Source organism: Clostridioides sp. ES-W-0018-02 (assembly GCF_020658175.1).
GTDB lineage: Bacteria > Bacillota > Clostridia > Peptostreptococcales > Peptostreptococcaceae > Clostridioides.
Genome location: NZ_JACVVY010000001.1, coordinates 980416 through 1095758 on the forward strand (window position 1 = coordinate 980416; position 115343 = coordinate 1095758).

Annotated in this window: 97 protein-coding genes, 1 pseudogene and 3 riboswitches (2 of these 101 only partly in view); of the genes and pseudogenes, 19 read left to right on the forward strand and 79 right to left on the reverse strand. The window is 28.7% G+C overall.

What is annotated here, in order from left to right; genetic code table 11:
• The 4 genes from IC219_RS04395 to IC219_RS04410 form a co-directional block, all read right to left on the reverse strand.
• Positions 1 to 1150, reverse strand: the 5' portion of a protein-coding gene (locus tag IC219_RS04395) for a PTS galactitol transporter subunit IIC (protein ID WP_227432743.1). Its footprint begins 257 nt before the window's first position; 1150 of the gene's 1407 nt are visible here — the first part of the coding sequence; the start codon lies at positions 1148 to 1150; its stop codon lies off the left edge, out of view.
• A 188-nt stretch (positions 1151 to 1338) separates the two neighbouring features.
• Positions 1339 to 1641, reverse strand: a complete 303-nt coding sequence (locus IC219_RS04400) for a PTS sugar transporter subunit IIB (RefSeq protein WP_227432742.1) — start codon at positions 1639 to 1641, stop codon at positions 1339 to 1341.
• 118 nt (positions 1642 to 1759) lie between these two features.
• Positions 1760 to 2206 carry a PTS sugar transporter subunit IIA gene (locus IC219_RS04405; RefSeq protein ID WP_227432741.1) on the reverse strand — a complete coding sequence of 149 codons (447 nt, stop codon included), beginning with the start codon at positions 2204 to 2206 and terminating at the stop codon, positions 1760 to 1762.
• A gap of 31 nt (positions 2207 to 2237) precedes the next feature.
• On the reverse strand, positions 2238 to 5135 hold the full coding sequence (locus tag IC219_RS04410; RefSeq protein ID WP_227482773.1) for a sigma 54-interacting transcriptional regulator: 2898 nt from the start codon (positions 5133 to 5135) through the stop codon (positions 2238 to 2240).
• Positions 5136 to 5618: 483 nt separating this feature from the next.
• Here IC219_RS04410 and IC219_RS04415 point away from each other — a divergent pair, with 483 nt between their 5' ends.
• On the forward strand, positions 5619 to 6041 hold the full coding sequence (locus IC219_RS04415; protein WP_227432739.1) for a DUF3284 domain-containing protein: 423 nt from the start codon (positions 5619 to 5621) through the stop codon (positions 6039 to 6041).
• 227 nt (positions 6042 to 6268) lie between these two features.
• On the opposite strand, the gene IC219_RS04420 is transcribed toward IC219_RS04415, so the two are convergent.
• From IC219_RS04420 to IC219_RS04435, 4 genes are all read right to left on the reverse strand, one after another.
• Positions 6269 to 7009: an SIS domain-containing protein gene (locus IC219_RS04420; RefSeq protein ID WP_227482775.1), complete on the reverse strand. Its 741-nt coding sequence runs from the start codon at positions 7007 to 7009 to the stop codon at positions 6269 to 6271.
• A 2-nt stretch (positions 7010 to 7011) separates the two neighbouring features.
• The gene (locus IC219_RS04425; RefSeq protein WP_227830694.1) at positions 7012 to 8271 is read right to left on the reverse strand and encodes a PTS ascorbate transporter subunit IIC; all 1260 of its coding nucleotides are present in this window, start codon (positions 8269 to 8271) and stop codon (positions 7012 to 7014) included.
• A gap of 145 nt (positions 8272 to 8416) precedes the next feature.
• A complete protein-coding gene (locus tag IC219_RS04430; protein ID WP_227432736.1) occupies positions 8417 to 8695 on the reverse strand; it encodes a PTS sugar transporter subunit IIB in 279 nt (92 codons plus the stop codon).
• Positions 8696 to 8707: 12 nt separating this feature from the next.
• Entirely contained in the window at positions 8708 to 10627 is a 1920-nt protein-coding gene (locus IC219_RS04435) for a BglG family transcription antiterminator (RefSeq protein ID WP_227830695.1), read from the reverse strand.
• A 441-nt stretch (positions 10628 to 11068) separates the two neighbouring features.
• Here IC219_RS04435 and IC219_RS04440 point away from each other — a divergent pair, with 441 nt between their 5' ends.
• A complete protein-coding gene (locus IC219_RS04440; protein ID WP_227830696.1) occupies positions 11069 to 12157 on the forward strand; it encodes a DUF2185 domain-containing protein in 1089 nt (362 codons plus the stop codon).
• Between the two features lie 195 nt (positions 12158 to 12352).
• Here IC219_RS04440 and IC219_RS04445 read toward each other — a convergent pair whose 3' ends face one another.
• The 5 genes from IC219_RS04445 to IC219_RS04465 all read right to left on the reverse strand — a co-directional run bounded on the left by IC219_RS04445 (position 12353) and on the right by IC219_RS04465 (position 17520).
• Positions 12353 to 13096, reverse strand: a complete 744-nt coding sequence (locus IC219_RS04445; protein WP_227482780.1) for a DNA alkylation repair protein — start codon at positions 13094 to 13096, stop codon at positions 12353 to 12355.
• On the reverse strand, positions 13089 to 13679 hold the full coding sequence (locus tag IC219_RS21630) for a TetR/AcrR family transcriptional regulator (protein ID WP_255612859.1): 591 nt from the start codon (positions 13677 to 13679) through the stop codon (positions 13089 to 13091). Before IC219_RS21630 ends, IC219_RS04445 begins: the two co-directional genes overlap by 8 nt.
• A complete protein-coding gene (locus IC219_RS04455) occupies positions 13666 to 14094 on the reverse strand; it encodes a hypothetical protein (RefSeq protein WP_227830697.1) in 429 nt (142 codons plus the stop codon). The genes IC219_RS21630 and IC219_RS04455 overlap by 14 nt, the downstream gene beginning before the upstream one ends.
• 468 nt (positions 14095 to 14562) lie before the next feature.
• Entirely contained in the window at positions 14563 to 16632 is a 2070-nt protein-coding gene (locus tag IC219_RS04460; RefSeq protein WP_255612858.1) for a sensor histidine kinase, read from the reverse strand.
• A gap of 195 nt (positions 16633 to 16827) precedes the next feature.
• Positions 16828 to 17520, reverse strand: a complete 693-nt coding sequence (locus tag IC219_RS04465) for a response regulator transcription factor (RefSeq protein WP_227432729.1) — start codon at positions 17518 to 17520, stop codon at positions 16828 to 16830.
• An 895-nt stretch (positions 17521 to 18415) separates the two neighbouring features.
• Between IC219_RS04465 and IC219_RS04470 the strand changes: the two genes are divergently transcribed.
• A complete protein-coding gene (locus IC219_RS04470) occupies positions 18416 to 18592 on the forward strand; it encodes a DUF6530 family protein (protein WP_227830699.1) in 177 nt (58 codons plus the stop codon).
• Positions 18593 to 19231: 639 nt separating this feature from the next.
• On the opposite strand, the gene IC219_RS04475 is transcribed toward IC219_RS04470, so the two are convergent.
• Positions 19232 to 19501 carry a hypothetical protein gene (locus IC219_RS04475; RefSeq protein WP_227830700.1) on the reverse strand — a complete coding sequence of 90 codons (270 nt, stop codon included), beginning with the start codon at positions 19499 to 19501 and terminating at the stop codon, positions 19232 to 19234.
• Positions 19502 to 19751: 250 nt separating this feature from the next.
• Positions 19752 to 20129, reverse strand: a complete 378-nt coding sequence (locus IC219_RS04480) for a BlaI/MecI/CopY family transcriptional regulator (RefSeq protein ID WP_227432727.1) — start codon at positions 20127 to 20129, stop codon at positions 19752 to 19754.
• A gap of 209 nt (positions 20130 to 20338) precedes the next feature.
• Positions 20339 to 20435, forward strand: a riboswitch (cyclic di-GMP riboswitch).
• 49 nt (positions 20436 to 20484) lie between these two features.
• Here IC219_RS04480 and IC219_RS04485 point away from each other — a divergent pair.
• Positions 20485 to 20661, forward strand: a complete 177-nt coding sequence (locus IC219_RS04485; RefSeq protein ID WP_227482782.1) for a hypothetical protein — start codon at positions 20485 to 20487, stop codon at positions 20659 to 20661.
• Positions 20662 to 21272: 611 nt separating this feature from the next.
• Positions 21273 to 22076 (forward strand): hypothetical protein, encoded by an 804-nt coding sequence (locus tag IC219_RS04490; protein WP_227432725.1) that lies wholly within the window; start codon positions 21273 to 21275, stop codon positions 22074 to 22076.
• A 508-nt stretch (positions 22077 to 22584) separates the two neighbouring features.
• On the opposite strand, the gene IC219_RS04495 is transcribed toward IC219_RS04490, so the two are convergent.
• Entirely contained in the window at positions 22585 to 23190 is a 606-nt protein-coding gene (locus tag IC219_RS04495; RefSeq protein WP_227830701.1) for a DUF3794 domain-containing protein, read from the reverse strand.
• Between the two features lie 198 nt (positions 23191 to 23388).
• Here IC219_RS04495 and IC219_RS04500 point away from each other — a divergent pair, with 198 nt between their 5' ends.
• From IC219_RS04500 to IC219_RS04525, 6 genes are all read left to right on the forward strand, one after another.
• Complete coding sequence (locus IC219_RS04500; RefSeq protein ID WP_227482784.1) at positions 23389 to 23961, forward strand: DUF3794 domain-containing protein; 573 nt, start codon at positions 23389 to 23391, stop codon at positions 23959 to 23961.
• A gap of 26 nt (positions 23962 to 23987) precedes the next feature.
• A complete protein-coding gene (locus IC219_RS04505; protein ID WP_227432722.1) occupies positions 23988 to 24590 on the forward strand; it encodes a DUF3794 domain-containing protein in 603 nt (200 codons plus the stop codon).
• A gap of 30 nt (positions 24591 to 24620) precedes the next feature.
• Positions 24621 to 25820 carry a hypothetical protein gene (locus IC219_RS04510; RefSeq protein ID WP_227432721.1) on the forward strand — a complete coding sequence of 400 codons (1200 nt, stop codon included), beginning with the start codon at positions 24621 to 24623 and terminating at the stop codon, positions 25818 to 25820.
• A gap of 410 nt (positions 25821 to 26230) precedes the next feature.
• Positions 26231 to 27031 (forward strand): PIG-L family deacetylase, encoded by an 801-nt coding sequence (locus IC219_RS04515; RefSeq protein ID WP_227830702.1) that lies wholly within the window; start codon positions 26231 to 26233, stop codon positions 27029 to 27031.
• A gap of 184 nt (positions 27032 to 27215) precedes the next feature.
• Positions 27216 to 27932 (forward strand): response regulator transcription factor, encoded by a 717-nt coding sequence (locus IC219_RS04520; RefSeq protein ID WP_227432719.1) that lies wholly within the window; start codon positions 27216 to 27218, stop codon positions 27930 to 27932.
• A complete protein-coding gene (locus IC219_RS04525) occupies positions 27901 to 29499 on the forward strand; it encodes a sensor histidine kinase (protein ID WP_227482786.1) in 1599 nt (532 codons plus the stop codon). The genes IC219_RS04520 and IC219_RS04525 overlap by 32 nt, the downstream gene beginning before the upstream one ends.
• Before the next feature lie 143 nt (positions 29500 to 29642).
• On the opposite strand, the gene IC219_RS04530 is transcribed toward IC219_RS04525, so the two are convergent.
• The 11 genes from IC219_RS04530 to IC219_RS04580 form a co-directional block, all read right to left on the reverse strand.
• Positions 29643 to 30638, reverse strand: coding sequence for a GGDEF domain-containing protein (locus IC219_RS04530; RefSeq protein WP_227830703.1), 996 nt, complete (start codon positions 30636 to 30638; stop codon positions 29643 to 29645).
• Between the two features lie 393 nt (positions 30639 to 31031).
• Positions 31032 to 32534 carry a phosphomannomutase/phosphoglucomutase gene (locus IC219_RS04535; RefSeq protein ID WP_227830704.1) on the reverse strand — a complete coding sequence of 501 codons (1503 nt, stop codon included), beginning with the start codon at positions 32532 to 32534 and terminating at the stop codon, positions 31032 to 31034.
• 107 nt (positions 32535 to 32641) lie between these two features.
• A complete protein-coding gene (locus tag IC219_RS04540; protein ID WP_227482789.1) occupies positions 32642 to 33307 on the reverse strand; it encodes a ribulose-phosphate 3-epimerase in 666 nt (221 codons plus the stop codon).
• Between the two features lie 32 nt (positions 33308 to 33339).
• Entirely contained in the window at positions 33340 to 33786 is a 447-nt protein-coding gene (gene rpiB, locus IC219_RS04545) for a ribose 5-phosphate isomerase B (RefSeq protein WP_227432714.1), read from the reverse strand.
• Positions 33787 to 33925: 139 nt separating this feature from the next.
• The gene (locus IC219_RS04550; RefSeq protein ID WP_227432713.1) at positions 33926 to 34846 is read right to left on the reverse strand and encodes a transketolase family protein; all 921 of its coding nucleotides are present in this window, start codon (positions 34844 to 34846) and stop codon (positions 33926 to 33928) included.
• Positions 34847 to 34848: 2 nt separating this feature from the next.
• On the reverse strand, positions 34849 to 35661 hold the full coding sequence (locus IC219_RS04555) for a transketolase (protein ID WP_227432712.1): 813 nt from the start codon (positions 35659 to 35661) through the stop codon (positions 34849 to 34851).
• A 91-nt stretch (positions 35662 to 35752) separates the two neighbouring features.
• Positions 35753 to 36784 carry a zinc-binding dehydrogenase gene (locus IC219_RS04560; RefSeq protein ID WP_227432711.1) on the reverse strand — a complete coding sequence of 344 codons (1032 nt, stop codon included), beginning with the start codon at positions 36782 to 36784 and terminating at the stop codon, positions 35753 to 35755.
• Positions 36785 to 37837, reverse strand: a complete 1053-nt coding sequence (locus tag IC219_RS04565; RefSeq protein WP_227432710.1) for a galactitol-1-phosphate 5-dehydrogenase — start codon at positions 37835 to 37837, stop codon at positions 36785 to 36787.
• A gap of 130 nt (positions 37838 to 37967) precedes the next feature.
• Positions 37968 to 39242, reverse strand: a complete 1275-nt coding sequence (locus IC219_RS04570; protein WP_227432709.1) for a PTS galactitol transporter subunit IIC — start codon at positions 39240 to 39242, stop codon at positions 37968 to 37970.
• A gap of 57 nt (positions 39243 to 39299) precedes the next feature.
• On the reverse strand, positions 39300 to 39575 hold the full coding sequence (locus tag IC219_RS04575; protein WP_021385190.1) for a PTS sugar transporter subunit IIB: 276 nt from the start codon (positions 39573 to 39575) through the stop codon (positions 39300 to 39302).
• A 67-nt stretch (positions 39576 to 39642) separates the two neighbouring features.
• On the reverse strand, positions 39643 to 40101 hold the full coding sequence (locus IC219_RS04580) for a PTS sugar transporter subunit IIA (RefSeq protein ID WP_227824129.1): 459 nt from the start codon (positions 40099 to 40101) through the stop codon (positions 39643 to 39645).
• 487 nt (positions 40102 to 40588) lie between these two features.
• Between IC219_RS04580 and IC219_RS04585 the strand changes: the two genes are divergently transcribed.
• A complete protein-coding gene (locus IC219_RS04585) occupies positions 40589 to 42067 on the forward strand; it encodes an arylsulfotransferase family protein (RefSeq protein ID WP_227830705.1) in 1479 nt (492 codons plus the stop codon).
• A 395-nt stretch (positions 42068 to 42462) separates the two neighbouring features.
• On the opposite strand, the gene IC219_RS04590 is transcribed toward IC219_RS04585, so the two are convergent.
• The 5 genes from IC219_RS04590 to IC219_RS04610 form a co-directional block, all read right to left on the reverse strand.
• Complete coding sequence (locus IC219_RS04590) at positions 42463 to 43389, reverse strand: 5'-nucleotidase C-terminal domain-containing protein (protein WP_227830706.1); 927 nt, start codon at positions 43387 to 43389, stop codon at positions 42463 to 42465.
• Between the two features lie 358 nt (positions 43390 to 43747).
• The gene (locus tag IC219_RS04595; RefSeq protein ID WP_227830707.1) at positions 43748 to 46462 is read right to left on the reverse strand and encodes a phospholipase D-like domain-containing anti-phage protein; all 2715 of its coding nucleotides are present in this window, start codon (positions 46460 to 46462) and stop codon (positions 43748 to 43750) included.
• 17 nt (positions 46463 to 46479) lie between these two features.
• Positions 46480 to 49386 (reverse strand): anti-phage-associated DUF1156 domain-containing protein, encoded by a 2907-nt coding sequence (locus IC219_RS04600; RefSeq protein ID WP_227830708.1) that lies wholly within the window; start codon positions 49384 to 49386, stop codon positions 46480 to 46482.
• A gap of 19 nt (positions 49387 to 49405) precedes the next feature.
• The gene (locus IC219_RS04605) at positions 49406 to 50533 is read right to left on the reverse strand and encodes a DUF3780 domain-containing protein (protein WP_227830709.1); all 1128 of its coding nucleotides are present in this window, start codon (positions 50531 to 50533) and stop codon (positions 49406 to 49408) included.
• Positions 50533 to 53628 (reverse strand): DUF499 domain-containing protein, encoded by a 3096-nt coding sequence (locus IC219_RS04610; RefSeq protein ID WP_227830710.1) that lies wholly within the window; start codon positions 53626 to 53628, stop codon positions 50533 to 50535. Before IC219_RS04610 ends, IC219_RS04605 begins: the two co-directional genes overlap by 1 nt.
• 1123 nt (positions 53629 to 54751) lie before the next feature.
• Here IC219_RS04610 and IC219_RS04615 point away from each other — a divergent pair.
• Positions 54752 to 55884 (forward strand): annotated as a pseudogene (locus IC219_RS04615) (IS256 family transposase).
• Between the two features lie 359 nt (positions 55885 to 56243).
• On the opposite strand, the gene IC219_RS04620 reads toward IC219_RS04615, so the two are convergent.
• The 8 genes from IC219_RS04620 to IC219_RS04655 form a co-directional block, all read right to left on the reverse strand.
• Positions 56244 to 56417, reverse strand: a complete 174-nt coding sequence (locus IC219_RS04620; RefSeq protein ID WP_227861658.1) for a hypothetical protein — start codon at positions 56415 to 56417, stop codon at positions 56244 to 56246.
• 386 nt (positions 56418 to 56803) lie between these two features.
• Positions 56804 to 59728 carry a sigma 54-interacting transcriptional regulator gene (locus IC219_RS04625; protein WP_227432706.1) on the reverse strand — a complete coding sequence of 975 codons (2925 nt, stop codon included), beginning with the start codon at positions 59726 to 59728 and terminating at the stop codon, positions 56804 to 56806.
• A 136-nt stretch (positions 59729 to 59864) separates the two neighbouring features.
• Positions 59865 to 60515, reverse strand: coding sequence for a fructose-6-phosphate aldolase (gene fsa, locus IC219_RS04630; RefSeq protein ID WP_227432705.1), 651 nt, complete (start codon positions 60513 to 60515; stop codon positions 59865 to 59867).
• Positions 60516 to 60572: 57 nt separating this feature from the next.
• Positions 60573 to 61145: a xanthine phosphoribosyltransferase gene (locus IC219_RS04635; RefSeq protein ID WP_227432704.1), complete on the reverse strand. Its 573-nt coding sequence runs from the start codon at positions 61143 to 61145 to the stop codon at positions 60573 to 60575.
• Between the two features lie 187 nt (positions 61146 to 61332).
• Positions 61333 to 61434: riboswitch (purine riboswitch) on the reverse strand.
• 106 nt (positions 61435 to 61540) lie between these two features.
• Positions 61541 to 62692 carry a mannitol-1-phosphate 5-dehydrogenase gene (locus IC219_RS04640; RefSeq protein ID WP_227830712.1) on the reverse strand — a complete coding sequence of 384 codons (1152 nt, stop codon included), beginning with the start codon at positions 62690 to 62692 and terminating at the stop codon, positions 61541 to 61543.
• Positions 62693 to 62710: 18 nt separating this feature from the next.
• On the reverse strand, positions 62711 to 63133 hold the full coding sequence (locus tag IC219_RS04645) for a PTS sugar transporter subunit IIA (RefSeq protein ID WP_227432702.1): 423 nt from the start codon (positions 63131 to 63133) through the stop codon (positions 62711 to 62713).
• Positions 63134 to 63164: 31 nt separating this feature from the next.
• Positions 63165 to 65303 (reverse strand): BglG family transcription antiterminator, encoded by a 2139-nt coding sequence (locus IC219_RS04650; protein WP_227830713.1) that lies wholly within the window; start codon positions 65301 to 65303, stop codon positions 63165 to 63167.
• A gap of 26 nt (positions 65304 to 65329) precedes the next feature.
• A complete protein-coding gene (locus tag IC219_RS04655) occupies positions 65330 to 66751 on the reverse strand; it encodes a PTS mannitol transporter subunit IICB (RefSeq protein ID WP_227432700.1) in 1422 nt (473 codons plus the stop codon).
• 539 nt (positions 66752 to 67290) lie between these two features.
• On the opposite strand from IC219_RS04655, the gene IC219_RS04660 reads away from it, so the two are divergent.
• Entirely contained in the window at positions 67291 to 68790 is a 1500-nt protein-coding gene (locus IC219_RS04660) for an IMP dehydrogenase (protein ID WP_227432699.1), read from the forward strand.
• A 74-nt stretch (positions 68791 to 68864) separates the two neighbouring features.
• Here the strand turns inward: IC219_RS04660 and IC219_RS04665 are convergent, their stop codons facing one another.
• The 9 genes from IC219_RS04665 to IC219_RS04705 all read right to left on the reverse strand — a co-directional run bounded on the left by IC219_RS04665 (position 68865) and on the right by IC219_RS04705 (position 80319).
• Positions 68865 to 70022, reverse strand: a complete 1158-nt coding sequence (locus IC219_RS04665) for a toxic anion resistance protein (RefSeq protein WP_227482794.1) — start codon at positions 70020 to 70022, stop codon at positions 68865 to 68867.
• Between the two features lie 118 nt (positions 70023 to 70140).
• A complete protein-coding gene (locus tag IC219_RS04670) occupies positions 70141 to 71058 on the reverse strand; it encodes a 5-bromo-4-chloroindolyl phosphate hydrolysis family protein (RefSeq protein WP_227830714.1) in 918 nt (305 codons plus the stop codon).
• A gap of 283 nt (positions 71059 to 71341) precedes the next feature.
• A complete protein-coding gene (locus tag IC219_RS04675) occupies positions 71342 to 72460 on the reverse strand; it encodes a 4-hydroxybutyrate dehydrogenase (protein WP_227482795.1) in 1119 nt (372 codons plus the stop codon).
• 19 nt (positions 72461 to 72479) lie between these two features.
• On the reverse strand, positions 72480 to 73787 hold the full coding sequence (locus IC219_RS04680) for an acetyl-CoA hydrolase/transferase family protein (RefSeq protein WP_227432695.1): 1308 nt from the start codon (positions 73785 to 73787) through the stop codon (positions 72480 to 72482).
• 25 nt (positions 73788 to 73812) lie between these two features.
• The gene (locus IC219_RS04685) at positions 73813 to 74088 is read right to left on the reverse strand and encodes a hypothetical protein (RefSeq protein ID WP_227432694.1); all 276 of its coding nucleotides are present in this window, start codon (positions 74086 to 74088) and stop codon (positions 73813 to 73815) included.
• A gap of 142 nt (positions 74089 to 74230) precedes the next feature.
• Positions 74231 to 75727 (reverse strand): 4-hydroxyphenylacetate 3-hydroxylase family protein, encoded by a 1497-nt coding sequence (gene abfD / locus IC219_RS04690; RefSeq protein WP_227432693.1) that lies wholly within the window; start codon positions 75725 to 75727, stop codon positions 74231 to 74233.
• Between the two features lie 194 nt (positions 75728 to 75921).
• Complete coding sequence (locus IC219_RS04695; protein ID WP_227432692.1) at positions 75922 to 77313, reverse strand: aldehyde dehydrogenase family protein; 1392 nt, start codon at positions 77311 to 77313, stop codon at positions 75922 to 75924.
• A gap of 31 nt (positions 77314 to 77344) precedes the next feature.
• A complete protein-coding gene (locus tag IC219_RS04700) occupies positions 77345 to 78889 on the reverse strand; it encodes an acetyl-CoA hydrolase/transferase family protein (RefSeq protein WP_227824131.1) in 1545 nt (514 codons plus the stop codon).
• A gap of 26 nt (positions 78890 to 78915) precedes the next feature.
• Positions 78916 to 80319 carry a hypothetical protein gene (locus tag IC219_RS04705; protein ID WP_227482798.1) on the reverse strand — a complete coding sequence of 468 codons (1404 nt, stop codon included), beginning with the start codon at positions 80317 to 80319 and terminating at the stop codon, positions 78916 to 78918.
• A 427-nt stretch (positions 80320 to 80746) separates the two neighbouring features.
• Between IC219_RS04705 and IC219_RS04710 the strand changes: the two genes are divergently transcribed.
• Positions 80747 to 81619, forward strand: coding sequence for a LysR family transcriptional regulator (locus IC219_RS04710; protein ID WP_227432689.1), 873 nt, complete (start codon positions 80747 to 80749; stop codon positions 81617 to 81619).
• A 186-nt stretch (positions 81620 to 81805) separates the two neighbouring features.
• Here the strand turns inward: IC219_RS04710 and IC219_RS04715 are convergent, their stop codons facing one another.
• The 11 genes from IC219_RS04715 to IC219_RS04765 form a co-directional block, all read right to left on the reverse strand.
• A complete protein-coding gene (locus tag IC219_RS04715) occupies positions 81806 to 82414 on the reverse strand; it encodes a hypothetical protein (RefSeq protein ID WP_227432688.1) in 609 nt (202 codons plus the stop codon).
• A gap of 113 nt (positions 82415 to 82527) precedes the next feature.
• Positions 82528 to 83607, reverse strand: a complete 1080-nt coding sequence (locus IC219_RS04720) for a M24 family metallopeptidase (protein ID WP_227482800.1) — start codon at positions 83605 to 83607, stop codon at positions 82528 to 82530.
• 347 nt (positions 83608 to 83954) lie between these two features.
• On the reverse strand, positions 83955 to 85100 hold the full coding sequence (gene grdD / locus IC219_RS04725) for a glycine/sarcosine/betaine reductase complex component C subunit alpha (protein WP_227830716.1): 1146 nt from the start codon (positions 85098 to 85100) through the stop codon (positions 83955 to 83957).
• Between the two features lie 10 nt (positions 85101 to 85110).
• Positions 85111 to 86643 carry a glycine/sarcosine/betaine reductase complex component C subunit beta gene (grdC, locus tag IC219_RS04730; RefSeq protein WP_227432685.1) on the reverse strand — a complete coding sequence of 511 codons (1533 nt, stop codon included), beginning with the start codon at positions 86641 to 86643 and terminating at the stop codon, positions 85111 to 85113.
• A gap of 252 nt (positions 86644 to 86895) precedes the next feature.
• A complete protein-coding gene (gene grdB, locus IC219_RS04735; protein ID WP_227432684.1) occupies positions 86896 to 88206 on the reverse strand; it encodes a glycine reductase complex selenoprotein B in 1311 nt (436 codons plus the stop codon).
• Between the two features lie 31 nt (positions 88207 to 88237).
• Complete coding sequence (gene grdA / locus IC219_RS04740) at positions 88238 to 88711, reverse strand: glycine/sarcosine/betaine reductase complex selenoprotein A (protein ID WP_227432683.1); 474 nt, start codon at positions 88709 to 88711, stop codon at positions 88238 to 88240.
• A 134-nt stretch (positions 88712 to 88845) separates the two neighbouring features.
• Positions 88846 to 90132, reverse strand: coding sequence for a glycine/sarcosine/betaine reductase component B subunit (locus tag IC219_RS04745; RefSeq protein ID WP_227482802.1), 1287 nt, complete (start codon positions 90130 to 90132; stop codon positions 88846 to 88848).
• 268 nt (positions 90133 to 90400) lie between these two features.
• Positions 90401 to 90718, reverse strand: coding sequence for a thioredoxin TrxA (gene trxA / locus IC219_RS04750; RefSeq protein WP_227432681.1), 318 nt, complete (start codon positions 90716 to 90718; stop codon positions 90401 to 90403).
• Between the two features lie 76 nt (positions 90719 to 90794).
• Complete coding sequence (gene trxB / locus IC219_RS04755) at positions 90795 to 91742, reverse strand: thioredoxin-disulfide reductase (protein WP_227432680.1); 948 nt, start codon at positions 91740 to 91742, stop codon at positions 90795 to 90797.
• A 97-nt stretch (positions 91743 to 91839) separates the two neighbouring features.
• A complete protein-coding gene (locus IC219_RS04760) occupies positions 91840 to 92211 on the reverse strand; it encodes a GrdX family protein (protein ID WP_227432679.1) in 372 nt (123 codons plus the stop codon).
• A 103-nt stretch (positions 92212 to 92314) separates the two neighbouring features.
• A riboswitch (glycine riboswitch) is annotated at positions 92315 to 92425 on the reverse strand.
• Positions 92426 to 92744: 319 nt separating this feature from the next.
• Positions 92745 to 94439 carry a M3 family oligoendopeptidase gene (locus IC219_RS04765; RefSeq protein WP_227830717.1) on the reverse strand — a complete coding sequence of 565 codons (1695 nt, stop codon included), beginning with the start codon at positions 94437 to 94439 and terminating at the stop codon, positions 92745 to 92747.
• Positions 94440 to 94946: 507 nt separating this feature from the next.
• Between IC219_RS04765 and yidA the strand changes: the two genes are divergently transcribed.
• A complete protein-coding gene (yidA, locus tag IC219_RS04770; protein WP_227432677.1) occupies positions 94947 to 95768 on the forward strand; it encodes a sugar-phosphatase in 822 nt (273 codons plus the stop codon).
• Between the two features lie 127 nt (positions 95769 to 95895).
• Here the strand turns inward: yidA and saoL are convergent, their stop codons facing one another.
• From saoL to nadA, 12 genes are all read right to left on the reverse strand, one after another.
• Positions 95896 to 96537 carry a MerB-like organometallic lyase SaoL gene (gene saoL / locus IC219_RS04780; RefSeq protein ID WP_255606497.1) on the reverse strand — a complete coding sequence of 214 codons (642 nt, stop codon included), beginning with the start codon at positions 96535 to 96537 and terminating at the stop codon, positions 95896 to 95898.
• A 12-nt stretch (positions 96538 to 96549) separates the two neighbouring features.
• Complete coding sequence (saoA, locus tag IC219_RS04785; protein ID WP_227482806.1) at positions 96550 to 97302, reverse strand: ABC transporter ATP-binding protein SaoA; 753 nt, start codon at positions 97300 to 97302, stop codon at positions 96550 to 96552.
• Complete coding sequence (gene saoP, locus IC219_RS04795) at positions 97302 to 98108, reverse strand: ABC transporter permease subunit SaoP (protein ID WP_255612855.1); 807 nt, start codon at positions 98106 to 98108, stop codon at positions 97302 to 97304. Before saoP ends, saoA begins: the two co-directional genes overlap by 1 nt.
• A complete protein-coding gene (gene saoB, locus IC219_RS04800; RefSeq protein ID WP_255612854.1) occupies positions 98069 to 98866 on the reverse strand; it encodes an ABC transporter substrate-binding (seleno)protein SaoB in 798 nt (265 codons plus the stop codon). Before saoB ends, saoP begins: the two co-directional genes overlap by 40 nt.
• Before the next feature lie 4 nt (positions 98867 to 98870).
• Complete coding sequence (gene saoX, locus IC219_RS04810) at positions 98871 to 99959, reverse strand: ABC transporter substrate-binding subunit SaoX (protein WP_227432670.1); 1089 nt, start codon at positions 99957 to 99959, stop codon at positions 98871 to 98873.
• A gap of 35 nt (positions 99960 to 99994) precedes the next feature.
• Positions 99995 to 100453 carry a Cys-Cys-COOH (seleno)protein SaoC gene (saoC, locus tag IC219_RS04815; RefSeq protein ID WP_227830719.1) on the reverse strand — a complete coding sequence of 153 codons (459 nt, stop codon included), beginning with the start codon at positions 100451 to 100453 and terminating at the stop codon, positions 99995 to 99997.
• A complete protein-coding gene (gene saoE / locus IC219_RS04820; RefSeq protein ID WP_227830720.1) occupies positions 100446 to 101531 on the reverse strand; it encodes an efflux transporter SaoE in 1086 nt (361 codons plus the stop codon). The genes saoC and saoE overlap by 8 nt, the downstream gene beginning before the upstream one ends.
• A 26-nt stretch (positions 101532 to 101557) precedes the next feature.
• Positions 101558 to 101815, reverse strand: coding sequence for a thioredoxin-like (seleno)protein SaoT (gene saoT, locus IC219_RS04825; protein ID WP_255612853.1), 258 nt, complete (start codon positions 101813 to 101815; stop codon positions 101558 to 101560).
• An 87-nt stretch (positions 101816 to 101902) separates the two neighbouring features.
• The gene (gene saoD, locus IC219_RS04830; protein ID WP_227830721.1) at positions 101903 to 102235 is read right to left on the reverse strand and encodes a DsrE-related protein SaoD; all 333 of its coding nucleotides are present in this window, start codon (positions 102233 to 102235) and stop codon (positions 101903 to 101905) included.
• Between the two features lie 306 nt (positions 102236 to 102541).
• Positions 102542 to 103378, reverse strand: a complete 837-nt coding sequence (gene nadC, locus IC219_RS04835; RefSeq protein WP_227830722.1) for a carboxylating nicotinate-nucleotide diphosphorylase — start codon at positions 103376 to 103378, stop codon at positions 102542 to 102544.
• Positions 103359 to 104660 carry an L-aspartate oxidase gene (locus tag IC219_RS04840; RefSeq protein WP_227830723.1) on the reverse strand — a complete coding sequence of 434 codons (1302 nt, stop codon included), beginning with the start codon at positions 104658 to 104660 and terminating at the stop codon, positions 103359 to 103361. The genes nadC and IC219_RS04840 overlap by 20 nt, the downstream gene beginning before the upstream one ends.
• Before the next feature lie 12 nt (positions 104661 to 104672).
• Positions 104673 to 105587 carry a quinolinate synthase NadA gene (gene nadA / locus IC219_RS04845; protein ID WP_227830724.1) on the reverse strand — a complete coding sequence of 305 codons (915 nt, stop codon included), beginning with the start codon at positions 105585 to 105587 and terminating at the stop codon, positions 104673 to 104675.
• A 419-nt stretch (positions 105588 to 106006) separates the two neighbouring features.
• Between nadA and IC219_RS04850 the strand changes: the two genes are divergently transcribed.
• The 3 genes from IC219_RS04850 (at position 106007) to IC219_RS04860 (ending at position 108488) form a co-directional block, all read left to right on the forward strand.
• On the forward strand, positions 106007 to 107464 hold the full coding sequence (locus tag IC219_RS04850) for a carbon starvation protein A (protein WP_227432662.1): 1458 nt from the start codon (positions 106007 to 106009) through the stop codon (positions 107462 to 107464).
• A gap of 225 nt (positions 107465 to 107689) precedes the next feature.
• On the forward strand, positions 107690 to 108118 hold the full coding sequence (locus tag IC219_RS04855; protein ID WP_227432661.1) for a hypothetical protein: 429 nt from the start codon (positions 107690 to 107692) through the stop codon (positions 108116 to 108118).
• A gap of 61 nt (positions 108119 to 108179) precedes the next feature.
• Positions 108180 to 108488, forward strand: a complete 309-nt coding sequence (locus tag IC219_RS04860; protein WP_021385244.1) for a DUF1540 domain-containing protein — start codon at positions 108180 to 108182, stop codon at positions 108486 to 108488.
• A gap of 142 nt (positions 108489 to 108630) precedes the next feature.
• On the opposite strand, the gene IC219_RS04865 is transcribed toward IC219_RS04860, so the two are convergent.
• From IC219_RS04865 to IC219_RS04895, 7 genes are all read right to left on the reverse strand, one after another.
• Positions 108631 to 109653 (reverse strand): AI-2E family transporter, encoded by a 1023-nt coding sequence (locus IC219_RS04865; protein ID WP_227432660.1) that lies wholly within the window; start codon positions 109651 to 109653, stop codon positions 108631 to 108633.
• A 170-nt stretch (positions 109654 to 109823) separates the two neighbouring features.
• Positions 109824 to 110330 carry an NUDIX hydrolase gene (locus IC219_RS04870; RefSeq protein ID WP_227432659.1) on the reverse strand — a complete coding sequence of 169 codons (507 nt, stop codon included), beginning with the start codon at positions 110328 to 110330 and terminating at the stop codon, positions 109824 to 109826.
• Between the two features lie 60 nt (positions 110331 to 110390).
• Positions 110391 to 111092 carry a YczE/YyaS/YitT family protein gene (locus tag IC219_RS04875; protein WP_227432658.1) on the reverse strand — a complete coding sequence of 234 codons (702 nt, stop codon included), beginning with the start codon at positions 111090 to 111092 and terminating at the stop codon, positions 110391 to 110393.
• Between the two features lie 216 nt (positions 111093 to 111308).
• Positions 111309 to 112379 carry a butyrate kinase gene (gene buk, locus IC219_RS04880; protein ID WP_227830725.1) on the reverse strand — a complete coding sequence of 357 codons (1071 nt, stop codon included), beginning with the start codon at positions 112377 to 112379 and terminating at the stop codon, positions 111309 to 111311.
• A gap of 53 nt (positions 112380 to 112432) precedes the next feature.
• Positions 112433 to 113008, reverse strand: a complete 576-nt coding sequence (locus tag IC219_RS04885) for an indolepyruvate oxidoreductase subunit beta (protein ID WP_227432656.1) — start codon at positions 113006 to 113008, stop codon at positions 112433 to 112435.
• Position 113009: 1 nt separating this feature from the next.
• On the reverse strand, positions 113010 to 114797 hold the full coding sequence (gene iorA, locus IC219_RS04890; protein ID WP_227830726.1) for an indolepyruvate ferredoxin oxidoreductase subunit alpha: 1788 nt from the start codon (positions 114795 to 114797) through the stop codon (positions 113010 to 113012).
• Positions 114798 to 114857: 60 nt separating this feature from the next.
• Positions 114858 to 115343 carry the 3' end of an aminotransferase class I/II-fold pyridoxal phosphate-dependent enzyme gene (locus IC219_RS04895; protein WP_227432654.1) on the reverse strand. It continues 774 nt past the right edge of the window, so only the last 486 of its 1260 coding nucleotides appear in the window; its start codon lies beyond the right edge, outside the window — the gene reads right to left on this strand; the stop codon is at positions 114858 to 114860.

The following is a 115343-nucleotide window of genomic DNA, read 5'->3' on the forward strand; positions in this document are numbered from 1 at the left end:
ATAATGGAGCTGTAGATGTACATATATATAATCCTAATCCAAACCATATTATACCTGAAACTATTACTTTTGGTATATTACCATTATGTACTGCAACTAAACCTTGTACCATATATGGAATTGCAAGTAAGTCTACAACTGGTAATACCTGATTCCCTGGAAGTATCATAGCTACTACAAGCATTATTGGAATTAAGATAAGACCTGATATTAAAGTTGCAGGTTCACCATATCCCACAGCATCATTTACTGCTATATACCACTCGCGATTTCCAGCTTTTTGCATAATCTTTCTAGCAGCTTCTGTTATAGGTGCAAATGCTTGAGCAAACATACTTGCTACTTTTGGGAATATTGCCATAACAGCACTTGTAGATATACCAACTTTCATTATTTCTCCCCAAGCTTCCATAGTAGTTATTCTAGTCATATTACCTAGTATACCAATAAACATACCCAAGAAAAGACCTAGAGTAATCGGCTCACCTAAAAATCCTAATTTCTTTTCTAATTCTTTAGGGTTTAACTTTATTTTATTTAGTCCAAGTTTGTTATATATAGGGTCTGCAAATACTGCAAAGACAGAAGCTTCAACATTGTGCATAGCTATTATTGTACAATTAGGATATCTATAATAACTAGACCATCTCTTTGCAACTAATTCTGATATTAATAAACTGTATAAGTTTAACAAGACCATACATCCTATACCTAAAGGGAAATTGCCTGTCACTCCTATTACCATTGCTCCCCAAACCATATAGGAATAATTATTCCATAAATCTGATGGTTGGAATACATCTGTCCACTTTACTAAAAATAAAATAGTTTGCAATAATATTCCAAGACCTAAGTATATCATACCTGCACTTGTTGAAAATGCAACTAATGATGTAGCTTGCCAACCAACATCAAACACAGGTAAATTTACTCCTGTACTATCTACCATTCTATTAATTACTGGTGTTATTATTGGTGTAAATGAATTTAATATTAACGTAAAACCTTGCAAAGCAACACCTGCATATACAGCTGAAAGAAACGATTTCTTAGTAGTCACTTTAAATATTTTTGCTATTATGAATATTATAATTGGAACTATAATTGCAGAACCAAATGTATCGATTATAGATTTCATAAATGTTAACATCTTTTACCCTCCTATTTCTAAACATTTATCAAATTAATTAAATATGTCTAAATAAATATCTTTTTGTTGTCATTTTTATTCTAATAAATTCTTAAATGATGCCACTTTAATTAAATTTATTTTGATAGTAGTTATTTGAATAATAGTTTATTATAGTATCTAAATTATTAATTTAAATACTATAAACACTATTTATTTAAACTATCAATAACCTTTAAAACTTCTTCAAAGAATGCATCTTCTCCTATACCAGTAAGACAAGCAAATGCATTTATAGTTGGTATTCCGTAATCACCTGATTGAAGTGGGCTTGTAAATGTTATAAAATCAAATCTTCCTGATTGTGCCAAATTTAATGCTTCTGTTGGTCTAGCCTCTGTTGTTGTAATAGATATACCCTTATCTCCTAATACTTCTTTTAATTTACCTGCCACCATTGATGATGTAACTGTTCCTGAACCACATACTGATAATACATTAAATTGTTTCATAATAATTTCCTCCTAATATTATATTTAAGTTTTATTTTATATAAATTAAATTGCTCAAAAGTTAATACTGCTTTTAAGTTTCTAATTTTCTATTATTTACTTCTAAAACATCTTTTCATTATATTTCTATAAAATTTAATAATTCAGCTACTTCTTCTTTTGTTGATGCATTTTTTATATCTCTCAACAGCTTTATATTCTGAAAAACTGACATTAAATCTTTTAATAATTTTACTTGAGAGTCTGGATTCTTTACTGCTAGTAAAAATACAAGCTCCACATCTAATTTATCTGTTGGGTCTATCATTGAATTAAATTTTACTGGATTTTTCAATATTCCTACAGCTACATTAGATTCATTTACATGTTGTGAGTCTGTATGTGGAATCGCAACACACATTTCTCCAATATTAAGCCCTGTAGGTAATGTTTTTTCTCTTTTCAAAACGGCATTTATATATGTATTTTTTACATATTTTTTTTGATACATTTTATTTCCTAATTCTCTGATAATACTTTCATAATCATTAGCTTCTAAGTCTAATGATATTAAATCTACATTCATTACTCTAACTCCTCTCAAATTGTTGCTATATCTATATATTTTTAAATTTATCAAATATAATCTTCTTAAAATCTTCTTTATCAAAACACTGTTTAGCACTATTCATAAACTTTTCATCTTTTAAAATTTCAAGAACATTCTTAACAATATCTTTATCATTAGTCTTAAAAACTGGCATAAATACAAAATTCACATTGCCTACACCCCAGTCAATAGGGTTTTTTAATTTAATAAAAACAAATCTTGTACTATTTACTGTAGAAGAATCTCCATGAGGTACACCTGTAGCCCCTTTAGAATAGGTTGGAAGCATTTCTTCTCTATGTAGAACTGAATCCAAATAATCTTTTTCCACATATCCTTTATTGATAAGAATTGAACATACATATTCTAGTAAATCCTTTTTAAAATATATATCTGGCTCAAATATTACTAAATCCTCATCAAGCATTCTTCCATATCCTTTAATTTGACTATCATCTTGCTTTTTTGAAAGATAGATATCTAGGTTTTTAAAAACATCTTTATTATATGGAATAAAATTTATGCCTGGTATTTTGGGATTTATTGTACCAACAATGGCTAATATATTATTTTTTTCTCTTAATTTTTCAATTTTATAGGGAAGATTCTCATCCAAAGCACTCATTTGATAACATTTAGTATTGTTGTACTTTTCTTCTAATGTTTTGCTTATGTACTTAGCGGTTCCCTCTCCAGTAAGACATAGGGCTACAATTGCATTGGTTTTATCTATATGCTTTTCCAGTTCATAATTATATCCCATCCTATCTTTTACAAGAGAAAAAAACATTTCATCAAGTTCTTCATCTCCCATAGAAACTTTCCTAGCTGCTTCTAATGCCATTAAAAGATCTACTCTATCAATAGTTTTAGTATTTATGTTAGTTCTCTTATTTACTATTTGTCCTATATTTGTAAGTGACCCAATATCAACTAGAAATAATATTCCTTTCCCTTGGTCTATTATTTTTGACAACTCCACCGCCTTGTTATATATATTCATTGGTTTTTCATCTAAAGGCATGTCTATGGCCACAGGAAATTTTACTCCCAAAAGCTCTTTAACAACATTTACAGTTTCTGTAGCTATACGACCATGAGAGATTATTATCAATCCAACTTTATCTTTTTTTACTTCATTCTTTAGGGCTGATTTTATATAAAGTGTTATAAATCCAATCTCATCTTCTGGAATCTTAATTTCATTTGTATCTTCAATTTTTATTGCAAAGCGTTTTGCTATTTCATATTCTTTTGAAAAATCTATTTTTATTTTTTCTAAGTTTACATTTATTATCTTTTGATTTAGTTTAATCCTTTTTATTGCTTCTTCTAAATGTATTGCTAGATATTTAAATGCATTTTTATTTACTTCTAAATTAGTATTTTTTTCAATTATATTATTCATTAGCTCTTTTACCAGTTTTACTAGACTATCACTTACAAAGCTATTTAAATCACTCATTGAGAAGATTTCTTCATCGTTTTCTAGATTAAACTTTATGTCAGCAAATCTATTTAAAACAAAAGTCCATAAAATGTTTTCTATGTCAATATCTTCAATATCTAGAGACTTTAAATCATAATATTTCTTTTCAATTGTTTTATATATATCCTCTGGTAATATGTACTCATCATTCACAATATTTTCTTTTATTGAGGATTCCTCTACATTAAATGGTATAAATATAGCATTTTTTAAATACTTTCTTATTTCTGTGTATTCAACCTCTTGAAAAGCAGCATCTTTGAAAGAATCCTTAAGCTTTAAAACTTCATTTATATCTACTACTACTATTGATTCACAATCTTCATCTTTAGAATTTATAAACTTCATAAAAGCTCTTGCACAAAGAACCTGAATCATATTTTGTAATTGCCCTATATTTCCACTAAATTTTTTTAATGCAAGTATTTCAATCACATTTTTATCTACAAATATTTTTGCATTTATTCTGTTACACTCTTGTTGAAAGATATTGTATATAAGGTCTATTTTTTCTTTTAGCAGTCTATCATGTAATGATGGTAATGTTATTAGCATTGGTATTCTTCTTCTAAATGTCAACAATAAATTAGTCTCTACGTTTTCAGTAGTTGCTCCAATCAGTATCATGCTTACCTTTCTTTCAGCATTAGTTTCACCTAATCTTCTAAATTTGCCTCTGTCTAAAATAGAAAATAGTATTTCTTGACCTTTTGGAGGTAATCTATGAATTTCATCTAAAAATAAAACTCCTCCATCAGCTTCTTCTACAAGACCTGGTGTATCATATTCAGCTCCTGTAAATGCACCTTTTTTATATCCAAATAATAAAGATAACAATAATTGTGGATTATCACTGTAATCAGCACAGTTAAATACAACAAAATTAGAATTTTCTTTTATTACCTTTTTTTTCTTTGCAAACTCATACATATGTTTAGAAAATAAACTCTTACCAACTCCACTTTCTCCTACAATTAAAGTGGGAAGACCTTTTGGAGGATACAATATAGCAGACTTTGCTTGTTCTACAGCATTTCTAAGACTTCCCTTATTTCCAATCAAAGTTTCAAACGGGTCGCTTGATTTTTCTTCAATTACCTCTACGATTTCCATTTCTAAACTTTCTTTAGGTAAAATTTCCTCTACAACTCTTCTTGATATATTGAATCCTTCTGTCATCAACTCTCTGGTAATTTCTGAAATAGAAATATCCTTGCTGTTTTGCAATATTGCTGAAATCGCTGACTTTAAATAAGGATATCTTCTTTGTCTCGAATTACTTATATTGAGTTCTTTCCTTAGATTAGTTATATTTTCTCTAGTTGTATTTAAAAACTTTGCTATTTGAACATCTGTTAGTGGGTCTTTTTTATTTTCTGTATTTATGATGTTTACAAGTTTATCTCTCAACTCCATGCTTGATAACTCCTTTCTTGATAAATATATAAGCAACTATCATGCCATACTTATTTCAATACTTTTTTTCTTTGCAACGCTTGTAAATGACTACTTTTTCATAAGCATTCATACATTTTGATAAACATTTGCTTTTTGTACATTTAGTAATTTACTAAATGTATTAACTGTTTTTGATTGCTGATATTATAATTCATAATATAGATTATCATATAAATTAGTTATAAAATTAGGATTGAAAAGTTTATTTAATTAGATATAATATTATATATCTACTCAACAAAGAATTTATGAACCCTTATGCTTTTAACACTTTCTGTTTTTAAATTTTAATTCGATATAATAGTATTTTATTAAATGCTCATATACACAGTAATTTAATCATATCTCTAACTGAGGCATGACTTTATATGACATATTATACTATTTTATTTATAAAAATAATTTACAAGTATTAAAATTACACACAGAGAGGAAAATAATATGAAAACATTTAAATCTGAAGCTTTATTGAAATACTCTGCAAAAGATATATTTAATATATTTATAAAATCTGCAAGACTAAATTTCCCTAATTTTAACGAGAAGAGGGCGGTAGGTACATTTGTACAACAAAAAAATAATAAAAGATTTAAGGTTGAAATAACTAATTTTGAGAAGAATAGAATATATGAGATAAAAACAAGCAATAACAGAGAAAGTTTTATTACTAGATATGAACTTATACATATTGATTTAGAAAATACAAAACTTATTTTCACTGAAAGTGAAAGTGATAGAAATATATTTGGAAAAATTAATTCACTTATTGTAAGAATCTTATTTGGAAAAAGACAACCAGATGAATTTAATAATTTTATAAAAAAATTAGAACTAGAACTAGCAAATAAAAAGATTAATTCATAAATATAAATTAAATACTATTGTACTTAAAAACAATTAAATATATTTATTATAGAAATTAAATAGTTAAATAATTTATACTATAAGATAAATAAGGAGTACTTTTAATTATCTTTATTCTATGCAATTACCTAATAATAAAAGCTGTAGATTTTACCTACAGCTTTTTTAGATACTACTTATTTACATTGTTAAGACCTTTTGAATCTTATTGAAATACTTTATTCGCCTTAATACTCATAGTAGATTACATCTTTATACTCATCAAAAATCTTCTTATTTAACTCATCTCCACCGTCTATATTTGCACTATAAAAAATTGGTGGATTCTTTAACCCTCTATTAACTAACTCTTGAGTAACTTGAGCTATAATAGAATTCATAACAGTGGTTGCAATTACAGTAGACGTTGGACTAACTTTTTGATTTAGTCCATCTATGTCTACACAGGCATCTCCCTTTTGACCATGATTATCTATTACTAAATCACACACCTCATAAAGATTTTTTCTTGAAGAATGTCTTGAAGATACGCTCTTTGAATAACTTAAATTAGTTATACATATTACTGTTGCCATCTTTTTTTTAGCTTCTATAGCAAACTCTATACTTACTGGATTTCTACCAGATACTGAGTGAACTATAACTACATCTCCTTCTTTAATTGGAGTCTTATCAGCTAGAGCTGCACCATATCCTTCTAGCCTTTCCATCTTACTAGTGTGAGTTATCGGTGCTGTATCTAGCATTAGAGACTTTGCAAATACTGGATTTATAAGAACACAGCCACCTGCCCTGTAGAATAATTCTTCTGTTAGTATTCCTGCATGTGAAGCCCCAAAGGAAAATATAGCACTTTTGTTTTCTATTGCCTCAACAAGGATTTGTACTGCTTTTTCCATATTGACTTTTTCTTCATTTTCTATTATGTCAATTAATCTTTTTATCTCATCTATGTATTTAAATTTCATACTTATAATACTCCTCCAAATAATGAACCTATAAACTTACTGATTATACCAAATAATGAAAGGTCGTTACCACCAAATATTAGTATCCAGTTTTTAATAGTTCCTGAGTAAATTACAGCAGATATTCCTACTAAAGCTACCATAAGTATTGCAGCTACAGCTGTACCTATTATAGCTCCACGTATACCACCTTGCGATTCTCCTATTACTGCTGCTGCTCCGCACTCAAAGAATGAAGTTATAACAAGTGGTATAATTAACATGTTAAATATATTGAAATAGTTACATATTAAAATCATAGCTGTAGATGTTAACATAGCAACTAAAAATCCTATTAATACAGCATTTGGCTTATAGTTAAATAGTATTGGACAGTCAAAAGCTGGTAGTGCGTTTGGTACAACTTTTTCTGATATGCCTTGGAATGCTGGCATTATTTGATTTATTAACATTCTTACCCCATGAAGCATGATTATAAGACCTGCCCCAAAAGAAAGACCTTGCTTTATTGCATATGTTCCAATAAACTCATTAGCATCCTTAAATGCCCCTGGTATTACTATTCCAACAACTATAAACATTAAAAATACTGCCATTCCACCACTTATAGATATTTCTCTAAAGAATGATAAACTTTGAGGTATGTTTATATCTTCTGTAGACTTTTCTTTATTTCCTACTAACTTAGCGACAAACCCTGATACAAGTGCTAAACAACCTGCTGGATGCCCTAGTGTAAAAGATTCATCTCCAATAACGTCAAATACATACTTTCTTAATAACCATGGCATTATTGACCAGTAAAGTGCTGATAGTACTGCTGCAAAAGCTATTAATACTCCACCACCTAATCCAGCTTCAACTCCTGATGCTACAAATATAAACGGAAACCAGTAAAGCATGTGACCTGTTAAGAAGATTGTCTTAATAGATGTAAATCTTGCTATCATTAAATGAAGAGCTAGACCTACAAACATAGCTAAACCTATAACTCCTCCATAACTTGCAGTAAAAGTAACATCACTTAAACCTTCTGTTACCGCACCACCACTTATACTTTGGAAAGCTCCATTAATTGGTGCTATCGAACTGACTAACATACCTGTTCCAGTTTCCATAATTATGATTCCAAAAGCTGCAAGTAATGCCCCCTTTATAACATCTGATGCTTTCTTTTTCTGTAATATAAGACCAAATGCTGCTATTAATCCAATTAGCATAGACGGATTACGTAAAATATTATTTGAAATAAAATCAAGCATTATATTTTTTTAGTGATAGGTTAACTATTTAAGTTTTCTACCACTAAAATCCCCCTCTCTTGCTTACTATTTTTAATTTCAGTAAGCTTTTATTTTATGTCGATTAACTTAAATTTACTTTTAAATTTACTTTTTTAAATTTATACTATTTCTTATCATTTAAAAAGGTTTGAACAACTTCTGTAACTTCTGCTAAGTCCATATACTTCTTAACTGGATATACTGGTACATTACAAGTTCCTTTTAATTCATTTAATAATTCTTGGCTTGTAAATATACAGTCACAATCAGCTCCTCTAGCTGAGTTTATATCTGTATTTTCTACTTCACCTTCTATACTTAACTGCTTTAAAACCTTTTGTATCGTCATTTTTAATACCATTGATGAACCTACACCAAATCCACATACTGCTAATATTTTCATTTTAAATTCCTCCTAATTTTGTTTATTTATAAGTTCTAGTATTGAGGTTTTGTCTCCATTAATTATTAAATTTATATTTTCTTCTTCATACATCATTTCTGAAAGTGATGCTAATGCTCTGATGTGAGTAGTGTTATCTATAGCAGCTAGTACCATAAATATATTCACTGGCTTTCCTAATAAATCAACCTCATCTTTTACTATAAGTAAAGACATGGCAAGTTTGTTTACCCCTTCTTTAGAACTTGCATGTGGTAGAGCAAATCTATCAGCTAAAACAATATAAGGTCCATACTTTTCAACTGACTTTATCATATTTTCTATATACAAGTCTTCTATAGAGTTGTCTTCTAACAATGGTTTTGAGGCTATTTTTATTGCTTCTTTCCAATCTTTAACATTTTTTATTATATTGACCCTATCTTCATTAATTAATTCCTTTAACATTGGTTGATACATCTCTCCTTCATCTATCTTATGTATTATGTTTAATAAGTCAGCTTTTAGTGATTCTTCGTTATTAATAACTCCATTTTTTCTTATCGCCTGTATTATCAGTTCAAGATTGAAATACTTCTCATTTTCTTTTACACTTATGAGTTTGTTCATCAGTAATTGAATGTCTGATGTTGTTAAAAGAGGATTCACAACTATTACATTACTTACATTTTGTATGTCTATGGTTGTAATTATGTAATCATAGTATATATTTACTTCTTTTAGTTGCTTAATAGATACTATACCTACTATTTCTATAGTTGGTATGTATTTGTATAGCTGTATTTCCAAACTCTTTGATACCATAAGACCATTAGGACAAACTAGTAAAACTTTATTCTTTCTTAGACCATTATCTCTAGAACCTCTTAAGTATCCTCCAAAATATGCTGCTATAAATCCTATTTCTTCTTCTCTTATACCTTCAAATACAGGAAACTCTTCTTCATTTTCTATAATTGACTTTATAATCTTATAAAGTGACTTATGTTTATACTTCGTTTCGTCTAGCATAGGGTTGCTAATAGGAAACTTAAATCTTATTCTGTTGTAAGAAGAATGCAAGTGCCTTAAAATATTTTTTTTAAACTCATGTTTACTTTCTAATTTTATTGCTGTATTTACTTCAAACTTGTCTATAAGTTTATCTACATATTCTTCAACAACATCTTCCTTAACTTCACTATTTAAACTAGGAAGTGAACTTACATAAGCACATACATAGGCTTGTTCATTTTCATTAGCTTCTTCACACAAAAGTTCTTTACAATTATTAAAGTAACTAATTTTTTTAGCTTCATTTAGATATTTATAAGAATACAAGGTTTTCCCATCTCTTATTCTTTTATTTAGAAACTTTGTAAACTTAGTTAAATTTAATAAAGAGTAATCTGTAAGGTTTATGCATCCCTTTGTATCAAAGTCAGTTACTTCCTTACTTATAGAATTAATTTCTAATACATTTTCTTGTGTAAGTATCAAGAAAAGTTCTCTAATAACATATTCATCACCTATTACTTTGTACTTTCCCTTGTACTCTAATTTTAGTCCCATTGTTTGAAGGTGCTTTTTTATATCAGTTATTGTTTGTACTACTGTGTTTTTTGAAAGTAACATTTCATTTGTTAGTTTTTCTATTGATATTTTTTCATCATGTAATATCTTGTTTAATATAAAAGTTTTTCTATATTCACTATCTAGAAATTTATCTTCTTCAGCTGAAATTATTTTTCTTACATTACCTAAGTTACCTTCAAATATAAATTTGTGCTTTATATTTTTTATATTACCTCTTTTTCCTAGTTCTTCATTTATAGATAGGATATCGTAATAAACAGTTCTTTTTGATACATTAAACTTTTCTTGTAGCTCTTGTGATGTTACATTGTTATTTTTAATAATAAAATCTAATATTTTTTTAGCCCTTTCCTTCATACTGCCTCCTTAATTTTATTATCTATATTTTACATACATAGTGCCATACCAAATAATTGCACATGATTTTACCTTATTCTATAATTTTGCACAGTTTAACCCTAATCTAAAAGATAAATGATACTAAAAAGTATTTTTTAAAAAATATGGGAATGGCATAGATTATTTTTTCAAAAAAACAATCTATACTGAGTAAAAAATCCCTAAGTTGTGTCTACTTAAATAAATAGTACTGTAATGATTTAATACAATCAAATACAATTATTACCATACAGATTGAAATAAGTATCTTTGCTAAAATCAGAAAAACACAGAATTTAGTATGAAGGTATGATACGATATATTTAACAAATAAATTGAAAGATAACAAATCAACCATCAAATAAAATAATGTCTATTATATTTATTATCAAGAAATTTTTGAAAGTAAGGAGAATTCGTATGGAACTGTTTAGCAAAAATAAAAAAGAAACAAAAGTCGAAAAATCAGAAGTAAAGCAGTATATTACTGGGGCAGGTGGCTGTATTGTCAGCAAATCGATTCTCAATGGAACATCAAAACTGAGGTGGCTTTTTAGAGAGCATAGTGAGTTTGGAAATGGATGGATTGCTTTTGGTGATACAGATACACAAGAGTATGTAGACAATCCCAAGAATATGGCAATTGTAGATTTTAATACACTTATTAACGTTGAACCAACTACTTTGAATATTTTTTATATGCCCATAGGAACTGATTTAGAATTTCACTCTAATAAAAGTGGAAAATATTTTATTGATACAAATACAGGAAAAGAAATTAGAGAACAAGTTAAACATCCTGCTCAAATAGCATTTGAAAAAAACCTAAAATTTCTAAATCAGGAAAACTATTCAATAGAATTCTTTCAAAGCTTGTTTCAAAGAAGTGAGAAACTTGAACCATTCATTATAGGAGAAACAGATTTCCCAAGTGGAGAAGTTGTCCTTGCAGACCCTCTTGCGTATTTAGGTAGTGAATATATGACTTATTTAGAAAGAAAAATACCTGTTGGAAGTTATTCGGTAGAAATTTCTATCTGCCATTCTAAAATTGCAGGACTTAGAATTGCAGCATCAAGATTGATTATCAATGACAAAAAACCTATCAAGTATGAAATTGCAATGCCAAAGGGAAAGAAATGCGAAGATTTTGGAAAGTCAGGAGCATGGACTTTCTTTGGTGTGGATACAGGATTAGCCTGTTTTTCAGACGCAAAAGTTGCAAAGGAGTATAGTAATTTTATAACAAAATGGCAAAATGAAAATCCAGGTAAAAACAAATATAATGATTATTTTGCAACACTTTTTCAAAAAAGTCATGAAATGCATCCAAATTTACAGAATAAAAATGGCAATTTCTTACTTTTAAAATTACCACAAACATCCTACAGATTAATTATGTTCACAAGCGGTATAGGTGATGGTATTTACAGCGGATATTGGGGGCTTGATGCAGATGGAGAGGTCGCAGAACTTGTAATCCCATTTATGAATCCAACATATTTTTAAGATATTAGGTTGATTATCAGTTTAAATTTATCATTAATATTAGTATTATACACAATATATGTTTGCCTCTATAAGAAAATATTTTGAAAAATACAATTTTCTTATAGAGTTTTTTTATAATTACTTTTTAATTACCTTTTTTCATTAGAAAGATATCATCTTTAGACCTATTTTTGAATATAAATACTACAAACATTATTTCTTTTTATTTTTTGTTCTTGAAGCATGCTTAATAATCCATTGACATTCTTTTGTTATATTTTCTGTTTGCCAACTAGAAATAATTAATTCAAATTTATCTTGCTCTTCTTTGTATAAATCATTTAGATTATTTGCTACACTCTTTTGAATTGTTTTATCTGTATCATTTTTTAGATTAGACAATAATTCAAAATAAGTATCAAAGTATTCTAAGGCAACATACATTTTTTTTGCCCATGGCAACCGTATTCTGAGGCATTCACTGGCTAATCGACGAACTCTTTTATTACTATCTTTACTCCATTTTAAAAGCAATTCCATAGACTGTTCAGGAAAATTATTTATTATAGTACGCATACAATATTCACTAGTAAATCTTTTTGTCAACTCCTTACTGAAAGTTGTACTTACTTCAAAATTTTCTCCACCAAACTTCTCTACATACTTTCCAATGGGCCATAACCAATAACCCTCTGTAAACATGCCTAAACTGCCTTCTAACTCTGGACCTAATATATTCTCAAAAACATTAATAGTATCTGAATAGTTTAAATTGATAGACTTTTTTAAAGCATTTGCTAATAACTCTTGCCTTTCATTGAATTCTAACAATTCAATAGTTGGTTTTGTTAGTGAAAAAAACTCATTAATAATAAATTCTGGATATACTGATTTTATTTTTTCAGCTAAGAAGTTTACATATTCAATGTCATAGTAGTCTTTCACTTTCTTAGCCATCTTTTCTAAACCCTGTCAATAAATGAGAAATCGCTTTATAAACTTGATTTTTATCTAAAATATTGCTTTCTGCAAGAAAAATAGATAAATCATTTAATGCACCAGAAATCATATGTGAAATCATATGAATATCAAACTCTATTAATTTCCCATTTTTTTGTGCAACTAAGAGTTGTTCTTCCAAAAGTAAAACAGAATTCTCATTATCCATTTTTTTCCACTTTGTCCATTCTATAATATTGGGTGCTTCGATTAATAATATTCTTTTGTTAGATTCTAAAGTAGCTGATTGTACAAATCCAACACAACCTAAAATTAACTGTTCCCATATATCTTCGGATTTCATAGCTTCTTTTTCTACATTTAATCCAACTTCATACTGAACAAGATTTAAAACTGCTTTAAATAGATTTTTTTTATTTTTAAAATGGTGATATACTGCACCTCTAGTCATATTAGCTTCTTCTGCGATAGCTTCTAATGATGTCTTCTCATAGCCATAAGTAGAAAAATGATTACGTGCAATAGCAATCAAATTTTTTGTAGTATTTATAGATGCTAATTCTTTTTTATTTTTGTTCATTTTCTTTACCCGATTTCTTATAATTTTTAAGATACTCATTTGATGGCGGAATTATTTGAATAATATCAACCAAAATTTTACTTGGAGTTTCAATAATAAAATGTCTTTGTCCAAATTCTTCATTTTTTATATCTAATAAAAGTGATGATTTTTTTCTACTAATTACTTCTGAATATACAGTGTTTACGTCATTAACTTCAATATTAAGAATAAGGCCTTCACACTGTTTTCTATAAAGTTTAGGTATTGAATCATGTGAACTATCAATCAATGCCAACTCAAATTCATCATTGTCTTTTAAGCTAATATACCAATCACTATTAAAGGTTTCCTTGAAATCAAATAATTCTATAAAAAAATCTGCTTCTTTTCTTATATCATTGCACATTAGTACAGGATAAAAACTATTTTTCATAAAAATAAGCTCCTTTATATTTGGTATCATCAATATAACATACGGACAGTATGTATGTCAATTTTTTTTGAATAAGTGAGATTGAGAATTTATTTTAAAAGAAATATCTAAATTATCTTATAATCTTCCAGTTACCATCATTTTGAACAACAAGAGTGGGACGAAACAATACATTTCAACTGATTTAATTTTTATTTCAAAATCTATTTTAGATTTTCATGACATAAAAATATACTCCCTTCATAGCATCATTTGTTATTATTTCAACTGTATACTTATAAAGGGAGCATATCAAAATTTCCAGTAATATTGAATAAGAAAAATATATTTACACAAATCTATCTATATTCTCATAAAATTAATTAAAAGTATTCCTTTCTTTAAAAGTATCTATATAATTGTTTTGTAAGAAACCTTTCAATATCTTAATTTTTCTGTAAAAATTATATTATGTCTTGAAATTTTATTTTAATCTATCTTTATTTCTTCTTCATATTTTTGAAATTCTAAATTTGCTTTAAACAAATCCCCATCTATCTCTATATAGAATTTTCCACCTTGTAAGTTTACTAAATCTCTTGCAATAGCAAGTCCTAACCCACTACCTTCAGTATTTCTTGATTCGTCAGCTCTTTTAAATCTTTCCATAATTTCACTTGGGTCAAAATTTAACTCATATGACGATATATTTTTCATAACAACCTTTACATTGTCACCATTTTCATAAACATCTATATAAACTCTAGTACTTTCTAAAGAATACTTAGCTATATTTGACAATAGATTTTCAAAAACTCTATACATTCTTCTTCCATCTGCCCATATATAAACTTTTTCATTTGGAACATTTAGTCTTATACTTAAATTATTTGTAGATAACTTTTCTTCTAGTTCACCTATACTTTGCCTTAAGAGTTGCACCAAATCAATTTTACTAATTTGTAACTCTATATTTCCACTACTTACTCTACTTGCTTCAAATAAATCCTCTATCAATAATTTTAACCTCTTTGACTTTGATTCTAATACATTTATATAATCGTTTATATATTCTGGTTGTATAGAATCTTCTTTTTTAATTAAATCTACATAATTTATTATAGAAGTAAGTGGAGTTTTTAAATCATGAGATACATTAGTTATAAGGTCAGATTTCATCCTTTCACTTTTTACCTGTTCTTCTATTGCTTTATCCAGACCTTCTCCAATATTATTTATATTTTCTGCTAAAGATGTAAAATTATCATTTCCACTAATTTTTATCTTATAGTCTAATTCACCATCTTTTATTTTTTCGGTACCTTCTATAACATAACTCAAATAAGAAAGCCTTTTGGTTATATAAAGTGCAAAACCCAAAAATATACATATAGAAAATAACAATCCTAGGCTCACACTTTGAACACTAATTACAATTGTTAAAACCAAAGATATTATTACTATACCAATAACTTTTCTTGCTAAAGATACTTTTTTTATAGCGTTAATGACCTCCCTTACAGTTTTTATTAACCATAAAATCACCCTTACTATAATACTTGACTTAAATATACATATTTTATTTTCTAAATGACTTAACTGAACAGTTATAAAAAATATATTATTTGAAATTAGTAATGATGCTATAGAAATTAGTAATATAATATAAATATCATAGGATGTATCAATAACATACAGAAATAGAAGTATTATTGAGGTAACTATTATTACTGCATTAAATTCCATAGGTATTTTATTGTATATTAATAAAAATACATTGTCTTTCTTTAATGCCTTGTATTTAATTCGTTTACATAATATAATGGACAATAAACATATAATAGCTAAAATTAAACTAGCTACAAAAAATAATTGCACTTTTTCTGTAGCTTGCTTAAACGTTTCAAAGTTATTGTATACAATTCCATCTTCAATACTTAACTCTTTAGGAAAAGATACATAGACTTCAAAAGCTTTATCCATACCATTTAGTTTTAAATCGATATTATTTAATTCAGATTTTTTTCCATTTAGTTTTTTAGTATAGGAACTTTTTTCTACTCCTTCTATTATTTCTACATCACAATAACCCTTTATGTTTTGCTTAAATTCATCTAAATCATTATATATTGTGTTCGTATAATACTCTCCTGTATATGTATTTCTAATATACATTTTTACATTTTTTAAAGAGTCTAAGTATTCTATAGATGATAGTTTATCATTTACAAAGTTATCATAATCATTATTTAAAGCAACATTTTTTCCGTTTCCTTCTGATTTTGAATCCTCATAATTTAATTTAAGTTTTTCTTCTTTGGTGTATCCACTACTTACAGATAGTTTCAAATTATATAATAAATCTTGAATTGTACTTTCATCAAATATATTGCTGTCATAAAAATCATCAGATATTCGAAAAATTCCACTATTTGTAGAAGTTTTTTGTATATTGTGTTTAGGTTCAGCAAGTCCTATTGATGCAAATAGTATAGCTAATGGAAACGAAATAGATACTATTATTAATGCTACTAACTTTAATGCTCTATATTTTTCCAAGTTGTTCACCTCATCTACATCGTCAATATCTTATATAAAATAAAATTCAATACAAGCATAATTCCCATAGAGTACACTAAGCTACTTGAGAAGAAGTTAAAACATATAAGAATTCCTAATATTTGTGTAAAAGTAAAAACGACTAAAATCAAAATGCAATTAAATATTAAACTCTTTTCTTTCATAAGTTTTCCGCTAAAATTTTTCAATCTTATAACCAACTCCCCACACCACCTTTAAAAATCTTGGTTCTTTTGGATTTATTTCAATCTTTTCTCTTATTCGTCTAATGTGTACTGCTACTGTATTTTCTGAATTAAAACTTTCTTCATTCCATACTTTTTCGTATATCTCATCTATCGAGAAGACTCGTCCTTTATTTTCTAAAAGAAGTTCAATTATTTTATATTCAATTGGTGTCATTTTTATATTTTCGCCATCAATCTTAACTTCTTTTGTCAATGTATTTAGCTCTAGAGCCCCACTTTTTAAAATTTCTTTACATGTATCTTCATAGTTACCTAAGGTTACATATCGCCTTAAGTTTGATTTTACTCTAGCTACAAGTTCTAATAGATTAAATGGTTTTGTTATATAATCGTCAGCTCCAATGTTTAATCCCATTATTTTATCTGTATCTTCACTTTTTGCTGAGATTAAAATTATTGGTATATTTCTTTCTTCACGTATTTTTACAGTTGCTTTGATTCCATCTAATTTAGGCATCATTATGTCCATTAAGATTAGATGGATATCATTTTTTGTTATTACTTCTAATGCTTTCATTCCATCATATGCTTTATGTATTTTAAATCCTTCTGATTTAAGATATATCTCTATTGAATCAACAATCTCTTTATCATCATCTACTACTAATATATTGTACATATTTTCACTTCCTCTATTGTATAATAATCCTTATATTTATTATACAATATCTTTCACTCCCTTTCTCAATAATGACTAAATTGTTATATTGTATTATCTTACATTTTTATAATTTTTCTTTATATCTATATAATAGAATATAAATCTTAAGAAAATATTATCCTAAATCTTAAATATTTCTTAAGATTTAAGATAAATTGAGGTTTATTTGAATTAATTAATTTGAATTATGTTGTTTTCAGATTACTTTCATTTAAGTATTTTGATTGGATTCAGCTGAATTAATGTATATAAATTCTTATTGAGTAGTTTTTATTTTCTAGGAGGAAGAATGGTGGAAGAATCATATTTTACTAATTTTCTTCCACCATTCTTCCTCCCGAATATAATTAGAAGCATTTATTTCACTGCAATAATAGCTACTTATTTAAATTCAATTTTTATACATCCTATCTACTATATACTATACATATCCTATTAAAATTTATATAAACAGAAGATAAACTTATTTCATTTTTTTAACATGTTCAGAATAATAAACAAAATGAAGGTAGAAAAAGTTATAATTTCATACCTTCATTTTGTTTATTATGTATCTATTTGTCATTTTTTTATTTCAAATTCTTAAAATATTCTTCGAGTTTAATTAATTTATCTTCATCCACTATCACTAAAGTTTTTCAAATAAGAGAATTTAGCTGAATATATCCATCTAATTTTTACCATATAACCTATATGAATTGCATATACCTTAGTTGTATTTTTTATATAATCTAGTTATTTCAATATAATTACTAAATATGTTACTAATAAATTTATTTATTTTATTGGCATTTATTATATTGTTTATTAGAATGAATTTAATAAAATTTTTAAATAAAAGGATATTGATAAAATGAGAGTAGCTGAGTATTTGTCACATAAACCTATAGTAGCAGTATATAATCATGATAGAATTGATGGAAAGTATGCAAACAATTCTGATGCAAAAGCTTTGTCTTTAGAAAAACCCCAAAACAAATTGAGCATTTCCAATACTTACACATATACAACTCTCTTAAATTTGCAGTGAGTGGCTAATAGTGCAATTGATAACACTTATCAAAGTCTCTCAACACCTTATATTCCAACTGTTAAACTATACTTTAGTAGAAAAATCGCACACTACAAAACTTCTATATTTTTATTATATCATAATAATATTATTTTTGAATATGTGTACCAATTTGTGGTATAATAAAAGCAAGAAGAACTACAATCTATTTAGACGTAGAGTGAAGTTCAAATACTAATGTTTATTCTTTTTGAACTTGATTTTTAGTTCAAAACTAAAGTCACTCCTGCCAGAGTGGCTTTTTACTTTTTTAAATAACTTACTAATATAAGTAAACTATTAAACTGGCAACTAAACTGGCTAGTATGCCCTGTAAAAAATTATCCATACATATTCACCTCCCTTCTATACCTTGGGAGGATAATCTTTTGTATGAACTCCACTCTATAAATTGTAGATTACATCTTCTTGCTAAAAAGATTATAACATATAACTTTTACATATTTTACCTATTATATATTTAACTAAGCAAATTTGAACAAAGCAAAAGCGCCTACCATTTAAGTAGGTGCTTCTTTATTCTTATATATCTTTACTCTAATCTCTATTAGTATTAATTACACCAAAAATATAATCACTAAGAATATTTTTACTCTTTTAATCTTTTCTAACACTTTTATCAAACAGTATCCCTATTCCTCCTAGTAAATCCAATATAGAACCAAAATTTCTATATTGTGAAATAGATTGTTCTAAATATACATTGTATTGGTTGGTATCCATTGTTCCACCATTTTGTCGCATAATACAATCTATATTAAATTGCCCTAAGGCTATACAGCAAAATAACACTATTATTCCAATTACAAAAGCAAATATACATATTGTAAGTTTAATATCATTATTTTCTATAAATATACCTCTCATAATTTAGATTTCTTTGTTATTTTTTAATTAATGATATATTATCTACATTTTTTATCTTTAAAATATGTTCAGAATAATAAATAAAATAAAGGTACAAAAACTTATACTTTCATACCTTCATTGTTTTTATTATTTAATTATCTATCATTTTCATTTTTTAAATTATTGATTTATATATATATAAATTCTATCTCAATAAAGTTTTCTAAACAAGAGAATTTATATAAATATTTTTGCAATTTATTCCAAGTCATTCTTCAAAATTCCTATAATACTCTTCTAAATAATATAGTTTTTCTTTACTTATGGACTTATGTGTAGTCGTAAGAGAACGTATAATTTTTCTGTTTTTAGTAGATTTTAATACTTTTTTCTTGAAAGTATCATACTCTTCACTAGTTATTATTATTTTATAATGCGATTGAAATCTTATAATATCTCTAGCTAAAAAATCCTTACAAATTAATCCTTTTAATATTATTTTTATTGTACTCTTATGCCATCCATATATCTGCTTTATGTCTCTTATTATTTCTTTTTTAGATATCAAAGAATCTTTTTCCCATAGATAGCACATTACCACAAATTCTGCTCTTACTAACTGTTCTATTAATATTTCTTCTTCCACATTTTGTCACTCCCTCAAATTCTGTCTAGTTCAAATTAATAATAGAAGCTTCTAATCATAATTGATACAGGTAATTTTTACCATAAAATCTATATATTTAGTATGTTTTTTTTAAGTAAAATGACGTTCATATTTATAAATTTATCCAATTTTCAAACAATCATGTTGAATAATAACTAATTCTGTTGTATTATTGTAGTTGTAGAATAAAACTAAATCGGCAAAACTAGAGAAATTTAGTGACGCAAAGCTATAGGGACTAAGACTTGTAAAGTATATTATAAGTTATGTCAGCCAGTTGCCAAAAAGATATTTTTCTTTTTGTTTTTATGAAAGTTTTTTAGGGGGATAATATATGTTTAGAGATAAAATGGATAGATGTACACATATGTTAACTGCTTATATTGGTAGTTCATATGATTATTGTGATTTTATAGATACACAGTTAGATGATTTTGTACTAGAATACGGAGAAAATATAGTAGAATCTTGTTTGCATCAAGTGATGGTATTGGTAAGTAAGTATAATTAAATAGACCTTATTTTCTAGAAAACCCTTTTTAGTTTTATCTACTTTTAAATACTATTCTGTTAAAAAATTAATTAAAATATATTTCTATCATTCACAGTTTTATTTTTTATTAAAACATGATATAATTTTGAGATTTTATTTAAGTACGAAATCAAAGAACACATGGACTGCTGTTTGCCTTCATTTCGTACATAACTTTGTTTCTATTCAAGTCTGAAATAAGTTAGACTTTTAATATATTTATATTTGTATTTACCCTAATTTCTTTATTTTTAGAATCTAATACTTCTATAATATTAGTTAATGCCTTCTATGCATCATTTTCATTTACAACAAAATTATTATTTATCACCATTACAATTTATAAATTTATCTATATCTAAGGGATGCTTAAATTTAGTTATTATACCTCTATTGCATAAAAGTTCTTTCACATGTTTATTCATATATTTACACAAAATATAAAAAAATTATATAATTCAATTGGAAATAGCATTTTTATATATATTAATGTAAAATTTTGTTTTTATTTGTATCATAAAGGTACTCAAGTCATATATATATATTAGGATATTGAATTTATCCTAATATATATATAGGAGTGGTAAAGAGTGGATAATACAAAGAGTTTAGAATATTATAAAAATAATTTAGAATCATATTCTAGTGATTTAATGAAATTAGTAATTGGATTAACAGAGGAGAAATATTTAGATGCAAATACAAGAGTTTATTTAACACCTTGTCAAATATGGAGAATAATAAAATATTTTTTAGTTGGCGAAAGTTATGATTTATATGATGCAAAAGTTAAATTAGATTTTCAGAAAGATTTAAGTTTCAATTTAGATAATGGCATATTAAATGAACTTTCCGAAGAATTAGAATCTCTAATAGATTCTAATTATGTAAAAAACTGCAAACTTAGAGAAGAATTAAAAAGAGCTTTTAGATTGTCTGAGTGTTTAGCTGAAGCTATAAGACAAATAAGTTGTAATGATAACTGTGAATTTTTAGTAGGAAAATTATTTTGCTTATTGGTACAAATTATACTTTTAATAATATCTATTATAGCTAAAATAATTATACTGTTAATATTCTGTAGTGATTGCATTTCATGCAATGATGAAAAAGATGTAAGATCTTCTTTCTGCGATTGTCTAATTTGTGATTTAGAAAAAGAATTGGATGAAATAGAAGAGTTAATTGATGAACTAATTAAATTAGCCATTGCATTTATAAAATGTGGTTCAAAAAAATGTAAACATGATGAACATCACGGCTGTGACTATTGTAATATTTATCATGAAAACTCATCTTATATAAACAATTATGAAGATGATATACAAGAATGCTTTGATAAGTACAAAAAACAATGCTATACAAAAAAATGTAAATGTAATAGAAACTACTAAAAATCTTATTTTTATACAAAATAAAATCTTTCAAAAGCTCTATTAACTATAATAGAACTTGTTATTTTTATCTAATATATTTTGATAGCTAAATATATAGAATAATACAAATAATATGACTTTTTAGCTATTTGAAATATTTTATAATAATATACAAACTATAATACAGAAGAAGTTACTTCAATAGGTTTAAAAATCTAAAAGAGATAGCTTCTTTTGTATAAGTAAAAATCTATAATATTTTTACTTTTTTGAAATCTATAAAAAGACCTTATTTTTATATGTAATTGAGGTCTTTTTTTATTATCTTAAATTTACTGATATATAATTTTTTCCAATATTTTAACTCAAATAGTAACAATTATAAGTTTAATAATACTATATTATATTAATTTATTATATATCTATTTATAGTAATTGTTAAATTTTCTCTTATATAAACTGACTTTAATTTAATAAAAAGACAATAAATATATGTAAATATACCTATTGTCTCTTATTTAAATATTTATTTGTATCTAATTTTACTATTATATTTATCACTAAGACTATATTTACATTGTGTAACATTATTACAACTATCTGAACAGTCATCATTATCATAATAGCATAAATTTGGATTATGCATACAATAACTTCTACAGCATTTACAATTATTACAATTACGAAGTTGTGGACAAATTATAAATAATAGTGATAAATCAATCATTCTACAATCAAAGTGTTTTACACAAATATTCTCTATTCCAACAAAAATAGTTTCTATAATATTATCACACTTATCATACCTCAAATCTTTTAGCAAGATAAATTGACAAAATGGTATACTCCAATGTGCAGAATGAAGAGACTGCTGACAATTATCTCCTGTATATATAACCTTAATATTTTTAAATCCTTTTATAACTAATTTTGGCCCTAGTATAGTGTTAATAATCTCCTTATCTTCTATGCATATCTTTACACTTACTTCATTAATACATTCTATATCTGGTTTTTGTGTTGGAATACATAGTATATCATCTTCTATAAATTCTTTATAGTATTTCATACATTTGTTATCTGGATAGTCTTCTAAGGGTGTAATTCCAGTTTTTAAAATACTTTCATTCATATAAATATCTCCTTAATTTTATAATTATATAGAGATTAAAGTTTCTATATACATTTTATATATGATATAAAATCATATATTGTTATAAAAAGGCTAAAAAAATAAAAAATCTTAAAAACATGTAACAAAAAGTCGAAATTTAAATAAATTATATTGAGAGGTAAAAACTTTCAATAAATTATATAAGGAGAGATAAATATGAATAGTAATGCATGTGCTTGTAATATGGATTTAATTGATGTAAGCGGTTTATGTGACATAGACGATGTTACACAGGTTATAAGTCAATATCCTTATTGGTTTCAGATGTATATACCAGAAACATTAAGTATCCCAATACAAAAACCAGATATTGAACAGATAAATTCAGTTAATGTATCAGTGAATATATTGAGAACAAAAGTAGTAAAAACACCTGTATCACCTTTAGATGCTAATTGTGATTTTATACCAAACTTAGAAGGAAAAATCTCTACAGGAAGAAAAATTATTGTTGAGGGTGAATTGTGTCAAAAAATATCTTATACAGCTGATGAAAGATCTCAATCAGTTCATTCTGCACATTTTTATGTACCATTTTCAAGCTATATAGTTATACCACAGAAAATTACTTTTAATAAGGGCACAAAATCAATGAAATTAGACTCACTTGATGTAGACTATCAAGTAAATGCGTGTATAGAAGATTTGTCTGTAAGCCTATTAGATGCAAGAACTATCTCGAAATATACAACATTATTATTATATGCAATACCAAGAAATACATTATAAAATTATAAAAATAAGGAGTAGAGGAAATGTTAAATTCTAATTATACAAATGGCACATCTTATCAATTCCATGATAAATGCTGTTGCGATGATAAGATATTAAATATTGTTGGTGTCTATCCAGAATCAAAAATAGAAAAAGTTTTGCAATGCCCCTGTCCTGAAGATAAAAACAAATGGACAGAGTTTTTTGTATCAGAAACAGTAGATATACCATCACAAAAGCCAAATATAGAAGATATAGTTGAAGTACATTCTTGTGTAGATATAATATCTCAAAGAGTAATAAAAACACCTTTAGTAAACGGATACAGCTCATGTAATGGATACTATATCCCAGGAGAAACTATACCAAATGGAGAATGTACAAATTTGACAGGAAAAAAACTAATAATAGAGGGACTACTAAGACAAAAAATAATCTATACAGCAGCACTAGGTGAACAATCAGTTCATTCTGCAGATTTTAATATACCATTTTCAGTATTTATAATAATAGAGAAAAATACACCACTATACCAACAATTTAAAATAACAGCATATATAGAGGACATATATGCATGTGTATTATCAGAAAGAAGTGTCTTTAAAAATACAACTATTTTTATAAAGGCATCAAAAATATGTTAAGTAATTTAAATAAAATGAGGAGGAATAAAAATGGGATGTAATAAAAAAACTTGTGAATGTGACTTTAATATCAAAACTTTAGGTATATGTGATGTATCAAAATTAAATATGAATGGATGTAAAAAAGAAAACTTAAATTGGACAGAGATTTCAATTCCTGAGATACTTCCCATCCCAAGATTAAAACCTGATATAGAAAATATAGATCAAGTTTATGCAAGTGCAACAATTACTTCAGTAAAACTTATAGAAACTCCATTTGCATATAAATCATATAATTTATATATTAGCTTGGATATATTGAATAAAATAGAAGCTATATTAGATGCGTTTCTAGCAACAAATATACAGACAACAATTAATACATTGATTGGTGGAATAAATGATTTAATATCAACAATTAAGGATGCTATACCTTTAATACCTGGATTAGGTGAGATTATAAATCCTTTATTAGCTAAGTTACAAAGATTACTAGATTTAGTTCAACCATCTGTGAATTCTATTTTATTTGATATTGATAATTTGTTAAATACAATTCAAACTGATATAGCAAGAATAGTATGCGAATCTCTTAATTCTATAATATGCAGAACAGACGATTTAATAAGATTACTAAAATCTATACAAATTGTTATCAATGATATATTTGAAACAGTTAGTACACTTGAAGGACCATTAATAGAAATATTAATAACAACTTTACAAACAATAATTAATAATATCATTACACCTTCATTTGAGATATTAATTGGAGAAAATGGTATATTAATTATACTTGTTGAAAGTTTAAGTAGAATACCAATCGATTGTGACAAGACTAGTGCATTTGCAATACTACAAAATGCTGAAGGAACATGCTTAAATGGAAGAAAACTAATAGTAAATGGTTTATTAAAACAGAAAATAGTATATACTGCTCTAGTAGATGAACAATCAGTTCATTCTGCACATTATGAAGTACCATTTTTAGCATATATAATTCCATATGCCAAATTTGAATGCTTGACATATGAAGAAGGAATAGTTATTTCACCACCTGGAAGACCAGTAGTTACAATAAATGGTTACAGATATAATCCTAAGCTAGACATAGAAGTGGATTTATGTGAGGAATTTATTGTAGATTCATGTATTGAAGATATATATGTAAATGATCTTGATGAAAGAACTATATTTAAAAATATAACATTATTCTTAAAAGCACAATTAAAATCGTTGTGTAATTAAGGTTAATACTATTTTACTAGTATACTATATAAAGTAATATAAACAAACCAAATTAATAACAGTATCTAAATTTTCAAAGGCGTTAATAATACCAAATTTACGCCTTTGAATTTAGTTTAAATACTTAATACCTCACTAAATGAAAGCAATGAAAAAATAGTCTTTGTGCCACGTACGCTTAGATTCAATAATTCATAAAACGTCAAGTAGATATTTAGCTTATTTATAAGTTTATTCCAATAAACCACCCCTTCTTTTTTCTTACTTCTATATAAATTTTTTTAATTTTTAGTTTGGTTAACAAAAAATTTTATTCCATTAATCTACTCTATATTTTTTGATTTTTAAGAAATAATTTTTAATACTTTGATTGATAATATAAGTAAGACAGCTTTTCAGGAGATGATTAAATGACTCTTAAAAACAAGAAGTTTACTATAAATAAGTATGGAATTTTATCTATCATTTTAGTTTTATGCTTGATTTTAACAGGTTTTAATAGCTATGTTAATTATAGTAATAGAAAGTTTAAAGATTATGTTGTTTTCTATGTTCAACATCAAGATGATGAGGTATTGTGGGCTGGTAGTGCTATTGTAAATGCTGTAAAAGAAAGAGGACAAAATAATGTATTTGTGGTTTTAGTATCTACTGGATGTGGTATATCTGTTTTTGATAGATATAAAAAATATGAAACTCTTACAGATAGCCAAAAATCAGAATACAGAAATAGAGAGTTCTTAGCTTCTCTTAATAATCTAGGAGTAAAAAGAGAAAACATAATAATCTTACCAGAAAAAAATGTAAAGGGTACTACTAATTTTAACTCTATGGAAGAAATTGCAATTACTTTTGAAAAAAAATTTAAAAGTGTAACCCATATAGCACATACTTACAAGTTAGATGACCATTTACAACACATAAAAAATGGCTCTGTTATTCAAGGTCTATATAACTCTGGTCAAATCAAAGATGCCAAATACTTTGTAAAACCTAAGTTTGCTCATGAAATAAGTTTTAACAACAAGATAGTTTATAAAGCTCATTCTATTGAGGACTATGAAAAAGTTAAAAATGCATGTGAACAATATAAACTTATTGATGAATCAGAATGTAGAGAGGGTATTGGTTATAAATCTGACCACAAATCTTTTGATAAATTATTAAGTGATAAAAATGTTCCTGCTATACTCCACACTCCTAATTTATAACAAATATTTATTTTAAAATAAATATTTGTTATAAATTCTTAATAATTATGAAATTCCTTTGTTATTTATATTTGTTAATATATTTTTAGAGCTAGTCAATTTATATACTTACTGTTTTCTGAAACCAATTTTTAGTATAAAATAAAAATTGATTAAAAATAAAATTTCGAGGGGGATTAATGAAGTGAATCAAAATATATTGGTTGTAGATGATGATAGGGAAATAGTAGATGCTATAGAATTCTATTTAAAACCTGATAATCTTAACGTTTTAAAAGCATATGATGGGTTAGAAGCTTTGGACATATTAATTGAAAATGATATTAAATTAATAATAATGGATGTAATGATGCCCAATTTAGATGGTCTTAAGACTACTCTCAAGATAAGAGAAAAAAAGAATATTCCTATAATACTTTTATCTGCAAAATCACAGGATATGGACAAAATTATAGGCCTTAATATGGGTGCTGATGATTACATAACTAAACCATTTAATCCACTCGAACTTACTGCACGAGTAAAATCTCAGCTTAGAAGATATATAAACTTAGGAGATTTTAGTAATACAAACAATTCAAATGATACTAATTATATTTTAAAAAGTGGAGGTCTTGAGCTAAATACAGATACAAAAATAGTTTCTTTAGATGGTGAAGAAGTTAAAATGACACCTCTTGAGTATAAAATACTTGTTCTTCTCCTATCACGAAAAGGAAAAATATTCTCTTCTCATGAGATTTATGAAAAAGTTTGGAACGAAGATGCTTATAGCTGCGAAAGAACTGTTGCTGTTCATATTAGAAGAATTAGAGAAAAGATTGAAGTAAATTCAAAAGAACCAAAATATTTAAAGGTGGTGTGGGGTATTGGTTACAAAATTGAAAAACTTAATTATTAATGATTCAAGAGCAAAATTTATTTTATTATTACTATTATTTCTATCGCTTTCTATATTATTTGAGACAATATACGATTTAAATAATAACTTTATTGATATTAATGAATTTAAATATTTATACAATGAGGTAGCTATACCTTGCTTTTACTACTTTGGGCCTCCTTTGTATTTATCAAAAACAAATTTGAAATTTATTTGTGAAGGTATTGCATTATTAAGTTGTATATTGGCTATATTATTTTTTATATTCTATAAAAAAAATAACCAAAATAAAGTTAAATTCTTAGAAAACATTATCACTTTCTTTTCCAATGTAAAGATTGAGTTTACACTTATATTAATTTTAATACTTTTAGCATTACGATTTTACATATTTACAAACACTAAAATGTTCTACAATACAAATTTAATTGTATTTAATTTTATTATTCTATCTGTAATTTATATAATATATGAAAACATAAAGCATGGTGGCTACAATCCAAAAGATATGTCTATAACATGTAGATTCTTTTCAGATCTTGTTAGCAGATATAATAGAAAAACTATAAATAAGAAACTAGCTATAGCATTTTTAATCTCTATAGTTATACAAGCAGTTATTCAGTACATAGCTTTAGTATTATTTATGCGTATATATTACGCTAATGCTATAGTTATAGAGGTTTTATTTACACTTGTAAGTATAATTGCTTGTTCTTATATATACAACTTTTTATCTACTAAGTTTAATTACATAAATAATATCTCAAAAAATATAAAAAACATTGAAAATGGAAATCTAAAATATAAGTTGGAAGTGATAGGAGATGATGAAATATCTGCTTTATCTAAAAGCATAAATAATATAACAGATGGTCTTGAAGCTGCTGTAGATGCTAATATAAAAAGTGAAAGAATGAAAACTGAGCTTATAACAAATGTATCTCATGACTTAAAGACTCCACTTACATCTATACTAAGTTATGTAGATATGTTAAAAAATAACGACCTTGATAAAGAAACTATAAACGACTATATAAATATTTTAGATAAAAAATCACAAAGATTAAAATTATTGATAGAGGATATATTCGAAGCTTCTAAACTTAGTAGTGGTGATGTTGAATTTAATATAACAAAGACTGATATAAAAGAACTCTTAATTCAAAGTATAGTAGAACTTGAAGATAAAATTCAAAACAGTAATTTAGATTTTATAATAGAAACACCAGAAGACTCTGTATTTACTATGATAGATGGAAAAAAGACTTGGAGGGTCTTTGAAAACCTAATTGGTAATATACTAAAATATTCTATGAAAAATACTAGAGTTTACATAGATATGTTTATAAAAGATGAAAATATAATAGTAACCTTTAAAAATATTTCAAATGATAAATTAAATCTAAAACCAGAAGAATTAATAGAAAGATTTAGAAGAGGTGATATATCCAGAAATACAGATGGCTCTGGTCTGGGCTTATCAATTTCTCAAAATATAATTGAATTACAAAATGCAACTATGGAAATAATTATAGATGCTGATTTATTTAAGGTAACCCTTGCTTTTAAAAAAATTAATTAATATTAAATATATAAGGTTGTAAATTGCAAAATAATTTTTATTTTAAATTACATGCTATAAATAGTTAACTTGTAATTTACAACCTTATTAAAATCATAAAACTATTTTTAATATACATATATACTTATTTTTATATACTTGCTCTAATATATAGTCTTATTTTTTCCTGATTTTTTAGCTTTATATAATTTTTTATCTGCCTCGCTTAAAAATGCTTCAAAGGAATCAAAGTCTATCCATTCAGAAATTCCAATGCTTACAGTTATTTTATATTGAAGTTCTTTAAAATTATATTTAAGTAGACTATTATGAACTTTAGATTCAATATGAATTGCTTTTTCTATATTTTCTGTCAAAACAATAAATTCATCTCCACCATATCTACCAGCAAATAGATAGTAATCTTTAAATGATTGAATGATGTAAGCCATCACTCTTATAACCTCATCTCCCACTAGATGCCCATAATTATCATTTACATGTTTAAAATTATCTATGTCGATTATCATTATTGCATAATTTTTAGAATTATCTTTAACAGTATATTTTATATTTCCCATAATGGCTCTTTGATTTAATAAACCAGTTAATTCATCCGTAATAGCCAGTTGCTGAAGTTTTCTGTTTGCCTCTAACAACATAACTCTTTGCTCTTCTATTTCTTTTGTTTTTTCATTAATAATGGCCTCTAGTCTATTATTTTCAGCTTCCATTAAACTTATCGGAAAATACTCACCTATTTTTTGTAAATCATTTGCAACAGAATTATGAACACTACTTATTAGTATTTCTCCCTCATATTCAACACATAAGTATGTTATTCTTATTTCTACTTGAAAATTATAGCCTTTTTTAGTTTTCTTACAAACTAGATACTCTCCAAATACAGTATGTGAATTTTTTGAATATTCTTTACTATCTAGCCATAACTTTTCTAAAATAAAACTATCTGGTGATTGTTTTACATACTCTTCTAATAAATACTCTACCTCTTCAATACTATTCCCTACCTCAAACTTTCCAGTACCAATCCAACATATATTTTTGTGAAAAAAAGACATACATTTTTTCACATCCCTATCTACAAAATATGCATTTATAAACTGCTCAACACGTTCAACATATTTGTTCTTAAACATAATATTATTATCCCCTTATCGTTCTAATAAAGTTATTATATCATGACATTGTGTATTTGTTTAAAGAAAAAAATTTATATCTATACATAATATATTTTTTATGCTTTTTTAGAAGTAAACAAGAAAAAAACCTCCTTGGAGGTCTCTTTCTAAATGTTGGGGTTTATATTTACATATTTATTTGATTATACCTTTTAGTGCGATATTAATACATTTTAAATTATATTTCTCTATAAATCATCATGTATTTCATCTCTCTGTATTTATAATATCACATAGAGTTTCCATAATCAGTTACATCTCTGTTACCTAAGATTACAATTTTGTAATATTTGTAATCTTAGGTATAAATTTACATCCATTCTTTAATATAGTATATGTTTTTTATTAACACTAAAGACCTTTTAAGTCATATTTTTCTAGGAAAAGTTTTAATTCAGAGTAAATTTCTTCTGCTCCACCAACTTTATTTGATTCAATATTTAAAGCTAACAATGGCTCATGTAATGATATTCTAAGTAAAAACCAACCATCTCCATTTGCTTCATTACAATTGACTCTTATACCTTCAAAGTTATTTGGTGCAACAGACCATCCATCAACATTATTAACATGAGAATCTAATTCTTTTAGTATACCTTCTGCATATGGTCTAAAATCTTCTTTATTGATTCCTATTCTAACTTCTTTTTCTTCCTTTGCTTCTTCAAGGTTTTCTATCAATTCTTCTATAGTTTTTCCCTCTAAAGACAGTCTTGCAACTTTTATTAAAATTTTAGCTATTAAATATGCTCCATCGTCTAAAAAATAATTTTCTTTTAGAGCAGCATGTCCAGATGTCTCTATAGCTAAATGGCACTCTTCATCTTCACTATTTAATCTTATAGCTTCATTTATTACATTTTTATATCCTCTTTTAAATCTATGATGTCTTCCTCCTAATTCACTTATGAATTTAGCAAGACCTTCTGAAGTAATAGAATCAGTTACTATGGCTGTATTTGGATGTTCTTCTAATATTATTGATGATATAACAGCTATAAGAGCATTTTTATTTATTGGTTTCCCATTTTTACCTACAATAGCAGCTCTATCTACATCTGTATCAAATATTATTCCTAAATCACTCTTATTATCTAATACGGCTTTACAGATGCTTTCCATTGCTTCTTTATTCTCAGGATTTGGTATATGATTTGGAAACATACCGTCTGGGTTCAAAAACTGACTACCTGTTGTATCTGCTCCCAGTATGTGTAAAACTTTTTCAGCAAAGAACCCTCCAGCTCCATTTCCTGCATCAACTAGTATTTTAAGTCCAGAAAAAGGCTTTTCATAGTTTTTACTTGAATTTACACCTGTTCTAATTTTATCTATCAATAAATTAGAATAATCTTCTATTAAATTTTTTACTACAGCTGTTCCTTTTTTATCTACTCCTTCAGACTGTACACTATCATTTTTAACAGCTATATCTAACATTTCTTTTATATCTGTTTTTTCTAGACCACCATTTTCTGTAAAAAACTTTAACCCATTATAGTAATAAGGTAAATGGCTAGCTGTAATCATAATTGAACCATCAGAGTGGTATCCATCCATGATAGTTGTCATAAACATTGCTGGTGTTGTAGCAATCTCACAATCAATTACATCACAATTATCATTAATCAAGGTTTCAATAACAGTATTTCTAAATTGACTCCCTGTTATTCTAGAATCAGTTCCTATTGCAACAGTTACTTTATCTTTTTTAGTTTTTTCTTTTAACCAAATATGAAATGCTTTAGCTATTTTTTTTACTTCTTCTACAGTTAAATTAACTTCCTTAGAATCATTTTTATATGCTATTCCTCTAATATCTGTTCCATTTTGCAGCTTGTATATGTCACCCATAAACATTCTCCTTACTCAATTAAAATTTTTATTAAAGATTATAAAATTCCTAACTTATTTAAAATTTACATTATTTAAATATGCATATTTTATAATTTTATTATTAACTATTTTATACTTTCTTTTAATTCTTTTATCTTCTCTTTATATGAAATTGGAGGCTTGTCATTAAATAAAGCTGAAGTACCTACAACATATATATCGACTTTTTTGCCACTCATAAGTCTAATGGTCTCTTTATTTATATTTCCATCAACTTCTATAAATGGAGGATTATCATAATCTTTTAATATCTCCGTAAGCTTATCTAACTTATCCAAAACAGATAGATTAAATTTTTGACCTGCAAATCCTGGATTTACTGTCATTACTAAGATACCCTCAACTAAACCTATATATTCTTCTATTTTATCTACACTAGTTTGAGGACTTATCGCTAATACTGGCCCTATTCCATATTCTCTCAACTTTTGTATATCAGCTTTTACATCTGTGCTTGATTCCACATGAAAAGAAATATACTTTGGTTTTATATAAGACATCATATCAATATACTTATTTGGAGTTTCTGTAGCTAAATGAATATCTAAAGGGATAGTTGTATTTTCACTTATTGATTTTAATAGTTCTGGCCCCATAGCTAAGTTTTTGACAAATATTCCATCCATAACATCACAGTGAAGCAATTTTACATCAGCTTCTTCAAGAGCTTCTAGTTCTTTTTTTAAATTCATTTGGTCTGCACACATTATTGAAGCACAAATAATAGACATAATTCTCCTCCTTAGATATAAATTTTCATTATTTATAAGTTTTCATTTTCTATATCATCAATCATTTGTAATCTTCTTGCATGTCTTTCTCCATTATAACTTGAATTTAACCATTCTTCAACAATTCTCATTGCTAATCCTTTTCCAATAACTCTTTCCCCTAAACAAAGTACATTTGTATTATTGTGTTCTCTCGTGGCTTTAGCTGAAAAACAATCTGACACAACTGCTGCTCTAATTCCTTTAAATTTATTTGCAGCAATAGACATGCCTATTCCTGTACCACAACAAAGTATACCTAAATCTGATTTTTTACTTTGAACATTTTGACTTACTTTTTTTGCATATATTGGAAAATCTACACTTTCTTTTGAAGTTGTTCCTACATCTTCAACTTCTATACCTTTATTTATTAAGTTTTCTTTTATAAATTCCTTTAACTCGTAACCACCATGGTCACATCCAATAGATATTTTCATTAAAAAGCACCCCTCTTTATATAAAATTTTATAATTATCGTAAAAATAAAGCTGTCCCATTGTAGAAATTTCTTTCTATTTTTAAGACAGCTTTAATTGATTTATATCAAACCAATTTATTATTCAATGATATTTACATCTATAATAATTCTTTTATATTTTTTACTATATCTTCAGTAGTTAATCCATAATGTTTTAATAAGTCTGCTGGTGTACCTGATTGACCAAATACATCCTTAACACCAATTCTTCTAACTACTACATCTTTAGTTTCTGCTAAAGCTTCACATACAGCTGAACCTAAACCACCAATTATACTATGCTCTTCTGCTGTAACTACTTTTCCAGTTTTCTTAGCACTTTCTTTTATTAATGTTTCATCTAAAGGTTTTATTGTAGATATATTAACAACTTCTACATTTATACCTTCTTTAGCAAGTTCTTCTGCTGCTTCTAATGCTTTTGCTACCATTATTCCTGTAGCTATCACTGTTATATCAGAACCTTCTCTTAAAACAGTTCCTTTTCCTATTTCAAATTTATAGTTTTCACTGTTTACATCTGGAGTTGCAGCTCTACCTAGTCTTATATATACAGGTCCATTATAATCAATAGATGCAAATATTGCTTGTCTTGCTTCTAAAGCATCTGCTGGATTTAACACAACCATATTTGGTATACCTCTCATTAAAGATATATCTTCTATAGCTTGATGGCTTCCTCCATCTTCTCCTACTGTTACTCCTGCATGAGTAGCTGCTATTTTAACATTTAAGTTTGGATATGCTACAGAGTTTCTTATTTGCTCATAGCCTCTTCCTGCTGCAAATATTGCAAAAGTACTTGCAAAAGGTATTTTTCCACAAGTAGCAAGACCTGCTGCTGTACCAATCATGTCACCTTCTGCTATCCCCATATCAAAAAATCTATCTGGAGCAACTTCTTTAAATGATATACTTTTTGTAGCTTTTCCTAAGTCTGCATCCAATACTACTATATCTTTATTTTCTGCAAGTTCTTTTAACACTTGTCCGTAAGCTTCTCTAGTTGCTATTCCCATTCCTATAGACCTCCTTCTAAATCTTTCAATGCTTGTTCTGCTTGTTCTGCATTTGGAGCTGTTCCATGCCATGCAGCATTATTTTCCATAAATGAAACACCCTTACCTTTTACTGTCTTAGCTATTATTACAGTTGGTTTTCCTGTAACTTTTTTAGCTTCATCTATTGCATTTCCTATTTCATCAAAACAATGTCCATTTATTACTATTACATTCCATCCAAAAGATTTAAATTTGTCATCTACTGGACTAACATTCATTACCTCTTCATTAGAACCATCTATTTGTAATCCATTTAAGTCAACAAATGCAATTAAGTTGTCTAATTTATAATGTGATGCTGTCATTGCAGCTTCCCATATTTGACCTTCTTGGATTTCTCCATCACCTAATATAGTATACACTGTATAGTCTTTATTATCTAATTTACCAGCTAGTGCCATACCATTTGCAGCAGATAAACCTTGTCCAAGAGAACCAGTAGACATATCTACTCCTGCTACTTTTTTCATGTCTGGATGTCCTTGTAACTTAGAACCAAACTTTCTAAGTGTCAATAATTCTTCTTCTGGGAAAAATCCTTTTTCTGCTAATGTAGCATATAAAGCTGGTGCTGCATGACCTTTTGATAGAACAAATCTATCTCTATCATCCATTTTTGGATTTTCTACACATATGTTCATTTTATCAAAATATAACACTGTTAACATGTCAGCTATTGATAATGAACCACCTGGATGCCCGCTTTTAGCTTCTGCAACCATTTTTATTATGTTTTTTCTAATATTATTAGAATGATCTCTAAGAGTGCTCATACTTTTTTCCTCCTGTTATTTTTTAAGACCTTACATTTTCTTATCCTACAGTAGATTTTACAATTTTTTTTAAAATAATACAAATGTTTTTTTAAGATTTTACTGCAACTTTTATTTCTTCTCCGTTCATTAAAGCTGTAATACCCTCTTTAAATTCGTCTAAACCAACAGTTCTTGTAACTAATGCTTCTGTATTTACTTTTCCACTAGCCATTAAATCTAATGCTATAATCCAAGAACTTGGTTTTTGTGATCTACTTCCAATATATTGTAACTCTCTTTGAATTATTGCTTCTTGATCCATTTCATTTAGTTTTTTGGCAAATATCCCAACTTGTACGAAAGTTCCTTTCTTTCTAAGTAATCTTAAAGCTTCATTAACTGCTGGCATAAATCCAGAACAATCAAATCCTTTATTTACTCCATTTCCATCAGTCATTTCATTTACTACATCTGCTAGACTTTCTTCCATTACGTTTACAGTTCTATCTACTCCAAGATTTTTAGCTATTTCTAATCTTTCTTTATCTTTTGTAACACCAGACATTATAACTGTAGCACCTTGAGATTTAACAACTTGAGCTAATAGTAAACCTATTGGTCCTGGTCCTATTATTAATACTGTATCATCACTTTCTATAGTAGTTTTTTCAAGAGCTGCATGAACACAACAAGCTAGTGGCTCTGTAAGAGCTGCTGATAATAAAGATACATTTTCAGGAAGTACATGTATGCTTTCCTCTCTTGATAATACATATTCAGCAAAACTTCCATCTGCTTGAGTACCAATACCTTTTCTAGTTGGGCATAAATTGTAGTCTTTAGTTGCACAATATATACATTTTTCACAAGTTGCAAAAGTAGTTTCTGATGTAACTCTATCTCCTACTTTTATATTTTTAACATCTTCACCAATTTCTACGACAATTCCAGAAAATTCATGACCTAAAGTTACTGGAGCTTTTATATTTGCATATTCCCCTTTAAATGAATGTATATCTGAACCACATATACCACTGTATTCTACTTTTATTTTAACTTTATCTCCTGTAGCTTTTGGCTCTTCTACCTCTAATACTTCTACATTATCATAACCTGGTTTAGTTTTAACTACTGCCTTCATTTATTTTTCAACCCCTTGTGGTAAAATTAATATCTTATTAAATTCTTCTTTTCTATCTCTTATCATTTCAAATGCTTTATAAGTATCTTCAAGTGAAAATCTATGAGATACCATTTCTTTTAATTTTATTTTTCCTTCATTAACTAGAGTGATTCCTTTAGTCCACTCTTGTCCTGGGAATGGTGCAGAATAAGAATTCCAGAAACCTTTTAACTCTAGTTCTTTTCTAAATATATTTTCAAATGCTTCTTCAGATAAAGTTATATCTGAATATGCTATCCCTAAAAATCCTATTTTACTTTTCTTTTTAGTTATAAGTAAACATTGTTCTTGAGTTATTTTAGAGCCTGCACATTCAAGTGCTATATCAACACCTTTTCCACCAGTAAGTTCTTTTATTTTTTCTACTGGGTTTACATCTTTAGCATTAATTATTATATCAGCACCTAATTCTTTTGATTCTCTTAATTTATTATCAGATATATCAACTGCTATAATTGTTCCAGCTCCTGCTATCTTAAGTCCTTGTATTACTAGTTGACCCATTGTTCCACTACCCATTACAGCTACAGTATCTCCAACTTGGATACCTATATTAAGTACTCCATGCATAGCAACTGCAAGTGGTTCTATCATAGCAGCATCTTCAAAATCCATGTCTCCTATTGGTAAAACATTTGTAGCTTTTATGTTTGCATATTCTGCAAAAGCTCCAAAAGTTTTAGCTCCTAACATACCATGGTCATCACATAATGAAAATAACCCTCTCTTACAATATTCACACTCATTGCAAGGTATAAAAGGAATCGCAACTACTCTATCTCCAACTTTTACATTTTTTACATCCTTACCAACTTCTGCAATTACTCCAGAAAATTCATGTCCTGGTATAGCTGGAACTGGATATTTCCAATGTTTCAATACTCTTGGAGGATCTGACCCACATATTCCTGCTGCCATAACTTTTATTTTTACTTCATCACTTTCACATGGTTTTATTTCTATATCTTCAAATCTCATATCATTTGTGCCATGTAATACTGCTGCTTTCACGATAAATCTCCTCCTTTTGTATTTTGTATTTTTTAAAAATTTATAAAAAATATTACTCTTTTCTAGTAGCTGCTAAATGTTAAATTTTCGCATACTTTACTAAAAAAGAGTAATCTCTATTAACTAAATATTAGAATATTCCAAGTGAAGAAACTAATTGAGATAATTTCAATATTCCCCATTTTAGTAAGTTACCACCTGTATCTATACTTGTAACCATTGTTGTTCCTTTTGGCATCATATTTGCTTGTTGTAATAATTGCGTATGAACATCTGCAAAATTTGTAGCCATATAAAGTGATATAGCTATTACTATAGTTCCTGTTATAACTGATTGAACTATATTACCTTTTCTAAAACATACTATAAATGCCATATAGAATGGTATTGTTGCTAAGTCACCAAATGGTAAAACTTTATTTCCTGGTAATATAACTGCTAAGAATAGAGTTATAGGAACAAGTATAAGAGCTGTTGATATAACTGCTGGATGTCCAGTTGCTACTGCTGCATCTAGCCCTATATAAAGTTCTCTATCTCCATATTTTGCTTGTAAGAAATCTCTTATTGATTCTGAAATTGGAATTAAACCTTCCATTAATATTCTAACCATTCTAGGCATAAGTAACATTACTGCACCCATTGATATACCTACATTGAATATTCCTGCTACATCGTATCCAGCAAGAGCTCCAAGTATTATCCCTAGTATAATACCCATCATCATTGGTTCACCAAATATACCGAATTTTTTTTGTATAGAATCTGGGTCTGCTTGTATTTTATTTATTCCTGGTATTTTTTCAACAAATTTACCCACTAAATATCCAAGTGGAGCAAATGAAGCTGTTGAACCAGTTGGTAATGCTATACCTTCTAAATCATAAAACTCCTGAACATTCTTGGCTGTTTTTTCTGCAATAAATAGTACTAATAATTCCATTAATATTGCACAGAATATAGCCCAGATATAACTTCCTGTTACTATATATCCAACTGCACCTGCTACTATAAAGTGCCAATAATTCCATATATCAACGTTTAATATCTTTGTTTTATTGAAGTATAATAATAGTAAGTTTACTAATAAACAAACTGGTATTAATATTGGTGCAACTGGTGAAGCCCATGTTGCTGATGCTGTTGTTGGCCAACCAACATCTATTACTGTTAAATTAAGTCCAAATCTCTCAACCATTCCTTGAGCTGCTGGCCCTAGTGTTGAAGTTAATAGGTTTACAACTAAGTTTATACCCACAAACCCTATACCAATTGTAAGACCTGATTTTAAAGCTTTTGTAAATTTAATTCTAAATATCATTCCTAAGACTACAATTGTTATTGGTAGTATTACTGTTGGTCCCATGTTTAAAATGTACTGTACTACTGCTAATAATTTATCCATTTATAAATCCTCCTTTTTCTGTTTTTTTAATATGATTTCAATTTATTTATGATAGGATTATTTTAAAGCATCTAATATTTTTTTATCTAATGCTGCTGTATTAACTCCAGTTATATATGCTGTTGCTTTTATTGCTGGTATATTATAAGTTGTTGGTAATATAGTTGTTGATACTATTAAATCTGCTCCATCTTGCTTTGTTGCACATTCAGCTATTTTGCATTGTATAACTTCTGCTTGTATATTATTTTCTTTAACTAATCTTTCTACCTTATCACAAACTACTGTTGATGTTGCTATTCCTGCTCCACATGCTACTAATATTTTTTTCATTTTTATTTCCTCCTAATAATTTTTATTTTCTTATTTTTGTTGTTAGTATCTTTTATTCTTTTATTTTTTATAAAGACTTTATTGTCTTTAAAACTTCTTCTTTATCAGTAGAATCCATTAGCTTCTCAACTAATTCTTTATTTTGCATAATCCCCATCAATTCTGTTAATACAGACAATTGACTGTGTGGTTGATTAAGCCCCAAAACGAAAGCTAAATTTACAGGTACTTTTTCATCTTGGTCTTCCATAGAACTAAATACTACTGGTTCATTAAAAGTACAGACTGCTATAAATTGTTCTTTAATATATTCTGCATCTGTATGTGGTATAGCTACTCCATAATCACCTAAGTTTAAACCTGTTGGAAATACATTTTCTCTTCCTAGTATTTTTTCTCCAAATTCTTCTTTTACAAAGCCTAATTCAAAAACTTTATTATGTATTTCCTTAAAGAAATCTTCTTTTGTTTTACAATCCATTTTAAGGTTTATAACTTTATCACTTACAAAATTTATAAACTCCATATTTGCACCTCCTAATTGCTCTTATCTCATATCTTGTTTTTCTTGTCTTTATATAAAGCATATGCCGTGCCAAAAAGTGGCTTTTTTTGTGAAATAGAAGAAAATGTTTTCCTTGAAATAATGTTCAATTGCAGGATTTTAGCCAACTTTCATAGATAAATTTTTTTTAATTTTTATTTTAATTTTCACTTGTTAAGCACTTAACTATCCATATATTTTTATATTTTCGTGGTTTTTTTTGTTATAGAAATGGTTTTTTTATTTTTTATGGGTGGTTTTTTCTGTTTCTTAGCTATTTTATAAAATTATTCAATCTAAACAACATTAATTTTCGTATTTATTGTTTAATTATTTCAGTGTGAATGAATTTTCATATAATTGTCTATCAAAATTCACGTTACGCATAATTAAATTCATAGTATGTTTTTATTTATATAATAAAATCAATATGAAAATATATAAAACTTAATATGAAAAGGAGATAAGAATGAAAAGAAAAAATTTATTAAAGATAGTATTTTTATGTAGTATTTTATTTGTTTCTGGTGTTTTCGCAAAGCAAGTCTTTGCATCTCAAAGTAAGTCGAAAAAAACACTTACTATAACTGTAAATGGTTATGATGTAACACTATCTAAAGAGGGAATTTTTAATAGTCAAAACGTAAAGCAACTTAATTCAACAAATCAAAATAGTATAACAATAAAAAACTCTAAAAGTGTAAACAGTGTCAAAATAGATGATAAAGAAATTAATGTAAATGATAAATCAACTTTTAAATTGAAAGAAATCAGTAGCTCTTCTAAAATAAAAATATCTGTAATGTATAGTGGTGAGAATTCATATAGAAATTATTACATAAATTCTCTTTCAAAAGATTTTCCAAAGTATACTGTTACTGCAAATAGCCCTTATGATGGTGATTATTATCTTACTACACACAATGAAGAATATAATTTTGTATTTAAATTAAATAACAAAGGAAATATAGTTTTTTACAAGGAAGTCGAATCAAATCCTTTTGATTTTAAAAAAATCACTACAGATGATGGTAAAGTTAGATATGGATATTTACTTCAAGATAAAGACTCAACAAAACGAATAAGTTCTGTTGGATACTCACCAACATATCTTGTTATATTAGATGAAAATTATAATGAAATAAATAAAATTACTATGGAAAAAAATAAAAACATAGAATCTGGTACTGAGTTAGAAAACCATGACTTTATATACATAAATGATAATCACTATATCGTTTCTAGTTATCAAAAATCTAAGGCAACAAACATTCCTTCAAACTTGAATAAAGGAAATTCACCTTATGTGGTAAATAGTGTACTACAAGAAATAAAAGATGGTAAAGTTGTATGGCAGTGGGAAAGTATTGACCATGAAAAACTATATGAAGAAAGTGTTGAACAAAATAATTTTAGCGAAAAAAGTGATACATCCTTAGACTATGTACATTTCAATTCTATGACTATTGACCCCAAAGACGGAAATCTAATCTGTTCATTTAGAAATTTAGATGAAGTTATTAAATTAGATAGAAAAACAGGAGAAATTATTTGGACCCTAGGAGGATTGGGTGATGAGTTCAATTTAACAGATAATCAAAAATTCTCAAGACAGCATAATGCTAGAATTACAGATGATGGATATATAACCTTATATGATAATGGTGTAAAAAATAAATCTACAAGAGTTATTAAAATAAAATTGGATGAAGAAAATAAAAAAGTTACTGAATATCGCTCATATGACATAAATGACTATTACAAATATATGGGTTCAGTTCAAGAAATAGATAGTGAAAAAGATGTATTCTTAGTTGGAACTGGTGGAAAGGCTGGAGAAAAGCAAGATTTAGTAGCTATGGAAAAAGATTTTTCTAATGATAAAGTTTATTTCAGATTCTCCTTTAAGAGTGGTGAAAGTATGTATAGATGCTATAAAATTCAATAAAAAACTTATCTTAAAATAAAATATCAATTTTAATTAATACAAATCTTGCAAGGAAAATAAATCTATTATTTTTACTTGCAGGGTTATTATTTTCCTTAATTTTAATATAAAAAGCAGGTGCGAACTTTTATGTTGATATAACACCTGCTTTTATATTAGAAAATCACTATAATACCAACATATTTGATATTTTCCTGACTACTGTTTTTAATTTCTTATATTCTACTAGATATTTCTATTTATTTGGTATATGTATAAATTATTATAATACATATTCCATCTTTTATTACTGCTCTTTCTTAGTATCTGCATATACAAATCTTTATGATTCTAAAATTTCATAAATTAATATAAAAAAAGAATTATTATTTGCACCTATATCTTCATTTAATTTTTTAAGGTCTTGCTACTACAAACCTCTTGTTTTCACTAGGAGAAACACTTTTTTGTTTTTCTACATATTCTGTTATTATATCTGTAATTTTAATGTTTGTCTTATCACACTTCTTAATATATTTATCTGGAACACTATAGTCCATAACAGCAATTGAATATGATTTATTTAAATCTATAGAGTTTCCTTCTGCAGTTATAATTTTTTTAATTCGATTACCTGGCTTATCTGTTGGAGAGTACTTCATTTTAAGACCTGAATCTAGGTAATTACAATGCTCTAAGTGAATTTCATTTAGTTCTTCCATATTATTTACTGAACTATAATCTTGTGAAGAAAAACCTAATACTTCTTGATTATATAAATTCACATACTCCTCTATACTAGGTACTATCTCTCTTAAAAATTTTATATCAAATCTTAACTCTTTATTTGGGTTTATATTTTTATGCGCATTTAAAATACATCTCATATAATAGTCTTGCCTTGTTCTTAATGGTAAATATTTTAAATCACAAAGATTAGAGATTTCTCTTTTATGTCCCAAACCTTGTATGCTAAATACTATAGTCGATGCAATTACACATAATTCAATAGCATGAGATTTATTTTTAATAAGATTTGGAATATTATTATTAAATATTTTTATATTATCATCATAAATCATAATACCTACTAAAGTAGTAGCAGCAAATGTATCAGCATCCATTTCTAATAACTGACTATCAATAGGCGGAAGTTCATTTTCATTTGAATTCATAAACATGCAACATTCACTATTATTTTCTATACTATTCTTATATTTTAAGTGACCATTTAATACATGGCCCAGTTCGTTATTAATTATAACTTTGCTAGAAAGTTCTAATAAAAGATCTAGATATCTATCTGCTTTTTCTTGATTATAGTTTTCCTCGAAAAAAATCATCCTATAAAAATTAATATTTTCTTTATATAAAAGTATATTTATTATTCTAAATATTTTTTCAAAACCTCACTATATAAATGAATAGAATATTTATTTTTACTAAATATGCTTTTTCCTCCAAACTCCATTGTATCAATAATTTTATAATCAATAACAATATTTTTTTTATAATTACTAGTTAATATTTCATTAACATATATATATGGAAGGTTCTATTATTTTATTACAATTAATTTTTTCTTTTTCTGATAACATTAATCACCCCTCACTTCAGCTTAATATAATACTTTTATTTATTCAATATGTGCTACTAAAAATATAATAATAACTTTTTGGATTTTTCATATTCCAATTTTAATTACCTTTTACCCCATCCACTCATCAAATACTTTCTCTTCTCTCTAATATCCAATACAGTAGAGCAACTTTCCCAATCAACAGATCCTATACACCTTTGATATCTTAAGTCAAAAGGATGTTGGTCTGGAATTACATCTATCTTTTCTTTAGCCTTCTCTATATCATTTAAAGCTACATCTATCCACACATCTTGTAATATATCTGGAATCTGACCAAATAAGCTATGTATACTTTCTAACCTTTCTGATAACATAGAATGTACTCTATCTTCAACCGAATCCTTATACCTCATATTGTAAATATAAACCTCATCATAAAGTTGGCCTATCCTCTGAATACGACCTTTTCTTTGCTCTAGTCTCGTCGGATTCCAAGGTAGGTCCAGATTTATAAGAGTACCTAATGTCTGCAAGTTTAAACCTTCACTAGCTGCATCAGTTCCAACTAAAACCTTGATTTCCTTATTCTTAACCATCTTCTTTATATTCTCTTTGTTACATCTTTCATATATACCATCTCTAATAATTCCAGACTTGCCTCCACCTGCATATATCCCAATCTTTATATTAGATAAATCCTTAGATAAACTTTCAGCTACCCAATAAGCAGAATCATAATATTGTGAGAATATAATGCAACCTCTATCTAACCACTTCTCTTTTACAAGAAGGTCATATGTTAAATTATACTTTGGATCATTTCCTTTATTAGATTCAAGCATATATGTAAGCCTCTTTAAACATTCTATCTCATCATCACTTAAATTCTTAAATGCACTTAAAGTTTCTTTAGGTACTTCTACTAACACATCATCTTCACTATCATCATCTATAATTCCATTAACATCATCTAATAGCTTTTGAGCTGTATTTTTACCTGCTATCATAGTGCTACCTAATCTTTTAAGTAGTAAAGTTTTGAAGAACCCTCCACCCTTTACTCTCTTTTGAAGTAACTCACAGAACTGATCTGCATAGTTATAAGCTTCTTGTAAGTATACAGGTAGAACTATCGCTTCTCTATCTTCGTCTCCAAATAACTTAACTATAACAGGTTTTAAATATGTCTCTCTTGTTTCTGGATTTATAGTAGTTTCTAAATAATCTCTAGTTCTTCTTACAATATGTCTAAGATATGGATTATAATTTTGTATATAATCACCTTCAATAAGTCTTTCAAGCCTTCTTCGCTCAGATGTTCTAAGACTATCTTTTTCTCTCGTATATATTATAAACTCATCTTCTTTTATTCCTAAACTTCTTCTTACAAGCTCAAAGTCTCTATTTTCAGATGAAGGTGGGAAAGGATCTCTTACCCATTCAAACATTTCAATATATCTATCAACTTTTTCTTTACCCATTACTAAATCTAATCCTTTTTGTGGGTATGTTCTCCAAGCACTTAAGTAACTCCCCAATACACTGTTATTTCTTTGTGATAATATACTCATAAGATCATAAGCTTCTATTGGATATAATTGAACTGGAGTTGCTGTTGCTAACAACATACTTTTTGTTTTCTTAGATATTTGAAGTAAGAAGTTCATAAGATTATTAGGATCTGGTTTATCATTTTCTTTATTAGGACCAAGATTTTTACGTCTTGCTCTATGGCATTCATCAACTATTATACATTCATACTCAACATCTAATAATTTTTCCATAATAGGTGAATTTGAAGTAATTAGTCCTTGTGATACTATACCTACTTTTCTTGGACATTTTTTTATAGAGTCATCTCCTGATGATGGATGTTTTTGTCCATTTTCATCTATCCAGTCCTTACCATCCCATACTGCTGATGGCATATCAAGTAGACCATTAATTTCGTCTTGCCATTGCCATATAAGTGTTTTAGGTGCTATAACTAATACTGGTTTATCTCCATATAAAGCCATTAGCTGAGCTGAAAGTGCTAATTGTACAGTTTTACCTAGTCCTACCATATCTGCTAATATAAACCTAGCTCCATAGCTTTTTTTATGTTCATGAAAAGCTAAATCTACAAAATACTTTTGATGATTCCAAAGTCCAAGCTCTTTACGATATACTGATGATTCTATAACTACCTCTGCTGGATTAGCTTCTTTTTTCCAATCTTCTATCTTTTCTATTTTCTGACGTTCAGAAATTCTCTTTATATCTTCTATCACGAAATTAGATAAAGGAACAGCATGTCTGCTGTTCCATAAAGAGTCAAACTCTTCCTGAACCCAATTTATAGCTTCCTTAGAGTTGTCTTCCCATACTAACTCGTAATTAACCTTTAAGGCTCTGTATGACTCATTTATGCTTCCCATAAAAGATGTTTGTGTTCCATCTCTAAATGTTATAACACCCGCTTTACCATGAACTAAACCAAAAGCTTCATTAGGTATAACTCTAACTTCTAACTTTCCACTTTTTAAAAGATCATATAGTTTTCTCAATCTTTTTGGAATATCTTTATATTCTTCCTCTGGATTATTAGAACACCAATCTTTTCTCATAGCATTTTGTGCGGCACTTGCAGTTTTAACATCATCTACATTTAAATCTGAGTTACAGACAACCCTAACTTTACCTTCTATATTTTCTATAGCTTCCCCCGTCAGCTCTAGTATAGAAGATCTAAAATATCCAGCTATTCTATCATAAGATTTAGCTTCTTTAAGTTTTGCATTTAAGAAGCTTTCGTCTAGTTTTTGTTTTCTAGAAGAATATCTATTTATCATTTTAAACTCCTTTTATCTTATACTCCATCATGTCTAACTAACTCTACTAATATCCTTGCTGACTTAACATCTTCTTCCCAATGCTCCATATTATCTATATGTTCTAATGTCTTTATATAGTCTAATATTTCTATAATTTTACTTCTTTCATTCCAATATCCTTCTATTTCATTTCTAAGCCATGCTTTACCTTTTGTTGCATCTTCTTCCTTTGATGATTTATATAATGCTATAAGTACATTTCTAAGTACTGATTGTCCAAACTTAGAGCTTTCATTAGTATGTTTCATAGCAAATTCACTAGCCGTCTTAAGTCTTGCATGATTTGCTTTACTACTTGCCATCATGTCTGAGTATTCTTTTACTCCAAACCCTCTTCCTAATTCTTGGTATGAATTTAGGCTATATACTCCATCTTTTTCGGTATCTAAACCTTTTATATAGAATCTTTCTTCTGGTAATAAAGTTTTCCATGTAAATGTATCAAATCCACTTGGAGTTAAGTAATCAAATGCTATTTTTACAGCTTCATTAATTATAGTTACTATAGGTGAGTTAGCATCTGATTTAGATAATTCATATTGAACGTCTATATCTTCTATATTTTTGTATGATGTTAATACTTTTAATGATGCAGCATATGCAGCTAATAAATAATCTGCATCTGTAAAGTTAGGATCTTCTTTATCATCTAAATCTTTCATACTATCTATTTGATATTTTACTTCATCTTCTATTGCTGGATATAATTCATCTAAATATGCAGTATATTCAGAGTTCTGTTTTCTAAGAACTAATAGAACCGTTCCTTTTACATAGTTACCTCCATTCTTAAGTCCACCAGATTCTGTTTCTGTTGCTATATTCCATGCAGATGTTACTTGAAGACCTGATGCCCATAATACTAATGCAAGTTCTGCCCATACCTTTACATCTTGGTGTGTAAACATTACAACTTGCATACCATTGTCAGGCATGTTCTTAGCTAAATTAGAATAAACCTCTATCATACTTTGATTAAAATTTTCACCTTTACCTTTTACAGCTAATACCCTTTTACTGTCCGCATACCACTCTTTAAATATATCCTCTATTATTTTCTTATCCCACGACAAGAAAAATTCTGATAATTCATGATAATTAACTGCATCTGCATAAGGTGGGTCTGTTATCCATAAGTCACTCTTCGATTCTAGGGTTCTAGCATCTATCGTTTTTATACTTTTTATACCTGGGTTGAAATTACAACTACTTATATTAAATTTCCAACTATTACCTAAGTTTAATAATCCTCTTGTTCCGTAATTATACAATGGATTTAGTGCTTGATTTAAAAATGTATTTTGACTATTTTCAACTCCAGCCCCTGAATGCCATACACCTAACTTTGAATTCCAATCTGCACACTTATTCATCCCTAATAATCCAATTGCATATTCTTTCTGACTACAAGCTAAGTTATTTATACTCTCACATATCAACCCATGAAGTAAAAGTTGCCTAGCATTAAATAACTGATGCCAATAAGACCATCCTCTACTTCTTATTGGTTCATCTGTTTTCTCTCCACTTTCTATTTTTGCTGATGGTATATATCCTTTTTGTTGATACATATCAAATCTTTCTTCTAATAGTCTTATTACTTTTAACTCTCTATCGTTATCTCTATCATTTGGTGTAGAATAATATCTTTCTTCTTTAACTTTACCTTTTTCATCAATTATTCTTCTTAGATATCTTATGCAATAGAGTCTTTCTCTTAAAATATCATCTTTTCTATTCTTAAATTCACTTTTATTCCATTGCCTTAGTCCATATATTTTATTACCTTCAGTATCTACTCTATCTTTTCTTATTACAGACATAGATGTTTCTGATCTACAATTTTGACATATCATTTTTCCATTTTTGATAGTAGATGTACTTTCACATACTTTTATTTCTTCACTAGATGCATTTTGCTTAACCTCTATATTAAATCCTTTATTTCCATTGTCTTTTAATATAGCTATTGTCTTAGTACCTTTACCTATAATCCAATTAGGTGATAATGGTACTGTATATCCGCATTCTGGACATTCAGTTTCCGTACAATACAAATATGATACAGCCCTATGTCCGTCTTCATTAGTCTCAATTCCCCACTCTTGTATCTGCTTATCTACCTCATCATATACCTTTTGCTGAAGCTCTCTTAATTTTTCTATCTCTTCATCAGATTTACTAAGTATATTTAAGTTAGCCCAGTTAAGTAAACACGCTACAGGGTTTAAATCTGATGCATAAGCCTCACAACCAATTCTTGCTGCTTCAAATGGTATACTTCCTCCACCTGCAAAGCAATCTCCAACTATGGGAGTATGTCCAAACTTTTTTTGTCCTAACTCATCCATTAAGCTTTGTAAACTATATGCATTAGTACCCAAATGAGCATTTATTTCTTCCCATTCTTTTTTACTTATTGCATTATATACTTCTTCTGGTCTACAGCATAAAGCTATTTTCTCATCATATGATAAAGTTTCAAAATATCTTTTTTGTAACTCATCTTTTTGATCCTTTGTTATTTCCTTTACATATCTAGGACTTCTTTTTGCATCTAATTCAAAATACGTGTGCTTTTCTTTATCCTCTAAAAAGTTATATATATCTTTAGTTGATATAGACTTTACTTTTCTTTTATAAAGACCTTCATCATCCATAGTTAATAATTTTAAAAATATGTTTCTATCTTTGACTGGATCATTAGTAGCAGGAAGTAATAGACCTAATATAGTAGCTCTAACTAATATAAGAGGTTTTCTACCCCACCATTTTCCAAGCCCTGTTAGTGTTTGCCCTAAGTTTGCTTTTCTTTCTTTATAACTTTCCTTTGATATTTTCGATACAGGAAACTGTACCTCTATAAATGATTTATCACTCATAACTTCCTCCGATTACTCTTTACATTCTAAACCAGTCAATTTGACTTTCTTGTACTTCTTCTACTGGATTTTCTGAAAGTGCATATTTTATAGCTTTTCTCCATCCTCTTCTATCATCCGCTCCACCTGTAGCTGCATTTGTCATAGTATATAACCACCATCTCTCTGCTATATCTAGTACTTTCCAACTTTTTATAGCAGTATCTATAGCTCTAGTTTCACAATCTTCTATTGCCCACACAAGTAATAATAGTTCTTTTCCTAATAAGCTATCTACAGGATTATCACCAGTAATCCAATTAGCCTGACCATAGGATAGTTTTTTTTCTTTTAATCTATTTTTAAATTCACTTTCTAGCACATCTTTTATAAGATCCCAGTGACTTTTGCTTATTTCTGCCTTTATTCTATCTTTTGTAGTATCAATAACTTGCTTTTTAGTATCAAATTGCCACTTAAATCTTTCATATATTTTTATATTTTTATTTTGGAACTTTGTTGGTACAACTACAAGAAAATGATGTTCATTTTCTTTTGGAATAAACCCAAATTTTATAATTTCAGTTTTAGATTCTGAAGTTATTATTTCAGAATCATCATCAAATTCTAGCCTAGCGACTTGATTTTCTTCTGTTGGATTTTCTGAAAGTGCATATTTTATGGCTCTTCTCCATCCTCTTCTATCATCTGCTCCACCTGTAACTGCATTTGTCGTAGTATATAGCCACCATCTTTCTGCTATATCTAGACCTTTCCAATTTTTCATAGCAGTGTCTATTACTGCTGCTTCACAATCTTCTATTGCCCATACAAGTAATAACAGCTCTTTACCTAACAAACGATCTACAGGGTTATCGCCAATAGTCCAGTTAGCTTGACTCGTTGGTAGATTTTTTTCTTTCAATCTATTTTTAAATTCACTTTCTAATTCTTTATTTATAAGATCCCAATGATTTCTTCTTAGTTCAGCTTTAAGTCTGTCCTTTATAGGATCAATAACTTGCTTTTTAGTATTAGTATGCCAATAAAATCTTTCATATATTTCTATATTTTTATCTTTAGATTTTGGAATAACCACAAGAAAATGATGTTCATTTTCCTTTGGTATAAATCCAAACTTTATAATTTCAGTTTTGGTTTCTGACATTACTGCTTTATCTCCTGTTCATCAAAGTTTTCTAGAGTTAACTTTTTATCAGCTACCATATCTAAAAACTTTTGACCACTTTCATAGTGTGCTTGATGATAATCTAATGCTACTTCTACTTTGTCTCCGCTCAAGAAGCTTTCTCTTATAATACCTATTTGTTCTTCTAGTTTAGATGGTTCTATTATAGTAGATTTACCTAGAGCTATTTCTATCCACTTATCAGAATCTTCATCTGTGCTTAAATAAGTTGATACATCAGATATTTTTACATTATGCTTCTTTAATATATCTATCTCTTTGTATACATCTGATGTATTAGTTACTCTTATAGTTTTTGTAAGCTTAAGTGGATTTTCTTTATTTATTTTTATTGTTGTGCCTTGCTGTTGTTTATCTATTTTCATTGTTAATTGATTAGACTCTATTCCATCTTTTTCTGCTATTGCTAGTACATGTGAACAGTTGTTAGGTATTATAAATGCATCATCATACACTCCACCATGCTCTTTTGGATTTGATCCATCAGTAGTATATTTTATAGTTGCTTTTGGTGCTACTTTTAACTCTATTAATCTATCATTCCCCTGATTAAACTCTCTATATTTTAAAGTTATTTTATTATTCCACTTATAAATATCTCCTATTTCATTTTGTCCTGTACTATCTATACAAATAAAGTTTACTTTCAGTTCATCTGTTTTAAAGTTATTTAGATCAGTTACTTCTAATGATGCAGATGTTGGTGTTCCACCTATTTCATAATATACCTTGTCTCCATGTCTATTTATTATTTTTAAAGTTACTTCACCAGTTTCATCATTTCTATCTTTTTCTTGTATAGTTATATCTGTTTTTTCAATGAATGGACCTTTTTCTATATATCCACCATTTTCTCTCCATACGTCTTTATTTATCATTTCATTTTTAAGAGCATCAAGCGCTGATGGTATATGCCATTGCCAAGCTCCATTTGTAGCTGCTCTTTCTTTTATATCTATAAATCTCATTTCTTTTTGAGTAAATAGTCTATCTTCACATTTTTTTCTGAATGTATCATTACTTACTTCTGTTTCAAATTTCTTTCTTTGAGTAAGTGTGTTTATTATTTGTTCTTCTCCATCATAGTTGTTACCCTTAAATTCCATTAAGAAGTCTGCACTTGTTAATCCTCTATTTGATGGATAATGTATTTTAGAGAAAGTTTCTCTTGCAGCTTGTAATATACTTAGTTGTATTTTATCTAGCTTATCTTGTGCTTGTTGATACTGAGGATTGTTTTTAGCAGTTCTTTCAGAATCCATTTGAGCTATTATTCTTTGCATACCTTTATATTCTTTAGATGACTTTATTAACTTATCCATTGTGTCTTTATTTCCAGATAAGAACATTACCCTGTTTTGATATTTTGTGTACTCATAAAAATCTTTTAATTCTTTACTAAGCTCATTTGACTTTGTATTTGGTTCAAATAGTACTAATGTTACCTTATCTGAGTCTAGTCTTATTTCATCTACAGCAGGGAATATTTCTATATTTTGATAACAAACATTTTTAGATGGTTTAAATTTTTCACCTAAGAATCCTCTTAACTCTTTTTTAGCTGCATCATTATCATATGATTCTATAAGAGTATTAAGCTCTGCTATCATATTTTTAGTGTTTTGGAAGTAAAGTCTTCCATTATCAGTTGAATATATATACCATGCTTTTAATGTAAATTCACTTAATGCCTTTTTAAGTATTGTTATATCTTTATTTGGCTCTGCTAAGTAACCTATTGTCTCTTGCTCTGATAAACCAAGTATTGCATTAGGTACGTCAGCTAGCGATGCTACTAATATAAGTTTGCTTAAATCACTCATACTAGTTTCACCTAGTTCATTATCTATTATTTCTGCTACACCTTTACCGTTCGCTTGGATATCATGTGATATTGCATTTGTTAAAGATGGCTTTATACTTTTAATTTGAGCTAACATATTTGAGTCATTTAAGTCCATGTCATATGGATTTATTATATATTTTTGCTCATTCTTACCATTTTCATACATCTGAGAAACAATAACTCTCATAAGTCTTATTAAACCTCTAGTTTGTTGGAAACCTGGATTTTCTCTAAACCTCGCATATAAGTCCTTTAATGATGGATGGAATGGATATGAATCCTTTATTCCTACAAATATTTGCTCTGGAGATGTGTTTGTATATCCCATTTGCTTAGCTTCTAATACTTTATCTTTATATGCATTTGCTATCTCTGTTATTTCTTCATCAGATGCTATATTTTCAAACAGACGCTTTCTAAGTATCTTGTATACGTCATCTGAATTTGTTCCAACTGGCTCTATGTTTAAAGCTGAACGGTTAACCTCTCCTTCTAATTCTTTAAACGTCGACTGCAACTGTTCACTTCCACTTTCATAAGTTGCTTTTAAGTCTGATATTATTACACAAACATTAGATAACTCTTCTTTACCTAATGCATTGAATAAATTTGCAAGAGCTGTTGTAGTTACTACTGATAAATTTGAATCTCCTATTGCTCTAGACTTTGCATTTTCTAAATATGGAGGTATCTCATCTAATAATATAAGTAGTGGCTGACCTTTTAGTAGGTTTACCCATGCAGTTTGACCTGGCGCTTGTAGCGGAGAGTAATAGTCTTTAAGTTGCTCTTTCTTTCCAAGCTGTTCAGCTATAGAACCCCATATACCAAATTCTGCATCACTTTCTCTTCCTGTAAATCCTACTACTTTTACTTCACCTAAGTAAGATTCTCCGAACATATTTTCTAATACTTTTCTTCTTACTTCTGGATACTTGGATAGTAAAGCTAACGAAATCATATTATGAGTTTTACCTCCACCCATTGATTGAGTAAGCTTTATTAGTCCTGAGGCACTTTTTCCATGAAATCTTTTGAATGCTGTTTCCACTAGAAGTTTCATTCCTTCTGTTACAAAGTTTTCTTCAAAGAATTCATTTGGGTCTATACGATTTTGTATCAAGTCTGTTAGTTCTAGTACATCATCTCTTTTATTTTCATCAAATACACTTTGTCTTGGTTTACAAGCATAGTATAGTGTCTTCATTTTTTCACTCCTCCTAATATTTCACATTAAAATATTATTTATTTATACCTAAAAGTATACATTATTTTAATATAAAATTATAGTATCTAACCTATTATATATCTCTCTAATATATAATATCATCATGAATTCATTTAATAATCAATATATAATTTGTTAAAATATTTAAATCAACCTTCTACATCATATAGTTTTTAGATCACTACTTAAAGTAAGCGACCTAAAAAACAAAAAACACATGGCATTGGGCGATGGTGCAATGAATTGCTATCCAAAAGAAGCTACGAACACAAATTAGCGGATAATATACGCAGCAGACTAACCAAAATCAACCTACCAACTAACCACACCTTGTTACCGATACCTAAAAGGTTTTTAGTTAACGATTGTAATGGAAATCCTTTTGAGCGCTCTTTGCTTAAAATATTGGAACGTAAAGCGCGTTACGTAGCTAAACTCCATAATTATAAAAATCTACAATACTATCAATACCATATATAGCAACACATCCATATAATCTTTATTTAAAAATAAAAAACAAATCAATGATATATTCTACTACTTGTAACATATATCAAAATCATAACAAAATAAATATAATTGCCTGCACTTACTATCTTAAATCAAAACCTCATGCTGCAAGTATTAAGTCTGACATTACAGTTTATAGCGCTTCTCAGCTATAATCTGTGATGTCAGACTAGACCCCAAAGCTCTGACCCAAGCAACATAAACAAAGATAGTTGATGTATGAGCGCGGTGGGTCATATGGTGCAGACTGAAACGGAATAAATAGTTAGCACATAAATAAAGCTACATTTTAGCTCATATCCTAATCAGAAAATCTTCTGCTATATGAGCTAAAATGTAGCATCACCTTGTATGTCTTAGTTTTTGTGAAGTGTAAATCTCACCATATTGTGACTGACAACCGAAGGTTAACATCTAAAAAACTAAGGGTCTTTAAAATAAAGTGTGTATTCTTCTAAAAAATGGTGATAATTAAAATATTAAATATCACTATATAAAAGGAAGGTGCACACTTTTTATGTTTAACAAAAACGAAATATTAAAAAAACTTATTGAATAATACGATGTTAAAACAACTACAGACATTCAAGACATGTTAAAGGATTTATTTGCAAGTACAATTCATCAAATGTTAGAAGCGGAGCTTGATGACCATCTAGGTTATGATAGGTATGATAATAAGAATAAAAATACTAAAAACTCTAGAAATGGATATAGAAATAAAAATGTTAAATCAGATTTTGGAGAAATAACTTTAAATATTCCAAGAGACCGAAATGGAGATTTTGAAACAAAGATAATTAGAAACTATGAAAATGATATATCAGGAATAGAGATCCAGGTGATTGGAATGTACTCAAAAGGTATGTCCACTCAAGATATATCAAGTCATCTTAAAAGTATTTATGGAATAGATATATCTCATTCACTAATAGCTAAAATTACTGATAGAGTTATACCTTTAGCTCATGAATGGCAAAATAGACCACTTGATATGATTTATCCAATTGTATTTATGGATGCTATACATTACAAAGTTAGAAGTGAAGGTAGAATAATAAACAAAGCAGCATATATAGCTATCGGCATTAAATTAGAAGGTATAAAGGAGGTTTTAGTAATATGGATTGGAGAAAATGAGAGTTCAAAGTATTTGTTAAAGGTACTTACAGATGTTAGAAACAGAGGAGATATATTAATAGCTTCTGTATATGGACTAGTTGGATTTTCTGATGCAATTAAAGCAGTATTTCCCAATACTGAAATACAAAGATGTGTTGTGCATCAAATTAGAAATACTTTAAATTATGTATCATATAAAAATAGAAAAGAATTTGCAAAAGATTTAAAGAAAGTATATGCTGCAATTACAGAAGAGGTCGCGTTAAGTGAGCTATCGCTCTTAGAGGAAAAATGGGGTAATCAATATGCGATACATTAAGAAGTTGGCGAAGCAATTGGAATGAGCTAGCAACATACTTTAAATATCCTCAAGAGATAAGAATATTGATATATACTACAAATTCAATGGAAAGTTACAATAGATTATTAAGAAAAGTTACTAAATCGAAGTCTATTTTTCCTTCGGATGATTCTTTGCACAAATCATTATACTTAGCAACTATGGATATTTCTGAAAAATGGACTCAGAAAATTAGAAATTGGACTCAAATTTTAGCTCATTTAAGTATTTATTTTGAAGAAAGAAATCTAACTCTAAATTAATAAGGAAATATTTCAAAAAAATTAAGAAATTTTCTTAAAGGGGTAATAATTTTTGCAAAAATGGAAAAAATATCAAAATAAGGCTATGATTTTTAAAGCCATAGCCTTACCAATAAATGTTTAATTATCACTTAAAAAATAAATTTTTATTTAAAGAATACACATAAATATTTCCAGACTCTATTTAGAAAATATAAATCTCTAAAATATACAATAAATCCTGCAATAACAATGAAAATATCCATGTTTATCTGCAGGATTATTCATTTTTCATCAATCAGTATTTTTTATAAAACTCACACTTCCTTTAGCTTTCTTCCCTGTAACAGTAATTTTATATGTTCCACTTTCATCAACCTTTACTTGAAATGTACTTGTCTTGAGATTCTTCCCTTCGAAAACAGGCTTTTATCATCTTCTTGTATGAAAATATCTAATTTTCCAGAGTCATTAACTATTTCCACATGTATTACATCGTCTTTTTCTAAATTTAACAATTGTGAATCTGTAGTATTAAACATACTATATTCCATTACAAGTTCACTATCACTTCCTGTACGACTACCATTAAAATCACTATATCTACAAGATGCCAGAAAAATACCTAAAATCAATATAAAAAAAGATTATATATTTTTCTCATGTCTTATACCTCCAAATCATGCTTTATTTATTATTTTCTAAATCATTATGATGACCACTCTGTAATTTTTTAACATAATAACTTATCCTTATTATATCTTCTATATTTCAGTTTTAAAATAGTTTATATATTCTATTTATCAATCTAATCCTATAAAATCATATAAATCAATTTCATAGAATTAGCCTTATATCAAGTAATTAACTACTTAGCAATTAAGTAATTTTAAATTTTATACTAAAGCAAATTTTTTGTGTCTATCTTTTCTATACTTAGTTAACTTAATATCTTTTTTATTTCATTTTTATCTTCAGTATTTAATAAAATTTCCAAAGTATGCTGGTCATTAATCTTTGAAAATAAGCTTCGTATTTCTTTTTTATTATTCTCTTTAAGTGCTAATAAAACCACTAAATCTACCATAAATTTATTATCCCACACTATAGGCTTATTTAATCTTGCTATAGCTATTGCTGGTTTTATAACATTTTCTGGAAGCCCATGTGGTACAGCAACTTTTGAAGCCATTACAACACTTCCCATAGCTTCCCTTTTATACACACTTAATATATATTTTGAGTCTACATACCCACCTTCTTCAAGCTTTGATACAAGAGTGTCGATTATATACTCCTTTGAGATTCCTTCAAAATCATATAAAATCAAATCTTCATGTATTAAATTATCCAATTGATTATCGCTACTCAAAGATGGTTGTTTATTATTCAAATGTTCTAATACCTTGTTAATTCCATTTTTTCCAAGTACCTCATTATAAGAAATAAAAGGTACATTTTTATAATCTATATCAATTGTGCCACAAATAGCAATAATATTATATTCAGCTTCAATGTCATTTAATTCATCTTCTAAATTATTATTTAAAAAAGCAATTGGCTTTACTTCAATTGAAGCATCATATTCCTCAATTTGCTTTTCTATATGTTCCTTTAAGTTTAAAGCTGTACCTACCCCACTTAAACATAATGTAATAATTACATTTTTCTTTCCATATTCATTTTTTCTATAACTAAATTTATTCGTATTTACCATAGCATAATTTTTATTTTTCTTTAAATCTGCTATTATACCATCTAAACTTTTTCCTTCAATTGTCGCCAATTTTCCTGCTTCCATTGCTAATAATGTATCCACCCTGTTTACAGTCTTACATCTAATACCAAGTCTTTTTTCAACCTCATCACCAAGGATTACTAGAGAACCCATATCAATTAGAACCAAAATTCCTTTCTGTGCTTCTATCTTTTTAAGTTCATCCAATACATGTTCTATTCCTTCTGCTGGTGAATCTGTAAGTGCTATTTCTATACCCAGTGTACATTCTATACCAAGAATGTGATTTACAACATTAGACATTTCAATTCCAACTTTACCATGCGTAACTATAACTACTTTTACTTTATCTTTTATACTTTCTTCATTGTAACAAAATTTATTTATATAATATGCTAAATATCCAAGTTCATCCTCTGGGAATGTAACTTGTGTTAAATCTTCCACTATTCCCATTACATATCTGGATAATTCATATTCCATTGGCATTGATGCTTTTATCTTATCCAAACTTGGATTTATTATAGTTTTTCCATCTCTTATTCTATCTATAGCATGCTCAATATGAATTGCTAAAGCTAAATACAGCCCCTGATTTACATGCTTAAACTGCTCTTTAATAAATACAATTACTTTGTCCATTATCTCTAGTGTGGATTCTTTTAACTGTCCACCCCAGTCTATTCGACTTCTTCTATCAGACAAGTTTTTATTGTTTTTAATAGCATTAAATTTATTGTCTAACTTTTCTATAAATGCATTTTTTAACTCTTCTTCTGAAAAACACTTACTTTCTAGAACTTTTAATTCTTTTTCTGCATAATTGTATATTTCACTTATCTCATTATCAGACAAAATTCTATTTTTCCCACTTACTAATTCACTAATATCTATATATATATCTTCAACTGAAAACTCAGAATACTTTTCATCTTCACAATTACAATCATAATATCCACTTTTTATATAATCTCTCAAGCTATCTAAATCTATAATTACCTTGTCACTAGAAAATATTGCCTTACTAAAAGCTCTAGCACAAGTTACTTGTATATCACTCTTTAACTGTCCTATATTCCCAGTACATTTATAATTCATAAGTGCACACATCACTTCTTTAGTTATTATAAAGTTTTTATTTACTCTTTTTGCTTCTCTTTCAAAGAATTTTATTATTATTTCATATCTTTCAGATTTTGGTCTTTCACTCATATTTGGTAAGTTTATTACCATTGGTATACGTCTTCTAAATGTTTGAAGTAAATTAGAATCTGGATTTTCTGTTGTAGCACTTATTATGAGAACATTTGCCTTTCTATTAGAACTACTCTCTCCTAACCTCCTAAATTCACCTCTATCTATTAAAGAAAATAATATTTCTTGACCAGCAGCAGGTAATCTATGAATTTCATCCAAAAACAAAATTCCATTATTGGCTTGCTCTACAAGACCCTCTCTATTTGCATCTGCACCTGTGTATGCACCTTTTACTACTCCAAATAGCTGAGCTATCAATAGATTAGGATTTTCTGCATAATCTGCACAGTTAAATACTATGAATGGACTATTTTCTTCTTTGATATTATTTTTCACAGCATATTTGTACATACATGTAGCTAACTCACTCTTACCTACACCTGTTTCTCCATATATTATAGTATGAAGACCATTAGGAGGATACATTATTGCTGATTTAGCTAGGTTTACTTTTTCTTTCAAACTGCCTTTTATACCTATTAATTCTTCAAACCCATCTTCTTCTACAGCTTTACTAACTTTTACATGTTTTCCAGATGATACTAGTTCTTTATCTTTTATTTCAGCTTTCGATTGACTTAAGTTTTCTTCTTTTAGTAATTTTGATACTGCACTTCTTGATATATTATAGCCATTTTCGGTTAAAATTTCAGTTATTTTTCTTTCAGACATTTGAGGATTCTCATTTACAATCTTAGATATATCCTTTATTAATATTTGTTTTCTTCTTTCTCTTGAATCTAAAATATTATTCTTTTTTCTAACCGCTATTACTTCAGACCTAGCTACATTTAATATTTCAGCAAGTTCTTGGTCAGTGTATGGATTTTTCTTGTCTTCTCTTTGTATCTCTCTTAATATTTTATCCATATTTCGCCTCCTTACTTTAAATTTTAGTTTATTTCAATATATTATACACCAAAATAAGACTAGGCAAAATAGCCTAGCCTTATTACTTAGAATTTCCATAAGAACTTCTATTAAAATTATAACCATAACTATATGATTATAATTTTAAAGAAGCACCTTCCCAATCCTTCATAAAGCTATCTATTCCTTTGTCTGTCAAAGGATGCTTAATCATTTGGTTTATAACTTTAAGAGGAACTGTTGCTATATCAGCTCCCATTCTAGCAGCTTGTAAAACATGTATTGGATTTCTAACACTAGCAACTATTATTTGAGACTCAATACTATTTACACTGAAGATGTCAACAATTTCTTCAATTAAATCAAGACCATTTTGTGATATATCGTCTAATCTTCCAACAAAAGGACTTACATATGTAGCTCCAGCTCTAGCAGCTAAAAGAGCTTGCCCAGCAGAGAATATAAGTGTAACATTAGTTTTTATACCTTTACTAGATAATACTTTTACTGCCTTTAAACCTTCTGCTGTCATAGGTATTTTTATAACTATATTTTTATGTATCTTAGATAATTTTTCTGCTTCTTCTATCATACCCTTGTGCTCTAAACTTATTACTTCTGCACTTATTGGTCCATCTACTATCTCACTGATTTCCTTAACTACTTCTATAAAATCTCTACCTTCTTTAGCTATTAGAGATGGATTTGTAGTAACTCCACATATTACACCTAAATCATTTGCTTCCTTTATTTCTTCAATATTAGCTGTGTCTATAAAAAATCTCATTTAAAAAATCCTCCATAATTAGAATATGTGCTAAACACAAGTATATAATATCATAAATTATCTAAATTTTACAGTTCCATTATCTATAGATTCAACTACTGCTAAAGATTCTAATCTTACATCATTGGCCTTTAAAAGTGCTCCTCCAGCTTGGAATCCTTTTTCAATAACAATCCCTACTCCAACTAAGTTTGCATTTGCTTGTTCAATTAAATCTTTAAGACCAAGAGCGGCTCTTCCATTAGCTAAAAAATCATCTACTACCAATATGTTTTCACCTTCGTTTATATACTTTTTAGAAACTTTTACTGCATATTCTTTTGCCTTAGTAAATGAATATACATTAGTTTCATACACATCAGTATCTAAGTTTTTAGATTCTGATTTTTTCGCAAAAACTACAGGTGCATTGTCAAAGTATTGTGAAACAATTGATGCTATAGCTATTCCTGAAGCCTCTATTGTAAATATTTTATCTACCTTTTCTCCACTAAATCTCTCTTTAAATTCTTTTCCTATTTCATTTAAAAAAGCTACATCAATTTGATGATTTAAAAAACTATCGACTTTTAGTATATCATTTCCTGAAACACTACCTTCTCTTAATATCTTTTCCTCTAAAGCCTTCATTGTACTCCCACCTAAACCTTTCTAAATTATATTAATCTTAATAAAAAAAATTATATTCTCTTTAATTTTACTCTCTACATTGCTTGTATTTTATCTTAGAATACTAAAAAAGCTCCTGTCTATATCATAGACAGGAGCTTAAAATTCAAAGTAACCAACTTAATATATAATTTAAAATAAGTATAAACTATATCATCTTCACTCCTGTAGTTAAGCTATTATTGGTAGCTTAGTAGAAACATTTGAACCATATTATCAAAAGTATACAGGTAAACATATTAATTTATTCTTTTTAATTATATATTATAATTCTCTATTATTCAACAAATAATTCAAACTGTGTAGAATAAAACATTCACTAGTTACTTGACAAAATTCAACCTTTTTAAGTAAACTTATAGATTTTCCATAAAGATATAACTTTTTTCTATATTATCTAGAAGTACTTCATCCTTGTTTATATTAGCTATTTTAGCAATAGCTTTTTTTACTCCATTAGACTTTATTAGTTCTTGTAATTCTACACTTTGAGCATCTTCACTATTGTTATAATGAAGTGCTGCACCTATTCCAAGAATTAAGTTATCAACTGTTAAGCCATATGATTTTGCAGTCATTAGAGGTTTAATCAATCTATCTTTATCACTTAATTTTCTAAGTGGCTCTCTTCCAACTCTGACTACATCATCATTAAGATATGGATTTTTAAATCTATTTAAAATCTTATCAATATATTTATAATGTGCTTCTGAATCAAAATTATATTTTTTAATTAATCCTTCTCCACTTTCTGTCATTGCATTTTTCACTATATTGCAAATATATTCATCATTTATACTTTCTTCTATTGTTTTGTATCCCTTTAAGTACCCTATATAAGCAGTTATAGCATGGCCTGTATTTAGTGTAAATAACTTACGTTCTATATAAGCCATAAGGTTATCAGCTAAATTCATTCCAACTATATTAGGTATTTCTCCTTTAAATCCTTGCTTTTCAACATTCCACTCATAAAAATTTTCAACAGTTACATCAAGAGGATTCTCATTTTTACCAGGAGGAACTATTCTGTCAACTGAACAGTTAGGGAAACCAATATAGCTCTCTAAATAGTCTTCTTCTTCTTTATTTAGACACTTAAGTATTTCCTCTTTTAAAGAAGAACTTGCATATATTGCATTTTCACAAGCTATTATATTTAAATTATTTGTTAATCCTTTTTCTTTTCTAGTTTTTATACCTCTAGCAATTGTAGGGGCTATTTTAGTTAAAACCAAAGGGCCAACTGCTGTAGTTATTATTTCAGCTTCTACAATCTCATCTATTATTTCTTCTTTTATAGATGAAACTGCACTTATATTGTCAATTATCTCATCTACACATTCTACATCTCTTATGTGTATAGTATATTTTTTATCTTTATTTATTGAATTTAATATTTCTTCATTAACATCAGCAAATACAACATGATAACCTGACTTAACTAACAAACCTCCAATAAATCCTCTTCCAATATTTCCTGCTCCAAATTGGATTGCCTTTTTCATTTTAAGTTCCTCCTAAGATTAGTTGGCAAAAGCTTCCATAAAAGCTTGTTTGTCATTTGAATTTTTTAGTCTCTCTGTTAAATCATCATCTAAAACTATTGCTATATTAGATAGTATCTCTAAATGCTCATCTCCAACACCAGCTATTCCTATTAATAAATATGCCTTTTCTCCATCAAAATCTATACCATTAGGGAATTGTAGTATAACTATTCCAGAAGATAATATTTCTTTTTTCGCTTCATTTACACCATGTGGAATAGCAACACCCATGCCCATGTATGTAGTCATTACCTTTTCTCTTTCCAACATTGCTGGTATATATTCTTCTTTTACATATCCATTTTCAAATAGTTTTCTTCCTGCTAAAGTTATAGCTTCTTCCTTTGAAACACTATCTAATCCTAAAAATATATTATTCTCATTTAATACTTTACTCATAATATCAACCTTCCTTTTTTTAATGTAAATTTTATTTATCTATTAATGTTTTTAATTTATTTGTATAAAAATTAAAAACTATATCTTTTATTTCTAATGTCATCTCTTGTATAGAAAATTTGTTTATTTTCTTAGTAAAAACAAAATTATCTATTAATGAGCCACTTACTTCACTCATTATTTGTCTTTGATAATTTGGTGAATCTTTAGGAAGTAACATAAAAACCACATTCTCAATTTCTTCCTTAGAATTTAGCTTTATGTTATTTTCTAATCTTATTATTGCTAACTTCATAATATCTATTCTTTCACTCATACAGTGTAATAATAAAATCCTTGATTCTTCTATATATGGAATTGATATTTTTAATCTTTCTTCTAATGATTCTTTTATAGATATTACATCTTCACTAGATTTTACAAATATTTTTGATGAATCCATAATAAGTTCATCTAAGTTTTTACTTTTAAATTTTTTAAATTGAATTTCATCTAAAAACTGAAGAATATCTCTTCCTATGTTCATACTTTCTGTTATCTGTTCATATACTTTATTTTTATTTTTAGTATCATCTTTTACTTTTAAATCCATTAATTTGTTTTGAGCTATAGACTTTATTTTTTCTTTGATTATCAGTTCATCATCTGAACTCATAAATGGACCTACACATATATAATCTAAGTTTGTATTTAATTCTACTGTAGATACAATTAAATCGACTTCTTTTTCTTTTAAATATTCCTCATCTATGTTTATAGCTGAAATAGTTTCAAGTATATTTAGATTTGGAAATTTATTTTCAATTTTAGTCGATAAAAACCTTGAAGTTCCTATTCCAGTAGGACATGCTACAACAATATTTATATTAGCATGCATCATTAGATTTTTTTCTATGGCTGATGCAAAATGCATTGCAATATATCCTATTTCAGATTCAGGTATTGAATTTATATTTAGCTTATCTTTTATGACTTTAGAAACCTTTTCGACTCCATTATAAGCATATGAATACTTAGTTTTTATTTCATCTAAAAGGGGATTTCTTATTTCTAGTCCCATATTCAATCTGTTTATGGAAGGTCCCAGATGGTTTGCTAGATCTTTAAATAATCTTTCATCATTTTTAAGACTTATCTTAAATTCATCTTCTGCCAAATCTATCATTTTATTTGTAATGTCCATTACTTCTATGTCATCTAAGTTTAACTCTTTATGACTTGAAGATGACCTTTGCTTTGCACCTCTAATGTGCATAGTTATATATCCAACTTCATCTAATGGTATATCCATACTAAAATCAACTGCCATACCTTTTACGATTTCCTGAGCTAATTTAAACTCTTCGGTTAAAGATAATTCCTTTAGAAAATCTTTCTCCATAGTTATATTTTCACCATTTTTTATCCTCTGTAAAGCTAATGAAATATGAACTACAAGCCCTATATATGCACTATCAGCTAAATTTACATCTAACTCTGAAAGCTTCTTTGTTAATGTACTTTCAACTTTTCTTATTATGCACTTGTCCATTAAATTTAAAAGTCTATTTTCACTTAAAATCTCTATTGCTTTATCAGTTTGTATATTCTCACTTATATTTCTGACCATATCCAATATTTCTTTTTCATTAAATGAGTCATATATAAGGTTTACATATGCTTCTCTAAAGTTTTTTTCCTGACCTTTGAGATACACACCAAGCCCTGGTTTTCTAATAAGCTCAATATCAAATCTTTCTAACCATTTACTTGCTAGTGCAAAATCATTATTTAGTACTCCTTCAGATACCTTTAATATTTTTGCAAAGTAGTAAGATTTTACTGGCTCATTAGAAACTAGTAGCTTTGATAATATAATTAAGTTTCTTTCTTCTTTGTTATATTCTTTTTCTATTTTTTCCTCTTCTAACAACTCAATTATAAAATTTTGATTTTCTGTATTCTCTTCTAAAATCAAACCTACACCTGGTTTTTTTACAAAATTAAAATCATTTTCATCAAACCATTTTTCAATTCCTGACATATCTCTAAGTACAGTTCTTGAACTTAACTCTAACTCTCCTGCAATTTCAGAAACAGTTATTGGAATATTTTTTTTAGAATTTTCTACTATCATGAGTATTATCTTTTTTTGTCTAGATGTAATCTTCTTTTTTTTCAAATTATCCACTCCTAATCAGTGGTACTTTTTATTTTTTATTTAGATTCTAATCTTTTAAACAGTATATCTAAATTGGGGTCATTTAAAAAGTTATTTATTGATACTATCTCAACATTTGAATTGTTTTTGGCAACTCTTTCAACTAATGTGTTGTGAGTTACTACTATTTGTGTATCATCTGGAAGATTATCAACAGATGAATTTGTAATTTCTATATCTAAATTCAAGTTTTTTATTCTATTTTTAAATCTAGAAGCTCCCATTGCACTAGAACCCATTCCTGCATCACATGCAAATACAATCTTCTTAATTTCATTTAATTCAAGTTGCTTTTCTTTAACTTTTTGTTCTGAACTTTTGCTTGCAGATTTCATATCACTCATCTTTGCTTTAGCTTCTTCTAAAGTACCATCTTCTTCACTTTGGTTTGCTGAAGCTCTCTTAACAAATGGTGCTGCCACTAAGAATGATACAACTGTCGCAACTGCAACCCCTGCTAATACTGGAAGTAATCCTCCTTTTGGTGCTAGTGCCATAAGTGCAAATATACTTCCTGGTGATGGTGCTGCTACAAGTCCAGCTCCTAATATTGAAAAAGTTAATATTCCTGCTGCTCCACCTGCCATTGTAGCTAATATTAAAACTGGATTCATTAATATATATGGGAAGTAAATTTCATGGATACCACCAAGGAAATGTATTATTACTGCTCCTGGTGCTGATTGCTTTACACTTCCTCTACTAAACATCCAATATGCTAATAGAACACCTAAACCTGGTCCAGGGTTACTTTCTAATAAGAACATTATAGATTTACCTGCTTCTTTTGCTTCAGCTATACCTATAGGACCTAATATACCATGATTTATTGCATTGTTTAAGAACAGTACCTTTCCAGGCTCTATAAATACCGAAACTAAAGGTAATAAACTTTTGCTAACTATAAATTGCACTCCTGATTCTATAAGAGCTGTACCTGCTACTATAGCTGGTCCAATTGCATAAAAACCTAATATTGCAAGAAGCATACCTATTATACCTATTGAAAAGTTATTTACTAACATCTCAAATCCTGTTGGTATTTTACCATCTACAAGTTTATCAAACTTCTTGATTACCCATCCTGCAAATGGTCCCATTATCATTGCTCCAATAAACATTGGTATATCAGCTCCAACGATTACTCCCATCGCTGCTGCTGCACCTATTACTCCGCCTCTTTGCCCTGCTATAGCTTTACCACCAGTATATGCTATCAATAGTGGTAAAAGATATTTTATCATCGGATCGCCTATAGTACTTAATTTTTCATTTGGCATCCACCCTGTTGGTATAAATAATGCTGTTATAAGACCCCATGCTATAAAAGCTCCTATATTTGGCATTACCATCCCACTTAAAAATTTTCCTACTCGCTGTATAGATGTCTTTATTGTCGATTGATTAGAACTGCTCATAATTTTACCTCCATTTGAATTATATTCTATATCGATATGATTCCCTTTTGTTATACTTTTATTATAGAGTTTATATTTTATAGTAACAACTTTAAGAAATCGTTTCTATGTCACTTAAGATAATGACATTTGTCACTTTAGTTTTTGTTTAGTTTTATTTATGTAGTATTTTAAATTAAGAATTTAATGAAATAAATTTTTTAGGGACACTTTTGGACATACTAATATAGATTTAATTGACTTATACTTTCAGTAAAAAATACTATATACTTAATATTAACAACAGGAGTATATAGATATAATGTAAGATATTATATAATAAGAATTAACTTCAAATTAGCTACCACCTTAAATAAAACATTATTTAATATACAGTTTGATTGTATAAAGCAACATATATTAAACAGATTCAGTTAAAATAGTTTAAATTTTTCAAAAATCTCAATATCTGACAAAATACTTTAATAAAATTAAAGAATAAGTTATAATTAATACTATCAATTATAATAAAGTATAAAAATATAAGGAGTGATTAAAAAATGGCGTTTTATTTTGATACACCATCACATACTTTCAGTGAATACCTACTTGTACCAGGTTTCTCTTCTACTGACTGTATACCTGCTAATGTAAGTTTAAAAACACCTGTTACTAAATTTAAAAAGGGCGAGGAAGCAGATATTCATATGAATATACCTTTAACTTCTGCTATTATGCAATCTGTTTCTGATGACAAGATGGCTATTGCACTTGCTAAAGAAGGTGGCATCTCATTTATATATGGTTCTCAATCTATTGAAAGTGAAGCTGCTATGGTAGCACGTGTTAAATCTCATAAAGCTGGATTTGTTGTGAGTGATTCAAATATTAAACCTGATAATACATTAAAAGACATACTTGAACTAAAAGAGAGAACTGGTCATTCTACGGTTGCAGTTACTGAAGATGGTACTTCAACTGGTAAATTATTAGGTATTGTTGCAAGTCGTGATTATCGTATAAGTCGTATGGACTTAGACACTAAAGTTAGTGAGTTTATGACTCCTATGTCATCCATAGTTTATGCTAACAAAGATGTTACTTTAAAAGAAGCAAACAATATTATATGGGACCATAAGCTTAATTCTCTTCCTGTACTTGATGACAATGGTAATCTTGTATATATGGTATTCCGTAAAGATTACTCTTCTCATAAAGAAAATCCACTTGAACTTTTAGATTCTTCTAAAAGATATGTAGTTGGAGCTGGTATCAATACTAGAGACTTTGCTGAGCGTGTTCCTGCTTTAGTTGAAGCTGGTGCTGATGTTTTATGTATAGACTCTTCAGAAGGTTTTTCTGAGTGGCAAAAAATAACTCTTGATTTTATTCGTGAAAAATACGGTGATACAGTTAAGGTTGGAGCTGGGAATGTAGTTGACCGTGAAGGATTCCTTTACCTTGCTGAAGCTGGTGCTGACTTCGTTAAAGTTGGTATTGGTGGTGGTTCTATATGTATCACTCGTGAACAAAAAGGTATAGGACGTGGACAAGCTACTTCTATAATTGAAGTTGCTCAAGCTAGAGATGAATACTTTGAAAAAACAGGTATTTACATTCCAATTTGTTCTGATGGTGGTATTGTTTATGACCATCATATAACTTTAGCCTTAGCTATGGGTGCTGATTTTATAATGCTTGGTAGATATTTCTCTCGTTTTGATGAGAGTCCAACTAATAAGGTTAATATAAATGGTAGTTACATGAAAGAGTATTGGGGAGAAGGTTCTGCACGTGCTAGAAACTGGCAAAGATATGACCTTGGTGGAGATAAGAAACTTTCTTTTGAAGAAGGTGTTGACTCTTATGTTCCTTATGCTGGTTCTTTAAAAGACAATGTGACACTTTCTCTAAGTAAGGTTCGTTCTACTATGTGCAACTGTGGTGCTCTTAGTATTCCTGAACTTCAAAAAAATGCTAAGCTAACACTTGTATCTTCTACTAGTATCGTTGAAGGTGGAGCTCATGATGTTATGCTAAAAGATAACAGAAACTTATAATATAAATAAAAGTGTAGTTAATTGTAAAATCAACTACACTTTTTATTTTAATATAAGCTATTATTTATGAGTTATTATTTAACTGTAAATTCAAGAAGCTTACTTTTAAGTTCATTTTCTATTTTTGATAATTCAACTTCTGCTTCCTGTCTCTTTATTCTACCATCATTCTGTATCTTAACTACTTCATCAATAGTTGATATTAAAGATTGATTAGTTTTCTTAATTGTATCTATATCTACAATTCCTCTTTCTGATTCTTTGGCTGTTTCTATTGTTCCCATTTTCAATGTCTCTGCATTCTTTAGTAGAAGTTCATTTGTCATATTACTAACTTCACGCTGTGCTTTCATAGCTTGATTCAAATGAGATATTCCAAGAGCAAGTACTATTTGATTTTTCCACAATGGAATAGTATTTACTATAGTAGATTGAATTTTTTCTGCCATTAGATTATTGCTATTTTGAACCAATCTTATCTGTGGAGCCATTTGAAGTGATACCATTCTAGTTAATTCTAAGTCATGAATCTTCTTTTCAAATCTGTCACAAAGTGAAACCATATCGTTTACAGATTGAGCATCTTCTGTTGAACCAGACAAACTTGCTCTTTCTCTTAATTTTGGCATCTCAAGTTCTTTCATATCTTTTAGCTTTTGTTTCCCTGCTATAATATACATTGTAAGCTCTTTTGAATAAGCTAAGTTTAATTCATACATTTTATCAAGCATTGCTATATCTTTCAATATTTTAACTTGATGCTTTTGAAGTTCTTTACTTACTTTGTCTACATTTACTTCTGCGCTATCATACTTAGTTTTTAAATTTGAAATTTTATTATTTGCCTTTTTAAAAATTCCTAAAAAACCACCTTGTTCTTTTTCGTCAGCTGAGAATGATTTTAAATCAGTAACTAGATTTGTAAGCATATCACCAACTTCGCCTAAATCTCTAGTTTTAACACTCTTTAAAGCGGTTTCCGAAAATCCTGCTACCTTTTTTTGAGCCCCAGCTCCATATTGCAAAATCATATTTGTATTTGTAATATCTATTTTTTCTGCAAACTCTTTTACCATTTTACGCTCAGCTTCTGATAGTTTTTCTTCTTCTGGGTCTTTTTCATTCTTTTTCATTAATAGGTCAGAATTATTTATATCATTTGTTTTTGTTTCTTCACCAAATGGGTCAAGTGTTAGTGTTGGCATAACTGGTATATCATCTAAATTATTCATTCTATAGTTCTCTCCTCTTCCTTCATAAAGTACTAATTATATACTTATATCTTACATATTTTTATCCTTCATAACTACTTAACTGTTCAAAAATAACAGAATATTTTTTATATTACAGTTAAAACTTTCCACCTGTTAATCCCTCTTGAACTAACATATTTTCTAAAACAGTAATATCTGTAGATATGTCAATAGCTTCATCCTCAAATAGAGAATCCAGTTGGTTTTCAAAAGCCACTACAATTGTACTCATTGTACTTTCAATGCTTTCCATAGTTGTTGTTATATTTTCTCTGTCTATTCCTTGTTCTTCCAATGTATGATATGAATTTAAAAGCTTTAAAGTAGTTGGAATATAATAATCCATAAATTTTTGTATCTGAATAAGTTTTGATGGGTCATGTTTTACAACATCAAATATTTTACTTGTAACATCTTCTACTTGTATAATTTTCTTGCACATTGATTCTGATTTAATATTTTCATTAGCCTCTTTTATTTGTCTCAAATAGTCCATTCCCTTTTTAATAATCATATCAGCTTCATTGCTATTCTCAACTTCATCTTCTTCAACTTCATATACTATATCTTCATATGTTGGTGGAACTCCATCTTCATTTGTCAATACAATTTGATTATTTCTTTTATCAATATAAGTATTTATAAAGTAATTTTTATCTATCATCTTTTGCACATCTTTTATTATAAATTTTAGTGATTTAGATGTACTTTCTGCAATAAGTTCTACTGGAATAATATTTTTATTACTTATGATTGTACAGTATTTTTTATAACGAGAAATTTGGTCTCCTAATCTTTTACCTTTAAAAATACAAACTCCACCTATTATTAAGAATAAAGCACATACTTGAATAGGAAGTATAACTGCCCATCCAATTATAATTGAAATAGTTGACAATACTAAGGCTGATAGTGTAAATAAGCCTACTAGACCCCATCCAACGATCTTCAAAAACTTACTTAAAAACGAATTTATTAATACAGATTTTTTAGAAAAATTCTCTGGTTTATACATGATTTATATCCTTTCATTTTTACTAATATTATTATTATATTTCAGTTTGATTATACAATTACTTACTTATTACTGTCAAGGAATTTGAAATTCTACAAATTATTTCAAATAAAGTAATAGACTTAAATGTAAGTACATTTTCTAACTAAAAATGTACTTACATTTAATGCTATACAAAAATAAGAGAACTTAATTTTAAGTAAATTTAAGCCCTCTCATTTTTTATATTTATATAATTATCATTATTTATCTCATCTATACTTAATCCAAATAAAAAATTATATTAATAAAGATTTGCAAATATCTCTCTTATTTCTTCTCTACTAAGTTCTACATAATTATTGGCAAGTAATCTCTGTTGATTGGCTATCGTACTATCAGTAAATTCATCTATCTGACTTTCTACCATTCCATACTCTCTTAGAGCTTTCTTAGTTATTAATTTGTTTAAGAATTTCTCTAATTCTCCATAAACGTCACAATTAGAGTCACATTCAAGAGCATCTGCTAAAATTTTTGTACATTGCGTAATCTTTCCATTAGGATTTTTTCTAGAGTACATCTTAAATACTTCAGTAAAGAACTGATAATTTGCTTCCCCATGTGCAACATGGAAAGCTGCACCTATCGAATAAGATAAAGCATGCACTGCTGCACAACCAGCATTTCCAAAAGCAATTCCTGCATAGTTTGATGCAAGTACAAAGTCCTTAAGATGATTGAATCTCTCTTCTTCTCCTTTATCCACAATCTTTTTATATCCATCCATAATCATTTTTATAGCCTGTAAAGAATATATTTCTGTAAATGGACTTGCTTTTGGAGATAGATAAGACTCAATAGCATGTATAAGAGCGTCCACTGAACTTGTTACAAAAAATTTATAAGGCAATCCTTTTACTGACTCTGGAATTAATACTGCATAATCTGCATAAGTTTCTTCTACTGCAAGACCCTTTTTAGTATGCTTAGATTTTAACTCTGCAATGGCTACATTTGTTACTTCACTTCCTGTACCACATGTTGTAGGAACTACCACCAATTCTTTTACTTTTTTAGGTGCTACTTCTCCTTCAAATAAGTCAATAGACTTCTCTGGAACATCAAGTGCTAATATCTTGCATATATCAACTATTGTACCTCCTCCAAAAGCGATAATTCTATTGAAATTGTATTTCTTCATTTCTTTTGTCATAGAATCTATCATTTCATCAGATGGTTCACCTGTTCCAAATTTTTCTTGGAAAATTAAATTGGTATCTATTCCAAGAGGTTTCATATATGGTTCATATATAAATTCATTTGTAATTACTAAATCATTTTTTCCTATTTTAAATTCTTCATTGAATTCTTTAAATGTATCAAAATAAAATATTTTTGGAACTACTCTAAGTGCTTCCATACTTAACACCCCTCTACTATTAATATTTCTCCTTAAATCGTTTTTCAAACTCTAATGCTAGATTTTCTCTTACACTTGGATGAGCAATATTGATTAAATTTCTTGCCCTTTCTCTAAGAGATTTCCCTTTTAGTTCTGCTATACCATACTCAGTTACAACATAGTCAATATCATTTCTAGATGTTGTTATAGGAGCACCTTCATCCACAATAGAGACAATTTTTGAAATTACTGTCCCATCTTTTTTTGTAGTTATTGAAGGCATTGCTATAATTGCCTTTCCATCTTCTCCCATAGATACTCCACGTATGAAGTCAACTTGACCTCCAACTCCACTAAATTGTCTAAGACCCATTGCCTCTGCAACTACCTGTCCCATCAAATCAACTTGTATAGCAGAATTTATAGACACCATTTTATGTTGTTTCATTATAACTGCTGGATGATTTACATAGTCTACAGGTTTCACTTCAACTACTGGGTTATTATTAGCAAAATCATATAATTTTTTAGTTCCCATTAAAAATGTAACTGTCATTTTTTCTTTATCAAAATTTTTATATTTACCATTTATAACACCTTTTTCATAGAGAGCTAGGGTTCCATCTGAAATCATTTCTGAATGAATTCCTAAATCTTTTTTATCTGTTAAAAATAGCATAACTGCATCTGGAATTCCACCAATTCCAAGTTGTAAAGTAGAACCATCTTCAATTAGAGAAGCACAGTTTTTACCTATTGCTTCTTCTACTTCTCCAATCTTAGCAGGTTGCAGTTCATATAAAGGTTGTGACTTTTCAACTATATAGTCAAACTCTGATACATGAACTACTTCACCATAAGTTCTAGGAAATTGGTCATTTACTTGAACAATTACTGTTTTAGCAGTTTTAATAGCCTCATAAGTATAATCAACTGATGTTCCTAGGCTACAATACCCATGTTCATCTGGTGGAGTTACCTGAGCTAAAACAACATCACATTTTAATCTTTTCTCTCTAATTAATTTTGGTACTTCATGAAAGAATGCAGGAGTAAAATCTCCATCTCCATTTTCAATTGCCTTTCTTACATTTCCACTTACAAACATTGGATTTACTCTAAAGTGAGTTTCCATTCCCTCACCAGTATATCCACCACTGCCTAGACTTACCATATGCTTAATCTCAACATTTTTATACTGTTTTGCATTTTCAATCATTGCCTCTACTAGTGCAGGAGGCTCACCTACACAATGTGCAAATACTACTGTATCCCCATCTTTAATATGCTTTACAGCCTCTATAGCAGTACATAACTTACTTTGATACAATTCTCGCCAATTCAATGAAATCACCCCATCTAACTCTTATTTAAGCCTCACAAATCGCTGATTCTATTATATTTATAGCTCTTTCTATATGACTAAAATCCCAAATTTTAATATATGATTTCTTAACTTTATATTGTTGGTAGGATGCACATAAAGTTGTGCATCCTCCAATTATAAGTAATAAATCATATTCTACATCTTCTTCTGCTACGCTAAAATCTACTCTACCATTGAAGTGCTCTTTGATTATTGCTAGAGCCTTCCCTCTTTCGTATCTAGGGTTACAGCCCCCACAAAATCTAACTCCACAGGTCATGTGTAAATTCTCCTTCTAAAATCTCTTTTTATAACTCAAACTACTACTTTATAATCATTCTTATACGATATATTTTTTCATTAATTAGTATAAGTCAATATATTTTCCCATTTATATATCAACTTTTTTATATATTAACTTTTTATAAATTTAGAGCTTTTTCTTTTTTTATTCCTGCAATTGTCTTAGCTAATTCTTTCTTCTGATTTATATTTCCTTGTCTTGAAATCATTATTCTTTGTGCCTGTGGTGAACCTGCTCCATGCATTGACTCAGTTCTATAACCAACAGCAGATGAGCCAAGACATATATTTTCTAAGAATCTTAATATTCTCATTCTTTCTTCTGTTGAAGCTACTGAAGAAGCTTTAAAATATTTATTACATACTTCACCTATTGTCATTCCACTTGTTCCAACTTTTAAATCTGACTTGAAGTCTTTTTCTGAAGGCATAGTAACCATAAGCCCACCAGCTATATCTTCTGCAAGTCTCACTATTTCATAAGGGAATCTAGTTACATTTTGTTTACATACATTTGCAAGAAGTAAATCTATTTGATAGTTTCCAGCCTCTGTCTTATGTCCTTCTGATGAACATGCTATACCACAACAATATAAGCTTTCATTAAGGTGAGTCATTTCTATTAATTTATCTTTTATATGAGAAGCTTTGTTTGCTCCATTGTAATCAGCTGCTAAAGCTGCTGCTCCTATTATTACATCACCTACTCCAACTTTACATCCACCATAACTTTGTCTATGATATCCAGCAAATCTTTCTACCAACATACCAGAGAAATCCCACTCTCCGCATAAGAAGATTCTATCATTTGGAACAAATACATTATCAAATACTACTAGAGCTTCTTGACCTCCAAACTCTTTATTTCCTAAGTCAACATCTGCTCCCTCTTCTAATTTTCTAGTATCACAAGATTGTCTTCCATAAATCATAAACACACCTTCAGCATCTGAAGGAACTGCAAATGATACAGCATAGTCTTTATCTGCTTCAGTCATGCTTATAGTAGGCATTATAAGATGTTCATGTGAATTTATTGAACCAGTTTGATGTGCTTTTGCTCCTCTTACCACTATTCCATCTTCTCTTCTTTCAACTATGTGAAGGAACATATCTGGGTCAGGTTGAGCACTAGGTGATAATGCTCTATCTCCCTTAGGGTCAGTCATAGCTCCATCAACTACTAAATCGTTTTCTTGTATATAAGTTAAGTATTTTACAAAATTATCATGATAATTAGTTCCATGCGCTTTGTCGCACTCAAATGTTGTTGAATATACCGCATTAAAAGCATCCATACCTACACATCTTTGGAAACAAGAAGCTGTTTTTTGGCCACATAGTCTTTGCATTTTAACTTTTTTTATCAAATCATCAGTACTTTGATGAAGATGACCAAATCTATTTATTTTTTCTCCTGTAATATTTGAAGTAACTGTCATTAAATCTGCATATTCTGGGTCATGTGCCAAATCATAAGTAGCTGCTACACAATTTATAGATGGTCTAATCATTGGATGGTCAACCCAATTTTTAACCTCTTCACCAAACATATAAACTTTAGTATTTAATTTTCTCAAACTTTCAATATATTGAGCTCCTGTCATTAATGCCATAATAAAACCACTCCTTCTCTTTTATAATAATTTTTATTTATGTTAATTTATAATACTTCCTTCTTTTGTTCGTCTTTCAATCTTCTAAATTCACTTCAATATTTTAAATTAAATTCATTTTTAGTTTAAATTCATTCTAAATTAAAATATATTTCTATTTTAATTTAGAATGAATACTTTTTTATATTTGAATTTTATCCCCAAAGTTCTTCATCTGTAGGTACTTCATTTTCTGGCATATAATAAGCAATTCTAGAAATATTAATTAAATGTTTGTAATCAAGATTTTCAGAAATACTATTATTTCCCCAAGAACCACAACCTAAGGTATTTGTAGGTGCAAGACCATTAAAGAAGCTTCCTCCAGCACTTGTAGCACAACATTGATTAATTACAAATCTTGATACTTCTATATTTTCTCCTGCATATTCTATGTTCTTAATTGTATTTGAATGTATAGATACACTATGTCCTTTTCCTTCTACATTTAGATTTGCTTTTGCAATAGCTACTCCTTCTTCAAAGTCTTTATACTTATATGCAGATATAACTGGACACATTTTTTCTTTTGCAAGTATGTCTTCTTCACCTGGTCCATCTGCTTCTATTACTATTATTTTTGTATCTTTTGGTATTTCAACTCCTGCAATGTTTGCGATTGCATGAACTGATTGTCCTACTGCATCTTTATTCATAGATTTATTCACAAACATGGCATTTCTAAAAGCTTCTTTTTGTGCATTATCTCTAACTATAAATCCTTTGTTACTTTCAAATTCATCCATTATTTTATCAAACATTTCTTCTGCCACTATCACTGATTGCTCACCTGAGCAAATTATACCATTATCAAATATTCTTCCAGCTATGATTTTAGGTACTGCTTCTTTAATATCTACATCTCTGTCTATAATACATTGGACATTTCCTGCTCCTACACCAAGAGCTGGTTTTCCACTTGAATATGCAGCTCTTACCATTCCCATTCCACCAGTAGCAATTACTACATCTGCTGATGAAATTAAATTTCTCGTATTTTCTCTTGATTGTTGGTCAAGTATTTGTATTAGATTTTCTGGTGCTCCTATTTTTTCTAATTCTTCATTAATCATATCAACAGTCTTAGTACTACATCCAATTGCTTTATGATGTGGTGTTATAATAATTGCATTTCTTCCCTTTAATGCAAACATAGCATTACTCATAGGTGTAACTATCGGATTTGTACAAGGAGTTATTGCTGCTACAACTCCAATTGGTTTAGCTACTTTTGTTATTCCTGTTTCTCTATCTATGTCAATTATACCAACTGATTTCTTATCTTTTAAATTATTATATATAACTTTCGCTTTACTTTTATTTTTAGCTACTTTATCTTCATATACACCCATTCCAGTTTCTTCTACTGCAAGTTTAGCTAAATATTCGGCGTTATAGTATACTACCTTTCCAACTATCTTCACTATTTTATCCACTTGTTCTTGAGTATAACATTCAAACTCCCTTTGAGCTTTTCTAGCCCTCTCAATGTATCCATTAATATATTCTTTGCTTAAATCTTCAAAGTTTTCTACTGCTTTTTCCATTTTTAATATTCCTCCAATTTATTAAATATTTTTATAGTGCACTTTCAAAAGTTTCTGACTTCTTCATTGTACCTGTACTCATAAATTTACTATGCCATGATAAAGCTTCGTCTAATATATGAGGAGTTTGTTTTGCTCCATTTTGACATGCTCTATTTAGGTAATCCATAAGTTGATCTTTATAATCTGGATGAACACAATTTTCTATTATCTTAATAGCTCTTTCTCTAGGTGCAAGACCTCTTAAATCAGCATATCCTTGTTCTGTTACAATTACCATTACATCATGTTCAGTGTGGTCTACATGAGATACCATAGGTACTATTGATGATATATCACCATTTTTTGCAATTGATTCAGTACTAAATATAGTTATTGCTCCATTTCTAGCAAAATCACCAGAACCACCGATTCCATTCATCATCTTTGAACCCATGATATGAGTTGAGTTTACATTTCCATAAATATCAACCTCAATTGCAGTATTCATTGCAATTACACCAATTCTTCTAGCTATTTCTGGGTTGTTACTAATCTCTTGAGGTCTCAATATAATCTTATCTTTAAAGAAATCTATATCATTTTCAAATTTTATTAATCCTTCTGGTGATGGGCTTACAGATGTAGTTGATGCCATTGTAACTTTACCCATTCTTATTAAGTCCAACATAGAGTCCTGCACAACCTCTGTATAACAAGTTAAATTCTCAAATTCAGATTCACATAGTCCATATAAAACTGCATTTGCTACACTTCCTACACCAGATTGAAGAGGAAGTAAATTTTTTGACAATCTACCTGATTTTACTTCTTCTCTAAGAAATGCAATAATATTATTTGATATTTTTTTTGAAGCTTCATCTACAACACCCAATGGACGTGTTTTATCTTGCATATTAGTGATTACTATTCCTGCAATCTTATCTAAACCACAAGGTATATATGTCGTTCCGATTCTATCTTTAGGATGATTTATTTCTATTGGTTTCCTGTTTGGCGGATTTTCTGTAATATATATATCTGCCATACCTTCCATCTCCATTGGTTTTGCCAGATTTATTTCAACAATTACTTTGTCTGCACTTTTTACAAAAGATGGTGAATTTCCTATCCCACTAGTTGGTACAATATCTCCATTTTCAGTTATGGCAAGTGCTTCTATTATCGCTACATCCACTTTAGGTATAGTTTTATAGTTTAAAAATTGAGTAGAATGACTTAGATGCATATCTATATAATTGACATCACCTTTATTAATACTGTTTCTAAGTATTGAATTAGTTTGATAAGGAAGTCTTCTTTCAATTATTCCTGCTTCTGCCCATGCTCCATCTACTTCTGGTCCTAAAGATGCTCCTGAATATACAGTCAATTTTATCTTATCTCCACTTTTAACCCTTTCTGAAACCGCTAATGGTACTGCTTTTGGGTAACCTGAAGGTGTAAATCCACTAAGTCCAACAACCATCCCATTATTTATAAGTTTAGCAGCTTCATCTGCATTCATAATTAAATCACATAACTTTTTATTTCTTAATCTTTCGCTTAGTTCTTCAAATACTCCTTCATTATTCATAAATATCCCCCCATATAAAATCTTATTTACATTGGAAGTTTGTGTAAAACTATAACCAATATAACTTTAGTTAACAATGCAAATGGATAGGTAGCACCATACCCCGCTGCTGGGTCATCACTATCAAGAGCATCAACAGCAGCTCCAAGACCTGGTGTTGATGTCATACCACCACAGACAGCTCCAGATAACAAAATCCAATTTAGTTTGAATACATACTTACCAACTAAAAATCCAATCATCATAGCTGTAATTCCTACTACTATAGCTACTAAAGCTAGATGCATCCCAGATGTCATAATTGAATCAACAACTTTACCACCATATCTTAATCCAACTATTGCTAAGAAAAATACTAGACCTATTTGTTTTAGAATATTTAATACTTTTTCTTCCATTCTGAAATTTACTATACCTATCTTACCTATATATCCAAGTATTAGAGATACAATTAAAGAACCACCAGTTGCCCCTAATGTAAAGTATCCTAATGGTCCCATGAACACGTGTATTCCTCCAACTAAATATCCAGCAAGACATGTTAAGAAAAATGTTATTATATTAAATGGAACTTCTGGTATCGTTTTACCACCAACACTATCTCTAGCTTCTTTCATTTCTTTTTCATATTTTCTTCTTTCTTCTCTAAGGTCCATTCTAAATATTTTAGGAAGGAAATTTACTCCTAAAATCACTATTAATACTCCAAAAGGATAGGCAACTGCATGCCCTATACCAACACCTGCTTCAGCATATGCGATATACTTATCTATTTGCTCTTGAGTTAGTGATGTAGTTGTAGCTACATCCAATTTTCCCTCTGGATCAACTACTTTTAATATTTCTTTTTTATCTTTTATTGATGCTTTCTCAAACTCTTTTGATACATCTTCTGCATGTTTACCAGCTGTTTCTAGAGCAGCAGCTAGACCAGGAGAACTTGTTAGTGCTCCTGTATAAACACCAGAAACCTCATATGCACTACTTCCTTTATTACTTGATAGCAAAGTCATTGCATAAGTCATAGAGCCTCCTATAAAAGTTATAAGCACTCCTAAAACTACAAATCTAGCTCCATACTTCTTAAGTACAGCTTTCATATCCTTAGCAGCCAATAAACCAACTGCTGCAACAAATATAATTAGAAAAAAATCAAAGAAATCAGAAGAAATAATTCCATTACCCATCATGATAGTTGCTGCCTTATACCCTGCTGCTGTCTCTCCTTTTGCTATTACTGAATTTCCTAAGCTATACACAAGCCATCCAATAAATAATCCTGTAAATAACGCTCCTGACACTCCAAAATTAAACTTCCCAAATTTAATTTTTCCAAATAATATTCCTGTAATTACAGCAGCGAACATAAGGACAAAAGGGTTCATTAAAAAATCCATTAACTCAAATTTCACCAAACCACTCCCTTTCATATTTTGTTATTAAATTAACGATATTTATTAAAAAATATATCTCTCCCCTCTTTGCAAACTTTGCAAAATTATATTTTGTTATTAAATTAACATTTCTAATTAAAAAAATTTCATCCCTCTAACATTAGTTTTTTATGTTACAATTTAGTTAACAGTTAAATTACATAAATGCTAATTATTTTTAGATAGTTAAATTTTTAATATTCATTGATATAACTAGGTTTTAAATAGTTGTTACCTAAATTATGTCAGCTATTATCTTTTGTTAATTTAATAATAGCACTATTCTTAATAGATTGAAAATATCAAAAACTTATGATATGATAGTTTAAAACTATTCTATTTTTCTACAATAATATACAAAACTTATATTGTTGTTAATTATATACTTGTCACTAATTACATAAATGAAAGGAACTATTAACCAATGAACATAAATTATCTATATTATTTCCAAACTGTTTGTAAATATAAAAACATGACTAAAGCAGCAGAAAGTATTCATATTTCTCAACCATCTATAACCTTAGCTATTAAAGAATTGGAAAAGGAACTCGGTTTTGAACTTTTTTTTAGAATAGGTAATAAAATAGATTTAACTCCTGAAGGTAAGATTTTCTTAGATAAGGCAATAAATTTCACGAGACAATTTGAGGATTTTCAAAGTGATGCACTAGATTTAGGAAAAAAAAGAAAAGCATCTCTAAAAATAGGAATTCCTACAGTTTTAGGTACTTTTTTACTTTCAAAAATACTACCTAGATTTAATGTAATTTATCCAGATATTGAGCTTAAAATTTTTGAAGTCCCAACCTTTGTGGGTGCCAAAATGATTGAAGAATCTACACTTGATTTTTGCATTGGTATAATTGATAGTGATATTTATGATGATATAGATTCAAAAACAATATATAAAACAGAATTATATTTAGTTACAAATCCTAAAAATGAATTAGCAAAACAGTCCATTATTTCAAACTATATGTTGAAAAATATTCCTTTTGTCATACTATCTGAAGGTTCTTATCACTACAAAATTATTACAAAAAGACTTGAGAAGGTTAAACCAAATATAATTTTACACTCAAATCAACTTTCTACTATTCGTTATTTATTAGAAAATGATTTAGCTTCAACGATACTATATAAAGAAATATTCCAGAATACCGAAAATCTCTGTTCAATTCCTTTAGAACGTGCAATTACTGCCAATATTGGTGTTCTTTGGAGAAAACATCAATATATATCTCATAGTATGAAACTTTTTATTGAATATATGGCTTCTATTCATATAAATTAATATTTCTACATATTATGTAAATACAGCATTATATATATTTTGATAAATATTATAAATATTTTTGAGTATCAGTATAACAATAAAATATATTATCTCAAAAGAATTACAATGATATACATTCATAACTTAAATATTATTATACTGATACCTTTAATATTAATTTTACCTATTTTAATACTCATATTTTTAATTGGGTTTACTTGGACAACCTAGCAAGAAACCCACGCATCCAGAGACAAAATCTCTCATCTGTGAAATAGTTCCTATAGATGCTGTTGCTGGTGTTGTAAAATTTCTTACAATAAAAAGTACTATTAATGCTACTATACAAATCACAGTAGCTATAACAATTTGCAATTCACTAGTTTCTCCTTTTTCAATCTCTTCATCATTATTAACAGTCACTTTTTTATCATTATTTTGATAATTGTCACTTTCTAACTCAAATCCAATAGTATTTTTCACATTCATTATATTATTTTGACTTGGTACTTGACCGTTATTAGAAGAATTATCATCTATAAAAATATTTGAATATGCATCAGTATTTGTAACTTTTCTTGAAGTTCTACTTATAAAATTAGCACTTAAAAAGTATCCAAATATTGCTGCTGAAGTAGTTCTTATCACTACATCAATAGTAGTAGTATCTTGTGAGTTAACTTCATTGACAAACAATGTGTATATAGATTCAAACATGAGTATTGCCATAACAATTATAAGACATCTATCTATCAATTTAATTTTGTACCAGGCTTTTTTTATGTTTTTCATAAACTTATGTTTTTTATTCATGGATATTATCACCTCACATAATAAAATTAAGCCCTCTTTACTAAGATATGTAGAGAGAGCTTAATGGTGAGATTACAATATTATTTTGTGTAAAAAATTATATAAAAATTAAATTATTTGTCTAAAATCATCAAATCTTTAGGGAATTTAGTTAATCTTTCAGGTCCATTTTTTGTAATTAAAACAGTATCTTCTATTCTAACTCCTCCCCATCCTGGGAAATAAATACCTGGTTCCATTGTTATTATACATCCTTCCTCTATTGTTTTATCACCATAATTACCAATAAAAGGTTCTTCATGAACATCTCTTCCAACCCCATGTCCTATCCCTTGATAATAGTAATCTTCATATTTCTTAACAACTTTTCTTATTTCTGCATCTGGAATTGTAGCATGTACACCAGCCTTCATGTTTTCAACTCCAACATCTTGTGCTTCTTTAACTAAATTATAAATCTCTAATTGTTTTTCAGATGCTTCTCCAACTATAAAAGTTCTAGTTGTATCAGAAATATATCCATTGTACATAGCTCCATAATCTACAAGTACAAAGTCACCATTTTCTATAACCTTGTCACTTGGTTTACCATGAAGCAATGAAGTTTTTGCTCCTGATATCAATATAGTTTCAAATCCTATATTTTGAGCTCCATTCATTTTCATAAAATATTCTAGTTTTGTAGCTAATTCTATTTCAGTAACTCCAGCTTTTATATGTGGAACTAACTCTTCTAATGCTTTATCAGCTATTTCACAAGCTTTTCTTGTATTTTTAATTTCTTCTTCATCCTTTACATATCTAAGAGTCTCTACAATATTTTCTGTAGGTATCAATTCCCCTCCATCTTGTTCAACTAAATTTTTAAGTTCTTCATATTTATCAAATATTATATTTGTGCTTTCAAATCCAAGCTTTTTTATACATACTTTATCACACACACTTTTTACAGCTTTTGCCACACTTCTATCAAAATTATGCCAGTTTATAATTTCAAAACCTTTACAAACATTTTCAGCAAGCTCCATATATCTACTATCAGTAACTAAAAAATTTCCATCTTTACAAATAACTGCATATGCTTCTTCATCAGGAAAGCCACTTATGTAATTTACATTTGTTTTTTTTGTTAAGTATAATGCATCAAGTCCTTTAGCTTCTAACAATTCTACTACTTTTTCTACTTTACTCATGATTTTGCCTCCAAAAAATAATTTTTGCTTTAGTTATATTATATCACTAATAATGTTATTTTTTATCTTATAGATGCTTTATTTCTAAAATTTTTTCATATGTTATTAATATTGTTTATACATTTCCACTAATTTTTTACTTAGTATAAGTAACAACAAATAAGTAAAAAAATATTACTATGATAAAAACCCTTCCTATTTCTGTTTTATCAGTTATAAATATTTAATTATCTTTATATACTTACTTTGATAATAAAAATAATATAAGTTGAGTAACAAAAATAACATATAGTTATAGCGTAGAAGGCTATAACTATATGTTATTCATTTACATGTATAATTTATATTTATTTTGCAGTGTATCCAGCCTTGATTAAAGTTTCAACAGCTAAATCACCTTTAGCATCATTTACAAGAACTATTGGCCCTGTACAACCCATACCACTTTCAGCATAGATTCCATTTTTCCATAATTCAGATACTGCATCTTCTAAGTCCATTATATCAACACCAGCTATTTGACGAGTAACAACCTCTTTATCTGGCATTTTAACTTCTACTTTTTCAGCTTTAACTTCTTTTTTAGTAAGAGAAGCTATAATATCACCAAATTTTGCACTTTTAACTTTTGTAAATTCACTTCTTGCAATATTATTTATTTCTCCTTTTACAACATCATAAGCATATTTTAATGCATTAGCTACTACTGGAGAACCTGATGCTCTTGATACTATAAGTACTCTTCTATCATAGTCTTCTCCTACTCCAGGACCATACCCAAAGCCTTGGGCTTCATAGTCTCCACCTGTAGTATATGAAGAAAATACTTTCATAAATATATTTCCAGATAATGTATCAGTAACCATAACATCAGGTGCACCTACAAGTAAATCATTACCTCTCATAACACATCCACCATCTGCTCTAATTGAATCTGCAAATTCTATATCATATCCATTATCTTTTAACTCTTTTAAACATTTTTCAACTTGTCTAGCTCCATCAACATTAAGTATTCCAACTTTTGGATGTTTATTTCCCATTGATTTAGCTGTAGCAATACCATAAATAGCATTTCTTACCATTGCTTCTATTCTATTAGTAGCACTTGTTCCTGTTGTTGTTGCAAGTATCATTTCTTTTCCTTTTGCTGGAGTTATTACTCTACCTACTGTAGATACTCCTATTGGAAAATTATAATGCATAGTAACACAAGCATCTATATATCCTGAATCTAATAATTCTTCCATTTTTCCATGCATTTCTTTTTCATCATTAACTTCAACTACTTCAAGGTCAGTTTCCACTTTTGGACCAATAAGTACTATATCAAATAAGTTAGATTTTGCTAAGTGTGCACCATTAACCATGTTCTCTACACCATGTTCACTTCCAAGTGTAGTCACACCAATTCTTATTTTTTTGCCAAATTCGCCGCTTTCTATTGCATTAGCTACTTCTAAGAATACATCTGCGATTACTTTTTTTGACATATCCTCACCCCTATTCTTCTAACATATCTAATGCTAGTTTTTTCATAGATTCAGCTATTATCTTCTTAATTTCATCTTTAGATATTCCTGAAGTCTCTTCAGTAACACCTGTATTTCTTTCAGCTATAAAAGATACTCCATCAAATAAATTAGTCATTCTTCCTAAGAATAAACTACCTTTTCCAACTATCATAGCTCTATTTCTATCTCCTGTAGTTAAATCATCTATTAAAAATCCTATATAAGGAGCTCCTGATGGTATATGTCCTTGAGTTGGTGCCCATCCTGGTAATCCTTTATTAGTCACAAAATCTTTTAATTCTTTCTTCTCTAAGTCTCCACGCTTAACAGCAAGTGCACCTATCATTTTGTAGTTTGCTTCTGGAACATCTCCTGCTCCTGCTGGCTTAGTTATATCTGGATTTTGCATTTCAACTGAATATACATCAACATCTGTTATTTTTAAATTAGCTCTATCAAGACCTGAAGTTATAAGTGCTGTCATAACTGCTTGAGGTGAAGAACCAGTTCCCACTGTATGCTTACCTGTTAAATCAGTTCTTATAACTGGGTTTACACCATCATTTTCAGATACAAGTACTGCAAATCCTCCAACAACATCTTCAAGTACAGGAAGGCCTTTTTTAACATGGTCTTTAGCATTCATTCCAAGTTTAGCACTTGCTCCACCTGCTACTACCATTACATTTTTGTGTATCCCAGATTTTACTAAAGCTGCAGCTTGAATTAATGCATGTGTTGGTGCTGCACAAAATCCTCTTGTATCAGAACCAGTTGCGTTTTGAAGTCCAGCTATTTCAGCTATTGATTTAGCAAAGTTTCCTCCACCTCTTTGGTTTATATCTCCACAAGCTTCTTCTGAACACTCAATAACATAATCTATTTCAGCAGGGTCTATTTTACTATGTCTTAGCATTTGAATAGCAGATAAAACTCCAGATGCTTTTACTACTAAATTTTCAAACATTGTATGAGCATTTAAGTTAACATCTACGTCATGTGCTCTTTTTACATAGCCAACGAATTTTCCATCATGGTATAATCCTTCTGCTATGTGTGTTGCTACTAATTCCTTACCTTCTTCTATATCATCACCCTTTAATTTTCCTACAAATGGTGCAATTTCAGGGTAGTTATTTTCGATTTTTGGTTTTACTTCATCAATAAATTCTTGCGATAACTTTACTAAGTCAAATGCATCACTTATTTGCATTAAAGCTATAAACTCATCTTGAGGCATTATTTCACCAAATTTACCATTTCTAGTTCCCTCAACTTTTTGTTCACACCATGGCATTGGCAAATCTCTTAATTCTTCTGGTCTTCTGTTTCCTATGTAAACTTGATTTGGCATGTAGTTAACTACATCCTCATAACTTCTTATATGATTACCTACTTCTTGTAAAAATTCTGAATCTGGATTTGTTGCTCTTTCAACTGTACAAGTACTTCCATTTTGCACTATCATATCTGGAGTATGAATAAGTACATAGCCTGCCCCTTTTAAAACTGGATAAGTCATTTTGTGCACCTCCATAAATTTTATGAACACCTAATTTTAATTTCATTAAAGACTTCAATTATTATATTTTTATTTTATTGTATATTTTATTTTATTCTTTTTTTATGTATTTTGGTATTTTTTAAGATTTCATGAATGAATAACTCACATTTACCCATTCATGAAATCTATATTATTTTTTTGTGTATAGTTATTTTTTATTTTTAGTGTGTGTTTATATTTTTATCTATATAATATATGTGTGTGTTATTTTTATTTTTCAAATACTGTTTGACCATCAACTTCTGTAGTTAAAGCGTTTAATGCTTTTTCTACAAGGCCTCTTCTTAGGGCTTTTTCTTCTGTAGGGTCAAGTGCTGGATTTCCAAGTGGATGAGGTATTGCTATAGTTGGAACTATTCTGTTAGCCCCTACTGTTAACGAAATAGGTACTACTGTACACATATGAACTACTGGAAGTCCAGTTTTTTCTATTTCTTTTACCATCGTTGCACCGCAACGAGTACAAGTACCTCATGTAGAAGTTAAGATTACTGCATCTACACCATCAGCTACCAACGCTGCTCCAATTTCAGAAGCATATTTTTTAGAGTTTGCAACAGATGTACCATTACCTACAGTTGTGTAGAAAGTTTCATGTAATTTTCCTATTACACCTTCTTTTTCTAAGTCTCTAAGAACATCAACAGGTAATACTCTATCTGCATCTAAATTTGCATATACTGGGTCATATCCACCATGTGCAGTTTCATAAGTTTCTTCTGTTAAATCCATAACTCCTGCTATAGAATAAGTTCCATATTTAGAAGCTGAAGAAGATTCTATTCTATCTGGATTTCCTTTAGGAACTATACCACCAGAAGTAACTAAAGCTATTTTGCATTTTGATAAGTCTTTTACAGGATTACTTGGGTCAACTCTATCAAAATTTGGCATTGGATATTCAGTTTCAAATGACTCGCCTTTTATTTTCTTAATTAACATGTCAACAGCTCTCTTAGAACCTCTGTCTTCATGGAAGTAGTTAACTCTTATTCCTCTAGCTATGTATCCTTCTTCTTTAGGAGTTCCAATTTCTTCACCTTTAGCAAGTTTTATTGCAAGTTTAGCTATCTTAGGAAGTGCTTTTCTCATACCCGCTGCAGAATCAGAAGTTTCTACTACATAAACATCCTTTTTGAACATATCTGCACCTGGATTTTCAATGTACATACCTGTTAAAGCTGGTATACTTAAAGCATCTTTTACAACTTTAGTTATTGTTCCAGCAGCAACCCCATATCTACCAGCATTAAAGGCAGGCCCAGCTATAAAAAGTTGTGGTTCAAAACCTTTTATCATTGCTAAAACTTCTTCACTTGCGCTATCTATATTTTCATTGAAATAACTGTCTCCGCACACTACTGTACCAACTACTTCAATATCTTCACCTAATAATTTATCAAGTTGTAAACTTATTGGAGGTAAAGTTTCTGCCACATGTGGCTTAGTATCAGCTTTTTCTTCTCCACCTATACCAGCAAAGAACTGATTAATATAATGTACTACTCTTAGTTTTCCCATCTCTTAGTTTCACCCCTTTTGCTTTTAGGCATTAAAATTTGCAAAATTCTTCTCTTATACCAGACATTTCTTCTGCTATTTCTTCAACTTCTAAAACCATTTCCATCATACTTATTTGATCTTCATATACAGTTTCATCAAATAATTCTTTCATTTGTTCCTCTACAACATGGTAAACACTTAATCCTAAAGCAACTCCAGCAAGTGGTCCAGCGAAAGTTGGATCCCCCGCAGTTACTGTTTCGGCTGCAAGACCTGCAGCTTCGGCTTCAGCAGCACCTAGTAAAATCACAACATTTTCAGCTCCGAATTTATCAGCAGCTTCTTTAACTCTGTTTTGATTTTCTAAGTCCATAGCCCCAGCAGCTGTTCAGACAAAGCATTCTGTAGATGAGAAAACAACCTCTGCTCCTTCTACTGTTTTTACACATTCTTCTATTGCAGGTCCTGGTATACCATCACGGTCACCTATTATAAGAACCTTTTTATTACTAAGTAAACTCATAATAATCCTCCTCATTATATTTCTAATTATTTATATATCCATAACATTCATTATGTTTTGATAGATTTATTTACAATCTTTTTAATTGATATTACTCAATCATGATATTACTAAATCGTTTAATGAAATAACTCTTAATATCCTTTAGCAGTTAAATGACCAAATCCTGTTTCATTAGTTGCACCTGTTATAGCTTGTATTTCAACTTCAATAGTTCCATCAGCTTTTAAACTTCCATCAGAACCACCAGCTATTACATCTACTACTTCTAAGTGTCCAATTACCTTATCTAACTTAGGAAGTACTACAACTTGGTTAGCATTTCCACCTGTTACAACAGCATCTGCTCTTACATCTGCATCTGCAAGTGATTGAGAACCTCCATCACGTCCAGCATATTCATCTGTAACTATAACTGTTTTTACACCTTGCATTTCTATTTTTTTGCAGTTCATTATAAGGTCAGTATCTGGATTTCCAAAACCTTCTTGTGAAACTATAACTGCGTCTAATCCTAAGTATTTACATAACTTAGAAGTCCAGTTTGAAGATCTTTCTTTATCTGCTAGGTAAACATTTTCATTAGTTATAATTACACCTACAAAATTTATATCTTTACCATGTCTTGCATATAAGTCTTCAACAACTCCATTGTTTATATGAACATAACTTGGATTTTTATCACATGCAGAAACACAGTTACCACTTACAATTGCTCCGTCCATTAATTCTGTTGGATATAATAAAGTTGGTACTATTTGTTTTGCATCTACACCATATACATAAGTGTCATGTAATAATCCTTGAGTTTGAAGCATGTAAACATATCCTACTTTTGGAAGTTCTGGATACTCTTTTATTGACTCAAGAAGAGGTTTAGTTTCATACACTGAAACTTCGTCTGGAGTAAGATTTCTTGCTGCTTCTCCTAAATACATTGCTGCTTTGAATCCTATCATTCTAACAGCTTTCTCATGAGCGTATTGTTTTAAACCATCAATAGGTTCAGCTACTACTACTACATTATTTAATTTAGAAAATGGAGTGTATTTAGCCCCTTCTCCAGTCATATCTACTATACCTTCTTGGAAACCTACTATCTTTCCAGTAGTTACAACAGCTACACCTTTTAAAGCATGAGTTTTTCCTTCTCCTACAGTGTCAACCTTAGACATGATACCTGGGAATATTCCCCCATTACCTTCAACTTTTACTCTTGGCTCAATAACATCTTTTACAGGTGTTATTCTTATGCTTTCACCTGGACGAGCTAATTCTATATCTATAGACTTAATATGCTCATCTCCACCAATTTCTTGTAGCATCTCTTGCTTATTGATGAATAATACTCCATCTTTCACTTCTGTTACATCACCAAATTGAATATCTTTTATAAAGATTTTCCCTAATTCAAGACGCATACTTGCACCTCCTGTTATTTAATTTTGTATATATGCATTTGAGTTTTTCTCAAAGTTATATCAATATTTTCTAACTTATTTTAAAGATGTTTTCATATTGTGTTTTTATGTCTTGATATTTGTTTTATTACTAAAAATTCTTTATCGTAAAAAAAATATTTTATCCAAAATTATTTTTTTAACAAACTAAGACATAAAAATCCTTTTTATTTTACTTCTAGACTTAAATCGATTTTTTCTTTGTTTTTGTTAATATTGTATCAATATATTAAAGATATTTTTTAATCATATCTTCTATATTAGTAATTGTAGCATCATCCTTAGTAACTTCGTCTACTTTTTCTCCATCTTTGTATATAGCCATAGTTGGAAGTCCTAATACTTTTTGTTTTATCGCTAATCTTCTAGCTTTTGTTGTATCCATTTTACAGAATTTTATTTTATCCCCATAAGTTTCAGCTAATTTATGAACATCTGGCATTAAAGCTTTACAAGGTTCACAACCTTCACTCCAGAAATCAACAAATACAAAACCTTCTGCGTTTAAAACTTCTTCATCAAAAGTACTTTTATCTAAATCTAACATTTTCATGTTCCCCCTTGAAATTTTTATTTTATTTTAATATTTTAAATATTATTCATTAACTTTACTTTATAACTTTTTAGTTTTCAAACTTTTCATCAATATATTTTTCAGCTACTATAGATGCAATTGCTCCATCGTTAGTTGCAGTTACAACCTGTCTTAGAGTCTTAGATCTGCAATCACCTGCTGCAAATACACCTGGTATATTAGTTCTCATGTCTTCATCAGTTATTATGTAACCTTTTTCATCCATATCAACTTTGCCTTTGAATAAATCAGTTTGAGCATCTAATCCAACGAAAACAAATACTCCCATTGTTCCATCCTCTTCATCTGCAAAGTATTCATGAGTTTCTCCAGTAACTTTATTCTTAAATACAACTGATTCTAATATTCCATCACCTTTTATTTCTTCTATTACTGTATCTAGTAAAAACTCTATCTTTGGATTAGCCTTTGCTTTTTCTTCAACACTTTTAGCGCATCTAAATCCTTGTCTTCTATGTACAATTGTTACTTTTCTAGCAAACTTAGTTAAATACATTGCTTCCTCTAATGCACTGTCTCCTCCACCTACAACAAAGACTTCAAAGTCTTCAAAGAAATCTGCATCACAAGTTGCACAATATGAAACCCCTTTACCAGTAAGTTCTTTTTCTCCTGGGCAACCAATTTTTCTTGGTGTTGCTCCTGTTCCTATTATTACTGCTTTTGCTCTATATTCTGCCTTTTGTCCTTTTAAAACTTTTATATCTCCATCTAGTTCAGTATCTACAATGTTGTCTCTTAACATTTCTGCTCCGAACTCTTTACATTGCTCAACCATTCTAGCTATTAGACTTGGTCCTGTTGCATTTGGAACTGACCCTGGATAATTTGCAATTTCATGTGTTATTACAATTTGCCCACCAGTCTTATCTTTTTCTAGGATTAGAGTTTTCAACTTTGCTCTTGCTCCATAAAGACCTGCTGCAAGCCCTGCTGGTCCTGAACCAATTATTACTAAGTCATACACATTTTCCATTTTGACTTATCCTCCCCAATTAAATTTCTTAATTTTTATTTAATATTAAATCAGATTTAATATTTATGCTATTTTAATAACTTTTTAACAAATTCATTTATTCATACTGCATTCTTTGTATTGTATTATAAAATATGTCATAATCGATTACTCTAAAGTCATCTTGAACGCTTTCTGTCCATGCTGGAGTCTTTTTATTATTCTGAAATTTACTTGCAGTTATGATTGCTTCTTCAATTAAGGTTAAAGAGTTTATATCCAAACGATTTCCTTGTTTTAGTATAACTGTTCTATAAGGTGTCTCATTTGGTTTTACACTCCCATATAGTGGATGAGATAAAAGTTCATATCCTTCATGTATCAAATCTCTACTTGTTTCTAAGATTCCAATATAAGTTGTATCTTTAAATAAAACTTCTCTGTCTTGAACTTCTTCTTTTACTTTTGGATTATTTGTGATTATTATCATTTTTTTACTCTCTTTCAAATTTTTATTTATTGCTCGATAAATAAAAAACAGGAAAAACAAATCTCCCAATTTGTCTTCCCTGTTAAAATCATTTTCAGAGACCCGTCCAAGTACAGTCATCTTTACCTGAGAATTTCATTTAATCTTCTGGGTATGTAAGATTAAATTTGTCCCTTCGGTCGCTTTTTATAAAGCAGTCTCCCATACTCTTCCCCCGGATTATTATATTTTCAGAAAATTGAAAAGTTAGCAATTTATCTTTTTATTTTTATAAATAGCTTTTTTCTATCTCTGTTGACTTAAGTATATAAACATTCTATAAAATTTGCAATAGTTTTTTTATATGTATTTTGTATACATTTTTACTTTTTTTTCCAAATGTTGATATTACATATTTCCTGTATTTTCTTTTTTTTTTAAGTACAAATCTTTTTTGGTTTATTATTTCATATTGATTAAAAACATAATCATTTTTGTAAGAAAGATATATTTTTTTAATTCTTAAGCTGGGAAAACAAATTTCTCATAATTTTTTACAAATTGATGTCATTTATTTCATCAAACCATGATTTCACATCACCTATAACAGATTTTATACAATCATTGTCAAATGGAGAATATAGATTTCCTATACTTACAATATCTAAAAATGACTTTGTTCCACCTACTTTACAGATGTTTATATAGTCATTCCATCCAGAGTCTTTGTCTTTAATCATTTTTTTCCAAAATTGTAATGCGCAAATTTGAGCTAATGCATAATCTATATAGTAAAAAGGATTTTTAAATATGTGACCTTGTTTAAACCACCAGCAACCTCGTTCTAAAAAAGAATTATCATCATACTTTCTATGTGGTAAGTATTTTTTCTCTAAAAACCTCCATATTTCTTTTCTTTTTGATTTGTCAATATTAGGATTTTTATAAATATAATGCTGAAATTCATCAACAACTACTCCATAAGGTATAAATTTAATTGCAGATGATAAATGAGTAAACTTGTATTTATCTGTGTCTTCCTTAAAAAATAACTCCATCCATGGCCATGTTATAAATTCCATACTCATTGAATGAATTTCGCAACTATCCAGTGTAGGAAAATTAATCTCTGGCATTTCAATCCATCTGGACATATACAATTGAAATGCATGACCTGCCTCATGTGTCAATACATCTATATCATCAGATGTTTGATTAAAGTTAGAAAAAATAAATGGCGACTTGTAGTCTGGTATATAAGTACAGTACCCACCAGCCCCTTTTCCTTTCTTTGTTTCTAAATCCATAAGTTCGTTTTCTAACATAAAATTAAAAAATTCACCAGTTTCTTTAGATAATTCAGCATACATTCTTTTTCCATTTTCAATTATGTATTCTGAATTGCCCTTTAACGTTGGATTTCCTGTTAAAAATTCTAAGCCTTCATCTATGTAACTCAAAGATTCTAGACCGGTTCTCTTAGCTTGCTTTTCATAAAGTTCATCAGCCAGTGGTACAATATATTTTAATACTTGTTTTCTAAAATTTTCAATCCTATCTTCTCTGTAGTTACTTCTCATCATTCTAATATATCCAAGCTCTACAAAGTTTTTAAAACCTAGTTTTTTTGCTATTTTATCTCTCAGTTTAACTAATTTATCAAATATATCATCAAATTTAGGTTCATTTTCTTCAAAGAAATTATAATATGCCTTATTCGCTAATTCCCTTGTTTTTCTAGACTTAGAACACATAAACATTCCCATTCCAGATAAGTTTCTCTCTTCTCCTTCAAACATTATCTGTGCAGATGCTAAAAGTTTAGTATACTCTGAACACAATTTATTTTCTTCTTGTAATTCCTTTATTATATCTTTAGAAAAACTTTTTAAAGAATAATCCACTATTGTAAAAAATTGTTCTCCAAATTCTTTTTTTAAATTAGATTTAAATTTAGAATTTACTATAACATTATAAAAATATGAATTTAATTCTTCATATAAAGGCATGTATTCGTCCCAATATTTTTTTTCCTCTTGATAGAGTTTATTAAGAGTATTTATACTGTATCTTATAGATGCTATGTTTGACAACGTTTCTATTTTATTTCTCAAAAAATTAATTTTATGTATATTTTCTTGTTGTTCATCATAACAACAAGAATTATCTATTTCCTCTACACACTTTAAAAACTCTTTTTTTATACTATCATAATTTGGTCTTTCATACTTAAACTCTGAAAACTTCATTTAAAACTCTCCTTTATAAATTTTGTTCTTTATTTATAAATATAGTTTTATATGCATTACATGCTATTATTTACATGTATTACATACTACTATGACTTTATAAATTATTATTTTGAGTAATATTTACATTATAATCATGTTGAATAATAACATGTGATTATTGTAATTACAATATTTTATAGAATAAAATTAATTACTATACAAACTTTAATAAAGCTTTCATATAAAACTATTAACCTTTATAGTATAAGCTTATCTCTACATCAAAATGCAAACGATGCCATTTTTTATAGTTAACTTTTATACACTCATAAAAGATACAATTTTACATAAGTATGTTATATAAGTAATAATTTTATCAAAAAATTAATACTATTAAACTTTCTAAATTGCTTATCTCTTGGTATAATAATATACACATTAAATTTTCTACTGAAATTTTGTTCAACACTAGTTGTGTCAACGTTTTCATTAGGAAATTGAGGATATAAATTACTGGAGGTTGATATGTACAAATTAATCGCACTAGATATTGATGGAACAATATTAAATACAAAAAGAAAAGTTACTCCTGAAGTATTTGAATCTATTCAAGAAGCAAAGAAAGCTGGAGCTAAAGTAGTTATAACAACAGGTAGACCCCTTCCTGGTGTCAAAGGACTTTTAAATCAATTAAATCTAACAGATGAAGGTGATTATGTTATATGCTTCAATGGAGCTATGATTCAAGAGGTTAAAAGTGAAAAAATAATACATAATGTAGAGATGACTTTAGACGACTTTGATTTTATATACAACAATGTTTGCAAAAAATATAATACCAAAATACACATAAATACCATGACAAATTTAGTTACTCCAAACGAAATTCCTGGTAAGTACACACTTCATGAAGCTAAATTGAATGATATAGAAGTTAAATATATACATAAAGATAAAATTGATAAATCTATTAAAATCTGTAAGGTTATGATAGTTGATGAACCAGAAAGATTAGAAGAAATTATAAAACAACTTCCTAAGAATTTATTCAATAGATATACTATAGTAAGGTCTGCTCCCTTTTATTTAGAATTTTTAGGTAAAACTACTAATAAGGGTACTGCACTTCAAACATTATGTAATAATCTAAATATACCTATAGAAAATGCTATTGCTGTTGGTGATGAAGAAAATGACCAACATATGATAAAATATGCAGGGCTTGGTGTGGCTATGGGAAATGCACGTAGTAGCATAAAAGAAATTGCTGATTATGTTACTGATACCAACAATGAAAATGGAGTTGCAAAGGTTATAAACAAATATATACTTAATAAAGCTATCTAAATATCTATAAAAACTAAAAATATCCCTTTAGATTTAAATCCATCTCATATATATGTTAAATACTAATAGTGTATATTGTATGGATATTTTGTCTAAAGGATATTTTTAGTTTTTGATAGGTACATTCCTATACTAATACTTTTTGTTCAAGTTTAAATATTTTATACGATTCTACTATTGCTTCATTAATGTCCAAGCAATATATATCTTCATCATCTGATAATCCAGCTTCTTTTGTCCATGCATCAAAATCATTCTTCGTCCAGAAGAAATTCATTACATTTCAGCAACTTGCTGCCCAATTTGAATGCTTATCAAGGTTTATATGAAGCACTCTTAAATCTGGATTGTTTACATATTCAATTTTTTCATCTTTTATAAATATTTCTATTTCTTTACCTGTGGCACTACAAATAGAATTTATTCTTACATCTTGATTAAATGTGCAAGAAGTTCCTATTGCATCTATAGCACACATTGCACTGAAGCTTCTATTATCACTTAATGTAACTTTATGATTAGTAGGTAATGCTGATACTGGATATATAAAATTTATGCTATCTCCATCAACAACCATTATATTTTTATCAATAAAATGGTTCAGTGTAGTTTCTAGATATTCTTTTTCTAAGCTTAAATTTATACTTATATGTTCAATTACTTCTTTAAGTGTAACACTAGAACAATTATCTATTATCATATCCATAATAGATATTCTTATCTTTCGTTGTGTGTCATTTAAACTATTGTATTTTTCTATTTGACTCATTTCTACTCCTCTTTAAACATCATAACATTTTGACAAAATGTCAGTTAATTTATTCTTATATTCTTCATATTCTTGGCTCCCTCTAGCCCTAGGTCTTGGAATGTCTATATTTATATCGTCAAGAATTCTTCCCTTATCCCTTGACATTACTATAACTCTATCACTCATATATACAGCTTCATCAACATCATGAGTTACCATTAATGCAGTTATTTTCTTTTTTGTCCATATTCTTTCAAGTTCTTCTTGTAAGTTTTGTCTCATTTGAAAATCAACTGCTCCTAGTGGTTCATCCATTAATAATACTTCAGGATTACAGGCTAAAGCTCTTATCATAGCAACTCTTTGTTTCATTCCTCCAGACAATTGATGAGGAAACAGATTTTCTTTCCCTTTTAAATCAGACATAACCAAAAGCTCTTCCAACATTTCTTCTCTCTTTTCTTTCGGTATTTTCTGCTGTTTCATAGGAAATAAAACATTGCCCCTTATAGTCTTCCAAGGAAATAGAGCGTAGTTTTGAAATATGAAAGCTCTATCTATACCTGGTTTTTTAACTATTTTATCATTTATAAAGACATCTCCACTTTCTGCCTTTTGAAATCCACCTATTATAGTAAGTAAAGTTGTTTTTCCACATCCTGAGGGTCCTAAAAGACAAACAAATTGACCATTTTCTATATCTATACTTATATCTTCCAAAACCTTTGTATGTATTTTGCTATTTACAAATGTTTTATTTATATCTCTCACACTTAATTTCATTAATCTGCAAACCTCCATCTACAAAGGATTTTATTTATAAATTTTAGTACTCTATCTATTATAAATCCTATTAAAGCTGCAAATATCATAAGCCCAATTAATACATCTGTATGCATCAATGTCTGAGCTTGTACCATGGAGTAACCGAGACCGGCACTCGTAGCTATGAACTCGGCTCAGATAACAGACATACATCCTGTACTTATGGCAATTCTTGAACCAGTCAATATATCTGGAAGAGATGCTGGTACTATTACATTTGCAAATATTACAATTGGCGATGCCCCCATACTTCTAGCTGCATTATAATAATCCTTTGATATTGCTCTTACACCTTGAATAGTATTTAAAATTATAGGAAAAACTCCTGAAAAAGCTATTAAAAATATTGTTGGACCATCCCCTATACCAAACCATACTATTGTAAGAGGAACCCACGCCATTATAGGAACTTGTCTTACAGAATCTACTACTGGAGATAAAAGCTTTTCAAAAGTCTTAGAAAATCCCATAATAAATCCTATTGGAAGTCCAAACAATAATGCATACATAAATCCTTTAAGCACTCTTTGCAATGTTATAAACAGATTAGTCACTGTCTCTACATCTGTCACACAGTAAAAGAAACCTTTTATTACATCTACTGGCATTGGGAGTAATAAAGAACTCCCTATATCTTTTGCTGCAAAATGCCAGACTAAAAATATACTAACTAAAAGTATTATTTTATATAAAATGTCCATACTACTTTTAGATTTTTTCTTAGCTATTGTATCTCCTCTATCTTTAGAAATTTTAATTTCCAACTTCTTATTTCCTCCATATCTATATTTCTTATATTCTTATACTCTTTTAATGCTTTTTTAAATATAGTTTCTTTCCTTAAATTATCAACACTTTTATTGTATAGTTTTATAAAATCACTATACGACTTGCTTTTCTCAAACTCCTTATTCACAACTAATACATAGGTATCATAGTCACCTAATTTAGCTGTAGATTTTTTTTCGCCTTCTAATCCAATTGCTTTTATACAGTCTATTACAACACCATCTACTAAATTACTTTCTAGCCCATATGCTAGTGCTGTCCCTAATAATGGAGAAACTTTTATATTTTCATAGTATTTTTTTACTAATTCAGATTGATAATTTCTATTTTGAATTATTCCTATTTTTTGAGGATTGTTCTTCTTTAATAAAAATATATCTGAATTTTGAACTACTGTACCAACAATTTCAAACTCACTAGTTGCATTTATATACTGTTTTGCTGCATCTTTACATATGATTGCTATATCTATTTCCTCTGAACTCAGAGCCCATTGCATTGTACTTGCTCAGCAATCATTAATTGTAAAAGTCTCCATTACATCACTTACTTTTATGCTTTCAAAGTAATCTTTGTTTATCATATAATTTATTACAAAACCAGAGGTATCATCAGATACCCCTATTCTTAATTTTCCTTTTATTTCTTCTTTATCTTCAAAATTAAAAAATATTATAAATATACTTCCTAAAATAATGACAAAAAGTATTATTATATTTTTTATTCTCTCCATTTATTTATAATACCTTTGCTTTCCAATCTTCATAACTCATACCTTCTGGAAATTTGAGATTAACTTTTTCTTTTATAAACTTATCAAAGTCGTCTGCCCCACAAGAATCTAATAAGCTTGTATCAATTGTATCTTCATATTTAGGTATCTCATCTAATGCCTTTAAATCTTTATACATTTGTAAATTGTTTTTGTATTCTTCTCCTGTAACTTTCCAAGTAAGCGTTCTACCTTCTCCAACTGTCTTTTTATAAATAGTTCTAAGTGCAACTTCTTCTTCTACATTATAATATTTTGCAAATATTTTAGCTGCTTCTGCTGGATTTGTATATATATATTCTATTGCTTTAGTATGAGCTAAAACCAATTTTTTTGCTAAGTCTGGGTGCTCTTTTATAAAGTTTTTATTTAATGAGAATGAACAACAGTTATATTCTTTATTATTAGCTTTTTCTTTATATTGAGTTGATGCTATTATTTTTCCTACTCCATCATTTTCAGCTACAGAACCCCAAGGGTCACAAGATGTAAATGCTTGTATCTTTCCAGTTTTAAGAGCTAAATATTTATCTTTATCTGAATCCATATTTACAACTTCATATTTTGATGGGTCAGTTGGTAAACCTGTTTCTGGACCATAATCACTTATCCATAAGAAATCACTCATATCTGTTGCAATTTTTTTGCCCACTAAATCCTTAGGTTCTTTTATATCATTTGAAACTATTAAATATTCAGACCCACCAGTGTGATTATTTGCTGCTATTGTTATTGGTGAACCTTTAGGTATAGCTCCTACTAGACCCTTTGTTCCTATATAACCAGCATCCATCTTACCTGCTGCCATTGCTTCAGGAACTTTACCATTCCCAACAGTTTTTACATTAAGACCTAAATCTTTATATATTCCTGCTGCTTCTGCTACTGGTCCAGCTGTCATATGGTCACAATTATAATACCCTACTGTTATCGCATAATCATCTTTTCCAGCTTTTTTCCCCTCTTCCTTTGGTTTACTGCTACATCCAGTTAATATAGATGCCCCCACTGCACTAACTAAGATTAATGCTTGAATCTTTTTAGATACTTTCATTTCAATTTCCCCTCTTTTATGTATTATTTTTATTTTTAGCAACACTTGTCCATATCTTCTCCAAATAAATCGACAAGTTTTTTACCCTCTACTCTATAAATAGCGTATCCTACATTGCCATTTTTAGAACCTGACACTATTACTTCTATTGGTGGCTTCTCATCAATATTTTTAAAAGTTATAGTTTGATTCTCTATAGGTGCTGGTATTGGTTTTGTTATATAATGGCTCTCGTCATCAGAAACTACCACTGCCATTTCATTTGAATTATTACCTTTTTTATATATAACTACTAAATCTTTTTTTCCATCATTATTTAAGTCTTCTTCAGCACAGGTTATTATATCTTCCTTATGATTTTTCTTGAAATATGTTAATGTTTCTTGATTTACATTTGGAATAGAGTCATTTTGTTTAAGGTTATCATCTACTACCCTTGATAAGACTATTAATGCAATTACTACACATGATATTATAACTACCTTTTTAAGCATGATTTCCTATGACCTCTTTCATCTTTGGTATTACTGCTTTAAGTGCAAATAAAATAATCAAAATAGTGCATATATATTCAAAACTATCTGGTATATTTAACATTAGTTTATTTGCTAATTGTATTGAAGAATTTGTTGTCTCTAAATTCACAGTATTGTTGTTTGCCAAAAGTAAATTGGTTATATAACCTATTATTATTGAACAGAGTGTTAGTGTAACTGAATATATAACAACAGTTCTTTTTCCAATAAGTTTACACATACTTATAAGTTCTGGTAAGTTTGTCGCTGCACCAGCTATCAAAAATGTTATCGCTATCCCAGGAGATGCTCCACTTGCAACAAGGGCTGCTATAAATGGAATATGTCCTACAGCACATACATACATAACACATGCAAGTATTGATATACTTCCAAGAGATAGTAAACCTGGATTTCCTAAGTATTTTTGAATTATACTATTTGGAAAAATTGTTGTTATAAATCCCGCAAAAAGCATTCCCATTATTACATATTTACTAATAGTAAGTGCTAACTCTCCAAAGGACCATTTAAGCCCATCAACCATATTTTCTATAAAGCTTCTCTTTTCTTCTTCTAATTCTATAGCTTCTTCATCTGAGTCATTTTGCAAAAATAATTCTTCTTTTCCAAAGGTATTCCCCAAAACTCCTACTAAAAATGGTACTAAAAATCCAGATATAAGATAAATGATTGTAATTTTAGGTCCCAAAAGACCTAAACAAAGAACTACAGCTATTGGATTTATTATTGGAGTTGATGTCATAAAGGCAAGTACTGGCCCTAAGTATACTCCGGAATAGTACATACTTATGCCCAATGGTATTACGCCACAACTACAAATTGGTAAAAACATTCCTGAAATAGTGCTTTTAATCAGAGAAGAAAACTTCTTATTTCCAAGTTGCTTTTGAAACCTTTTTGGTGTTAAAACATTGTGAAGAACTCCTGCCAATATAAAACTTATCATAAGCCATCCTGATGCTCCATTTAGTGTAACTATAGAAGCTACCACAGTGTTTTTCACTCCACTTAAAACAATTTCTAATATATTCATTTTTACTGCTCCTAATTTTTAAACTTTTAACTATTATTTATAGCTTCTACTATTGCCTTTTCAATGGTATCTTTGTTTAATCTATCATACTTCTTTTTTTGGTTTATTATTAAGGTTCCTTTTGTTATGATTCCATACTTCTTGACATATGAGAAATCTTTACCTGCTTGGTAAAGTTTTACTTCTAACTTGTCAGTATACTTCTCAGAAATTTTTTTTATAAACACTCCATGCTCATCACAAGATGGTCAAGTATTTATGAATTCAACTAAAATTTTAGACATTTGTTCATCCCCTACTCTAAACAATTTATCTTTTACTTAAAATAATCCACAGAAAAATTTTTTCTATGGATTGTATTCCGCAAGATTTTATAATGTTATAACTTGGTCTACACCTGCACCACCTAAACAAGCATATAAATTTGGGAAACATCCAATTGTAGCTCCATCGACCAAATTATCCTCTATCCCTCTTTCTATAGCACACTGGTCACAAGCCATTATTATCATATCTGTCTTTTCATGTAATTTACTTAATCTTTCTCCCACTGGGTTACCTTTAGACAAAAATAAGGTATTATCCATAAAGAAAAACATACCTAGGACATCTACTCCATGAGTTCCTTGTTCTAATTGTGGTATTATCATTTTGTCTAGAATTTTATGTGCGTTAGTACTACTAAAAATATAAGCTACTTTCATTTTTATTCCCCCTATACTTTTTTATCTAAATTTTATACAAAATTTTACATATGTAATTATATTATAAGTTTATTCGTATTTATCTGTAAAATAGATAATAACAATATTATCCAATAGAAATATAGTATTTTTCTATATTTATTTAATTATTTTTTGATTATTTCATCATTTTGGTTAACTTTAATAAATAAAAAATAGATTACTTAAATTTATCTAGCTTATTTAAGTAATCTATTTTAATTATTTATCACATTATTAAATTAAATCTGTTCAATACTTTTTTATTAAATTTATTTTAGTCCTGTCTTATATATTTCTTAAGTTTTTCATACTTATATCAAGTGCTTTCACTGAGTGTGTAAGCGCTCCCACAGAGACAACATCAACACCAATTTTTCCTATAGATTCTATTGTATCTAAATTTACATTTCCAGAAAACTCTACAACTGCTCTCCCATTTATCATTTCTATAGCCTTTTTTGCTGTCTCCAAATTCATATTATCTAACATTATTATATCTGCTTTAGCTTCTATAGCTTCTTTTACCATTTCTAGAGTTTCCACTTCTACCTCTATTTTTCTAACAAAAGATGTGTTTTTTCTAGCTAATTCAACTGCGTTTTTGACGCCACCTGCAGCTCCAATATGATTATCTTTAAGTAATATTCCATCAGATAAATTAAACCTATGATTGCATCCTCCACCTACTTTTACAGAATATTTGTCTAAAATTCTAAGATTAGGTATTGTTTTTCTACTATCCAATAGTTTAGTATTTGTACCTTCAAGTTTTTCCACATACATACTTGTAGCAGTAGCTATTCCGCTCATTCTTTGTAAATAATTTAACGCTACACGTTCTCCCACAAGTAAGTTTCTAGTATTTCCAGTTAATACAGCTATCTTTTCTGCATTATTTACCCTATCGCCATCATTTTTATACAAATCTACCTCTACATCTCCAAGTATTTCAAAAACCCTTTTAAACACACCTAAACCCGCTATTATACCATCTTGTTTACAAATTAAATCTACAGTAGACTTAGAATTTTCATCTACAATAGAATTAGTTGTTATATCCTCACTTGGAACATCTTCTATTAAAGCATCTTGTATCATTTTATCAATAATCAAATAATTCATCGCCAAAATCCTCACTTGTTCTTTCTATTTCTTTTATAACTAATATTTTATTCTCTTCCTTTATTTTTTCTACATCCACCTCTATATTTGATACTTCTATAAACTTCACTTCTATACTACCTATAACTGAGTTTATATTTTTAGCTGCTCTTTTTGAAAATACAAGACCTTCAAGTAGTGAATTACTTGCTAGTCGATTAGCTCCATGAACACCTGTACAACTAATTTCACCCACTGCATATAGGTTCTCCATAGATGTTTTTGAATCTAAATCAACATGTATCCCTCCCATAAAATAATGTTGTGCAGGAGATACTTTTATATATTCTTTGGTTATATCTGTTCCTCTATTTAAACATTCATTGTATATAAAAGAAAATCTATTGATTAAATATTCACTATCTAAGTGTGTTGCATCTAAATATACATAAGGCAAATCATCTTTTTCCATTTGTTCAAAAATAGCTTTTGAAACTACATCTCTTGGAAGAAGTTCATCTACAAATCTTTTTTTGTTTTTGTTTAAAAGTTTAGCCCCTTCTCCTCTCAAAGATTCAGATATAAGCATCCTTCTACCTTCACTATTTTCTTCATAGAAAGCTGTTGGGTGTATTTGAATATATTCTAAATTTTCTATTTTAATATTATTTCTTAATGCTATAGCAATTCCATCTCCTGTAAGGTGTCTTTGATTCGTAGAATTTTTAAAAAGTCCACCAATTCCACCTGTAGCTAAAACTACTACCTTTGAAAAGATATGAATTTCTTTTTGAGACTTAAAAATTCTAGCTCCTATACACTTATTACCATCTTTTAATATATCTAAAAGATAAGCATCTTCTATAAGAGTTATATTTTCCCTAGTTTTAGCTTCTTTTAATAGAGTCTTAAAAACAACTTCTCCTGTATTATCTTTGCTATGAACTATTCTATTTACGCTATGAGCTCCCTCTCTTGTATAGTCTATCTCTCCATTTTCTTTGTCTAAAGGCATACCATAGTCTACTATTTGACCTACATTTTCTATAGATTCATCTGCAAGAACTTTGACTGCTTCAACCCTATTTTTATACTGACCAGCCTTCATTGTATCTTCTACAAAAGATTCTATATCATCAATATTTCTAGCAGTTGAAATTCCTCCTTGTGCAAGATATGTATTGTTGTTTTCAATTGTAGATTTTGATACTACTAACACATTTAAATTTTTATCCAAATTTAATGCACAATATAGTCCCGAAACACCACTTCCAATTATTAAAACATCCTGTTCTAAATTCATAAGTCTATCCCTCTATCCTTCTGCTAATCTGTGCATATTAAGCAGTGAATTTAAAGCCTTTTCCATAATTTCATCTTCTACAATAACTTCGTTTTCCATATTTTTAAGAGTACTATACAAATTCTCTAATGTTGTTTTTTTCATATCTGTACATAGTATTCTTCCACCAGGAATATAAAAATTTTTATTAGGATTGTTTTTCTTTAATTCATGTAAGATACCCTCTTCAGTTGCTATTATAAAATCTGTATTTTTGCTGTTAGTAGCATATTTTATTATTCCTGATGTACTACCTACATAATCACCTAAGTCTCTTATTTCTTTTTTACATTCTGGATGTACCAATACTTCTGCATCTTTATACTTTTCTTTTAATTCAATTATTTCTGCAACTTTTATATTGTTGTGATATTTACAATATCCATCCCAAAATATAAATTCTTTATTAGGGAATTTTTCTGCAATATATCCTCCTAGGTTCTTGTCTGGGAGGAATATAATTTCTTTATTATCTATGTTTTCTAATATTTTAATTGCACTAGATGATGTAACTGAAACATCACAATGTGCTTTAACTTTAGCTGTAGAGTTTATATAACATACAACCAAAGCATTTGGATACTGTTGTTTTAGTTTTATCACGCCTTCTTCATCTACCATATCTGCCATAGCACATCCAGCGTTACTTACTGGCATCAATACAGTTTTTTCAGGTGATAATATCTTAGCACTTTCTCCCATAAATCTCACACCACAAAATACAACCACTTCTTCTTTACAATCTCTAGCAATTTCACTTAAGTAATACGAATCTCCAACTGCATCTGCTAATTCTTGTATTTCTGGTGGTTGATAAAAATGAGCAAGTATTATTGCATTTTTTTCTTTCTTTAGCTCTTTGATTTGATATGTTAAATCTTTATCCATAATTGCACCGCTTTCTATATGTACTAGTGTATATACACCTGTAAATTCATTATATCACTTGACTATTTTTTCTTCAAGAATTTTAGACCTCTTAATATTGTTAAGATATAGACACTTACACTATCAATTAATTTATCATTTTTTTACCTCTATTTAAATTATTTTTTTTGTATTTTTTAATTTTTTGTAGAATATTATCAGAATATTTTTTATATTCTTTCTTGTTATAATATTGAATTTTTTTCCAAATACCTGTATACTAAGTGCATGATTATGTATATGTATTTATTTCTGAAATTATATTAGTTTTAATACTTTATAGAATTTGTAAGTGTTTTAAGTATAAAATCTTATAAAAACTTACACATTCAGACAATATGTATACAGAATCCAAAAAATTTTATAAATGGGGTGATGTTATGACAACATTCTTAATTGGTTTGGCTATTTTACTAATAGGAGGTGCTTTATACGGCGCTTATTGTGAAAAGGTATTTGGCCCAGATGACAGAAAAACACCTGCACTTGCTCAGAGTGATGGAGTAGACTATGTTCCAATGAAAAAATGGAAAAATAGTCTTATTGAGTTGCTTAATATAGCTGGTACAGGACCGATTTTAGGACCTATACAAGGTATTTTATTTGGTCCAATTGCGTTTATACTAATTCCTATTGGTTGTGTATTAGGAGGAGCTTTACATGACTATATGAGTGGAATGATTAGTATAAGAGAAAAAGGAGCACAGATGCCTTCTCTTATCAGCAGATTTTTAGGTAATAAGGTCTTTCAAGTTTATAATATCTTCCTTTGCTTATTAATGCTTTTGGTTGGTGCAGTTTTTATTTATACACCTGGAGATTTGGTAGTTACTCAAATTCTAAATATGAAATCAACTATCAATAATCCAGTCGTTTGGATAGTTTATGGAATCATCTTTGTATATTATTTATGTGCAACACTATTTCCAATTGATAAAATAATAGGAAAAATATATCCAATATTTGGAGCCATTCTACTTTTATCTGCTGCTGGTGTTGGAATTGGAATATTTACACAGGGTTATGACTTAGCCAATTTAAGCCTAGCAAATTGGAAAGGTATCCATCCTAATGGAATTCCTCTTATCCCTACATTCTTTGTTACAGTTGCTTGTGGTATTGTTTCTGGATTCCACTCAACTCAAGCTACTCTTATAGCAAGATCAGTTTCAAATGAAAAAGAAGGTAGAAGCACTTTTTATAATATGATGATTTTGGAAGGTTTAATTGCCATGATTTGGGCGGCAGCTGCTATGGGTATTTACAATAAAGGAATACCTAGTGAATTAATAGGTTCTCCTGATGTAATAGGTTTAGTTGCTAGAGACTTACTTGGTTCTGTTGGTGGTATTATAGCTATAATAGGTGTTATTGTTTTACCAATAACTTCTGGAGATACAGCTTTAAGATCTTTAAGATTAATGCTTGCAGATTATTTCCATTATGACCAAAAAGAAAAGAAACATCGTGTTATATTATCAATCTGTATATTTATTCCTGTTATAGCCATCCTTATATTTGCAAAACTTAGCACTTCTGGATTTAATATATTATGGAGATATTTCTCTTGGAGTAACCAAACTATTGCTATATTCGCCTTTGCTATGATTACAGTTTATCTTATAATAAAAGAAAAAAATTATATCATAAGCTTAATCCCAGGTATGTTTTATTCTTTTGTAATTTCTAGTTATATATTCAATGCTCAAATTGGATTTAACTTAAGTATAAATATATCATATATTTTAGCTACCATTTTTACTGTTTTGTATGCTGTTTTAACTGTATACTATGGCAGAAAACTAAAAAGCAAAACGGATACAAATCTAGCTAGCTAAATATAAATATTATTAGATTTTTATTAAAACTTTTAATTTTAAATAACTCAATAAAAAGAGGCTGTCTCAAAATAGAGATTAGCCTCTTTCTTATTAAATACATTAATAAATAAACAGCCACCTTTTATTGGAATATTTATCCTATATATTTAATATAAATAAATAAAAGATTTAAAATAATCTACATTTTTTATATACTCAAAATAATTTTTTGGAGGAATACTTATGAATAATAAATTACATGAACTAGAAAAAAATTTACCAGAAACATCTTGTTCTTTTTGTACACACCTTTCATTGAAGGGGCCTAGCCTAGATTACAGATATGATATTAAATGTGTTATTTCAGATACCAAACCTGATTTTAGAGGATGTTGTGAATATTTTGAGCCAGAATATACAGACTTAAATACAGGAGATTTAGACAATCTATACATAAACTTTCTTGAGACATGCCTTAAGGTAAACTATAATGATTATATTAATTCTATGTACTGGAAGTTGTTTAGAGAAAGAACTTTACTAGAGAACAACTTTAAATGTTCTATATGTGGTTCAACTGAAAATATTGATGTGTATCATATTAATAAAAATTTAGGAAGAGAAACTTCTGAAGATATAATTGTTAAATGTAAGAAATGTAATTGTAAATAAGTGTATAAAATTCAAATAACTTCACATAATAAGTTTAAATAAAAAACTTAGGAGGTTATTTATGAAAAATAATAATTTAAATTGTGATGCTACTAACTGTGCTTATAATACTAGTGGATATTGTTATGCTGGTAGCATAAAAGTAGATGGAATGCAAGCAACTACTACAGGAAATACTTACTGTGCTTCTTTTGAAGACAAATATACATCTGGTATAACTAGTCGTTCTAATGACACTAACCAAGTTGATACAGATAATATTCATTGTGAAGCTGTAAAATGTAAATACAACAAGAATGAACTTTGCAAGGCTGAAAAAGTTCATATAAACTCAGGAAATGCAAGCTGTGAAACTTTTGAAATGAAATAATTTCATTGATACTTAACTATTTAGTATTTATAAAAAATAAAATGGAACCTATAAAACAGATACCTTTTAAAAGATATCTATTATAGGTTCTTTTTTACAATTAAAGCATTATGTATTAGGAAGTAAATGTAATTATAAGTTATCATCTTGAACTAAATTTTACACCAAATATATCCATAAGAAACATAAATATTGGAACTCCAATTAATAATCCCCATACACCTAAATAATGCTCTCCTACAAGTAAAATAATGAAAACAAAACAAACTGGAAGTTTTGTTCTATTTGACATCAACTTAGGATTTAATATATATGTTTCCACTGCATGCACTATACAAATCATGGCCAAAACGCCAAATACTTTTGCTATTCCTCCTATATTAAGGGCTATTACTGTTAATGGAATTAAAGACACTATAACTCCAGCTACTGGAATAAGACCCAAAACAAAAATCATAAGCCCTAAAGCCCATATTTGAGGAAAACCCATAAATCCTAAAAAAATCATAGAAACAATAGAATTTATAAATGCAATCATTACTTGTACTTTCATTACATCACCAAAATTTTTCACAAAACTTTTTCCAAAAAATACAAGAGAATTATAGATGAAAGAAATTTTACTTTCTGCAAGTTTATTTCCAAATTTTTTAATATCATTTTTTTCAAGTAAAAGCAGTAAACTAAGTAAAAAAGCTAGTAATATATTTATCCCAAAACTTCCAACTTTAGTTGCTGCTGATGCTATTAACAATCCTGCCTGTGAAATATATTTATTAAAATCCAACTTTGAAACAATAGGATAAATCTTTGGCCCTAAAGATTGAGCAAATTGATTTACATCAAAATTACTTAAAATCCTGCTTAACTCTGTAAGTTGAACTATAATTATTGGCACAACTGCATAACTAATTAGTACTAATAATATAGCAAATAACGAATATAATACTATAATTATTAATGAATCAGGAACATAGAAAGAAAATAATTTCCTAATTCTTTTTCTTATGGAAACTAATAAATTATAAAAAACAAAAGTCATTATAAATGTTAAAAGCACCATATTTAACATATACCAAAATGTAATTAAAATAATCACTACCACAGATATAGAAACAATCTTATATTTTGAACTATCGGGTGTCAATTCTTTATTATTCTCCACAGCGTAATCCTCCCCAGATTTTTACTACTTAACAATCAAACTTATTACTCTAATTCTAAAATCTAATTAGGAGAACATTAAAAATAATGCATTAATTCTTCCTAATACAACATTAAATTTTAGAGAAGATAATTTTAGATAATACATACTTATATCTAATTCTGCCTACATTATATATTTAAATCATTATTATCTATATCAGATAGTAAATCATATATCTCTGGATATTCAAAAAATAAGCCCTTTTTTAATAATTGTCTTATTTCACCTGTACTTACCCATTTTATATCACTTACTTCTTCTTTTTGTAAAATTGCATTTGATACATCATACTCTTTTTTAACTAAATATACATCCCATAAAGTATCTCCATGAATCATACTTCTAAAAATCTTTATCTCATCTTTGGATATATCAATTCCTATTTCTTCCTTAGCCTCACGAATTGCACCATCTAAACTTTCTTCTCCAGAAACAATACATCCAGTTGTCATCCCCCATATATTTGGCAGTGTCTTTTTATTTTCAGACCTTTTCTGAATTAAAACCTGAAAATTACTATTTACAATCCACACTTCAACTGCTAAATGATAATATCCTTCTTCAATAGAATTATCTCGCTCTATAACATTTCCTGTTTTAATTCCATCAGCATTATACAAATCCCATAATTCCACTTTCAAATCTCCTTACTTTCCTTATAAAGTTAACTAAAATATAGATACATTTTAGTATAATTAATTTTGTTCATTTTTTATTACAATGCTTGATTTACATTTATGTTCATCATTTTTCTTTTCTTTCCACTCTTTTATATCATCTATAATGAATCTATGTTTAAGAGATTTTGTATCAAATTTAAACATTCTAAACACTATTTGTAATACATACCCTAAACCTAAAGCACTTACAAGTGTACCAATTCCTACAGAACCACCTAATAACCAACCAGCAACGAGTGCTAATATTTCAAGAACTGTTCTAACAAGACGTACAGACCTATTAGTTTTTTTCTGAAGAGCAATCATAAGACCATCTCTTGGCCCACTTCCAAGGCAAACTCCTAAATACAAAAAACTAGCTATAGCAGCTAAGATGATTCCTATAACAACCATGAATACTCCTATATAAGTATTACTTGCATGAGGTATCACACCTGAAAATATTACTAAATCAATGAAAATTCCTATAAATGTCATATTTAGCAATGTACCCCATCCTATATTTTCACCAAAAACTGCATCCAATATAACGATTATAACACCTACCAATATGGACGCCTGACCTATAGTTATACCTAATTTTATAGATAAACCTTGATGAAGCACATCCCAAGGCATAAGACCAACATGTGCATTAACCATAAGCACAGAAGAAATTGCAAATATAAAAAAACCTGAAAACAACCTTATCATACTTTTTAAATTAATTTTTCCCATTAAAAATCACTCCTCATAATAATAATAACAATAAATACCAATAAAATATATATATAAGTACAAAGTTTTACAAAATTTTTCATCATTTTAATATAGAATTTCAATCATAAAAAAAGTGGCAATCCATATTTTACACGTCTTCACCTATATTCTAAGCTTTAGTGTAAAAATAGATATACCACTTTTCTAATATTTAAACATTTTTAGTTAATTTAATTAATTTTCACTATAAATTCTAGCTTCTTCTTCTCCATTTAGCACTCTAAGAGTTCCAAAAGCAAGTGATTCTAACTCATTTTCTCCTGCCATAATTTCTACTGGAGCTATAAATTCAACTCTCTTTTTAACCATTGAAGTAAACATTTCAGAATATGCAATTCCACCTGTTATAATTATAGCATCAACTTTTCCATCTACTACAGTTGCTAATTCTCCAATTCCTTTTGCCAATTGATATGCCATTGCCTCATAAATAATTTTGGCTTCTTCATTTCCTTCTGCTATCATCTTTTCAACTTCTCTAGCATCTACAGTATTTAAATATGAAACTATACCACCTTTACCTCTTATCTTTTTAGTCATTTCTCTTTCTGAGCATTGACCTGAATAACAAGCAGCTACTAATTTTGTAGCAGGAACTCTTCCTGATCTTTCTGGTGAAAATGGCCCTTCATCATCAGATAACATATCAACCATTCTTCCTTTTTCATGAAGATAAATACTTACTCCTCCACCAATATGAGCTACTATTAAGTTTAAACTCTTGTAATCTTTACCTCTATCTTTAGCATATTTTAAAGCCATTGCTCTAGTATTTAATGCATGCCCTGCACTTGCTCTATCCATTCCACAAAGCCCAGATACTCTTGCTATATCTATAAGTTCGTCTACTGCAACAGAATCATAGATATATGAATTTATTCCAAGTGGTTCTGATATTGCATGTGCAACAACTGCTCCTAAATTTGAAGCATGCTCAAGTACTGGTCTATATTTAAGTACATCAATCATTTCTTCATTTACTAAATATGCCCCTGATTTTACTGGTGGTAAAACTCCACCTCTTCCAACTATTGCACTAAGAGATTTTAAATCTATATTGTTTTCTTCAAGAATACTTAAAACTGCCTCTTTACGCATTTCAAATTGGTCTTGAATTGTATTATATTTTGCAATCTCCTCTGCTGGGTGGTCTATCGTCTTCACAAGAATTTGTTCTTCTCCATCATATACTCCTATTTTTGTAGAAGTAGAACCTGGATTTATGGCTAATATTCTATAAGTCATACTTTTCTTCCTTTCGCATTAATTTCTATAGTTTATCTTATATATATTATAAACTATTTGCCAACCATTTCCATACCTTCATGGAAAGCTTTTATATTTAACTCGACAAATTTTGGTTTAACATTTTCACTTATAATTTTTTCCCAGTCAATAGACTCTAGTTCCATAGATTTAACTAGACATCCTAATAAAATAACATTCATTATCTTTGCATTTCCTAATTCTTCAGCTTTATCTGCTGCATTTATCACTTTTGCATTTAATCTATTTAATTCTGCATCTATATCATTTTCTTGATATTCAGCTCCTCCGATTAAAACAGTCATAGAGTCTATTCTATGATTATTTACTAAAGCTTTTCCTTCTGGCTTTAGATAATTAAACCATCTTAAAGCCTCCATCTTTTCAAAAGATACTAAAATGTCTGCTCCTCCAATTTCTATAACTGGAGAATGAACACAATCTCCATATCTAACTTGTGAAGAAACTGAACCTCCTCTTTGGCTCATACCATGTATCTCACTCATTTTTACATCATATCCAGCTTCCATCAATCCCATAGTTAATAATTTACTAGCAAGTATAGTTCCTTGACCTCCTACACCTACCAAAAGTATACTCTTAGTCATATTATTTTTCCTCCTTAACTATTGCTTGTTTTGGACAAACTTGTGAACATACTCCACATCCTACACACTGATTTCTATCTATATTTGATAATTTATTTTCTTTATCAAATGATAGTGCTGGACATCCAGTTTTTAAGCATAATTTACATCCTATACACTTATCATGGTCAACCTTACACTTAGTTTTAAATGGATTATCAAACTCTTCTATATCTTCTTTAGAGAATTTTTTAAGTACACATGGCCATCTTGTGATTATTACAGATGGTTCATCTTCTATAGCCAAAGCCCAATCTAATGCTTCATTTACTTCTTTTAGATTATTAGGGTCTATAACTCTTACATGTTCTATTCCACAAGCTTTGACTAATCCTTCTATGTCAACATCTTTAGTTTTATCACCTTGTAAAGTATATCCTGAACCTGGATTTTCTTGATGTCCTGTCATTCCAGTTATTCTATTGTCTAATATTACTGATATAGAATTACCTCTATTGTAAACTACATCTAAAAGACCATTTATTCCTGTATGGAAGAAAGTTGAATCTCCAAGTACACCTACTAATCTCTTTTCATTTCCTTCTTTCATGTTAAGAACTTTTTGAGCACCATGTGCAGTTCCAAAGGCAGAACCCATACAAACAACATAATCTATTCCATTATATGGAGGAGCAAATCCAAGAGTATAACATCCTATATCTCCACCAACTATTAAATTTTTTCTCTTTCCAAGTTCATAGAAGAATCCTCTATGTGGACATCCTGCACAGAAACTTGGTGGTCTTGGTGTTACTAATTCAGTTTTATATTCTATAGTGTCATTTGTTTTTCCAAATATAGCTTTTCTTAAAACATCTGGTGTCATTTCTCCATATGGAGGTATTACATCTTTTCCAATACAATCTATTCCATACGCTTTTATTTGTTCTTCTATAAATGGGTCGTTTTCTTCTATTACATATATTTTATCTACTTTGTCTGCAAATTCTTTTATTTTTTCATAAGGTAATGGATTTGTAAATCCTAACTTCATATATGATGCATTTTTTTCAAATACTTCTTTAGCAAAATTACAACACATACCTGAAGCTATAACACCTATTTTTGTATCATTTATTTCATAGTAGTTTAAGTCAGTTTCATTTGAGAATTTTTTAAGAGTTTCCATTCTCTCTTCAACAACGCCTCTTCTTATTTGAGCATTTGCTGGAACAGTAACCATTTTTTTAGCATTTTTCACATACTCTTTAATTTCAACTTCTTCTCTATCATAACACTCTACTAAACCTTTTGAGTGACAGAGTCTTGTTGTAACTCTATATAAAACTGGTGTATCATATTTTTCACTTACTTCAAAAGCTTCTTTTATCATATCTTTAGCTTCTTGGCTAGTTGATGGTTCAAATAAAGGTATCTTTGCAAACTTTGCATACATTCTATTGTCTTGTTCATTTTGAGATGAATGCATTCCCGGTTCATCTGCAGTAATAAGTACCATACCACCATTTACGCCTGTATATGCATAAGTAAATATTGGATCCGCTGCAACATTTACACCAACATGTTTCATAGAAGCCATAGTTCTTGCTCCTGCAATTGAACCCCCTATAGCAGCCTCAAGTGCTACCTTTTCGTTTGGAGCCCATTCTGCAACTATTGCATCTTTATATGTTGCTAAATTTTCTAGTATTTCTGTACTTGGAGTACCTGGATATGCAGATGCATATTTAACACCAGCCTCATAGGCTCCACGTGCAATTGCCTCATTACCTGTCATCAATTGTTTCATATAAAATTCCCTCCATCTACAATTATTAAATTCATAGTCCACCCAATTTGTTCAATGAAATTAATTATTTATTTTTACTTCTAAACTTTCAAGTGCTTCTTTTATAATACTTGGTGCTTTCTTACATTTTTCTTCTGAAACTGCACAAACTGCAAATCTTAATCCCATCTTCAATGGAATTGCAAATACATTGTGTTTAGTTAATTCTTCACATACTTCTCTTGGATTATCACATGGTATACTTACAAAGAAACCTGCTATATATGGAAGAATTTCTAATCCTACTCTTTCAGCTTCTTTTACAAATACATCTGCTCTTCTAGTCAGCATTTTTTTGTATACTTCTTTTTCCTCCTCATATTCTTTGAATTTTTTAGGGTCATTTACAATATTAGATAGAACTGCCATAGCACTTCTATTGCAATTTGACCAGTTTGCTCTACATGAATGAACACATGAATAATGGAACTCTTCTGCTACATCTTCATTTGAAGATATACAAATTATAGCTCCCATTCTCATTCCATAAGCTGTAAATCCTTTTGA

Coding starts and splice junctions, on each gene's coding strand:
- IC219_RS04505 (WP_227432722.1), top strand. CDS start 23,988: ATGTTAAATTCTAATTATACAAATGGCACATCTTATCAATTCCATGAT.
- IC219_RS04430 (WP_227432736.1), bottom strand. CDS start 8,695: ATGAAAATATTAGCAGTATGTGGATTTGGTGTAGGTTCATCAATGGTA.
- IC219_RS04515 (WP_227830702.1), top strand. CDS start 26,231: ATGACTCTTAAAAACAAGAAGTTTACTATAAATAAGTATGGAATTTTA.
- IC219_RS04705 (WP_227482798.1), bottom strand. CDS start 80,319: ATGAAAGGGAGTGGTTTGGTGAAATTTGAGTTAATGGATTTTTTAATG.
- IC219_RS04645 (WP_227432702.1), bottom strand. CDS start 63,133: ATGAGTAAAGTATTAAATGAGAATAATATATTTTTAGGATTAGATAGT.
- IC219_RS04495 (WP_227830701.1), bottom strand. CDS start 23,190: ATGAATGAAAGTATTTTAAAAACTGGAATTACACCCTTAGAAGACTAT.
- saoC (WP_227830719.1), bottom strand. CDS start 100,453: ATGCTTAAAAAGGTAGTTATAATATCATGTGTAGTAATTGCATTAATA.
- IC219_RS04875 (WP_227432658.1), bottom strand. CDS start 111,092: ATGGGAAAAATTAATTTAAAAAGTATGATAAGGTTGTTTTCAGGTTTT.
- IC219_RS04625 (WP_227432706.1), bottom strand. CDS start 59,728: ATGGATAAAATATTAAGAGAGATACAAAGAGAAGACAAGAAAAATCCA.
- rpiB (WP_227432714.1), bottom strand. CDS start 33,786: ATGAAAATATCTATTGGATGTGACCATGGTGGTTACGAGTTAAAGGAA.
- IC219_RS04510 (WP_227432721.1), top strand. CDS start 24,621: ATGGGATGTAATAAAAAAACTTGTGAATGTGACTTTAATATCAAAACT.
- IC219_RS04635 (WP_227432704.1), bottom strand. CDS start 61,145: ATGAAGGCTTTAGAGGAAAAGATATTAAGAGAAGGTAGTGTTTCAGGA.
- IC219_RS04715 (WP_227432688.1), bottom strand. CDS start 82,414: ATGAATAAAAAACATAAGTTTATGAAAAACATAAAAAAAGCCTGGTAC.
- IC219_RS04440 (WP_227830696.1), top strand. CDS start 11,069: ATGGAACTGTTTAGCAAAAATAAAAAAGAAACAAAAGTCGAAAAATCA.
- IC219_RS04470 (WP_227830699.1), top strand. CDS start 18,416: ATGAGAGTAGCTGAGTATTTGTCACATAAACCTATAGTAGCAGTATAT.
- IC219_RS04860 (WP_021385244.1), top strand. CDS start 108,180: ATGAAAAATAATAATTTAAATTGTGATGCTACTAACTGTGCTTATAAT.
- IC219_RS04885 (WP_227432656.1), bottom strand. CDS start 113,008: ATGACTAAGAGTATACTTTTGGTAGGTGTAGGAGGTCAAGGAACTATA.
- IC219_RS04600 (WP_227830708.1), bottom strand. CDS start 49,386: ATGAGTGATAAATCATTTATAGAGGTACAGTTTCCTGTATCGAAAATA.
- IC219_RS04620 (WP_227861658.1), bottom strand. CDS start 56,417: ATGGAATATAGTATGTTTAATACTACAGATTCACAATTGTTAAATTTA.
- IC219_RS04720 (WP_227482800.1), bottom strand. CDS start 83,607: ATGAGTAAAGTAGAAAAAGTAGTAGAATTGTTAGAAGCTAAAGGACTT.
- IC219_RS04575 (WP_021385190.1), bottom strand. CDS start 39,575: ATGAAAAAAATATTAGTAGCATGTGGAGCAGGAATAGCAACATCAACA.
- IC219_RS04535 (WP_227830704.1), bottom strand. CDS start 32,534: ATGGGTGACATATACAAGCTGCAAAATGGAACAGATATTAGAGGAATA.
- IC219_RS04760 (WP_227432679.1), bottom strand. CDS start 92,211: ATGATAATAATCACAAATAATCCAAAAGTAAAAGAAGAAGTTCAAGAC.
- IC219_RS04640 (WP_227830712.1), bottom strand. CDS start 62,692: ATGAAAAAGGCAATCCAATTTGGAGCAGGAAATATTGGAAGAGGATTT.
- IC219_RS04765 (WP_227830717.1), bottom strand. CDS start 94,439: ATGAAGTTTTCAGAGTTTAAGTATGAAAGACCAAATTATGATAGTATA.
- IC219_RS04585 (WP_227830705.1), top strand. CDS start 40,589: ATGAAAAGAAAAAATTTATTAAAGATAGTATTTTTATGTAGTATTTTA.
- buk (WP_227830725.1), bottom strand. CDS start 112,379: ATGACTTATAGAATATTAGCCATAAATCCAGGTTCTACTTCTACAAAA.
- IC219_RS04540 (WP_227482789.1), bottom strand. CDS start 33,307: ATGTCTATTATTTGTGCTTCAATAATGTGTGCAGACCAAATGAATTTA.
- IC219_RS04560 (WP_227432711.1), bottom strand. CDS start 36,784: ATGAAGGCAGTAGTTAAAACTAAACCAGGTTATGATAATGTAGAAGTA.
- IC219_RS04425 (WP_227830694.1), bottom strand. CDS start 8,271: ATGCTTGATTTTATTTCAAATAATATTTTACGTAATCCGTCTATGCTA.
- yidA (WP_227432677.1), top strand. CDS start 94,947: ATGTACAAATTAATCGCACTAGATATTGATGGAACAATATTAAATACA.
- IC219_RS04400 (WP_227432742.1), bottom strand. CDS start 1,641: ATGAAACAATTTAATGTATTATCAGTATGTGGTTCAGGAACAGTTACA.
- IC219_RS04530 (WP_227830703.1), bottom strand. CDS start 30,638: ATGTTTAAGAACAAATATGTTGAACGTGTTGAGCAGTTTATAAATGCA.
- grdD (WP_227830716.1), bottom strand. CDS start 85,100: ATGTCAAAAAAAGTAATCGCAGATGTATTCTTAGAAGTAGCTAATGCA.
- IC219_RS04595 (WP_227830707.1), bottom strand. CDS start 46,462: ATGATAAATAGATATTCTTCTAGAAAACAAAAACTAGACGAAAGCTTC.
- IC219_RS04710 (WP_227432689.1), top strand. CDS start 80,747: ATGAACATAAATTATCTATATTATTTCCAAACTGTTTGTAAATATAAA.
- IC219_RS04685 (WP_227432694.1), bottom strand. CDS start 74,088: ATGACCTGTGGAGTTAGATTTTGTGGGGGCTGTAACCCTAGATACGAA.
- IC219_RS04745 (WP_227482802.1), bottom strand. CDS start 90,132: ATGCGTCTTGAATTAGGGAAAATCTTTATAAAAGATATTCAATTTGGT.
- IC219_RS04550 (WP_227432713.1), bottom strand. CDS start 34,846: ATGGGAATAGCAACTAGAGAAGCTTACGGACAAGTGTTAAAAGAACTT.
- grdC (WP_227432685.1), bottom strand. CDS start 86,643: ATGACTTATCCAGTTTTAAAAGGGGCAGGCTATGTACTTATTCATACT.
- IC219_RS04415 (WP_227432739.1), top strand. CDS start 5,619: ATGAAAACATTTAAATCTGAAGCTTTATTGAAATACTCTGCAAAAGAT.
- IC219_RS04675 (WP_227482795.1), bottom strand. CDS start 72,460: ATGGAAGCACTTAGAGTAGTTCCAAAAATATTTTATTTTGATACATTT.
- nadA (WP_227830724.1), bottom strand. CDS start 105,587: ATGGATAAAGATTTAACATATCAAATCAAAGAGCTAAAGAAAGAAAAA.
- IC219_RS04580 (WP_227824129.1), bottom strand. CDS start 40,101: ATGGAGTTTATAAATTTTGTAAGTGATAAAGTTATAAACCTTAAAATG.
- IC219_RS04435 (WP_227830695.1), bottom strand. CDS start 10,627: ATGAAGGAAAGGGCTAAAAAAATATTAGATTTTATTATTAAAAATAAC.
- IC219_RS04670 (WP_227830714.1), bottom strand. CDS start 71,058: ATGTATAAACCAGAGAATTTTTCTAAAAAATCTGTATTAATAAATTCG.
- nadC (WP_227830722.1), bottom strand. CDS start 103,378: ATGAATTATTTGATTATTGATAAAATGATACAAGATGCTTTAATAGAA.
- IC219_RS04500 (WP_227482784.1), top strand. CDS start 23,389: ATGAATAGTAATGCATGTGCTTGTAATATGGATTTAATTGATGTAAGC.
- IC219_RS04410 (WP_227482773.1), bottom strand. CDS start 5,135: ATGGAGTTGAGAGATAAACTTGTAAACATCATAAATACAGAAAATAAA.
- IC219_RS04570 (WP_227432709.1), bottom strand. CDS start 39,242: ATGGATAAATTATTAGCAGTAGTACAGTACATTTTAAACATGGGACCA.
- IC219_RS04695 (WP_227432692.1), bottom strand. CDS start 77,313: ATGGAAAAAGCAGTAGAAAACTTTGAAGATTTAAGCAAAGAATATATT.
- IC219_RS21630 (WP_255612859.1), bottom strand. CDS start 13,679: ATGAACAAAAATAAAAAAGAATTAGCATCTATAAATACTACAAAAAAT.
- IC219_RS04665 (WP_227482794.1), bottom strand. CDS start 70,022: ATGAATAATTTAGATGATATACCAGTTATGCCAACACTAACACTTGAC.
- IC219_RS04455 (WP_227830697.1), bottom strand. CDS start 14,094: ATGAAAAATAGTTTTTATCCTGTACTAATGTGCAATGATATAAGAAAA.
- saoD (WP_227830721.1), bottom strand. CDS start 102,235: ATGAAAGTAGCTTATATTTTTAGTAGTACTAACGCACATAAAATTCTA.
- iorA (WP_227830726.1), bottom strand. CDS start 114,797: ATGAAACAATTGATGACAGGTAATGAGGCAATTGCACGTGGAGCCTAT.
- IC219_RS04700 (WP_227824131.1), bottom strand. CDS start 78,889: ATGAATAATGAAGGAGTATTTGAAGAACTAAGCGAAAGATTAAGAAAT.
- IC219_RS04590 (WP_227830706.1), bottom strand. CDS start 43,389: ATGATTTTTTTCGAGGAAAACTATAATCAAGAAAAAGCAGATAGATAT.
- IC219_RS04405 (WP_227432741.1), bottom strand. CDS start 2,206: ATGAATGTAGATTTAATATCATTAGACTTAGAAGCTAATGATTATGAA.
- IC219_RS04850 (WP_227432662.1), top strand. CDS start 106,007: ATGACAACATTCTTAATTGGTTTGGCTATTTTACTAATAGGAGGTGCT.
- IC219_RS04445 (WP_227482780.1), bottom strand. CDS start 13,096: ATGGCTAAGAAAGTGAAAGACTACTATGACATTGAATATGTAAACTTC.
- IC219_RS04485 (WP_227482782.1), top strand. CDS start 20,485: ATGTTTAGAGATAAAATGGATAGATGTACACATATGTTAACTGCTTAT.
- fsa (WP_227432705.1), bottom strand. CDS start 60,515: ATGAGATTTTTTATAGACACAGCTAATATTGAAGAAATAAAGGAAGCA.
- IC219_RS04840 (WP_227830723.1), bottom strand. CDS start 104,660: ATGAATTTAGAACAGGATGTTTTAATAATTGGAAGTGGTGTTTCGGGA.
- IC219_RS04605 (WP_227830709.1), bottom strand. CDS start 50,533: ATGTCAGAAACCAAAACTGAAATTATAAAGTTTGGATTTATACCAAAG.
- IC219_RS04420 (WP_227482775.1), bottom strand. CDS start 7,009: ATGAAATTTAAATACATAGATGAGATAAAAAGATTAATTGACATAATA.
- IC219_RS04465 (WP_227432729.1), bottom strand. CDS start 17,520: ATGTACAATATATTAGTAGTAGATGATGATAAAGAGATTGTTGATTCA.
- IC219_RS04555 (WP_227432712.1), bottom strand. CDS start 35,661: ATGAGCACTCTTAGAGATCATTCTAATAATATTAGAAAAAACATAATA.
- saoE (WP_227830720.1), bottom strand. CDS start 101,531: ATGAATATATTAGAAATTGTTTTAAGTGGAGTGAAAAACACTGTGGTA.
- IC219_RS04475 (WP_227830700.1), bottom strand. CDS start 19,501: ATGAGAGGTATATTTATAGAAAATAATGATATTAAACTTACAATATGT.
- IC219_RS04655 (WP_227432700.1), bottom strand. CDS start 66,751: ATGAGCAGTTCTAATCAATCGACAATAAAGACATCTATACAGCGAGTA.
- IC219_RS04610 (WP_227830710.1), bottom strand. CDS start 53,628: ATGAAGACACTATACTATGCTTGTAAACCAAGACAAAGTGTATTTGAT.
- saoA (WP_227482806.1), bottom strand. CDS start 97,302: ATGAAATTAAGTGTGAGAGATATAAATAAAACATTTGTAAATAGCAAA.
- IC219_RS04660 (WP_227432699.1), top strand. CDS start 67,291: ATGGCGTTTTATTTTGATACACCATCACATACTTTCAGTGAATACCTA.
- trxB (WP_227432680.1), bottom strand. CDS start 91,742: ATGGAAAATGTGTATGACTTAGTAATAATTGGTTCAGGACCAGCAGGG.
- trxA (WP_227432681.1), bottom strand. CDS start 90,718: ATGTTAGATTTAGATAAAAGTACTTTTGATGAAGAAGTTTTAAACGCA.
- saoX (WP_227432670.1), bottom strand. CDS start 99,959: ATGAAAGTATCTAAAAAGATTCAAGCATTAATCTTAGTTAGTGCAGTG.
- abfD (WP_227432693.1), bottom strand. CDS start 75,727: ATGGCATTAATGACAGGAGCTCAATATATTGAAAGTTTGAGAAAATTA.
- IC219_RS04855 (WP_227432661.1), top strand. CDS start 107,690: ATGAATAATAAATTACATGAACTAGAAAAAAATTTACCAGAAACATCT.